Origin of the sequence: Limisalsivibrio acetivorans (genome assembly GCF_000421105.1) — a bacterium.
In the GTDB taxonomy this organism is placed as follows: domain Bacteria; phylum Chrysiogenota; class Deferribacteres; order Deferribacterales; family Geovibrionaceae; genus Limisalsivibrio; species Limisalsivibrio acetivorans.
The window spans coordinates 1,543,832-1,659,174 of sequence record NZ_ATWF01000001.1 but is presented as its reverse complement, the minus strand read 5'-3'; the positions used below and the strand labels follow the sequence as shown (position 1 = coordinate 1,659,174).

The 115,343-nt window shown below is 48.2% G+C and carries 99 protein-coding genes, 1 tRNA gene and 2 riboswitches (2 of these 102 running past the window's edge); of the genes, 55 read left to right on the top strand and 45 right to left on the bottom strand.

The features are described 5' to 3' along the window. From K300_RS0107845 to K300_RS0107815, 7 genes are all read right to left on the bottom strand, one after another. Nucleotides 1-403 carry the 5' portion of an alkaline phosphatase family protein gene (locus K300_RS0107845; protein ID WP_022851117.1) on the bottom strand. It extends 383 nt beyond the left edge of the window, so 403 of the gene's 786 nt are visible here — the first part of the coding sequence; it begins with the start codon at nucleotides 401-403; its stop codon lies beyond the left edge, outside the window. Nucleotides 404-545: 142 nt separating this feature from the next. Continuing rightward, complete coding sequence (locus K300_RS0107840; protein ID WP_081646925.1) at nucleotides 546-1,154, bottom strand: TorD/DmsD family molecular chaperone; 609 nt, start codon at nucleotides 1,152-1,154, stop codon at nucleotides 546-548. Nucleotides 1,155-1,213: 59 nt separating this feature from the next. After that, nucleotides 1,214-1,972: a 4Fe-4S dicluster domain-containing protein gene (locus tag K300_RS0107835; protein ID WP_022851115.1), complete on the bottom strand. Its 759-nt coding sequence runs from the start codon at nucleotides 1,970-1,972 to the stop codon at nucleotides 1,214-1,216. Between the two features lie 11 nt (nucleotides 1,973-1,983). Beyond that, nucleotides 1,984-4,518: a molybdopterin-dependent oxidoreductase gene (locus K300_RS0107830; protein ID WP_022851114.1), complete on the bottom strand. Its 2,535-nt coding sequence runs from the start codon at nucleotides 4,516-4,518 to the stop codon at nucleotides 1,984-1,986. A 145-nt stretch (nucleotides 4,519-4,663) separates the two neighbouring features. Further along, nucleotides 4,664-6,034 (bottom strand): sigma-54-dependent transcriptional regulator, encoded by a 1,371-nt coding sequence (locus tag K300_RS0107825; RefSeq protein ID WP_022851113.1) that lies wholly within the window; start codon nucleotides 6,032-6,034, stop codon nucleotides 4,664-4,666. Next, complete coding sequence (locus tag K300_RS0107820; protein ID WP_022851112.1) at nucleotides 6,027-7,394, bottom strand: sensor histidine kinase; 1,368 nt, start codon at nucleotides 7,392-7,394, stop codon at nucleotides 6,027-6,029. Before K300_RS0107820 ends, K300_RS0107825 begins: the two co-directional genes overlap by 8 nt. Then, complete coding sequence (locus K300_RS0107815) at nucleotides 7,372-8,214, bottom strand: substrate-binding domain-containing protein (RefSeq protein WP_022851111.1); 843 nt, start codon at nucleotides 8,212-8,214, stop codon at nucleotides 7,372-7,374. Before K300_RS0107815 ends, K300_RS0107820 begins: the two co-directional genes overlap by 23 nt. A 657-nt stretch (nucleotides 8,215-8,871) precedes the next feature. On the opposite strand from K300_RS0107815, the gene K300_RS0107810 reads away from it, so the two are divergent. Further along, nucleotides 8,872-11,868, top strand: coding sequence for a PKD domain-containing protein (locus K300_RS0107810; protein WP_022851110.1), 2,997 nt, complete (start codon nucleotides 8,872-8,874; stop codon nucleotides 11,866-11,868). 282 nt (nucleotides 11,869-12,150) lie between these two features. Further along, entirely contained in the window at nucleotides 12,151-12,588 is a 438-nt protein-coding gene (locus K300_RS15030) for an Lcl C-terminal domain-containing protein (protein ID WP_022851109.1), read from the top strand. Nucleotides 12,589-12,732: 144 nt separating this feature from the next. Here the strand turns inward: K300_RS15030 and K300_RS0107790 are convergent, their stop codons facing one another. From K300_RS0107790 to K300_RS0107750, 9 genes are all read right to left on the bottom strand, one after another. Next, a complete protein-coding gene (locus K300_RS0107790) occupies nucleotides 12,733-12,948 on the bottom strand; it encodes a hypothetical protein (RefSeq protein ID WP_155827583.1) in 216 nt (71 codons plus the stop codon). Then, complete coding sequence (locus K300_RS0107785) at nucleotides 12,945-13,367, bottom strand: hypothetical protein (protein WP_022851106.1); 423 nt, start codon at nucleotides 13,365-13,367, stop codon at nucleotides 12,945-12,947. The genes K300_RS0107790 and K300_RS0107785 overlap by 4 nt, the downstream gene beginning before the upstream one ends. A 411-nt stretch (nucleotides 13,368-13,778) precedes the next feature. After that, a complete protein-coding gene (locus K300_RS0107780) occupies nucleotides 13,779-14,195 on the bottom strand; it encodes a hypothetical protein (protein ID WP_022851105.1) in 417 nt (138 codons plus the stop codon). A gap of 711 nt (nucleotides 14,196-14,906) precedes the next feature. Continuing rightward, nucleotides 14,907-15,038, bottom strand: a complete 132-nt coding sequence (locus K300_RS17070) for a hypothetical protein (RefSeq protein ID WP_022851104.1) — start codon at nucleotides 15,036-15,038, stop codon at nucleotides 14,907-14,909. A gap of 66 nt (nucleotides 15,039-15,104) precedes the next feature. Next, the gene (locus K300_RS0107770; protein WP_022851103.1) at nucleotides 15,105-18,227 is read right to left on the bottom strand and encodes a DEAD/DEAH box helicase family protein; all 3,123 of its coding nucleotides are present in this window, start codon (nucleotides 18,225-18,227) and stop codon (nucleotides 15,105-15,107) included. Nucleotides 18,228-18,235: 8 nt separating this feature from the next. Beyond that, on the bottom strand, nucleotides 18,236-21,007 hold the full coding sequence (locus K300_RS0107765; RefSeq protein WP_022851102.1) for a DNA methyltransferase: 2,772 nt from the start codon (nucleotides 21,005-21,007) through the stop codon (nucleotides 18,236-18,238). A gap of 15 nt (nucleotides 21,008-21,022) precedes the next feature. Continuing rightward, nucleotides 21,023-23,878: an SNF2-related protein gene (locus K300_RS0107760; RefSeq protein WP_022851101.1), complete on the bottom strand. Its 2,856-nt coding sequence runs from the start codon at nucleotides 23,876-23,878 to the stop codon at nucleotides 21,023-21,025. 382 nt (nucleotides 23,879-24,260) lie between these two features. Then, nucleotides 24,261-25,007, bottom strand: coding sequence for a hypothetical protein (locus K300_RS0107755; RefSeq protein ID WP_022851100.1), 747 nt, complete (start codon nucleotides 25,005-25,007; stop codon nucleotides 24,261-24,263). A 443-nt stretch (nucleotides 25,008-25,450) separates the two neighbouring features. Then, on the bottom strand, nucleotides 25,451-25,663 hold the full coding sequence (locus tag K300_RS0107750) for a helix-turn-helix transcriptional regulator (RefSeq protein ID WP_022851099.1): 213 nt from the start codon (nucleotides 25,661-25,663) through the stop codon (nucleotides 25,451-25,453). 163 nt (nucleotides 25,664-25,826) lie between these two features. On the opposite strand from K300_RS0107750, the gene K300_RS0107745 reads away from it, so the two are divergent. Further along, nucleotides 25,827-26,360, top strand: a complete 534-nt coding sequence (locus K300_RS0107745) for a recombinase family protein (RefSeq protein WP_155827582.1) — start codon at nucleotides 25,827-25,829, stop codon at nucleotides 26,358-26,360. A 1-nt stretch (nucleotide 26,361) separates the two neighbouring features. On the opposite strand, the gene K300_RS0107740 is transcribed toward K300_RS0107745, so the two are convergent. The 7 genes from K300_RS0107740 to K300_RS0107710 all read right to left on the bottom strand — a co-directional run bounded on the left by K300_RS0107740 (nucleotide 26,362) and on the right by K300_RS0107710 (nucleotide 31,784). Continuing rightward, entirely contained in the window at nucleotides 26,362-27,552 is a 1,191-nt protein-coding gene (locus K300_RS0107740) for a tyrosine-type recombinase/integrase (RefSeq protein ID WP_026836362.1), read from the bottom strand. Between the two features lie 240 nt (nucleotides 27,553-27,792). Then, a tRNA-Met gene (locus tag K300_RS0107735) sits at nucleotides 27,793-27,866 on the bottom strand. Between the two features lie 91 nt (nucleotides 27,867-27,957). Next, nucleotides 27,958-28,425 (bottom strand): Crp/Fnr family transcriptional regulator, encoded by a 468-nt coding sequence (locus K300_RS0107730; RefSeq protein ID WP_040463597.1) that lies wholly within the window; start codon nucleotides 28,423-28,425, stop codon nucleotides 27,958-27,960. A gap of 76 nt (nucleotides 28,426-28,501) precedes the next feature. Next, entirely contained in the window at nucleotides 28,502-29,323 is an 822-nt protein-coding gene (locus K300_RS0107725; RefSeq protein WP_022851096.1) for an SIR2 family NAD-dependent protein deacylase, read from the bottom strand. A gap of 100 nt (nucleotides 29,324-29,423) precedes the next feature. Continuing rightward, on the bottom strand, nucleotides 29,424-29,885 hold the full coding sequence (locus K300_RS15025) for a methylated-DNA--[protein]-cysteine S-methyltransferase (protein ID WP_022851095.1): 462 nt from the start codon (nucleotides 29,883-29,885) through the stop codon (nucleotides 29,424-29,426). 2 nt (nucleotides 29,886-29,887) lie between these two features. Beyond that, nucleotides 29,888-31,003, bottom strand: a complete 1,116-nt coding sequence (gene thiH / locus K300_RS0107715; RefSeq protein ID WP_022851094.1) for a 2-iminoacetate synthase ThiH — start codon at nucleotides 31,001-31,003, stop codon at nucleotides 29,888-29,890. Nucleotides 31,004-31,007: 4 nt separating this feature from the next. Then, nucleotides 31,008-31,784, bottom strand: a complete 777-nt coding sequence (locus tag K300_RS0107710) for a thiazole synthase (protein ID WP_022851093.1) — start codon at nucleotides 31,782-31,784, stop codon at nucleotides 31,008-31,010. A 221-nt stretch (nucleotides 31,785-32,005) separates the two neighbouring features. Here K300_RS0107710 and K300_RS16170 point away from each other — a divergent pair, with 221 nt between their 5' ends. The 26 genes from K300_RS16170 (at nucleotide 32,006) to truA (ending at nucleotide 62,608) form a co-directional block, all read left to right on the top strand. After that, the gene (locus tag K300_RS16170; protein WP_022851092.1) at nucleotides 32,006-35,032 is read left to right on the top strand and encodes an ATP-binding protein; all 3,027 of its coding nucleotides are present in this window, start codon (nucleotides 32,006-32,008) and stop codon (nucleotides 35,030-35,032) included. A 13-nt stretch (nucleotides 35,033-35,045) separates the two neighbouring features. After that, entirely contained in the window at nucleotides 35,046-35,438 is a 393-nt protein-coding gene (locus K300_RS0107700; protein ID WP_022851091.1) for a response regulator, read from the top strand. Nucleotides 35,439-35,516: 78 nt separating this feature from the next. Beyond that, a complete protein-coding gene (locus tag K300_RS0107695; RefSeq protein WP_022851090.1) occupies nucleotides 35,517-36,821 on the top strand; it encodes a nucleotide sugar dehydrogenase in 1,305 nt (434 codons plus the stop codon). A gap of 18 nt (nucleotides 36,822-36,839) precedes the next feature. Then, nucleotides 36,840-37,967 (top strand): DegT/DnrJ/EryC1/StrS family aminotransferase, encoded by a 1,128-nt coding sequence (locus K300_RS0107690; RefSeq protein ID WP_022851089.1) that lies wholly within the window; start codon nucleotides 36,840-36,842, stop codon nucleotides 37,965-37,967. Nucleotides 37,968-37,969: 2 nt separating this feature from the next. Next, nucleotides 37,970-38,581: a hypothetical protein gene (locus K300_RS0107685; RefSeq protein ID WP_022851088.1), complete on the top strand. Its 612-nt coding sequence runs from the start codon at nucleotides 37,970-37,972 to the stop codon at nucleotides 38,579-38,581. Then, nucleotides 38,574-39,896, top strand: coding sequence for an RsmB/NOP family class I SAM-dependent RNA methyltransferase (locus K300_RS0107680; protein ID WP_022851087.1), 1,323 nt, complete (start codon nucleotides 38,574-38,576; stop codon nucleotides 39,894-39,896). Before K300_RS0107685 ends, K300_RS0107680 begins: the two co-directional genes overlap by 8 nt. Further along, on the top strand, nucleotides 39,886-41,157 hold the full coding sequence (locus K300_RS0107675) for a L,D-transpeptidase family protein (protein WP_022851086.1): 1,272 nt from the start codon (nucleotides 39,886-39,888) through the stop codon (nucleotides 41,155-41,157). Before K300_RS0107680 ends, K300_RS0107675 begins: the two co-directional genes overlap by 11 nt. A 35-nt stretch (nucleotides 41,158-41,192) precedes the next feature. Beyond that, nucleotides 41,193-42,587 carry a M14/M99 family metallopeptidase gene (locus K300_RS0107670; RefSeq protein ID WP_238320642.1) on the top strand — a complete coding sequence of 465 codons (1,395 nt, stop codon included), beginning with the start codon at nucleotides 41,193-41,195 and terminating at the stop codon, nucleotides 42,585-42,587. Further along, the gene (locus K300_RS0107665) at nucleotides 42,563-42,859 is read left to right on the top strand and encodes an acylphosphatase (RefSeq protein ID WP_022851084.1); all 297 of its coding nucleotides are present in this window, start codon (nucleotides 42,563-42,565) and stop codon (nucleotides 42,857-42,859) included. Before K300_RS0107670 ends, K300_RS0107665 begins: the two co-directional genes overlap by 25 nt. Continuing rightward, nucleotides 42,859-43,497: an HAD family hydrolase gene (locus K300_RS0107660; RefSeq protein WP_022851083.1), complete on the top strand. Its 639-nt coding sequence runs from the start codon at nucleotides 42,859-42,861 to the stop codon at nucleotides 43,495-43,497. The genes K300_RS0107665 and K300_RS0107660 overlap by 1 nt, the downstream gene beginning before the upstream one ends. A 52-nt stretch (nucleotides 43,498-43,549) precedes the next feature. Next, nucleotides 43,550-44,452 (top strand): DNA adenine methylase, encoded by a 903-nt coding sequence (locus tag K300_RS0107655; protein ID WP_022851082.1) that lies wholly within the window; start codon nucleotides 43,550-43,552, stop codon nucleotides 44,450-44,452. Between the two features lie 71 nt (nucleotides 44,453-44,523). Then, nucleotides 44,524-44,621: riboswitch (TPP riboswitch) on the top strand. Nucleotides 44,622-44,702: 81 nt separating this feature from the next. Further along, nucleotides 44,703-45,980: a phosphomethylpyrimidine synthase ThiC gene (gene thiC / locus K300_RS0107650; RefSeq protein WP_022851081.1), complete on the top strand. Its 1,278-nt coding sequence runs from the start codon at nucleotides 44,703-44,705 to the stop codon at nucleotides 45,978-45,980. Next, a complete protein-coding gene (gene thiE / locus K300_RS0107645) occupies nucleotides 45,941-46,585 on the top strand; it encodes a thiamine phosphate synthase (protein ID WP_022851080.1) in 645 nt (214 codons plus the stop codon). Before thiC ends, thiE begins: the two co-directional genes overlap by 40 nt. Then, entirely contained in the window at nucleotides 46,582-47,448 is an 867-nt protein-coding gene (locus K300_RS0107640; protein WP_022851079.1) for a thiamine-phosphate kinase, read from the top strand. Before thiE ends, K300_RS0107640 begins: the two co-directional genes overlap by 4 nt. A 64-nt stretch (nucleotides 47,449-47,512) precedes the next feature. Beyond that, nucleotides 47,513-49,147 carry a ribonuclease J gene (locus K300_RS0107635; protein WP_022851078.1) on the top strand — a complete coding sequence of 545 codons (1,635 nt, stop codon included), beginning with the start codon at nucleotides 47,513-47,515 and terminating at the stop codon, nucleotides 49,145-49,147. Next, entirely contained in the window at nucleotides 49,148-49,939 is a 792-nt protein-coding gene (locus K300_RS0107630) for an undecaprenyl-diphosphate phosphatase (RefSeq protein ID WP_022851077.1), read from the top strand. It abuts the gene before it with no gap. Next, nucleotides 49,930-52,239 carry a DNA translocase FtsK gene (locus tag K300_RS0107625; RefSeq protein ID WP_022851076.1) on the top strand — a complete coding sequence of 770 codons (2,310 nt, stop codon included), beginning with the start codon at nucleotides 49,930-49,932 and terminating at the stop codon, nucleotides 52,237-52,239. Before K300_RS0107630 ends, K300_RS0107625 begins: the two co-directional genes overlap by 10 nt. Nucleotides 52,240-52,252: 13 nt before the next feature. Continuing rightward, on the top strand, nucleotides 52,253-53,233 hold the full coding sequence (locus K300_RS0107620; protein ID WP_022851075.1) for a dihydroorotate dehydrogenase-like protein: 981 nt from the start codon (nucleotides 52,253-52,255) through the stop codon (nucleotides 53,231-53,233). Continuing rightward, nucleotides 53,234-54,580, top strand: coding sequence for a Trk system potassium transporter TrkA (gene trkA / locus K300_RS0107615; RefSeq protein ID WP_022851074.1), 1,347 nt, complete (start codon nucleotides 53,234-53,236; stop codon nucleotides 54,578-54,580). Nucleotides 54,581-54,583: 3 nt separating this feature from the next. Continuing rightward, entirely contained in the window at nucleotides 54,584-56,035 is a 1,452-nt protein-coding gene (locus tag K300_RS0107610) for a TrkH family potassium uptake protein (RefSeq protein ID WP_022851073.1), read from the top strand. Next, nucleotides 56,032-58,248 carry a carbamoyltransferase HypF gene (hypF, locus tag K300_RS15015; RefSeq protein ID WP_022851072.1) on the top strand — a complete coding sequence of 739 codons (2,217 nt, stop codon included), beginning with the start codon at nucleotides 56,032-56,034 and terminating at the stop codon, nucleotides 58,246-58,248. Before K300_RS0107610 ends, hypF begins: the two co-directional genes overlap by 4 nt. Nucleotides 58,249-58,282: 34 nt before the next feature. Beyond that, a complete protein-coding gene (locus K300_RS0107600; RefSeq protein ID WP_022851071.1) occupies nucleotides 58,283-59,275 on the top strand; it encodes an SDR family NAD(P)-dependent oxidoreductase in 993 nt (330 codons plus the stop codon). Between the two features lie 25 nt (nucleotides 59,276-59,300). Beyond that, complete coding sequence (gene lnt, locus K300_RS0107595; protein WP_022851070.1) at nucleotides 59,301-60,788, top strand: apolipoprotein N-acyltransferase; 1,488 nt, start codon at nucleotides 59,301-59,303, stop codon at nucleotides 60,786-60,788. A 120-nt stretch (nucleotides 60,789-60,908) separates the two neighbouring features. Further along, nucleotides 60,909-61,148: a twin-arginine translocase TatA/TatE family subunit gene (locus tag K300_RS0107590; protein ID WP_022851069.1), complete on the top strand. Its 240-nt coding sequence runs from the start codon at nucleotides 60,909-60,911 to the stop codon at nucleotides 61,146-61,148. Nucleotides 61,149-61,194: 46 nt separating this feature from the next. Next, nucleotides 61,195-61,875, top strand: a complete 681-nt coding sequence (locus tag K300_RS0107585) for an energy-coupling factor transporter transmembrane component T family protein (RefSeq protein ID WP_022851068.1) — start codon at nucleotides 61,195-61,197, stop codon at nucleotides 61,873-61,875. Further along, complete coding sequence (gene truA, locus K300_RS0107580) at nucleotides 61,868-62,608, top strand: tRNA pseudouridine(38-40) synthase TruA (protein WP_022851067.1); 741 nt, start codon at nucleotides 61,868-61,870, stop codon at nucleotides 62,606-62,608. Before K300_RS0107585 ends, truA begins: the two co-directional genes overlap by 8 nt. On the opposite strand, the gene K300_RS16165 is transcribed toward truA, so the two are convergent. Continuing rightward, nucleotides 62,605-63,174, bottom strand: coding sequence for a hypothetical protein (locus tag K300_RS16165; protein WP_022851066.1), 570 nt, complete (start codon nucleotides 63,172-63,174; stop codon nucleotides 62,605-62,607). The genes truA and K300_RS16165 overlap by 4 nt on opposite strands. 72 nt (nucleotides 63,175-63,246) lie before the next feature. Further along, nucleotides 63,247-63,480, bottom strand: a complete 234-nt coding sequence (locus K300_RS0107570) for a hypothetical protein (RefSeq protein WP_022851065.1) — start codon at nucleotides 63,478-63,480, stop codon at nucleotides 63,247-63,249. Between the two features lie 138 nt (nucleotides 63,481-63,618). Between K300_RS0107570 and K300_RS15005 the strand changes: the two genes are divergently transcribed. From K300_RS15005 to K300_RS0107545, 5 genes are read left to right on the top strand one after another with little or no spacing between them, the layout of a single operon-like run. Continuing rightward, nucleotides 63,619-64,461 carry a zinc dependent phospholipase C family protein gene (locus K300_RS15005; protein WP_022851064.1) on the top strand — a complete coding sequence of 281 codons (843 nt, stop codon included), beginning with the start codon at nucleotides 63,619-63,621 and terminating at the stop codon, nucleotides 64,459-64,461. A 31-nt stretch (nucleotides 64,462-64,492) separates the two neighbouring features. After that, nucleotides 64,493-65,308 (top strand): sulfite exporter TauE/SafE family protein, encoded by an 816-nt coding sequence (locus K300_RS0107560; RefSeq protein WP_081646921.1) that lies wholly within the window; start codon nucleotides 64,493-64,495, stop codon nucleotides 65,306-65,308. Continuing rightward, complete coding sequence (locus K300_RS0107555) at nucleotides 65,308-65,631, top strand: DUF1634 domain-containing protein (protein WP_162139869.1); 324 nt, start codon at nucleotides 65,308-65,310, stop codon at nucleotides 65,629-65,631. Before K300_RS0107560 ends, K300_RS0107555 begins: the two co-directional genes overlap by 1 nt. Then, the gene (locus K300_RS0107550; RefSeq protein ID WP_022851061.1) at nucleotides 65,632-66,417 is read left to right on the top strand and encodes an enoyl-CoA hydratase/isomerase family protein; all 786 of its coding nucleotides are present in this window, start codon (nucleotides 65,632-65,634) and stop codon (nucleotides 66,415-66,417) included. It abuts the gene before it with no gap. Continuing rightward, nucleotides 66,414-67,055, top strand: coding sequence for an enoyl-CoA hydratase/isomerase family protein (locus K300_RS0107545; RefSeq protein WP_022851060.1), 642 nt, complete (start codon nucleotides 66,414-66,416; stop codon nucleotides 67,053-67,055). The genes K300_RS0107550 and K300_RS0107545 overlap by 4 nt, the downstream gene beginning before the upstream one ends. Here K300_RS0107545 and K300_RS0107540 read toward each other — a convergent pair. Next, a complete protein-coding gene (locus K300_RS0107540) occupies nucleotides 67,052-68,701 on the bottom strand; it encodes an ArnT family glycosyltransferase (protein ID WP_022851059.1) in 1,650 nt (549 codons plus the stop codon). The genes K300_RS0107545 and K300_RS0107540 overlap by 4 nt on opposite strands. Nucleotides 68,702-68,781: 80 nt before the next feature. Between K300_RS0107540 and sppA the strand changes: the two genes are divergently transcribed. Beyond that, nucleotides 68,782-69,645: a signal peptide peptidase SppA gene (sppA, locus tag K300_RS15000; protein ID WP_022851058.1), complete on the top strand. Its 864-nt coding sequence runs from the start codon at nucleotides 68,782-68,784 to the stop codon at nucleotides 69,643-69,645. Between the two features lie 72 nt (nucleotides 69,646-69,717). Beyond that, a complete protein-coding gene (locus K300_RS0107530; RefSeq protein WP_022851057.1) occupies nucleotides 69,718-71,235 on the top strand; it encodes a YifB family Mg chelatase-like AAA ATPase in 1,518 nt (505 codons plus the stop codon). Here K300_RS0107530 and K300_RS0107525 read toward each other — a convergent pair whose 3' ends face one another. Further along, nucleotides 71,236-72,567, bottom strand: a complete 1,332-nt coding sequence (locus K300_RS0107525) for a dihydrolipoyl dehydrogenase family protein (protein WP_022851056.1) — start codon at nucleotides 72,565-72,567, stop codon at nucleotides 71,236-71,238. A 205-nt stretch (nucleotides 72,568-72,772) separates the two neighbouring features. Between K300_RS0107525 and K300_RS14995 the strand changes: the two genes are divergently transcribed. The 7 genes from K300_RS14995 (at nucleotide 72,773) to K300_RS0107490 (ending at nucleotide 80,023) form a co-directional block, all read left to right on the top strand. After that, nucleotides 72,773-73,207: a 23S rRNA (pseudouridine(1915)-N(3))-methyltransferase RlmH gene (locus tag K300_RS14995; RefSeq protein WP_081646920.1), complete on the top strand. Its 435-nt coding sequence runs from the start codon at nucleotides 72,773-72,775 to the stop codon at nucleotides 73,205-73,207. 11 nt (nucleotides 73,208-73,218) lie between these two features. Then, nucleotides 73,219-73,581, top strand: a complete 363-nt coding sequence (locus K300_RS0107515) for a TraR/DksA family transcriptional regulator (protein WP_022851054.1) — start codon at nucleotides 73,219-73,221, stop codon at nucleotides 73,579-73,581. A 152-nt stretch (nucleotides 73,582-73,733) separates the two neighbouring features. Then, nucleotides 73,734-75,254, top strand: coding sequence for a 2,3-bisphosphoglycerate-independent phosphoglycerate mutase (gene gpmI / locus K300_RS0107510; RefSeq protein WP_022851053.1), 1,521 nt, complete (start codon nucleotides 73,734-73,736; stop codon nucleotides 75,252-75,254). Continuing rightward, nucleotides 75,254-75,937 (top strand): ComF family protein, encoded by a 684-nt coding sequence (locus K300_RS14990; protein WP_022851052.1) that lies wholly within the window; start codon nucleotides 75,254-75,256, stop codon nucleotides 75,935-75,937. The genes gpmI and K300_RS14990 overlap by 1 nt, the downstream gene beginning before the upstream one ends. Beyond that, nucleotides 75,934-77,799, top strand: a complete 1,866-nt coding sequence (locus K300_RS0107500; protein ID WP_022851051.1) for an AAA family ATPase — start codon at nucleotides 75,934-75,936, stop codon at nucleotides 77,797-77,799. Before K300_RS14990 ends, K300_RS0107500 begins: the two co-directional genes overlap by 4 nt. 43 nt (nucleotides 77,800-77,842) lie before the next feature. After that, nucleotides 77,843-78,841: a type I glyceraldehyde-3-phosphate dehydrogenase gene (gene gap, locus K300_RS0107495; RefSeq protein ID WP_022851050.1), complete on the top strand. Its 999-nt coding sequence runs from the start codon at nucleotides 77,843-77,845 to the stop codon at nucleotides 78,839-78,841. 15 nt (nucleotides 78,842-78,856) lie between these two features. Beyond that, complete coding sequence (locus tag K300_RS0107490) at nucleotides 78,857-80,023, top strand: phosphoglycerate kinase (RefSeq protein ID WP_022851049.1); 1,167 nt, start codon at nucleotides 78,857-78,859, stop codon at nucleotides 80,021-80,023. Between the two features lie 981 nt (nucleotides 80,024-81,004). Here the strand turns inward: K300_RS0107490 and K300_RS0107480 are convergent. Continuing rightward, entirely contained in the window at nucleotides 81,005-81,442 is a 438-nt protein-coding gene (locus K300_RS0107480) for a PilZ domain-containing protein (protein WP_022851048.1), read from the bottom strand. 145 nt (nucleotides 81,443-81,587) lie between these two features. Here K300_RS0107480 and K300_RS0107475 point away from each other — a divergent pair, with 145 nt between their 5' ends. Further along, entirely contained in the window at nucleotides 81,588-81,980 is a 393-nt protein-coding gene (locus K300_RS0107475; protein WP_022851047.1) for a (deoxy)nucleoside triphosphate pyrophosphohydrolase, read from the top strand. Here the strand turns inward: K300_RS0107475 and K300_RS0107470 are convergent. The 6 genes from K300_RS0107470 to ccsA are packed head-to-tail and all read right to left on the bottom strand — an operon-like array spanning nucleotide 81,977 to nucleotide 87,209. Next, a complete protein-coding gene (locus K300_RS0107470) occupies nucleotides 81,977-82,726 on the bottom strand; it encodes a DUF815 domain-containing protein (protein ID WP_022851046.1) in 750 nt (249 codons plus the stop codon). The genes K300_RS0107475 and K300_RS0107470 overlap by 4 nt on opposite strands. Then, the gene (hemB, locus tag K300_RS0107465; protein ID WP_022851045.1) at nucleotides 82,723-83,694 is read right to left on the bottom strand and encodes a porphobilinogen synthase; all 972 of its coding nucleotides are present in this window, start codon (nucleotides 83,692-83,694) and stop codon (nucleotides 82,723-82,725) included. Before hemB ends, K300_RS0107470 begins: the two co-directional genes overlap by 4 nt. Nucleotide 83,695: 1 nt before the next feature. Further along, on the bottom strand, nucleotides 83,696-84,394 hold the full coding sequence (locus K300_RS0107460) for a uroporphyrinogen-III synthase (RefSeq protein ID WP_022851044.1): 699 nt from the start codon (nucleotides 84,392-84,394) through the stop codon (nucleotides 83,696-83,698). Then, nucleotides 84,391-85,326 carry a hydroxymethylbilane synthase gene (gene hemC, locus K300_RS0107455; protein ID WP_022851043.1) on the bottom strand — a complete coding sequence of 312 codons (936 nt, stop codon included), beginning with the start codon at nucleotides 85,324-85,326 and terminating at the stop codon, nucleotides 84,391-84,393. The genes K300_RS0107460 and hemC overlap by 4 nt, the downstream gene beginning before the upstream one ends. A 1-nt stretch (nucleotide 85,327) precedes the next feature. Next, the gene (hemA, locus tag K300_RS0107450) at nucleotides 85,328-86,596 is read right to left on the bottom strand and encodes a glutamyl-tRNA reductase (RefSeq protein WP_022851042.1); all 1,269 of its coding nucleotides are present in this window, start codon (nucleotides 86,594-86,596) and stop codon (nucleotides 85,328-85,330) included. A 7-nt stretch (nucleotides 86,597-86,603) separates the two neighbouring features. Next, nucleotides 86,604-87,209, bottom strand: a complete 606-nt coding sequence (gene ccsA, locus K300_RS0107445; RefSeq protein ID WP_162139868.1) for a cytochrome c biogenesis protein CcsA — start codon at nucleotides 87,207-87,209, stop codon at nucleotides 86,604-86,606. Between the two features lie 371 nt (nucleotides 87,210-87,580). On the opposite strand from ccsA, the gene K300_RS0107440 reads away from it, so the two are divergent. From K300_RS0107440 to K300_RS16735, 3 genes are all read left to right on the top strand, one after another. After that, entirely contained in the window at nucleotides 87,581-88,453 is an 873-nt protein-coding gene (locus K300_RS0107440; protein ID WP_022851040.1) for a DUF2156 domain-containing protein, read from the top strand. Nucleotides 88,454-88,546: 93 nt separating this feature from the next. Then, nucleotides 88,547-88,729: a hypothetical protein gene (locus tag K300_RS0107435; protein WP_022851039.1), complete on the top strand. Its 183-nt coding sequence runs from the start codon at nucleotides 88,547-88,549 to the stop codon at nucleotides 88,727-88,729. Nucleotides 88,730-88,732: 3 nt separating this feature from the next. Beyond that, complete coding sequence (locus tag K300_RS16735; RefSeq protein ID WP_155827580.1) at nucleotides 88,733-89,422, top strand: hypothetical protein; 690 nt, start codon at nucleotides 88,733-88,735, stop codon at nucleotides 89,420-89,422. 27 nt (nucleotides 89,423-89,449) lie between these two features. Here the strand turns inward: K300_RS16735 and K300_RS0107425 are convergent, their stop codons facing one another. The 3 genes from K300_RS0107425 to ruvB are packed head-to-tail and all read right to left on the bottom strand — an operon-like array spanning nucleotide 89,450 to nucleotide 92,605. Beyond that, a complete protein-coding gene (locus K300_RS0107425) occupies nucleotides 89,450-90,223 on the bottom strand; it encodes an enoyl-ACP reductase FabI (protein ID WP_022851037.1) in 774 nt (257 codons plus the stop codon). A 12-nt stretch (nucleotides 90,224-90,235) separates the two neighbouring features. Further along, on the bottom strand, nucleotides 90,236-91,570 hold the full coding sequence (gene radA, locus K300_RS0107420) for a DNA repair protein RadA (protein WP_022851036.1): 1,335 nt from the start codon (nucleotides 91,568-91,570) through the stop codon (nucleotides 90,236-90,238). A gap of 3 nt (nucleotides 91,571-91,573) precedes the next feature. Next, nucleotides 91,574-92,605, bottom strand: a complete 1,032-nt coding sequence (gene ruvB, locus K300_RS14985; RefSeq protein WP_022851035.1) for a Holliday junction branch migration DNA helicase RuvB — start codon at nucleotides 92,603-92,605, stop codon at nucleotides 91,574-91,576. Between the two features lie 247 nt (nucleotides 92,606-92,852). Here ruvB and ilvD point away from each other — a divergent pair, with 247 nt between their 5' ends. The 8 genes from ilvD to K300_RS0107375 all read left to right on the top strand — a co-directional run bounded on the left by ilvD (nucleotide 92,853) and on the right by K300_RS0107375 (nucleotide 103,126). Further along, nucleotides 92,853-94,514 carry a dihydroxy-acid dehydratase gene (ilvD, locus tag K300_RS0107410; RefSeq protein WP_022851034.1) on the top strand — a complete coding sequence of 554 codons (1,662 nt, stop codon included), beginning with the start codon at nucleotides 92,853-92,855 and terminating at the stop codon, nucleotides 94,512-94,514. Between the two features lie 30 nt (nucleotides 94,515-94,544). Next, complete coding sequence (gene ilvB / locus K300_RS0107405; RefSeq protein ID WP_022851033.1) at nucleotides 94,545-96,236, top strand: biosynthetic-type acetolactate synthase large subunit; 1,692 nt, start codon at nucleotides 94,545-94,547, stop codon at nucleotides 96,234-96,236. A 12-nt stretch (nucleotides 96,237-96,248) separates the two neighbouring features. Continuing rightward, a complete protein-coding gene (ilvN, locus tag K300_RS0107400; RefSeq protein WP_022851032.1) occupies nucleotides 96,249-96,743 on the top strand; it encodes an acetolactate synthase small subunit in 495 nt (164 codons plus the stop codon). 92 nt (nucleotides 96,744-96,835) lie between these two features. Beyond that, the gene (gene ilvC, locus K300_RS0107395; RefSeq protein ID WP_022851031.1) at nucleotides 96,836-97,852 is read left to right on the top strand and encodes a ketol-acid reductoisomerase; all 1,017 of its coding nucleotides are present in this window, start codon (nucleotides 96,836-96,838) and stop codon (nucleotides 97,850-97,852) included. A gap of 216 nt (nucleotides 97,853-98,068) precedes the next feature. After that, complete coding sequence (locus tag K300_RS0107390; protein WP_022851030.1) at nucleotides 98,069-98,698, top strand: phosphatidylserine decarboxylase; 630 nt, start codon at nucleotides 98,069-98,071, stop codon at nucleotides 98,696-98,698. 22 nt (nucleotides 98,699-98,720) lie between these two features. Further along, the gene (gene pssA / locus K300_RS0107385; protein WP_022851029.1) at nucleotides 98,721-99,452 is read left to right on the top strand and encodes a CDP-diacylglycerol--serine O-phosphatidyltransferase; all 732 of its coding nucleotides are present in this window, start codon (nucleotides 98,721-98,723) and stop codon (nucleotides 99,450-99,452) included. 168 nt (nucleotides 99,453-99,620) lie between these two features. After that, nucleotides 99,621-101,225, top strand: a complete 1,605-nt coding sequence (locus K300_RS0107380) for a 2-isopropylmalate synthase (RefSeq protein WP_283804754.1) — start codon at nucleotides 99,621-99,623, stop codon at nucleotides 101,223-101,225. 188 nt (nucleotides 101,226-101,413) lie between these two features. Further along, the gene (locus tag K300_RS0107375; protein WP_022851027.1) at nucleotides 101,414-103,126 is read left to right on the top strand and encodes a methyl-accepting chemotaxis protein; all 1,713 of its coding nucleotides are present in this window, start codon (nucleotides 101,414-101,416) and stop codon (nucleotides 103,124-103,126) included. A 118-nt stretch (nucleotides 103,127-103,244) separates the two neighbouring features. Here K300_RS0107375 and K300_RS0107365 read toward each other — a convergent pair whose 3' ends face one another. The 8 genes from K300_RS0107365 to K300_RS14960 all read right to left on the bottom strand — a co-directional run. Next, the gene (locus tag K300_RS0107365) at nucleotides 103,245-104,675 is read right to left on the bottom strand and encodes a PAS domain S-box protein (protein WP_022851025.1); all 1,431 of its coding nucleotides are present in this window, start codon (nucleotides 104,673-104,675) and stop codon (nucleotides 103,245-103,247) included. 1 nt (nucleotide 104,676) lies between these two features. Continuing rightward, entirely contained in the window at nucleotides 104,677-105,708 is a 1,032-nt protein-coding gene (locus tag K300_RS0107360) for a sensor histidine kinase (protein ID WP_022851024.1), read from the bottom strand. Between the two features lies 1 nt (nucleotide 105,709). Beyond that, nucleotides 105,710-108,610: a PAS domain S-box protein gene (locus K300_RS0107355; RefSeq protein WP_022851023.1), complete on the bottom strand. Its 2,901-nt coding sequence runs from the start codon at nucleotides 108,608-108,610 to the stop codon at nucleotides 105,710-105,712. After that, entirely contained in the window at nucleotides 108,597-110,147 is a 1,551-nt protein-coding gene (locus K300_RS16825) for a hypothetical protein (protein WP_022851022.1), read from the bottom strand. The genes K300_RS0107355 and K300_RS16825 overlap by 14 nt, the downstream gene beginning before the upstream one ends. Further along, a complete protein-coding gene (locus K300_RS16730) occupies nucleotides 110,147-112,060 on the bottom strand; it encodes a TonB-dependent receptor (protein ID WP_022851021.1) in 1,914 nt (637 codons plus the stop codon). The genes K300_RS16825 and K300_RS16730 overlap by 1 nt, the downstream gene beginning before the upstream one ends. A 32-nt stretch (nucleotides 112,061-112,092) precedes the next feature. Then, entirely contained in the window at nucleotides 112,093-114,027 is a 1,935-nt protein-coding gene (locus K300_RS16155; protein ID WP_022851020.1) for a DUF4465 domain-containing protein, read from the bottom strand. A gap of 114 nt (nucleotides 114,028-114,141) precedes the next feature. Then, nucleotides 114,142-114,304: riboswitch (cobalamin riboswitch) on the bottom strand. Further along, a complete protein-coding gene (locus K300_RS16725; protein WP_051135295.1) occupies nucleotides 114,302-115,054 on the bottom strand; it encodes an ABC transporter ATP-binding protein in 753 nt (250 codons plus the stop codon). (Overlaps the previous riboswitch by 3 nt.) Beyond that, nucleotides 115,051-115,343: the 3' portion of a FecCD family ABC transporter permease gene (locus tag K300_RS14960; RefSeq protein WP_051135294.1), read on the bottom strand. It continues 697 nt past the right edge of the window; 293 of the gene's 990 nt are visible here — the last part of the coding sequence; the start codon falls outside the window, past its right edge; it ends in the stop codon at nucleotides 115,051-115,053. The genes K300_RS16725 and K300_RS14960 overlap by 4 nt, the downstream gene beginning before the upstream one ends.

The following is a 115,343-nucleotide window of genomic DNA, read 5'->3' as shown; positions in this document are numbered from 1 at the left end:
TTTCAGTATCAGTATGTTCGTTGGCTAAATATCCAAGCTTTGGTTTGCTGTAAATTAATGCTGTCTCATAGCCGGCCTGTTTGGCTGTGGAGAGCATTGTGGGCTCTGAGACCCTGTCCTCGCCCTTTTTCCATGTATTATCAGTTTTACCGTTTTCTTCAGGAGACAGGCCGCTCAGCATTGCTGTGTGTGCGATAAGTGTTTTCGGAGGCTGTGTACTGGATGCTTCGCTTGAGTATCTCCCCTCTTTAATAAAGCCATAAATATTGGGGGAATTTTCCTCACTTACTGCAGCAGGGTGGAGTGCATCGATGGATATAACCGCTACGGTATTAACCGGATGGGGTTCTGCAAATAAGAGCTGTGCGATTAAAAATAATAGTAAGTGTATCCCAGTCTTCATATGTTCTCTCCGAGTTCATAATACTATATAGAAATCGAAAAAGTACATAGGATTAGCAGCTCCACCCTGGAGGGCTGTGACATTATACCTCTGGGATAAAAAAACCCGCCAGTTCAGGCGGGAAAAATGGAGGTTTTTTTATTTAGCTGCAGCATAATGTTGTCAGCTCATTTTGGGTAAACATCCCCAGGCTCTCTCCCACGCATTTATAAATATCTGTGGAAGCATTTGAGATGATCAATGGCGATAAACCTTTTACAAAAGGTAGAAAGAAGCTTTCCATGAATCTGTTGAGGATATCCATGGTTTTTTGGGACGGGTTGTTATGGTAATCTGCCAGCAATGTATGGAGAAATTCCAATTCAACAGCAATATGGTCGCTTGTGTCGCTAATATCTTTGGACACTGTAAGGCCATACTCTTTGTATAATTCCTCAACTTCTTTAGTTGAATCGGAATTCAGTTTTCTTTTCTTATCAATGTATACTGAGCCGTAAGGCGGGGCATTCAGCTTATATGGTCCGACAAACAGAGCGGCATAATCAATCATTATCTCTGTTTCTTTATTTTTCTTAAGGGCATTCTTCACTCTTTCCGCATAGGGGCGGTATTCCTCTCCCAGGCTCTCAAGCAGTTCTGCAAAATAGCCGAGTATCTCCGGCTCATTGAGAAAGGTATCCTCAGGGTTGTAAAACATAAGAGCAAAGGCTCTGCACAGTTCTGATTTCAATCCAGAGTTGTCTATAGTCATTTATTCACCGTTAAAAGGATTAAGGAGGGATGCCCAGGCACCCCTCCATTGGATCATAGCTACTTAACTTTGTAGGACCTTATATAGTAAACATTAGGCTCAGTGCCCGCTTCAACCTGCAGTCTTTCGTAGCTGTAGGTGTTCAGCAACCTGGATGCCTTGCTGTTAGGGTCATCAAGGTCCCCTACAACTCTTGCATGTGAAGGGCAGGCATCAACACAGTATGGATCCTCACAGTTCTTGATCCTGTGTTCGCAAAGTATGCACTTTTCAACAATCCCCTTCCTTCTGACATCGTCGTAGTCCGGATGTGCGTATTTTGTCTTGAAAGGGGGTACAGCGCCAGCTCCCTTTGAGACCTCTGCGCCGGAGGATGTCATGCCGTCGAGGAGTACAGAGCTGCTTCTGTATGCCGGATGTGTGGGTTCATCATCGAAATTGAAGCTGATTACGCTGTATTCCGCATCGCTTCCCTCGAGATCTTCCGCACTGTATGGACAGGCCATCTGGCACTGCCGGCACCCGATACATCTCTCATCATTATGCATGGTTATTCCGTCTTTTGTTTTAAACATTGCCTTGGGTGTTACAGGGCATGCATCAACGCATGCAGCATTTGAGCAATGATTGCAAAGGACAGGATAGGCTGTAAAGTTTAAATCGGGGAACTTGCCTTCCATCTTGAAGATAAAGTCCGCCCAGTTATAAGATTGACCGTTTTTTCTGTCCTGTGTATTGTTTTCTGTTTTACATGCGATTCCGCATGCTCCGCATCCTACACATTTATGCAGATCTATTACCATTCCCATTTTGGACATAATTCAACTCCTTATGCTTTTTCAATTTTTACGCCGCAGAAACCGCCGTTTCTTGCTGTACTACCAGAGAGGCGGTCATAGTCTGCAGGCATCAGTTCGTTATTGTTAAAGCCTTTAGGTTTAGCGTTATGGTAATCTTCTGCAGCAATTCTTCCATAAGCCCAGTGACCTTGGCCGTAGCATTTGGTGATTGTGCCGGGGCGTACGCCTTCCCAAAGCTTTGCCTTGATAACAAAGCTTGCGTTGACAGATGTTATTCTAACCATGTCTCCGTTGGATATGCCGTACTTGGACGCATCCTCAGGATTAATCTTCAACACATCGTCCCAGCTTTCGTCACCGAGGTCCACTTTCTTGAATTCCTGATACCATGTACAGTTTGCACTGCGTCCTTCCTTATTCAGGCGTGATCTGTGGTCGATGAAGGTTAGGGGGTACTCCTCTGTTGAGCCGTAACGGAAAGGTTTCTCATAGTGAGGTATGAAAGCATGCTCTCCACGTGCTTCGTAATTGCATTCTTCAAGGACGTTATCTACATCTGTGTGATGCTTCTTTGCATGCTTTGAAAGAGCTTCCTTGAGGGTTTCGCTGTAGAACTCAAACTTCTTTGTCTTTGTCTTAAACTTGCCCCAGCTTTTTTTGAAGGGATAGGGTGCATCATTCCAGACTCCAACAGCTTTAAAGTCCTCCCAACCGTTAATCTTATCTCCGGGGAAGCTCTCTTTGCCGTCCCATGTGGGTGCTGTGTAATACTTTACAACGTATAAAGCAAACTCCTTGGCATTCTGCGGGGTCGCACCGGTTTCGGGATCCTTGAAGCTGTCTTTGAAGTACCTGAGCATATTGTCGAATCCCTTCTCTGCAAGCTTCTCGGCTATAAGGAAAGGTATCTCTGTTTCATCGGTACGAACATCCCACATGGGATCTACAACAGGCTGAAGGAGAGAAACCTGTGAGTGCCTGTTCCCTTTGCTCTTGAGGAATGCCCACTTTTCAAATGTTGTAATCGCTGAAGGGAGAACTATATCTGAAAACTGAGTCATTTCGGAGGCGTGGGTTGTTATGTGCACATAGAAATCGAGCTTGCTGAGGGCCTCTTCCCATCTTTGTGCTCCGGTTCCGGAAAATGTGAAGTTGTTCATGTATCCGATACCCATCTTGATATCGTAAGGGTCCTTTTCAAGCATGGCAGTGGCAACATTGTTGGTTACAACTCCGCCGCCGGATTTTCCTTTTTTAAGAGCAGGGAAGTCAAGGTAACCTCGCTGGTCTATTTTCTGGTATTTCTTTTTGGCGATACTGTCTTTATATGCATCCAGGCTGGGCATCTTGTTGACATGGGTTTTCCCCTTCATAAGGGTTCCCCCCTGATTGTCTATTGAGCCGAGAAGTCCGCAGAGTGCCTCAATCGCCATTGCCGAGTAAGTACCGCGCACGTGCATTGCCGCACCCGGACCCATCCACACACAGACAGAAGGGGCTGCTACTGCCATCTCTCTGGCTGTTTTATAGATCTGCTCTGCCGGGATTTTGGTTTCTTTCTCTGCCCATTCGGGTGTTTTATCCTTAAGCTCCAGATTCCACCATTTAGCAATACCGCTCGTATACTTCTCCTCAAATAATGACTCATCAACAGTTTCGCCAGCTTTGAAATGGTTTACACTGTCTTTGAAATCGCCGACAAAGGGCTTGTACCACAGCTCTTCTGTTAGAAGCACATGGGCTATGGCCACAGCAAGGGCTCCGTCTGTTCCGGGTAGTACGGGGAGCCAGTTGTGGGCCTTTGCAGCGGATGCGTTCAGTTTTGGATCCACAACGGTGATTGTCGCCTTGTCCATAACCTCGCCGAATACTTTTATTGAGTAGGGAACCTGCCTGTTCGAAACAAGCGGATCCAGCCCCCATATCAGCAGATATTTCGTATTATCAAGGTCATAGTCTCGATAGTCCCAGTATCCGTGGGTGAAGAATGCACCGGACTTTTCTGCTTCTGCACAGATGGCGCTGTGAGAAATATTGTTAGGAGAGCCGTAGATCTTTGTCATTGCATCATAGATGATATCTCTAGCGTAGGTGTAGCGTCCCCTGTTGAGCATATATTTATGAGCTTCGCCGTTCTTTCTCAGCTCGATCATTTTATCTGCGATGGTGTCCAGAGCTTCGTCCCAGCTTATGGGCACAAACTTGGGATCCACACCCCTTCCTTTTTCGGGGTTTGTCCTTTTCATGGGCACTTTTACTCTATCGGGGTCATAAAGCTGCTGCAGTCCCATATGCGCTCTGGGGCAGCAAGTGCCTTCGTTTGCTTTGCTGTTGGGGTTTCCTCGAACCTTTACAGCTCTGCCGTCCTGCACAAAAACCTGTATAGGGTCCCAAGTGGTACACCCCTGGCATGTTGTTGATATCCACTCACCTTCGGCTTCGCCCATCTTCTGAGGCATGGCTGAAGCAGGTTCTAAAGCATTATTTTTTGGTACACAGCCAAAAGCGGCTGCAGTACCTATAACTGCTGTCGCTTTAAGAAAATCTCTTCTTTTGATTTTCATTTAAAGACCTCCTGAATTTACTGATAGTTACATATGCAATGGAGGTGCCAATTGTTAGGGAGTGGTAAGTGGCTTATAACGAAGGGTATGTGTTGATGAGAGTATATGTTGCTGTAAAGATGTTTTACGTTTAGGTATAGAATCTTTACATCAGGTCGTATTTCTTAATCTTTGCATTCAGGGTGACCCTTGAGATATTCAACCATTCCGCAGCTTCACTGAGTTTTCCGTTAAACCTGCTCAGAGCGCCTTGCACAAGTACCTTCTCGCATTCTGCGAGTGAGCTATTGTATATATCGTTTTTGTATTTATTTGTGAAATAATCATAAAGGCGGAGTTGTCCATGGGGTTCTGAGCTTATGGCACCGAAACTTATGTTATCCAGGCAGAGCTTCTCACTGTTTGCCAGTGCAACAGCCTCCCTTATCCTGTTCTCCAGCTCACGCACATTGCCGCGCCATTCCTGATTCTTGAGTATCTCAATCAGTTCTTTGCTAATACAGCGTATCTTTCTGCTGTTTTTCTGGTTATATTTCCCTAGCAGGTACAGTACGATCTCTGGTATATCATTTTTCCTAGCCCTTAGAGGGGGTATGTCTATCCCGATAACGCTCAGCCGATAGAAAAGGTCTTCTCTGAAATCGCCTGAGTCCACAAGCTGGGTAAGGTTCCTGTTAGAAGCTGCGATGATCCTTACATCAACGGAGCATGCCATAGATTCGCCAATCTTCTGAATCGAGCCATTCTGTAGAACTCTAAGCAGTTTCGCTTGCAGCTCATAGGGGAGCTCGCTTATCTCGTCCAGAAAGATTGTTCCGCGGTTTGCTGATTCGAAAAGCCCTACTTTATGAGATGATGCACCGCTGAACGCACCCTTGGTGTAGCCGAAGAGCTCACTTTCCAGAAGTTCAGAGGGTATAGCCGCACAGTTTACCGGTATAAAAGGTTCCGGGGCTCTTTTGCTGTGTCTGTGAAGCATTCCGGCTATCAGATCCTTCCCGGTTCCGCTCTCTCCTGTTATCAAAACAGGGGCATCGGACTGAGAGGCCGAGGCGGTAAGCTTCAATACATCCCTCATCGGTTTGGATGTGCCCGCAATCTCGATGCTTCTGTCATACTCAGGAACCCTGATAAAATCATCACCACATGAAGTTCCGTTTTCAAGATAGTAATCGTTAATGCTTTCAATAAAAACTTCAGGCTCAATGGGTTTTACCAGATATTCCACAGCTCCGGTTTTAACGGCCTCAACTACCGTGTTGCTGTTGCCGTATGCAGTCATGAAAATAACCGGTATGGCGGGATAGTCCTTATTCAGTCTCTCCAGGACATCAATACCGTTTTCTTCGCCAAGTTTAAAGTCCAGGAAAATAAGACCTATATGACTGTTATTTCTAAGTATTGTAAATGCTTCTGAGGCGTTATTTGCGATGGAAAGGCTGTAGTCCCTGTTAAATGCCTTTTTCAGGCTGTATGTAAGAGAAGTGTCATCGTCTATTACAAGGATGTTACGCATTATTTGCACCTTTAAGTATTATAGTGAATTTTGCTCCTTCTGTGTAGCTTGTATCTATTGATATAGTACCGTTTAATGCGAAGAGGATTTTTTCACACATACTCATGCCTAAGCCTGTACCGCTTTTTTTAGTTGTGAAGAATGGCAGAAAAACCTTATCGGCAATATTTTTTTGGATGCCGACACCGTTGTCAATGTAAGATATTATTGTGCTGTTAGGTGCTTGCTCAAAATGTATCTTAACAGAAGTTGCATCAGCCTCTTTCGAGTTATATATCAAATTCTCTAATACGCTGAAAAGCTTAAGTTCGTCTGTTTTGAATTCAAAGTCATTGCCATAGTAGAGTATACTAATCTCATTAAGAACCCTGTGGAAGTGCTCGATGAGCATACGTTTAATTCGTTTGGTGTTTGTTTCAGTAATATCCACATCCACAGTCTTTGCTATCCGCAGGAACTCATTCACAGTCATAGATATTCTGTCCACTTCCCTTTCGATGACGACAAGGTCATCATCTGTTATGGACTCTCCCGTTCGAAAGCTGTGGGTCATAATCTTGAGTGACATTGCAGGGTTGCGAAGTTCGTGTGCCAGCCCTGCAGATAGTGAGCCTATGGCAGCCAGTTTTTCGTCCTGAGCGATTTTTTTCTCCGACTCAATGTTCTGCTTCATTTTTTTATCAAGCTCCACAGAAAGGGCCGTAATGATGTTGGCGAGGGTTTTAATCTCCGATGAGGTGTGCTCTGGGATATTGAAGTAAATCGGGACACTGCTGCTTTCGGATTCGATTAGTGAGGCAGATATTATATTTATAGGTTTGGTGAAAAAGAAAATAAGGACAATTGCCGCCACAAGAAATACGACAATAATCAGCATTATTACACCTGTAGTTACAATATTATGGCTCAGGATCTGGTGTTGAATATAATCAAGATCAACATGATAAACTGCATAGCCGATGGTCTTTCCGTTATCCAGCGTTATGTCCATTGTTTTATAGCTACTACTGTCGTTCTGGATTGCTGGAATATCCTTTGTGACCATTGCATCAGTAATATAACGCTTCTTACTGTTTAGTATGAATACATTTTGGACCAGAGATACGTTATGTGCGATACTTTCAGTTATCGTAAACAATGTGTATATGTCGTCGTATAGGATGGAGTCTCGCAAACTGTTCATTGAGCTGAAGTGAATATTCCGTATTGTCTCGTTTGAGAGCTTGCTGTATTCAAACTTATCAAAGAGATATTGAGCTGAGATATTGCTAAGGCCTGCAACGATAACAAAGGCGGTAAAGAGAAGCAAAAACCTGTTTTTAAAAGAATCAGGTATGCTATTTCTTATGATTTTCAACATACTTTTTTATCTCATGGACAATATCGTAATCACTCTCTTCTGCGGGTACAAACCTGTCTATCATGAGCTCGGATAAGATACTGCTCCCTTCCGGGTCTTTGTGCATATTGAGCAAAACCGCTTTAAGCTGTTCGGTTTTTATATTGTCCATCTTGTTGGATGCGACTATAGGTGGCATTCCAAAGTCCGGCGAGCGGTGGATCACCTCCAGATTCGAGACATTCTCAGGGTTATTGGCTTTAATACTTTCAAACACCAGCTCGTCCACTGCCCCTGCATCAACGACTCCTTTATTCACAAGGTATACCGATTTATCGTGGGTGCCTGTGAAGTATACCTTTTTGAAAAATGAGTTAATATCTCCGAACTTTCTGTTGAACAGATAAGAGGGGTACAGGTACCCCGTGTTGGAAAGTCTGTCCGTCATGACAAAAACCTTCTCCTGCATATCACTAAGAGAATCGATACCCGATTCACTGTTTGCTATAACGACAGAGTTATAGGTTTTTACACCGTTGATAACCGGCACAGCAACAAGCCTATATTCCGATTCATCGAGATAAAGCATCGCCCCTGTACAGATACTTGCAAAATCCACCTGGCTGTTTTTAATCAGCTGGTTCATTTCGCTGTAGTTTTCCTTATGGATAATATGTGATTCAGTATCCATTTTTTGTGCAATATAATTGTTCAGCTCTTCATAGTGGATGAAGGTGCTGGAGGCGGAGAGCATAGAGGAGATGCCGTATTTTAGAGTTGTTTCTGCGTTAACTCCGAATGTGCTGAGTATGAGCAGGAAAAGCACTGCTATATTTTTCATAGTTGCCTCTTGATACTGCAAGTAGTTTATTAACTTATTAAATGTCAAGTGTAGCTGGTTCTCTATTTTGTTAAATGTAAAATTAAAGATACTTATATCACATATATACTCTCTGGATGTGCTTTTTCAAGAGAATCATGCGGCCTTTCAGTGAACAACCATCTGGCGAAGAGCCAGTTTTGAGTATTAGATCCAGGGCTGATGTCGGTGCAATGCATTACCTGATAGGCGTTTCAGAAAACTATTCTGCCATAAATCTTGTGAATCCCTCCCAAGCAGGCTAGGCTCAGCCTGTATAATATGTGGAACCCGCTTAAGCTTATCAGCTGTGTTAATACTCCTGTATTATGAGTTGTCTATTATCAAGCCAGACTTTTTACAAACTGCAGGGGCCCCTATTTTAATATGCATGCTCTTCGGTTGCCGTGCATCTATAAGGAATTTCATTATGAAGGAAAAACATATATAAATGCTGAAAAGGCATCTCATTAACAATAAAAATTTCCACCAGTCTTAGTGTTTTCGAAGTACATATCTGCCTGTGGTATCTTTTGAAACTCAAATGTACATATGAATGACTAATACAATATCAGTATTCAGAAATGTTGCTTGTTGTTGTATAAATAAAAGTAATAGAAGATTAAAGGAGATACCGGTATGAAGAAGTCGGCTATTTTTCGATCCTTAATTCTTATTATTTTTACAGCATTAGCGCTTTCTATCACAGCTTGCGGTGGGGGCAGTGGTTCGGATCATAGTGAACCTGTTAACCCGGATCCTGAGCCGGTGACCTATTACAGTATTTACGCCGACGTTAACGGCCTGTTGGGCGAAATCGAGATCTCCAACGGTAAATCCTCCAGAGTTGTTTCAGGGGCAGGTGAAAAGCTTCTCGGTGATACATTTCAGGACAAGGATGTTTACGGCATAACCGTAACCTCCCAGCCAGAGGGCGGTTTCTGCTCTGTGGAAAACGGGGCAGGCACTATTGAAGGGGCAGATGTTAGGGATGTTGTAATCAACTGCTTCTATACCGCAGAGGATGTTGAGGATATTGAACTGGACTCCAACGACAGCATCATTTCAGTCTCCGATAACTCCATTGTAATAAAGGGTGATTCTGAACTCGCTGCTAATATCACAGAGGGTACAATCCTATGCTCTCAGGCCTCTGAAGCTAAGCCCTTTGGCTCTCTACTCAGTATAACAGGCAAGGAGTATCAAGAAGGAAACTATGTTCTTTCAACGGAGCCTGCCGAACTAACAGATATGTATAATAACGCCGGCATGATGACCACTCAATCGATGAGCAATGCCGAAGTTGTAGATACTCAGTCATTCCAAGGCGGAAGTATCAGTGTACATAGGGTAAGAAGTGCTGGCGACTACTGCTCCGGTGTGCCGACTGATTTCTATGCCGCAATAAATGATGTTCAGCTGAGTGACGGTATAACTATAAACGGCTGTTACGGTTTCAGCTATGACCTTGAACTTGACTTCGATATTGAGGACTCAAGGATAACAAGCTTCGACTACTCCCAGACAGGGAAGGCTATAAGCGCTGTAGACATTCATGTAGACGGGGCATATTCCAATATAAACGAGGCCTATGATATTGGAGAGGTTAAGTTTAAGGGTGTACTTAAAACAGATATAAACATCCCGTACTCTTTCATAGTCGGCTTCACAGCCTCTGTTAAAGGAACCGCATCCGGAGAGGTATATGCCGGTGTCGGTTCATCTGTGGAAGGAGCAGCCAGTGTCCAAGCTGATCAGTCCGGTATAGAACACTCCAGGGACTTCAGCCACAGCTTTGAGCGTATGGGTCCTGAGCTGACGGGGGATACCGCCATCGATATCGGTGTTATGGGAAATACCTCCCTGAAGCTTTTTGACGTAAACGGTATATCTTTAAATACTTCTATGGATTCTTCCATAGTAGCTGATACAGCAGAAACGCCGTGGTGGAGTATGTACGGAAGTATAGATTCCACAACCCTTCTCGGCGACACTTCTGGAGTTATAAGCGGGTTTGGTCTATTCATTAATGAAGGGGCAGAGTTGAACTCTGAGAATTTTCAGATTGCGGATGAGCTCCTTGCCCAGTCGGATGGAGGAATCGATACAAACGACACCCCCGAGGCTCGTTTCAGCTATTCACCGTTATCCCCCCAGACAGATACTTCGATTGTCTTTACAAATGAATCTAGCGATCCTGATGGTGATTCTCTGATGTATCTATGGGATTTTGGTGACAACTACACATCAACGGAAGCGAACCCTGTTCATTCATTCTCTGATTCCGGAACATATACTGTAACGCTTACAGCTGAGGACCCAGACGGGCTTTCAGACACAGAGAGCGCAGTAATAACCGTTACAGCTCCTGTCTATAATACGCCTCCAGAGGCATCGTTCAGCTACTCCCCCGAGGAACCGGAGACCGGAGAGGAGGTGTCCTTTACAAACACCTCCACCGATACCGACAATGATACGCTGACATATCTATGGGACTTAGGCGACGGCACCACGGAAACGGCAGAATCACCTTCGCATACATACATTGAGGCCGGAACATACACCGTTGTCCTTGAGGTATCCGATGGTGAAGAGACGGATACCGAGGTTGCTCAGATAACGGTTACATCTCCTGAACCTGTGATTACTGTCATATCTCCCAACGGCGGGGAAAGTATTGAGGCAGGGGAAGCACTTACCATTGAGTGGATAAGTACAGACTATGACGGACTGTTGGATATCAGCCTTGTCGGCGATAATATCACCGAAGAAATAGCCTACAGCCAGCCTTCATCGGGGAGCTATGAATGGGTAGTGCCTGAATCTATTGAGGGGGGTGATTCCTATAAGGTGAAGGTGATGACCGTTACCAGTCCAGACACATTATACGACTACAGCGATGGGTCATTCTCTATCACTGAGCCCGCTGTGAAGTATTCCGTTGAAGCAAGGTTTAACAATAGCGGTAGCGTAACTCCAGAGACAGCAGTTGTTGTCGAAGGGGAAAGGGTTGAGTTTGTTCTTGTTCCAAACGATGGTTGCTATTTTGTTCCCACTGCATCGGGAACATGCGGTGCAGGTACTTTTAGCGGAAATACCTATACTACAGATGTGATCATGCAAGACTGCTGGGTAGCCTTCAGTTTTGTGGAGGAAGAGGAAGAGCCTGTGATACCGGAGTCTGCTCCGAAACTGAAGAAAACCGGACAGACAACTTCCTACGCAGATTACGATGATGGCTGGTATCAGGCTGGTGTTGAGCCGAGCTACAGCAGAGCGAATGATATCGTTACAGACGAAGTGACCGGGCTTATGTGGCAGGATGATGCGGATGCAAGTTCAATCAACAAAGACTGGCAGGGTGCTATCGATTATTGCGATGCACTTAGCCTTGGGGGATATTCTGACTGGAGACTCCCGTCGATTGAAGAACTGGAAACTATAGTGGATTTGGGTAGAGTTTTACCTTCAGCTGATCTTGTTTTCCAAAACGTGGGCAATTCGAACTATTGGTCGTCAACTACCTATGCTTATGATGGTATTAATGCATGGATAGTGAACTTCGTCGAGGGCAAAAGTAGCTACAGCAATAAGTCGGTTACGTACCGCTTACGTTGTGTTCGTTCTGGAGAGTGAGTAGTTCAGCCCAAATTAAATAGCATTCATACTTAAAAAAAGAGGAATCGAATGTACTGCTTTGAAGAAATATACAGTGCATACATAAATTGCAGAAAGAAGAAAAGAAACAGTGTAAATGCCCTCAAATGTGAATAACTTTAAACAGAAAAAAGCACAGTTTCTGTATTCTTGCGATAAATCTGAAGGGAAAATTAGCAGAGAGGATGTTATCGCTTCATTCAGAGGACACTGCAAACAATGCAGACAGCTACAGACTAATAAATAAAATCGGAGGAATATATGAAAAAGATCCAGTTGGTTATGATCGTGATGCTTTTAATGACATCTCAAGTGATTGCTGAGCTGACAAGGAACGGTTCGAATGGAACAGTAACTGACAGCAGAAACGATCTAATGTGGCAGGATGATTCTGATGCTGCTTCATTCACAAAACAATGGCAGGAAGCTATAGACTACTGCGAAGCTTTAACTCTCGGCGGGTACAACGACTGGCGGCTGCCTAATATGAGAGAGCTTCTTTCAATTGCAGACAGGTCAACATATGACCCTGCAATTGATAATACATTTCAGAATGTTCGTTCTTTGCTCTATTGGTCGTCCACTACGGATGCCGGTAATAGTTATCTTGCATGGTCAGTGGACTTCAACCACGGCAAAAGTTACGACTACTTAAAGTTGGGTCATATCGATGTGCGTTGTGTTCGTTCCGTAGAGTGATTCGATGCGGGGCTTTATGCCTCGCGCCTTTGAATTCTTTCAATATTCTGTAAAGATGCTCCCTAGTTTAAGTTTGTTCATTTTTGAAACATTTACGCCGAAACCGAAGCTTGTTGTTAGAGCGACTGAGTCTATCCCAGCACTTTAATCCCATACGCTGTCACGTAAGAAAAGAGTCTGAGCCGCTTTTACTGAATGTTCTGCTCCACCGGAGAAGTCAGGCATTATAACTCCTTCAAGGCATGTTGTATCGGGTCTTTTTGTATTGTTAAGGAAACTGAACATAAACCTGGCACCGCAGGTGTCAAACTCTCCATCTGAATCCTCTATGAGGTTGTTCCTGTGAATCGATAAAGTCACCAAGCTCGTCCTTCGCCTCCAATCAGTTCATTAGTTATTATGTTGGTATCGAGTCCTCTGGAGTAGTATGCATAGCCTTTGCTTCTTTGGGGTCTTACTTCGAAAAGCTGGGGCAGTGCGCTGATATCTGCCTCAGAGCACCTGTTTATCCGGTAGAATACTGCGGGGTAGAGTGTTCTCAAATACCAGTCGCCGATAATTAGACCTGCATTTCTTAGAGTATCCTGTGTTATGTAAGGGACAAGCTCTTTACATATGCCACCAGTTTCTGCAGCTTCAAAGGTGTTTATAATGAGGCTCAGGGTGTCGGGAGCAAATTCCTGTACTTTTGACAGACAAATACTGTCTTCATCGCACATCTCGGCAATCATGCGGGCCAGCTTGTCGAAGTTGCCGTCGTACTCGTCGATGGGGAGCATGCCCTTATCATTTTAGATAATAGATCTGGAGAAAACCGGAGCAATGATTTAGGTTGAAGGTCACTACCAAAATGGGAACGTCCTTGTCCGTGTCTAAAGCCAACAGACTCAATTTGCGAAAATTATACTACCTTATCAGTAGCAGCCATAGTCACTGATATTCCTTTTCAGAATGTATATCGTTACGTTGCTAACGACACCGCCGGCACACATCATTAAAACCATTCCGTCCATGAAGACAATGGTGTATATATAGTATTGTAGTTTAGCATACACGACGTTTACACACTTTTATTCCAGACTCGGTAAGGAAAGGCATAAAAAATATGCTTATATTGAGTATATCTCTATACTGAATGAAGATACTGAATAGTACGATAATTCATTAAAATTGGTAAAATGACTGTGCTCTTAAAATGCATCAAAGCTGGCATCCTCAACTCCCCGGCTCCAGAGACGTTCGTATAAGCCTGAAAGTGTTTCGTATATTTCCTTGTAGTGCTCATTATCCTCAACGCCGGTTACTTTTATATTATTTTTCTGGACTTCTTCATAACTCGCTGTGATACACCAGTTCTTGAACACACCGAGGTCCTGTACATGAGTATCTTCATCATCCACATTACAGTTTTCGATAAATACGTTACGTTCGTATTCAAACGCCTCTTTTTCGATGGTTTCAGGTTTTTCTTCTAATACCAGCTTTGCAAACTGCTCTTTTCTCGTAAGGTTTCTATGGCTTTTACGCCGGTATTTCTTTCTTTTGATTTCAGTGTCGGGGTTTACAAGCTCAGGGTAAAAAGTTCTTACGATCTCTGCTAATGTCATATATGCCTCCATATTTTTTATATTATCATGTTTCTGCGACAGGTGTTGTCGCAGCGGCAATATTGTTATAATTATGTATGCAGGGTTTGGTTTATTGTAAGTTGATCGGGATTGTTTACGGTTCTTTAAAAAAACTATTTGCGGGTTGATGATTGTATCTGTTAAAGACATTCGGTTGCCAGATGTGAAGTTTTTTTTATACCGTCAAGGGAGCGTGGATTTGAGTGGATCGTGGTGGATGTCTTCGGACAGCTCATCTTCTGGAACGTGCAATTAAAAAGGGCTTCGCAGATTTCTCTGGAAGCCCCTGGCCTGTTATTGTATGGCGGTGCAGACAATAAAACCTGGCGTGTAAGTATTTGTTATTTATGATGTTGGTTTTGATATAAGAACAGATATACCGTAAAATATACCGTCAAAAGGCTTCCGCTAGGGTAACCTATATCTAATTAATAATATCATATTACATAATAAAAACAAAGTGTTAGGGTGGTCAGCGCAAGAATTGATCGGTATGGTCGTTATCGTGAATGATCAGGGCGGTACAACTGCCCATGGACACCTATCTCAAAGCTAGTTTGTAAAGAGGCGTCAATGCGTTATAGATAATAGATCTGGAGAAAACCGGGGCAGTTATTTAGGATAAAGGTTACTACCAAAATGGTACTGGCCTTGTAAGTGTCTAAAGCAGACAGACTCAATTTGCGAAATTTATACTACCTTATCTAAAGCTCCGACTCCAAGTTCATCCAAAACATTTTTTTCATAAACATTGTCAAGTACCTTATCAACATTTGCTCTATCTTTGCTAGTAAAATCAATCCAGCCAATTTTAAGTGACATCAAATTACTTCTTAATAATTTATTCCTATACTGTGAAGTTAGGTAATATGTCATTTTGACTTATACCTATATTTTCGATAATATCTTCTCAACATACCCGGTTGTATTTTGTTTAAGTATATTATTTTCCTCTAGTTCTTTTTCGTTCTGCGCCCATTCAGGTAAATCATATTCTTTTGTTGGAACGACTATATAAGAATCTAATGTTGTTGATTTATCTCCCAGTTTGTTCTCCAGAAGCTTAATATCTTTGCAAAACCTTATTTTAGGGTCATTAATCCCCGACAAGTTTCTTAATCCTTTAGGATCAATGAATTTTATATGCTGGGTTTCTCCATCGACAATCCATAAAATAAAATCAGGAAAAAAAGTGCCGGTATCAATATTGAATCCAATTCCTTTGCTCTTAGTCAGGTTTCTGAGAAGATATATCTCTCTTTTATCTTCAGCGTTTTCACAATATTCTTTTAAGTCGCTTACAAAAGTTTTCTCACTTTCAACAAGGCTTTGAGGAACTATTTTTACATTATTATCTTTTAAATACATAAGCGGCTGGTATAGATGCCAGTCAAACATAAATGCATGTATTTTATCGCTGAATACGATATCATCAAACTTATTATTATCTATAGAGCTGACAATATCATCCAGCTTTGCTTTCAACGAAGTCATGCTTGAATCCATAAGAACTGAATATTCAACAATAAAGTTGCTATCATTCCCATCAAGAACTTCTATTCTTCTATGCTCGTTTTCCCATCCTGACTTATAGCGATTATAGAACCTTTCAATATATTTTTTCAAAAGTTTAACAGCAATTTCTTCCCAAAGCTTAACTTGTTCAAAGCTGGAAAACTTCATCTGATCCTTTGGTATCTTTATAATGTACCATTTGTCTAAGTTTAATATCTCTCTGACAGCTTCTCGGGGCATATTAAGGTTGAACCAAGCTCTTTCATTTTTAAACATCTGCAGTTCATTATATATTTGCTCAAAGTCCATAAAAGCGAGGTGCATTTCTTTAAAACTTTCTTCATTATGCCTTATTCCGTCTCCGATATATGCTGCACCTTTTGAGTGAATGGACTGAAGCTGGGCATACATGTTCACCTCTACAGGTCTTCCATAAAACAATGTTGGATCGAGCCTTAATGTAGGTTTTGGTGCATTGGTTTTGAAATGTAAGCCGCTTGGTATTTTTGGTATTCTGAGCTTTTTATCTCCGAGTGTATTTCTGACAGGTATATCTATCTCAAAAACATTATCTTTTACAGGAAGACCTTCTTCTTCTAGATACTTTTTGAATGTTTCCATATAATCTGCTTTTACACCGAAAATATTTAATGTTTCGGCAATATTTATGAAATCAGGTCTATCGATGCCAACAAGCTCTTTTGAGCGTTTTAGGCTCATCTCATGCCCCTTAAGCCTTACTCCACGACCAAATAGCTGTATTATCTCGCTGCCTTCGCTTTTGCCGACATTTAGCAGCCCCATAGTTGATACTCGCCAACTGTTCCACCCTTCGCTGAATTTTTTAGAACCGATCAGCAGATTTATTGTTGAGCCTCTATCATTTATCCCTTCAAACAGCGAGTCTGAAAAATCCTTCTCAAAAACATCAACATTTTTACTTAAAAGGTCAGCAAGCTTTTTTGATTCGCCAACGTTAATAACTCCAAAAGGTTCATTGTCTCCCACTCGCAAAGCAAGCTCACCTTCGCTCCCTTTCAGGTAATCAACATGCAATTGAGCACCGGAGCTTGAATTAAACAAAACCTTATTAAGATCATTAAAAATATCATCTGCAGACATTTTCAGATTCATTAGGTATGTAAACTTATTAGAAAAAATATCTCTACCCAATTTATCCAGCAAGCCGAGTTTGCCATCAAGAATGAGTGATATATACTCCTTTGTCTTTTTGGCATCTTTAATAAATTCATCAATAAACAGTACAATTTTTTCAACGTCAGAGCTCAAGTCTTTAGTCAGCGACTTAACAGTTCTTCCGATAAAAACCCAAAGAGGTTTTTCAATATTAAAAACTGCAAGCTTATCTTTATTATCCTCATAATATTTAAGCTGCTGATAGAAAGAAATCAGCCCTGCAGTCATATATTTATGGTAGTTCTCATTGTTTTCTGTTTCAGGGAGATTGAGTATTGAATAATCTTTTCCGAAGCCGTCGTTATAAAAATATTTATAAGAGTAGTCGAAAAGAATATTCTTTGCATACTCTTTTGAAAGCTTAGCATTGCTGCCTACTGCTTGTCCGAAAGTTGCAGAATATTCAAACGCAAAACCTTCTTCGCTCAGTTGATCTCTCATATCTTTCCAAACTGTTCCGGATGCTCCTCTGTGGCCTTCATCAACAAAAACAATGTTGTTACTGTTGAATGCACTCACTGCAACTGTATTTTTACCTGAACTATCTTTTAATTTATAAATATCGATAATCTCTACATTATCTGTATTGTATTGAGCTGTTCCATCAATATTGAAGAAATCACCATCAATGCCGGATATTTCCAGCTCCTCAAGGTGCTGTTTAGATAGTCCCGGATTAGGTGTAAGAAGTATGGTTTTGTTATACTGTTTACTTATACCGCTTTTCTCTATGTAATGTTTAAGCTGAAAGATATTCAGATGCATCAAAAGTGTTTTGCCAGACCCTGTGGCATTCCATACAGAAAGCACATGCAGATCATCTTCAGTGTATAGTGGTAAAGGTTGAGATAACAAACCTTTGGAAGTGAATTCTATATTAAAATCATAAAGGAAGTCATTAAGGTCTTTAAGCAGACTTTCTCTATCAGAAAAATACCTATCCAGATATATTTCTACGAAGAGAAGTGTAAAATATTGAAAATATTTCCATTTAACCTGCTCTCCTCTGGCATCGCTTAGCTTTTTAGTATGTCTGAATATATTGTTATCATACTCTTTAAGCTTGTCATCAGGCAATTTGTCTCTTTCGTTGGTTCTGGATGTAAGGTTGTGATAAAAATATGAAATACCGTCATTGTCCCATCCTTCCATACCTTCATCTTTAAAATCTTTACCTAATATTTTAAAAGAATAAATACCATCATCGTTCTTTTCTGTCTCAAACAGAGAACAAATATATTGGTTAAGAACAAGCTTGTGATAAAATTTCAGTTCTTCTTTCTTTTTTCTTTTAGCCATAACAGAACCTACATCACATCTTTTACATCAAACATAAGCTTAGGAAATTCATGATCAATCAGACGTACTTTCCATGTCTCATTGTCTTTGCGCCAATTCTCAATATTGTTGTCGCCGTTTACATAGAAATAATCATATTCCTGTTCTTTTGCTGAAAACTGCTGTTTTTTAAACCACTCATCAAGCTTGTTATTATCAATAAGTTCAATGTCACGCCAGATAATAATTATCTTTTCATCCTTAAGGTTTCTACCTTCAACAGTCTTTAGACCTTCATACCCACTGTAATTACTTCTGAAGTTTTCAACCTTGAGGCCTATCAGATAATTAAACGTTTCAACCAGATTAACTTTAGTAGGCACAAGTTCATCATCAACTCTGATATTTATTTTATAATCAAAAGGTTTTGTGAATGTTTTAACGTTAAGCATCGATTCGTTATCTTTTGTCTCAACATCAAGCATATATTTCAGTATATATTCTTCTTTTGCAGTGTCACTCATCTGCTCGAAAGCATTGTTTTGTTCTTCAGTTCTCACTGGCGTAAGGTTATCTAAAGCATCTTCATATGATTCCAAACGTATGTATTTGAAGATCCCGCCACCTTTATAGTTATATACTTTCGAAGAAGAAGTAGTGAAGCCATTTAATGTCTTTTTCATCCTTGGTAGCATGAAGCTGTAAAAGTAACTACCAACTTCAATATTTATAAAATATCTACTAAGCTTACAAGCGGTCACTGAAGTTGTTCCACTCCCAGCAAAAAAGTCGATAACAATCTCACCTTTTTTAGTAGATGATAAAATTATTCTTTCAAGAAGCTTTTCTGGTTTTTGAGTTGAAAATCCGATTCTTTCGGAAGCTGTTGGCTGCTGTTGAAAAGACATTATGTCATTCCATACATCACCGAACGGTTTCCCTCTATCTTTAACTTCGTCCCAATATCTCTTTAATCCGTGGGCTATCATGAATTTTCTACCATCTGTATCAAGCTTGTTAAACATTGCTTCATATTCTTTTGTGTGAGGTTGTTTAAGCTTTTTGAAAAAATAATCTTCAGTTTTAGTATGAAAATAAATTGTTTCATGCCCTCGAACCCAGTTTGGCGCAATTGTTTTAAAACCTGAAAGAACCTGAATATCCCAAATTATTTCCCTTTGGAAAAAAAATAGAGTGTCTAGAATTTCTCTAAGCCTGTGTGTTTCATAGTAATCTATTTGTGTATATATTGAGGCAGTATTTGACATCAGGTGTCCTGATATTTTTAAGCGATCTTTTATCATGGAATACCAGCTGGAGTGTTTATAGCTATCCTTATATAAAAAACCATCTCCACCGGTATTATACGGTGGGTCAATATATATACATTTTACTTGCTCTTTGTATCTTTCCTGCAAAAGCTGCAGTGCCTGAAAATTCTCTGAATGTATCAGTAATCCGTCTGTCTGCTCATCTATATCATCAAAAGTTTCGAGTAGCCTGTTTTTGAAATCTTCGCTGAAAAACTTTGTGTCCAGAACAAGGAACTCGTTCGCTTTTAAAAATTCAACAGGCAATGGTTTTTCAAAAGCGGGTGACTCTGTGCTTAATTCAATTTTATCTATTGAAAAAAGGTCAACCCATTCTTCAATTTGTTTATCATTCTCGGCAATCTCCTCGTAAAAACTTTCCGGAATCCTGTCCAGTGTGATGCACCAGTTTGTTTCGACAACAAACTTCTTTTTCAACCAGATTTTTTTCTGAAAATTTTCAAGCTGCTCAAGAAAGTCGATTATTTTTCCTGCTATCTTTCTTATCACTTTTATCTTATCAAGATATTCCTCGACCTTAGCAGCAGATTCGTTTTCGATATCATCCAGATGCATTATTTCGTTTTTGATATAAAAATCCAGCTCTCGACGCAGAAAACCGCCTAGGTCTTTGTGTATAAAGTAGTCAAACTTATGTTTGGCAGTGTAGTCATTAAGATGTTTCTCGAGAAGTGTTCTTTCTTTGTTTTTGTCAGTTGGTCTTGGTTCAGATAAGATGTTTCGCCATTCACCCAAATCTGCTGAATTTAATAAAACAGAAACAGCATCCTTATTTAGGTTTTCCTGTTTTTTTTCGGATTCCGGTGCTTTGTATTCAAATCTTATAAAAAGTTCATCATTTTCAAATATAAAAGGCTCATCCTCGCAAAGAACAAACATTCTCTTTTTATCGGAAGCTTCTTTTACATTATCTTTTTCTGTAGATGCGTTTATCAGCTTGAAATGAACTCTCTTGCCGCTTGCAATAAACGTATAGTCTTTTAAATCCTCGGATGACTTAATATAGTACTGATCACTGTTTGCCCAATGAAGCTTTACCTCTTCGCCTTCGTATGGGATGGCGTATTTTCCCGGCTTGTAACGGCGGTGTGACATAAAATCGCCTTCTGAGTAATAACAGGCAAAGAAGTTATTAAGATGACTAAAAATTTCGCTTTGAACCTTATTTATGTCTGCTAAAGAGTCATACTTTTCTTTCAAAGCGATAATTTTTTCGTTAGTGTTAGGGTCTATCCCTAAGCTCTCGGCGTCTTTTATCGCTTTTTCAAGCTCTTCTTTACCTGTTTTAGATTTTGTTTTCTCCAGATCTTCTTTAACCTGTGTTAAAAGTTTGTTCTCCAGAAAGTCTTCTATCTCTGCAGACTTCTGGTTCATTATTCTGTATATGCCGAAGTCCAGATCGTTTCTGTCCATCTGGAACATCTCTTTTAGATTCTTTTTAAGCTTTTCGTAATATTTGTTTTCTGACATTTTTAACCCTCGAAATTAGACAACGCTCCATCGTATAATAAACAGCGTCTCCTGTGTAGTCTTTTGTGAAAGCTTCTTCTTTAAGGCTTCTATAAGTATGTCTCTTTTGTTTTCTATCTCGTCTTCTCTGTCAAATATCTCCTGACGAAGTCTTTTCTTTTCTCTTTCTTTCGCTTTAAGCTTTTTTTGCAGTTCAACCTGCTCTTCCACTGTTGTTGCAAGGTCCAATTCTCTTCGTATCGCTTTTTCCTGAGATTTTGCTGCGGCAAGCTCACTCTCAAGAGATGTGATCATATCTTCTGCCCATTTTGTCAGTTTTTCCTGTTCGTGTTTAAAAAACTCATTATCTCTCTCTGCAGATGCATAAATAGTCGCTTTTGAATGAACATCCGACTCTTTTTTAAGTCTTTCTGCCTGCTCAGTATCAATGTTTTGTGTGCTTGCCACTTTGCCACTGCAGTAAAAAAGTTTTTCACAAACTTCCTGATCTATGCTTTTGCCGCTGTCATCAATGGCAGAGAACAAAAGATATTCTTCTGACGAAAGTCCAGAGATTACGAGCTTTTCCAGCATCATACAGCCGCTTTTTCCTTTTAAGCCTTCCACAATACTTATTTTGTTCGGATGATTAGATATGTCAAACTCAACGGAAGCTGTTTCCACAGGATACTGCTTTCCGCAATCCAGAACGTATTCTCCCAACGGGTGTGATAGACGATAGAGATAGTCTCCATGAATATTTACATGGTCTTTTGATACCATATGGTAGTTTCCGGTTTTAATATGAGGGGCGGGTGAATCTTTAAGGCTGAAGCTGCACTCAGTATCATTGAACTTGGCCTTATCTGATAGAATAAATCTTGTTAAAGTCCAGAAATCTTTCTCAAACCTTCTCAGCTGTCTTTTTGTGTCTTCCAGTCTGAATTTGAGACGTGAATGAACATCTTCGTCAAAATGTTCGAACAGCTGTTCTTTCACATCAGTCATACGGGACTTTATCTGCTCATCCATTTCCTGCTGCAGCTGATTGAAAGCTTTTTCAATTTCTTTTTCTGTGCGGCATTCCTGATATATTTTTAAAACCCGTTTTTCAAAATCGACTCCTGATTCTATAGAGCCGAGCACTTCATCAGAAGCTCCGAAAACTCCGTTAAAAAGATTAAACTTTTGCTCCAGAAGTTCATATATCCTCATATCAGCGGCATTTCTTTTGTTAATAAAATTGATAACAACAACATCATGCTTTTGGCCGTAACGGTGACATCTTCCGATTCTTTGCTCTACTCTCTGGGGGTTCCATGGTAAGTCATAGTTGATAACCAGCGAGCAAAACTGCAGGTTTACGCCTTCTGCCGCTGCTTCTGTTGCTATAAAAATTTCACCTTCGTCTTCGAAATAATCAATTAAAGCTGCTCGAATGTCTATAGCTTTCGAACTTGTTGATTTCCCGCTATCTAAATTTTTTGTCAGCCAGTCATTGTAAATCTGTTTTGTATTTTCAGAGTTATTACTGCCGTTAAATAAGACAACTTTGCCGTAATATCCATTGCTTTCGAGGAAATTAGCCAGATAGTCCTGAGTTTTTCGGGACTCGGTAAAAATGACTGCCTTTTTTGCTGCCCCCATTTTTTGCATCTCTGCAAAACCAACCTTTAAGGCACTCATCAAAGCCCTGGTTTTTGAATCTATACCTATGCTCTTTGCCCATCTTATATATTGGTCGAGCTCAAGTATTTCTGCTTCTAGCTTTTTTAAATCAATTTTGTTCTCATTGTCAGAGGTTTCTGTAACCTCTATGTCTTCTTCCAGAAAATCATCTTCAATCTCCTCTTCATCAATTATCCTGTCCACCAGATCCCGGTTATCCTTCACACCTTCTTTTATGCTGATAAGCCTGTTTTTTATGGTTTCCAGAGTTGATGCTATTGCTGCAGATGATGAGGCCAGCAATTTTCTAAGTATAAGGACAACCAGGTGTCGCTGGTTTGTAGGTATTGCGTATGTATCTTCACGTAATAGAAATTCAGATATTGCGTCATATAATTTATGCTCTTCGGTTGTGGGGTTGAAAGGTTGGGTAAGTGCTCTTCTTTCTGTATATTTTATATATTCTAAAACCTGACGCCTCAATGTTCTTTTGCAAAATTGGCTTAGCCTGTTCCTCAGATCTTCAATATCAGCCCCATAGTTCATGTACATAGAACGGAACGATGCAGGTTCTCCAAAAAGGTTGTCATCTATTAGAGTGGAAAGGCCGTATAGTTCCATGAGTGAGTTTTGCAGCGGGGTGGCTGTCAAAAGAATCTTATAAACATCTTCAAGTGCCCATCTTAATGATTGTCCCATAAAATTGCTTTGCTGGTGTGCATTTCTTAGCTTGTGTGCTTCATCTATTACTGCCAGGTCCCATGATACAAGTTTTAGCTCATCTCTCAATCTAGCTGCAAAATGAAAAGAAGTGATTATGACATGTTTTTGTTTAAATGGGTTTTCTGAACCCTCTTTTTTTAACTCTTTATATTTCTTAGAGTCGATAATTATGCTTGGTATACTGAATTTCTCATATAACTCGTTTGCCCACTGTTTTCTTAATGAGGCTGGGCAGATTACAATAATATCTCGCTTTCTTTCGCTCCAGAACTGACATAAAACAAGTCCTGCCTCAATAGTTTTACCTAAGCCAACCTCATCAGCTAAGATTACTCCCTTTGACAAAGGATTATTAAGAGCAAAGAGCGAAGCTTCTATCTGGTGTGGGTTAAGGTCAACAGTGGCATCAAAAAGTGACATTGAAAGCTTTGAAAAATCATCACTTGAGTTTTGTGAAGTTAGCTTGTGAGCAATATATTTTGCATGATAGCCTGTTGACACCTGATCCTCCCAGAAAAGATAATCTATGTTTTCATAGTAAGCTTTCCTTTAACGATTACTCTAACACATTGTTAATTATATCTGATATCTTGTTATTTGTAAATGACATCAGTTATGTATAAGTTGCGTTTAAGATATTTTATTATGTCATACTTGTTTTATATAAATGAAAAGTATCGTTGTTTATAAGCAGATCATAAAACTTGATTCTTTTTGTATAGTGGACCGACGAATTGAGACAGCCCCTAGGTGAGAGATGAGTAAACTATACATAGCCCTTGTAAGAGTCCTCTTTTCTTACAGCATATATTTTGAGTTTTCCACTCTTTCAGCATACTCCTCAGGAGTTATTGTAACTGCCCCTTAGTCTAGTCCAGTTCACTCAAGCAACTCTTATTATCCCGTCATAAGCTGATATGTCGGATATCCCGTATTTATTGAGAAAGGTTATGTTTTGACCTTGTATGTCTTGTTTTGTTAGGTAGTCATAGAGCCTTTCATCTCCGTCAACTCTTTGTATATCAATCCCTTTTTCATAGTTGAACAATATCTGGTTTTTATATGCATTGTACTCCCTGCAAGCTTCTTCAAAGTTTTTCTTTAAGTCCGGCAAATTCAGTTTCGGATCATCGTTTATTAGCAAGTGGTAATGAGGTTGTGTCTTTGCTGAATTATTTTCATATATAGCAAAGCCCTTTAGGTGACTATCAGGTTTCTTTCTGAATCTATTGCAGTAAAATCGTTGATTCACCTTCTTCAGCAATAGGTTTATGTTTTTAATGAACATCGCAACACTTCTGTTTGAATGGCAATCATTGTTTTTGCTTTGAGTGATAGTTATAAAGTAAGCAATATTCGAATTGCGCAGTAGCTCATTTAGTCCTTTACTATTTTTATATCTCTCCATTAATATGTTGTAATTATATATGAAGTTATCTGCTTTTGTTTTGGTTTCATCGTTCATCTCTATATCTGGGTTATTCTGAATGTGAGTTCTTATTATTGCCAGCTCTTGTGTGATTGCCTGAAGTTCACTTTTGTGTTTATAGCCTAAGCAACTGTCTTTCTTCATCAACTCAATGTTTCTTTCATAATAATCAACATTTCTGATATCAAATATGTCTTTCATAATAGCTCCTTATAAATATTTTGATTAGATGGCACATGTGCTTAAACTTCACCTATTAACAATTTTTAGTATTTAAAAATTGCCTGGTAATGTGTCAAATTGTTATTTAGTAAGTACCATCACGTGCATCAACTCACGTAGCAATACTCACCAAACAGCAGAGATAAAATCTCTACTACTATTTACTCAGAAAAAATTCTGTTTTTGACAAACAGGTATTTTCTGCAATTTTTTTCATCATGACCTGATGGGCGGTTTGCCCGGAAATGTTAGAACAAGTATTTGGGTTATATACATCCTAGAGCTTATTTAGCCCTGTTAAATAAACACTTATTGAGAGCTTCCTTTACCTAACCCACTAAGTAAAGAGCTCATAATCACCTGACAGTAGGTTTCGCATATATGCTTATACGATATCTGAAACCAGCTGCTTATTAAGTTGTTTAAGCTGAACGTTTGTTGCGTTCCTCTACTTTTTCCATTAACCAAGACTCAATTTCATGCTTTAGCCAACCTGTGGTTCTCTCGGTAAGTTTGATTGATTGGGGGAAATTCCCTGTTTTCATCAAAGCGTAAATCGAAGACCTGGAAAGGCCGGTCATGTTTTCAACCTCCTTCCTGCGAATAATTTGTAGTTCAGTAACTTCTGTTTTCATATACTCTCCTTTAGTATTATTAAATGATAGCAAAGAGTTTTATCTCTTCTGGACATCTCATATTTACTTCCACCGAAAGTTATCCTTATTAGCTATCATATGTTGTATATATTTACTTTTATGATATTTTGGCATTTCGATAGTAAGTGTAATATAATTGATTATGTCGAAAACAATCTATGTGTGTATTGAAAGAAGATATTTGATAAGGCTGAACGACCAGAGAGAAAATGCTGAAAGTGTATTAGAAGATGAACTTGGTTATGGCATCATGAAGTATTTCAATTATTATAAGGGCTTTGCGAAATGTCAGAACAAGTCAGCAAAGGGTAAGATGAGCTGTAAGCTTGGTGAACTGGTGTGCCTTTGTATAGGATATTTTGAGAATGTTGAGGTGGGTAAACTTCGAGTTATAAGCGAGTTCGCCTCTTACTGTGTAAAGGAACAACTTTATCTGCCTAGAGATGACTATTCTACAAATACTACTGTAAAGGCCAATACTCAGAGAAAGACCAAAGCTGATGAATTTGCAATATCTATCAAACCTTATATATATGAGCTTATGAGTTCTGGCTGTACAACAAAATACAAGATTGCTGAGGAGCTCAACAAAATGGGCATTCTTACTCGGCGTAATATGCTGTGGAATGCGAAAACTGTTTCACGAATTTTAAAGCGCTTGAATGAAATAAATTGAATCAGACTCCTTTCAGTTTATCCAGATAATCCGCCCACCATTGCATCATTCGGGCCCTTTCATCGAGGTGTTGGGCGTAATTATATGCAGCTTTAACCTTATTCCTTTCTGCGTGAGCAAGCTGCATCTCAATAATATCTGACCGCCATCCGTTTTCATGAAGTAGGGTAGAAGCCATAGCTCGAAAACCATGTGCGGACATTTCTTCTTTACTGTAGTCCAATCGCCTTAATGCAGCAGTGATAGTGGCATTACTCATTGGCCTCTCTTTGCTTCTTTGGGATGGAAATATGTATCTCCATTGAGAAGTGACAGGATACAGGCCTTTTAGTATTTCTATTGCTTGGCGTGAGAGCGGTATTATATGAGGCCTGTTCATCTTCATTTTTTCTGCGGGGATTTTCCATACTGCATTCTCAAGGTCAATTTCAGACCACTCCCCTTGCCTTAGCTCACCAGGCCTGAGAAATACATAGGGAGTAAGTTTTAAGGCACAATGTACAGTATAGCTTCCCTGGTATCCACTGATTGCTCTTAATAGCTCTCCTACATCTGTGGGCCTAGTGATTGTTGCCATGTTTTTAGGACTCTTTGGAGATAAAGCCCCTTTTAAGGCTACACTTGGATCATTCTCTGTGCGGTCAGTTGCGATTGCGTATCTAAAAACTTCGCTGCACACACTCTTTGTTCTATGTGCTGTTTCTGTAATTCCTCTCTTTTCAATATTTCTGAGAACCTCCAGCAGGTCTTTGGATGTGATTTGCTTAATTGGCATTTTCCCAATATAAGGCAATACATAAAGTTCGAGCCTACGCCACTTTTTCGAGGCATGGTCTGTACTCCATTTCGGTTTGTACTTTGAGTACCATTCGGCAGCAACAGCTTCAAAGCTGTTCTCTGTTTCTTCCAGGGACGTTTTTTTAAGAAACTTTTTGTATTGTACTGGGTCGATGCCTTCACTTATCTGCTTCTTAGCTTGATCTCGCTTTTCTCTGGCTTCCTTGAGTGTGGTCTGGGGATATACTCCTAAAGCTAAGGTTTTTCGTTTACCTGCGAATCGATAATCCAGCCTGAAATACTTTGATCCGTTCTCCATTACCTGAAGGTACATACCCTTTTCATCTGAGATTGTGGTTTTTTTCTTTGCTGGATCAAACTTTGCTTTCTTGATGGCGGTATCAGTTAAGGGCATGACGGTATCACCTCAATGGGTTTTTCTTGTACCGTCATAATTAAGTTACTATAGGTTCTAAGTTTAATAATTATGACGGTATCAAATTATAAGTAATTATATTATACCGTCAGTTATACCGTCAAGGGAGTGTGGATTTGAGTGAATCGTGGTGGATGTCTTCGGACAGCTCATCTTCTGGAACGTCCAATTAAAAAGGGCTTCGCAGATTTCTCTGGAAGCCCCTGGCCTGTTATTATATGGCGGTGCAGGGACTTGAACCCCGGACACTACGGATATGAGCCGTATGCTCTAACCACCTGAGCTACACCGCCGTTATAAACTTCTGCCATTAGACAGCGGACAGAATTATTAAACTATTTTTATTGTTCAGTCAACGCCTAAATCGTCTTATGTCAAAAAAAGTTAAAGAATGTTTTCCGAAAGGGAGGCATCAAGGATCTTCGAGATGCGCTCCTCAAGACGGAACAACCGTTCAGAGAGTGTTTTAGCAATGTGCCAGCTGAATTTTCCGAAAAGGATGGGGTGCTCGCTTTTCAGCTTCTCCATACTGAACCTGTCCAGCACTATGAGCTTAACATCACCGTTTGCCACAGCGTTTGCCGAGCGCGGGTAGCTGGAAACGAGGGACATCTCGCCGAAGAATTCCCCCTTGTGAAGGGTTGTTATAAAGAAGGCCACCTGCTGGTTGACCTCTTTGGAGATTCCAACCTCCCCATCTGCGATTATGCAGAAAATATCGCCCACAGAGCCCTCCTGAAGGATAACATCACCCTGGGAGTAGTTCTCGATACGTGTGAACGAAAGAAAATCTTCGGCATCCTTTCGGGAGAAGTCGTTAAGCCGACTCTCCTTGAGGATTATGTCTACCATCTTTTCCACGCAACTACCCTGCCTTTGGTTTATTAAGTATCTGAGACTTTTATAATATGTAAAAACATGGTTTTAGTCAACTGCCGAAGACTGCATCCTCAACCATTTGAAGGGCCTCTGAGGCTCCTCTCTGGAGATACAGCTCCGGTGTACACACACGCACAGATGTGGGGTCCGGATTAATTGTTATAACCTTAGTACCCGAGTTCTGGAGCCTGCAGGCCACATGGTCGTTTGTGGGTATGCTGCCGCTGGAGCCTATGAGGAATGCTACATCCGGCACCCCTGCATGGTTGATGAAATCTCTGAAATTTCCGTACTGATAGGCATGTTCCACATACTCAAAATCGCCGAACATCAGCACATTAGGACGCAGAAGGCCGCCGCACTCGGGGCACATGGGCAGGTCAGAGGCGCTCATCCTTTCGTAGTCCAGCTCGCAGAGTGGCACATCCTGGTTATCCCTGTAGGCGTATGAACATCCGATTCCCTTCATGCACTGCAGGCGGAAGATGTTGCCGTGGACCTCGTATATCATATCCTCGCTGAGGCCGGAGAAGAGGTGGTAGTTGTCTGTATTTGTAGTGTGGACGAAGGAGTGTTCGAAGAACTCATTGATGAGCCGGTTTATTATGCGATAGCCGTCGTGGGGGGTATTCTCTGTGGCGTTTCTTCGCCGCCACTCATAGAACGCCCAAGCGTGGTGGGGGACGCTTCTGAAGGCACTGGGGGAGGCGAGATCGATGGCATCCAGCCCCTTCTCCTTGAATACGGGGAAGTTGCGCCAGTAACCCTCTTTGTCACGGAAGGTGGGTATCCCCGATTCTGCGCTCATCCCTGCGCTTGTGAGGAATATACAGCTTCTTGTACCTTTTAGAATATTTTCAATATCTTTCATGGCTTTCCCCTTTTTGGGTTTATGATACCATGAAATACACGCTGATTTAAAAGGAGAGTTGTCTGGATAGTGTTGGATATGTTGAAAAGTATTCTAAACGTTATACCTTCTTTTCAGCCCTCAGCATACGCTTCTTAAGATCGGTTCCTCCGCCGAAGCCTCCTATTTTGCCACCGGAGGCGAGCACTCTATGACATGGAATGAGAACAGGGCACGGGTTGTTTGCCATGGCGCTCCCCACAGCTCTGGCCGCCTTTGGGCTTCCGGCCTTCTCGGCCAGCTCCGCATAGCTGACAGTTGCACCTGCCGGAACCTCGTATAGAGCTTTGTAGACCCGTTTCCTGAAATCCGTTACACCGCTGAGGGGGATCTCCTCGAAACTGTATGGCGGCTGAGAATCTGGATAGATGCCGAGCCATTCCTCGAGGCTTTCCCATTTGGCTGGAACGTCCCCTTCGGGGATTCCCTCCGGCTCGAAGAATCTTATCTCAAAGAGTTCGCCATCTTTGAATACGGGGTATATGAAGCCCAGAACCTTATTCGATATCTTTGCGTATTCCATACTTAGACCTCGGTGAGAAAGCTTCTGTCCCAGTCCTTGAGAACAGGATCGTAGCCCTTGGAGCGTAGCATATCGCAGAACTCTGCCACTGTGCGGGAGTCCTCAACCTCAAACTGCTTACCGTCGTTCTCCTCGGAATAGCCGCCGGGCTCCGTCTTTGAGCCTGCGCTCATCTGAGTGACGCCGAGAGGAAGAAGGTTGTCTCTCATATCAGCGGGCTCTCTGGTGGATATAACAAGCCCCACATCATTGAGAAACAGCCTGAGGGCAAGCATGGACTGCACAAGGTTTATGTCGCTTACTATCTGATAGGGAACGAAATTACCCGCTGCCTTGCGTATGCGGGGGAAGGATACGGTTACATGGGTTTTCCAGTATTTTCTCATGAGGTAGCGTGCATGGAGTCCCACAAAGAACTCCTCCGTACGGAAGTCATCAAGCCCCATGAGTGCGCCGATACCAACGGTTCTCAGGCCTGCCTCTGCCCCCCTCTCAGGGGTTTCAAGGCGCCAGTCGTAATCACGCTTTCTGCCTGCGGGGTGAACCTCGGCATAGCGCTCCCTGCTGTATGTCTCCTGATATATGGTGAGGCCGTCAACGCCGTTCTTATACAGCTCAGCGTATTCAGCAGTGCTCATGGGAAATACCTCCACAGAGACTGAGCTGAAATAATTGCGGGCTATCTTCACAGCATTTATGAGATAGTCCACACCGATCTGAGCTGGTGATTCCCCTGTGACCAGAAGCATATGCTGTATTCCGGCATCGGAGATTATCTTTGCTTCCCTGTGTATCTCCTCATCGGTGAGGGTTATGCGGGGAATCTCGTTATGCCTGTTGAAACCGCAGTAGGTGCATGAGTTTGTGCATATGTTGGAGAGATATATCGGTGCGTACAGCTTAATTGTCTTGCCGAATCGCTGGAGTGTTATCCTGCTTGCCTCGCCTGCGGCCTGTTCGATGTATTTCTCAGCCGCCGGTGAGAGGAGGGCGGCAAAATCCCCTTCTGTGGGGTGCTGGGCGGAGAGAGCCCTTTTAACGTCCTCTTCTGTTCTGGAATGGATAAAATCCTTTGTTTCCTGAAAATCGTATGATTTGAGTATCTCTTTGAAGCTCATCTTATTAATCCCTCAGGAATCCTGTAAGGGGGCTTGAGGCCTCCGCGCGTTCCTTAGTTCCGGGGAGTCCGGCATCTCTGGCCTCCACAGCGGCATCTACGGCAAGGCGGAATGCCTTCGCCATCTTTGCGGGATCTCCGGCGGTTGCTATGGCGGTGTTCACAAGAACAGAATCCGCACCCATCTCTATGGCGAGGGCGGCGTGGCTTGGTGCACCGATGCCCGCATCGACCACAACAGGCACGTTCGCCTGCTCTATGATAATCCTCAGGTTGTCTACGGTCTTTATCCCCTTGTTGCTGCCTATGGGTGCGCCGAGGGGCATAACGGTTACGGTACCTATCTCCTCGAGCCTTTTGCAGAGCACGGGATCGGCGTTGATATAGGGAAGTACCTTAAAGCCCTCTTTGACGAGTATCTCCGCCGCCTTGAATGTCTCTATGGGATCGGGGAGGAGGTAGTAGGGGTCCGGTGTCACCTCAAGCTTGACCCATGGCTCACACCCTGCTGCACGAGCGAGCCTGGCAAGGCGTACGGCCTCTTCGGCATCCCTTGCTCCGGAGGTGTTTGGGAGCAGAAGGTACTTTTCAGGGTCTATGTGGTTGAGAATGTCATCCTGAGGGTTGTTGACATCAACCCTACGCAGGGCAACGGTAACAATCTCCGAACCGCTGGCCTCCATAGCCTCAGCCATAACCTCACTGCTCTGAAACTTTCCTGTGCCTACCATGAGGCGGCTTCGAAAGGTTCTTCCGTCTATAACAAGTTCTTTTCCAAACATTCTTTTCTCCGTAATGAGCTGTCCAATATATTATGATGATCGTTAATTTAATAACATTCGTTTAACAATACTAGTTACGTCCTGATAAAAGTCAATAACATCTTAAATGGGTACATACAGCTTGCCCGAAGGGTTATAGATGTTTATAATTAACTGTATGTTCAGCCTCCATAGTGTTTTTTTATTGGAGGACTCTGCTGTATATTCCGAGGTATCTGATTATGTCGCTGCGAACAAAAACCATTCTGATTTTTTTTCTCACAACCCTGTCACTCCTTGCAATACTTTCGCTCTATACGAGAAATGTGCTCCTTGAGAGCTACAGGGTCAATGAAAAAAAGAGCCTCGAACAGACCGCATGGAGGATCCTTGACGGTATAGAACATAGAGAAAGCAGGCTTCTGGAGACGGCACACAACATAGCCCTCTTCACAGAGCTTGGCGTTGCTGAGGATTTTTTCAAATCTGATAAGGCCTCTGATACGGCTGCGGATATACTCGGAACGGGCTCGGTGATATTTTTGAGCGGTGACGGCACAGTGAATATGGTGAGGGAATCGGGCAGGTGCGGAGATGAGTGCTGGAAGGCCGCAGCTATGTATCTTTCCCTCGATACTCTTCCCGTGGGGGGCCTGGTGCGCATTGGTGACAGTATTTATATAACCGCCGGATCCCCTGTATCCTCCGGTGGAAATATTGTCGTTGTTTCACGGTTGGGCAGATCCCTTGTTAAGCGCTCCGCCGGCTCCTATGCCGAAAGAACCGAAGGGCCCGTTGTTGAGAAAATGGAGTCCTTTGAGGTAAGCAGTGCCTATAATAGGCTGCGTATAAATACGATCCCCGCCGCCATAGGCTACTTTGGTGAGGACGGCTACAGGGGTGTGCGCATTGTCCTTTTCGATATATTTAATAAGCCCGTTGCGAGAATCGTATACGAGGGTGAGAACATGGGGTTCCTCGGCAAGAAGAGCGTTTACGACCGCTTTCTGCTCGTCTACGTCCTCATAAGCCTCGGCGTGCTCACTGTTTTCGCTTTTATTTTCAACAGATATGTCTTCTTCCGTATACATCAGCACATAAATATACTGCAAGATATAGGAACGAGCAGGGACAATACGCGCAGGCTCCCCGAAAGGGGTGAGAAGGAGATCCTGGATCTCTCAAAGAGCATAAACGCCATGCTCGACAACCTGCAGAACGCCCACCACCGGATCATCAGCCAGAAGGAGAAGATGGTGGCGGCGGAGATGTCCAGCAAATATAAATCCGAGTTTCTGGCTAATATGAGCCATGAGATAAGAACCCCCATAAACGGAATTCTCGGTGTCCACGAGCTCCTTTCAGAGACAGAGCTCAATGAGACTCAGACCGAGCTGACCAACATCCTCGATTCTGAGACGAGGGGGCTTCTTAATCTGGTTAACGATATCCTTGATTTCTCCAAGATCGAGGCGGGCAAGCTTGAGGTGGAGGAAACCTCCTTTGGACTCAGAAACCTTATAGAATCACTGGTTCAAAGCCATGTCCGAAGGGCGATGAGCAAGGGTATCGATTTCTATCTTTATATTGAACCGGAGATCCCCTTCTACCTGTTTGGGGATGCGGGGAAGATTCGTCAGGCACTCAATAATCTTATCAGCAACGCTATCAAGTTCACCAGCAAGGGGAGTGTAACCGTAACAGCAACCCTCGCAGGAAGCAATGACGACTTCTTCTCCATACGCTTCGAGGTAAAGGACACCGGCGTTGGTATACGTGAGGAGGCGAAGCAGTCTATCTTTGAGAGCTTCTCCCAGGCGGATACTTCAGTAACCAGAAAATACGGCGGAACCGGGTTAGGTCTTGCCATATACAGCGGCCTTGTGGATCTCATGGGTGGTGAGAAATTCATCGAAAGCGAGTATGGAAAAGGGAGTACCTTCGGCTTTGAGCTGAGGCTTAAAGAGAACAAAAAGGCCCCCTTCGAGCTTGATTACGGCACTTTCAAGGACCTGAATGTGGTTTGCGTCACCTACGATCCGATGATCCATATGATTATGAACCGCTACCTGAAAACCTTGGGTGCGTCATACTACGAGGCCTTCCCAGAGGGTGACTTTTTCAGGTTTGATGGCGAAAAGCCGGAGAGTATCGATCTCCTCATCATCGAGACAGACAATACAAAGAAGGATTCCAGCGATTATACTGAGAGGCTTGTTCAGGACAAGAGGCTCGGCGACATATCGAAGGTTGTTGTATGCTACCCCGGCAGGGGATTCACCGAGGAGGAGATGGAGGCGCTTGATATCAGGGGAACATTGGTTAAGCCTGTTAACATGCTAAAGCTTCTGTCACTCCTTTTTTCCTGCGTTGGCGAGGGTACGGAGGGTCTCCCCTTTATTGATGAGGACAGGAAGGACGAAGAGAGCACCGTTCCCCAGTCCGGAGGTCTGCATATACTTCTTGTGGAGGATTATCCCACAAATCAGGCTGTGGCACTGCGTCATCTCGTCAGGGCGGGACACAAGGTGGACCTGGCGGAGAACGGCCAGGAGGCTGTGGAGCTTTATAAACAGAACAGCTATGATATAATCCTTATGGATGTGCAGATGCCCATTATGGACGGCTTTACAGCAACCAGAAAGATAAGGCATATCGAAGAGAAGGAGGGGGAGGAGAGCGGCGAAGAGATCCGTGTTCCCATCGTCGCGATGACTGCCCACGCCCTTGAAGGCTACCGTGAAAAATGCATTGAAAACGGTATGGATGATTACATAACAAAGCCTCTCAGGAAACTTTCCCTCTTGTCTATGCTTGAAAGATGGGTTAATAGAAGCGGTGAAGAGGAGCACAAGGTGGCTGAACAGCCTCAGAGCAATCTTGCTAAGGAGCTTGAGGCGGAGCTTGACGAGGTTCAGGAAGAGCCGGAAAGCGATGAGGTAATAGACTATCAGCTTGCCCTTGAGGAGTTTGAGAACGATTCGGAGTTTCTCAACGAGGTACTGACCGACTTCTTCCACGCATGCACCGAACAGATTGAGGATATGAAACTTTCCCTTCATAAGGGTGAATATACAGATATAGGCAAAGAGGCCCATTCCATAAAGGGTGGAGCTGCGAACCTTCATGCAGGAAGGCTCAAATCTGTGGCTTATAAGCTTGAGATGGCGGGCAAAGAGGGGGATAAGGCGGAGTGCGCAAGGCTTATACCTCTGATTGAAGAAGAGCTTACCGAGCTGAAGTCCGCAGTTGCCGGAATGCAGTCCTGAGACGGAGTTTTGAATGAGAATAATGATTGTCGATGACGAACGTGTCAGCAGAGTTAAAATGAATATGATTATGAAGCACTTCGGTGCTTGTGATCTCGTTGAAAACGGGGAGCAGGCTGTGGCTGCTTTCATAAAGGCATGGGAGGGTTGGAATCCCTACAGGGTTATAACACTGGATATATCCCTTCCCGACATAACCGGCCTTGATGTTCTCCTGCAGATCCGTGGTATGGAGGATGAGAAGGGAGTGCCCGATGAATTCAAATCTAAGATAATAATGGTAACCTCCCATAAGGATAAGGACAGCATCTCCGACAGCATCACAGCGGGATGCAACAACTACGTGATTAAGCCCTTCAATCACGAAGTAATGAAGGATAAACTCCACAAGCTAGGCCTTGTATAGCCCATTCTTGACAACCCCGATAAAACGGACGTAAGATGCTTTGCTCTTATCGGGGCAAACCCATTTCAAAGAGGTAGTATGCTTTCATTGGATGATTTCAGGAGCGGCGTTAACGGGATCTGTGTCGTAGGTCTCGGTTATGTCGGCCTCCCCCTCGCTGTTGCTCTTTCCAAGAGCTTCAGCGTTACCGGATTCGATATCAACGAGAAGAGGATCGAGGAGCTGAAGGCGGGTTATGACCGCACCAGAGAAGTGTCTGGTGATATTCTGAAAGCTGCCGCTATCAAATATTCATCGAACCCCGGCTGTATTGCGGACTGCTCCGTGGTTATTGTAACGGTTCCCACTCCGATAGACAGCCATAACCTTCCGGATCTCGGTCCTGTACGCTCCGCCTCGGAGCTTGTAGGGCGAAATCTCAGTAAGGGAGCCGTTGTTGTGTACGAGTCAACGGTTTATCCCGGGCTTACCGAAGAGTTCTGCGTTCCCGTTCTGGAGATGATGTCCGGCGGTAAATGGAAGGAGGATTTCTTCATAGGCTATTCGCCGGAGAGGGTTAATCCGGGTGATAAGGAGCGCAGCATCGAGAAGATAACGAAGATAGTTGCCGGAGATACGGAGGAAACAGCGGATCTCCTCTGCGGGCTGTACGGCGAGGTAATCGAGGCGGGCATCCACAGGGCGGCGGATATAAAGACCGCCGAAGCGGCCAAGGTTATCGAGAATACCCAGCGGGATATAAACATAGCCCTGATGAATGAACTCTCCCAGCTCTTCGATGTTCTGAACATCGATACCACGAGTGTTCTGGAAGCGGCGGGAACCAAATGGAACTTCCTCCCTTTCAGACCCGGTCTTGTGGGTGGGCACTGCATCGGTGTGGATCCGTACTATCTCACATGGAAGGCGGAGGAGGCTGGTTTCAGCCCCAGGATAATCCTTTCCGGGCGTAAGATGAACGACAGCATGGGCAAGTTCATCGCAGAGAAGGCCGTTAAACTGCAGATAAGCCTCGCCAAGCAGATCCATGGCTCAAGGACGCTCATCTGCGGTATAACCTTCAAGGAGAACTGCCCGGATATCCGCAACACAAGGGTTGTGGACATAAGGAAAGAGCTCTTCGAGTACGGCGTTAATGTTGATGTATACGATCCCGTGGCGGATGCCGATGAGGTGAAGGGTGAGTACGGCTTTGCCCTTGTTAACGGGATAGATAGAAAGTACGACAGTGTGATAATCGCTGTTAAGCACGATGTTTTCAAGGATGAGCTCACCCCCGAAAGGATAGGTGAGGTTCTTGATCATGACGGAGTGCTCATAGATGTAAAAAGTATGTTCAATAAGGATATGATGCCCGAAGGGGTAAAGTTCTGGAGACTTTAATTTTAAGGAGTTTTTATTATGGAATTCTGCGACCTGAAAAGCCAGTACGCACTGCTTAAGGATGATATAGACAAGAGGATAATGGATGTCCTCGCCCATGGACGCTACATCTTCGGACCCGAGATAACCGAGCTCGAGGAGAGATGCGCCGGATACGCCGGAGTAAAGAAGGCGATAGCCGTTGCCTCCGGAACCGATGCACTCCTTGCGGGGCTCATGGCCTATGATGTAAAACCGGGTGATTACGTTATCACCACCCCCTTCACCTTCATCGCCACAGCGGAGATGATAGCCCTCCTCGGCGCAAAGCCCCTCTTTGTGGACATTGAAGACAGGACATGCAACATCGATCCCGAAGCCCTCAAGGCACTTCTCGCCAACCTTCCGGCGGAGAAGGAGCGTGTTAAGGGCGTTATCGCCGTAGACCTTTACGGCCAGCTCCCCGATTACGAGAAGCTCCAGCAGGTCATTGATGATAGCGGACTGGATCTGTTCCTCATGGAGGACGCCGCACAGAGCTTCGGTGCAACCCAGCGTGGTAACAGAGCCGGATCCTTCGGCGATGTTGCCGCAACATCCTTCTTCCCCGCAAAGCCCCTCGGCTGTTACGGCGACGGTGGAATGATCTTCACCGACAACGAGGAGCTGGCGGAAAAGATAATATGGATAAGGAATCACGGTCAGAATGAGCGATACAGGCATAAGCTTGTGGGTATAAACGGCAGGCTCGATTCCATTCAGGCCGCTGTACTCCTCGGCAAGTTCGATACCTTCGTTAATGAAGAGGTGCGCAAAAGGGATGAGGTGGCAGAGATATACACCACTATGCTTAAGAGCGTTAAGCAGGTTAAAACCCCCGTTGTGGAGGAGATAAACACCTCCGTCTGGGCCCAGTATTCCCTCATGGCAGAAAGGCGTGACGAGCTCCAGAAGTTTCTGGGGGATAAGGGAATCCCTTCTGCAATACACTATCCCGTTCCCCTTCACAGGCAGGAGGTGTTCATCGACCTCGGATGCGGCGAGGGAACCTTCCCCGTTGCGGAAAAGGTTTCCGAGAGCATCATAAGCCTTCCGATGTGCGCCTATAAAAAGAATGAGGACATAGAGGCTGTTGTTACAGCAGTACGTGAGTTTTACGGAGCCTGAGCTTGAGGCTCGCAACCATTCTTCTGCTACTCATGACCGTGTCATGGGGATGCTCCACTAAAAAACAAAATATTGCGGAGCCGGAGAAGCATCCGGCTCCCCCCGAATACATAGCCAATACAGATTTCGGCGGTCATACCCTCGCAGTATCCCTACCCGAAGGGGGTATTTATTCCAATGCGTTCATCCACGAACTCTTTCGGCAGGGTGCCCGCCCGCACATCATAGACAAAGATGCCCTCCCCGTTCCCTCGGATATCGTTGTTTATATATCGGATATCTCCCCCGCAGATTGTGACGGCGGGGCAGGCGTTCTTATCAGCGGTGTTGAGTTCTATCTCGCCGCAGAGGATCGTATCCTTTGGGACGGTGCGCTCAGGAGATGCGCTGAAACCTTTCCGGCAGACAGCAGCAGGTCGGAAGCCTCCCTCGCTTTAAGTGTTGAGTTTGCCAAAACGAGGAGCGGAGAAAGGAATGGGAAGATAGCGGCCTACCGTAACGAGTTCAGCTTCGATCCTGAAACTGCCACACCCGAAGGGCTTGCCGCCAGAGGCGTTGCGGCGGATGTTCTGGAGCTTGCATCGAAGTTTGGTTCGGAGAATCCGGATGAATAAAGAGTTTGAATCGAAATACAGGGAGCTCCTTGGTGCCGGGGCGGACGCATTCTTCGATGCGATGCAGGAAAAGCCGGGACGCTTCATCCGTAAACTGAACAAGAGAAATACGGACTATATAGATGAGCTCAAGCAGGAGGGCTTCAACCCTTTGCAGGACAGCATGTTTGAGGAGGTATTCTCCGTAACTGAAACCGATCAACGCCTCACCGATACCGTGGGTTTTATCACTGGCGGTTTCTACATAATGAACCCCTCCTCCGTGTTCCCCGCAGAGTCTCTCACACAGCTGATGCCGGAGAATCCGCTTCTTCTGGACGTCTCCGCCGCACCTGGAGGGAAGACAGTGGCCATGGCGGACATGCTCCTCGGGGGCGGACTGGTCATAGCGAATGAACCCTCAAAAAAACGTCTGCGTTCGCTGGAGTTCAACCTTGAGAAGCACGGTTGCCACAATGTGCGCACATCGAGCATGGACGGCCGAGTCCTGCACAAGGCCTACGAGGGGGTATTTGACGGTATACTCCTCGATGCACCTTGCAGTAACGAGAACAAGATCGCCCGCAACGATACAGTGAACCGTGAGTGGTGCACTGATCTTGTTGAGCGGATGGCAAAACTGCAGGCAGAGATAGCGCTCTCCGCATGGGAATGCCTGAAGCCTGGGGGTGTACTTGTCTATTCAACATGCACATTCTCCCCCGAGGAGAACGAGGATATCGTTGCTATGCTTATGGAGGAGAGGGGCGCTGAGCTCGTTGATATAAGCGAAGAGGGTGCCGAAGGTCTCAGCGGGAATGACAGGATAGACAGCCGTGTTCTGCGTGTTATGCCCCACAGGATGCCCTATGACGGCTTTTTCGTATCAGCACTGCGCAAGCCGGGTGGTGAGCTCAAGCCCACACCCGCACCCAACAGGCTTAACGGAAGATACAGGGATTACTTCAAAAAGGAACTGGATAACCTTTTTACGGTTAAGGCGGGGGACAGGATCCTCCTGCAGTCCTCCTGCCACAACGATATACGGGGGCGTTTCTCCCGTTCGGGACTTACGTTTATGAAAAGGGAGGGGGAGCTTTCATCCCAGACAGCATGGGAATTCGGGGCCTTTCTCAAGGATGATGCCTCTGTGAATATCCAGAGGGATGAGGCTTTGCAGTATCTAAAAGGGTTTGACATCCCAAAAAGCACCGATTATCATAATCCGATACTTTATTGGGGTAGTATGCCCGTGGGCGTAGCCAAGGCCGTGGAAGGCCGCCTCAAAAACAAACTCGACAGATATTTTCTATATGGAAGAAACATTGAATTTTAATAAGATATTAATCACCCTGAGCATACTGTTCTGTATTACCTCTGTAACCTTCGCACAGGAAGGTCTTGTTCTGGGCAACGTTTTCTCCCAGGATGCGGCAGATTTCCATGCAGTTGTTGTGGAAAAGAGCACGAATACCCTTTTTCTGGTTGATATGAAGGGTGACAGACCCTCCGTTCTTCGCAAGCTTGAGGTTATCACAGGTAAAAACGACAGCGACAAGATTAAGCAGGGTGATCTCGCAACCCCTGAAGGTGTGTACTTCATCCGCCGCTATATCTCCCCCGATGAGCTGGATGATGCCTACGGTGTTCTGGCGGAGGATTACGGTACGGGAGCATTCCCGCTGAACTATCCTAACATAGTGGACAGGATAAACTCCAAAACCGGCGGGGGGATATGGCTCCACGGAATGAAGGAGGGGCGTGAGGACAATGCCACCAAGGGATGCGTTGCCATGGAGAACGGCAAGCTCGATTCCCTGAAAGGTTTCCTCGATAAAAAGACCCCTGTTATCATAACCGAAAAGCTCAACATGATGGACGAACAGGCGTACAACGTTGAGCGTGGGATGCTCATAGGCAACCTTAAGGAGCATATGCAGGCTTGGGAGGATTCGGATTTCGAAACCTACCGCAAGTTCTTCCACATTCACTTCAAAAGCACCTCCGGACAGAGCTATGCCCCCTATCTGCACCAGAAGAAAAAGCTTATGGAGATATACCCCGACAGAAAGGTGGATATATCAGACATAAGGGTTTTTAAGGAGAACGACACGGAGTACGTCTACGATTTCAATCAGATGTACTGCGCTCCGAATATAATCGCCTACGGCCGCAAACGGCTGTATCTCAACCGTGAGGTGGACGAGTTCAGGATTATCGCCGAGGAGTACAGGCCCGGCAGCAGTGATGATGTGGTGAAGGAATCCGCTGGTAACTTTTTGGTGGATTGGAAGAAGAGCTGGGAGGGCATGGATACTGAAAGGTATATCGCTCACTACAGCGATTCATTCTCCTCCGATGGTATGAACAGGGACTCATGGCGTGATGACAAGGCAGAAAAGTTTATCAAATACAATGATATAAATGTTGGAATAGAGAATATCAGGGTACATCCGCTTGCCCCTATGAAGGTGAGGGTTACCTTCCTGCAGCGTTTCAGGGGTGACTCATACAGCGATGTGGGGATAAAAACCCTTGTGCTTGAGGGATGCCCCGGAGAATACAGGATCCTATCCGAACAATGGAGACCGCTTTGAGGCTCAGCCTTTCCGTTTTAATACTTTCTTTTTTAATGACCATCTCAGCCCTTGCCGTTGAGCGTCCGTCCAAGGAACATGATGTTTACTTTAAGGGTACGGACTATGAGCTGAACGTATACCGCATATACGGTCGTCAGGACGGCAAGACCATGCTCATCGTCGGCGGTATACAGGGGGACGAGCCGGGGGGATTCCTCTCTGCGGATCTTTATTCCGGACTCCGCCTTGAGAAGGGTAACCTTATAGTAATCCCGAGGGCGAACTTTAAGTCTATCATACTTTACGACAGAGGCCCCGACGGCGATATGAACCGCCGCTTCAAGGGGGAGCATCCCAAGGATGATATGGACAAGGTCGTCGGGATTATAATGGAGTTAATGAAGGAATCGGATGTATTCCTGAACCTCCACGACGGCTGGGGTTATCATTACCCCACATATGTTGATAAATGGAGAAACCCGTTCCGCTTCGGCCAGTCGATTATTACCGATGCAAATATCTTCAAATGCAGCGATGGCACCGAGTTGGATCTCAGAGGTATTGCAAATACCGTACTTGATAAGGTGAACAACCGGATCGAGGATAAGAAGTACCACCTCCACTATTTCAATACGAACACCGAGGACCCCAACACACGCTTCGGTGATATGCGCAAAACCGCCACATACTACGCCCTGCAGACATATTGCCTCCCCTCCTTCGGGGTGGAGAGTTCAAAGAACCTCCCCACTCTGGAGATGAAGGTTCTCCATCACAACTACGCTGTGAACGAATTTATGCACTACTACGGCATAGTTCCTGAGCATCCGAGCATCTTCCTGCTTAAGCCCCAGCTCTATTACACCGTTGTGAATGTGAACGGTGTGCCTAAGATTATCGATGAGGGTGAGACCCTCATTATCGAGAAGGGGGATTTGGTTGAGGTTACCCACATCGAGGCGAACTACCAGCGGGGGGTTTCCTGCGATGTTCTGGGAACGGGGGAGCTTAATGATTACAGAAAGAAAATACAGGTTAATGACGATACGAAGATAGTTTTCCGCAAGGATAACGACAAGATGGGGCTCATCGACCTTAAGCTTAAAAGAACAAAAAACGGCAAGTACCTTGTTTTCATAGTTAAGGTGAACGGTGAGAAGCGTTCCTTCCTCGCCGATGAAACCATAGATGTAAGCAAGCGTGACCGCCTGGAATTCGTTGCTGCAGTTTCGGACAGTTCCTGCGGCCATGACTATCCGGTAAACTTCAAAGGTTACGTACCACCCGTGAGCACAAACACAGGTGACGATCGTGGGTATGAGATACCTATGAACAGTAATTTTATGGATAAATACTCCCGTGACGGGGATGGCAAAACCTTTCCGGTTATTGTGAAATCGGGGGGTGTGGAGCTTGGAACCGTATGGGTAAGGATAAAGGACAGGTGATGAAGAGGATCAAGGCGATTGCGAAGGGGCGTGTTCAGGGTGTTGGCTACAGAGCCGCCGTTCAGTCCCGGCTCGAAGCTCTGGGTGTTACCGGATACGTTAAGAATCTTCCCGATGGAACGGTTGAGATCGTTGTTGAGGGTGAGCAGGGTGATGTTGAAAGGGCGATGGATGAATCGAGGAAAGGCTCGGCGATGTCCAGCGTAACCTCCATGGAGATGGAGGAGCAGAACCCTTCCGGCGAGTTCGCCGCATTCGAGATAAGCCGTTAATGCATAAGCTTATAATCTTCGATTTCGATGGAACCCTTGCGGACACATGGAACTCCATAAATAAATGCATGCAGTGGACCTTCCGTGATCACGAGCTTGAATGCTATGAAGAGATGCTGCTGTATGACCTTATCGGAACACCCCTCGTGGAGATGATAGAGATACTCTCCAAAGGGAAGGGGGATGCGGAGCAGATCACCGAAACCTACCGTAAATACTACACCAAAGAGGGCCACGAGCTCACCCGTCTTTTCAAGGGGTCTATAGAGGCTGTTCAGGGTCTGCATGAAAAGGGCTACAAGCTTGCCGTTCTCAGCAACAAGAGCGAGCCCGGTGTGCAGAGAGCAGTTAAAAGAACAGGGCTGTCACCCTATATTCAGGATGTTTTTGGCGAGCGTGAAGGGCGCCTCGGCAAGCCTTCCCCCGATTCCTTTCTTATGGACATATACCCCCGTTTCGGCATCGAGCCGGCGGACTGCCTCATGGTGGGAGATGCTATTCCGGACCTGGCATATGCACAGGCTTGCGGCATGCCCTCCTGCTGGGCGAGCTTCGGTTTCGGGCCCGAAAAAGAGTGCCTTTCATACAAACCTTCATATATCATTAATGATATCAGCGAACTGACCGATATTCTCTGACAGATAAGGGGATTACACCCAATTCAATCTGTTTGCCACACTGGAGAGAATATTGCAGGCGAGAACTGCTCTTGAAAGGAGCGAGAACCCCGTTAGACCTCTGCTCAAATGGGCAGGGGGTAAAACAAGGCTTATCCCCCAGTATAAACCGTATTTTCCGAACAGAGGGGTCGTTTATTACGAACCATTTGCCGGTGGTGGAGCGGTATTTTTGTACCTTGCCTCAAGGGGGCTCGTGAAGAAGGCCTTCCTGAACGATCTTAATACCGAACTTGTTAATCTATATACCGTTGTTCGAGATGAACCGGAGGAGCTCATAGAGCGAGCTTGCGCTATGCGGGACTATTACCTTGGACTGGATGGTGCAGGCAGGGCGGAGTTCTACTACGACACAAGGCAGGCCTACAACCGTGAATGCCCCGCGAGTCCCGCAGCAAGGGCGGCGATGACCGTTTTTCTCAACAAAACCTGCTACAACGGCCTTTACAGGGTGAACAGCAAGGGTGAGTTCAACGTCCCCGCCGGCAGATACAAAAGCCCCAGTATAGTCGAGCCGGAGAATGTGCGTCTTTTCAGCGCCCTGTTGCGTGAGACAGAGGCGGAGATCGGCAACGATGATTTCGACGACTCCGTTGCAAACGCCGCAAGGGGTGATTTCGTCTATTATGATCCCCCCTACCGCCCCATAAGCAGGACATCCCATTTCACATCATACAGTGCAAACAGTTTTGACGATGCAGAGCAGGAACGCCTTGCCGCAACCTTCCGTAAGCTTGCGGGAAGGGGTGTGCGTCAGATGCTCAGTAATTCCGATCCGAAAAACAATGATCCCGATGACAACTTCTTCGATGACCTCTACGAAGGGTTCACCATAAAAAGGGTTAAAGCGAGTAGGATGATAAACAGCCGTGCGGACAAGCGCGGCAGTGTCTCCGAGCTTCTCATAACTGTCTGAATCTCAACCTGAGCCTGTATTTTGTCAGGAAACTGTTGCAATCAGGACATTACAGGTGTAAATTAACAAAAGTTCAACCGTGGGGGTGCTCGCAAGTGTGCGGGCTGAGATATACCCTATGAACCTGATCCGGGTAATGCCGGCGTAGGTAGACGGTGGTTTACATCGCATCCCGCCGAATCAGGACGGGATTTTTTTATGCAAGTCACCGCCGTTCCCCCAGAAAAAAATGTATTAACAGAGGTGAAGTATGACCCAGCTTCAATCAGCTCTCAACGGTGTTATAACCGATGAGATGAAGAAGATAGCGGCTGATGAGCAGATGGATGCTGAAAAGCTCCGTGATCTTGTTGCCGATGGAAAGGTTGTTATCCCGAAAAACGTTAACAGGAACTTCAAGGATGTGAGAGGTATAGGCAGAGGCCTGCGCACAAAGGTGAACGCCAATATAGGAACCTCCGGCGACAGACCCCATATTGAATGCGAGCTGGATAAGCTCGAGGCCGCCATAGAGGCGGGAACGGACAGCGTCATGGACCTTTCCACAGGGGGAGACCTTGACGAGATACGCAGGGTTATCCTGGAGAAATCACCTGTAATGGTCGGGGCTGTTCCCATATACGCCGTAGCGGCCAGGCTTGCGGCAGAGGATAAATCCACCAGCGAGATGGACCCCGATGTTCTTCTTAAGAGTATTGAGAAGCAGTGCGAATCTGGTGTGGACTATATAACGGTACACTGCGGTGTTACCAAGGAATCCGTTGCCAGAATGGACAGATCAGACAGGGTCTGCGGCATTGTAAGCCGTGGGGGCTCCATCACGGCGGACTGGATACGCAGAAACGGAAAGGACAACCCCCTTTACGAATACTATGATGATCTCCTTAAAATATGCGCCAAGCATGATGTGACACTCAGCCTCGGCGACGGCTTCCGCCCCGGTGCCATTGCGGATGCAACGGACAGGGCGCAGATAGATGAACTCATAATCCTCGGCGAGCTGGCAAAACGCGCCAAAGAGGCGGGTGTTCAGGCGATGATAGAGGGCCCCGGCCATGTTCCGCTCAAGCAGATCGAGGCGAACATGACGATCCAGAAGAGCCTGTGCGATGATGCACCCTTCTACATCCTCGGCCCCCTCCCCACCGATATCGCACCAGGATACGACCACATAACAGCGGCCATCGGCGGAGCCATAGCGGCATCTGCCGGTGCGGATTTTCTCTGCTATGTAACCCCCGCCGAGCACCTCGCACTCCCCGATGAGAAGGACGTTTACGAAGGCGTTATCGCATCCCGTATCGCAGGGCACATCGCAGATATCGCAAAAGGTGTACCCGGTGCTGCGGAGCGTGACATACGCATGAGCCAGTACCGTAAGAAGCTTGACTGGGAGGGGATGTTCGAAGAGTGTATCGATCCCGTTAAAGCAAGAGAGAAGTTCGAGAAGAACAGGGATGTTGACTCCTGCTCAATGTGCGGAAAGCTATGCGCAGTGAAGATAGACAAAAAATCACCGACATACTGAAGCTCTACCTCGTCTACGAGGAGCCGATGCTGAAGATCCCGCCGGAGGAGTTCATTCCGGCGGTTATCCGTGGCGGTGTAACCTGTATCCAGCTCAGGAGCAAGGAACTGAACGGGGCGCAGAACTACCGCTCCGCCCTCAGCCTCAGATCGATGCTTGAGGGAACAGGCGTTCCGCTTATTATAAATGACAGGGCGGATATAGCCCTCTGCTCTGGTGCGGATGGTGTCCACGTGGGCGCAAAGGATATACCCCCTTCGGCAGTGAGAGGTCTTAACAGCGATTATATCATCGGCTATTCCTGCAATACGCCGGAGGACGTCCAGACGGCTCTTAGTGCGGGTGTTGACTACATAGGCACAGGGCCGGCCTTCCCCACTGATACGAAGAAGGATTTACGTGAGCTGAGGGGTCCATCCGGCATAGGTGAGCTTATCGCCTCATGCCCGGTCCCCGCCATTGCCATAGGCGGAATAACCGCCGCAAACTGCGGTGAGCTCTGCGGGCTGAATCTGAAAGGTGTGGCGGTGTCCTCAAGCATCTGCGCATCGGAGGATCCTGAGCGTGCGGCAGCGGAACTGAGAGAGATGGTGGAGAAGCTTTGAAGGAATTTGAGTTCATAAAAAGGCTCGCTTCAGGCCTTGATAAACCGCTTTCCGAGATTGGTATCGGCGATGATGCAGCCCTCTCCGGCGGTGTCCTTATGGCTAAGGATATCATGGCAGAGGGTGTACATTTCTCCTCCGATGCCCCCCTCCGGAATATAATATTCCGTCTTTTCACAGCAAACGTAAGCGACATAGCCGCCATGGGCGGAAGGGCAAAGAGGGTTCTTCTCGGTTTTGCAAAGCCCTCTGGCCTTAACTCCGAGGAGCTCATCCAGGCTGTGGGGCGTGCTGCTGTTTTCTACGGTGTTGAGATAGTCGGTGGTGACACAACATCATCTAAGAACGGTTTCTTTGCCTCGCTCACCGTTTTAGGGGAACCCGGCGGTCATGTACTCCGCAGAAGCGGAGCAAAGGCGGGGGATGTGCTCTACTTATCCCGCCCCGTGGGTGGAGCTCTCGAACTGCTGGAGAAGGAGCTTAGGGGGGGTAAGGATTTCTCCCACTATCTTTTCGAGGCGGAGACGAAGCTTGGAAGCTTTCTCGGCGAGTTCGGCGTATCATCATGTATAGATATAAGCGACGGTCTTGGCAGGGATGCGGGGCACATTGCGGAGTCGAGCAACGTACGAATAATGATCGATCACGAGCTCATCCCGATGTATCCGCCTGAAAGAGCTGTACAGTCCGGTGAGGAGTTTGCCCTCCTTTTTACAGTACCCCCCGGCAAAGCGGAAGAGCTTGAAAGGGGAATTCATAGGAGTCTCGGCAGGCCGGTTCACCGTATCGGCAAGGTTCTCTCCGGTGAGGGCGTTTATATGGGGGATAAAAACGTTTCACTCATCGGCTGGGAGCATTCCTGAGAAAGAAACACAGCTTGCCATTTCTTTTTTTCTTCCTTAAACTTCTGCCTAGAGGAAGGTTTTAATGTCATCTTATTTAACGGTTCTCGGCGGCGTGGGCGAGATCGGCATGAACATGTACGTTTACGAATCTATGGACACTGCGGTCATAGTTGACTGCGGCGTTATGTTCGCCGACTATTCCACACCGGGTGTTGATTACATAATCCCCGATTTTTCCTATCTGGAAAGGATAAAGGACAAGCTTAAGGGGATCTTTATATCCCACGGACATGAGGATCATATAGGCGGAATATCCTTCCTCCTTGCTGAGTACAACCTCCCCGTTTACGGCGGGGCTCTTTCCCTCGGAATTCTTGAGGCGAAGCTCTCCCGCAGGAAGCTGGGCTATGAGCTGAGGCGTGTTGAGAAGCGGGAGACTGTGGAGATAGGCGATATATCGGTGACATTCCTCCCCGTAACCCACTCCATAGGGGATACCTACGCCCTGGCAGTGCAGACACCCGATTTTAGTGCACTCCACGTTTCCGACTTTAAGATAGACTATACTCCCGCCTACGGCGAGCCCTTCCGTAATGAGGATTTTGCACCCCTGGCGGGTCTTGATCTTCTGCTCATGGATGCCACAAACGCCCATGTGCCGGGGAGTACCGATTCCGAATCATCACTCCGCTCGGAGCTTAGCGATATAATGCAGAATGCCGAGGGGCGGGTCTTCTTCACCACCTTTTCATCGAACCTCGATAGAATCCGCCAGATTATGGAGATCGCAAAGGAGACCGGCCGTAAGGTTGTTGTGGAGGGGGCATCCCTCGAAAGGAACGTTAATATAGCCACAAAGCTCGGCTATATGGAGATCCCCTCGGACACCATTATTCCCCTCTCCCATGCAAGGAAGATGAAGGATTCCAAGGTCTGTTTTATAATAACCGGAAGTCAAGGGGAGATGAACAGCACCCTTTACCGTGTGGCCTCACGTGAGAGGAAGGACCTGCACGTTAAAGAAGGGGACCTGTTCATAATATCCGCCAGGGTTATTCCCGGAAATGAGAAGAGCCTGAACAGGCTTATCAACAATATATATGAGAACGGAGGCGAGGTTGTGGATATCGGCAGCAGGCATATCCATGTTTCCGGCCATGCCGCACAGGATGAGCTTAAAACCATGCTCAAGCTCACAAAGCCCCGCTACCTGCTCCCCGTCCACGGCGAAGAGATGCACCTCGCCAGCCAGAGGAAGCTTGCCAGAGAATCCGTAGATATGAAAAACCGGGGGATCATAAGGGGCAAGAACGGCTCCAGGATAGGATTTGATCGAAGGGGCTTCGCCGGCGTTGACGAAGTGGAGCACGGTACTGTATATATAGACCTCCGTGGACGGATGGTTATTGACGATGAAACCCTGAAGGATAGAAAAAGCCTCTGCCGTGACGGGGCTGTTTCCGTTTCCGTTATTTACAACAGGGCTAAGGGAGGGATGGAGATGCCTCCCGTGGTGCGGGTCACCGGGTTCGCCATGCCGGATCACCGGATGTTTGAGCTCCGCAAGTTTCTCAATCACAATATTCAGAGCCTCCTTGAGGAAACGGGTGATGACTTCCCACTCCTTGAGGAGTACATCAAAAAACTAGTCCGCAGACATTTCAGAAAAACCATGGACAGGAGGCCTGCGGTGGCCGCCGCTGTCATGGAGGTTTAGATGGGGGTTTTAACCGCAGCACTGCTCGGCCTTTTACAGGGGCTTACGGAGTTCCTTCCTGTGAGCAGTTCGGGGCATCTTGTTCTTGCCCAGTCCTTAATGAGAGATTTTGAGCAGCCCGGTCTGCTTTTCGATACGATGCTCCACCTTGCCACACTATTTGCAGTGCTCCTCTATTTCAGGGAGAAGGTGCGTGTGCTTGTGCTTTCGCTTCTGGGGATATTTTCCCAGGAGTATAAGGTTATGTATTTCGAGAATAAGCGTTTTCTATGGGGTATTATTATTGCCTCCATACCCACAGCCGTTGTGGGGCTCGGGCTTGAGTCCACAGTGGAGGGGATGTTTGCAACGCCTTCTTATGTGGGTTATTTCCTGATCCTTACCTCAGTGCTTCTGGTTCTTTCGGACAAGGTTCGTACAGTGGGAGAGATAGACGGGCCCAGATCGTTCCTTATCGGAATTGTGCAGGGGTTTGCTGTTATACCGGGTATATCCCGTTCGGGCTCCACCGTTGCGGCGGGTCTTTTCCTCGGGATAAAGCGTGAGGAGATGGCGGAGTTCTCCTTTTTGATGAGCGTTCCCGCAATCTTCGGTGCGGCAATCCTGCAGATCCGGCACCTGAAGGATGTTCCCTTCGAGCACCTTCCGGCTTACGGCGTTGGTATGCTGGCGGCTTTCATTAGCGGCTTCATTGCTATAGGGTTTATGGTATTCTTTATAAAGCGTGCAAGCCTTACAATATTCGCAATCTACTGTCTCGTAGTGGGGATAACTGCCATAGTATGGATGTAGAAAGAAAGAGTCTCACCCTCGACATAATTTTTCTCCTGAGCGTTCTTCTGGTAATCTTTCTCGGCATGTCGATCTATTCGCATTCGCCGGAGGATCCCTCGTACTCACATATAATCTTCTCCGATTATCAGCAGGAGGTGCGCAACCTCTTCGGTAAAACGGGGGCATACACTGGGGACCTCGCCGGAACCATCTTCGGCTGGACAGCTCTTCTGCTCCCGCTTCTCCTCGTCTCGGTTCCCGTGAAGCTCTATCAGATCAAGAAGGGTATTATCGAGCGCAGGCTTACCCCCTTAGCAGTGCTTGTCGCCGCCTTCGTGCTCCCCGCTTTGTTATCGGTTACCACAGGTTTCATAGGCGGTAGTGATGTTTTCTTCACCGACAAGCCCACAGGGGGACTTATCGGACTGGTTTCGGCGGATTTCTTATCCTCACTGCTGGGAACGGCAGGGGGCGTTCTTATCTCCATGTTCCTCCTTGTTATCAGTATCATGCTGTATTTCTCATTATCCCTCAGCCAGCTCTTCGGCGCTGTTAAGAGGGGTGTTCCCTCATCGATACCTAAGATGCCCGAGCTGCCCAAGATCCCCGAGCTTAAGAGGGGGGGAAGAAAGGATAACGGCAAAGAGATGGACGGCATAGCCTCCGACGACGGCGAAAGACCCGCCTACGAGAGGATGGGTATAAACCCCGAAACGGGGATCCATGAAGCTCTCGAGGAGAAGATGATGGAGGAGGCTGTTCTGGATGAGGCTGAGCAGAATAATAATGAAGAGTCTGAACCAGAGAAGGGCGAAGACCATGAAGACAGGTCCGCTTCAGCTACAAGCGGAGCGGGTACAGCCCAGAATGGTATAGATATAAAGCCCCTCGAAAGCTTTGAAAAGGCGGAAACGGATTACAGCATACCCCTTGATCTGCTGGATAAGCCCTCGGTCTCCGTGCAGGGGGAAAGTGACGAACAGCTGAAGGAGAAGGCGAGACAGCTTGAGGCGAAGCTTGCCGATTTCGGCGTGGACGGTAAGGTTCGTGAGATACGTCCCGGCCCGGTGGTAACCCTTTTCGAGTATGAGCCGGCTCCCGGCGTAAAGATAAACAAGATAGCAGGCCTTTCCGATGACCTCGCCCTCGCCATGAGCGCATTGAGCGTCAGGATCATAGCACCCATTCCGGGCAAATCTGTGGTTGGTATAGAGCTTCCCAACCGTAACAGGGGAGCTGTTAGCCTCAGTGAGCTTCTGACATCTGCGAAATTTGCCGAAAGTCCATCCCTTCTAACCTTCGCCATGGGCAAGGATGCTTCGGGTAAACCATATATAAGCGATCTCGCCAAGATGCCCCATCTGCTCATCGCAGGAACCACGGGTAGCGGTAAGTCTGTATCGGTGAATACGATGCTCTGCTCGGTGCTGTATAAGGCATCCCCCGATCTTGTTAAGTTTGTTATGATCGATCCGAAGATGGTGGAGCTCAGTGTATACGAAGGTATACCCCATCTTGCCGCACCCGTTGTTGTGGATGTCCGCAAAGCGGCAAACGTTCTTAAGAATGTTGTGGAGGAGATGGAAGGGCGCTATGCCAGCCTTGCGCAGATGAAGGTGAGGAATATCGATTCCTACAACCAGAAGGCGGACCGTGACCCCGAGCTTGAGAGGATGCCATACCTTGTGGTTGTTGTGGATGAGTTTGCCGATCTTATGATGGTTGCGGGCAAAGAGGTTGAGCAGTCGATCATACGCATAGCCCAGATGGCCAGAGCGGTGGGTATCCATCTTATACTTGCAACACAGCGTCCTTCGGTTAATGTAATAACAGGCATCATCAAGGCGAATATGCCCGCAAGGCTATCCTTCAAGGTTTCCTCGAAGATAGACAGCCGTACGGTGATAGACCAGAATGGTGCGGAGCTTCTCCTCGGCAAGGGTGACAGCCTCTTTGTGCCTCCCGGGACGAGTGAGACTGTGCGTGTGCACGGCTGTTTTGTTTCAGATGATGAGGTAGGCCGGATAGTAGAGCATCTTAAGACACTTGGCGAGCCGGAATACAATATGGATCTTGTGCGTGAGGAGACCTCGGATCCCGGAGAGATTGACGAATCCGAGATAGATGATAAATACTATGAGGCGCTGGAGCTTGTTCAGCAGAAGGGCTTCGCCTCCATAAGCATGATACAGCGGTACCTGCGCATTGGATACAACAGGGCGGCAAGGATCGTTGAGATCATGGAGCAGAAGGGGGTAGTCGCCCCCAGTGATGGAACATCCAAGCCAAGGGAAGTTATAAAGAAAAACAACGATTAAGGAGTTTATAGAAATGGCAGATCTCAAAGTTAATTATATGGGCCTCGAGCTTGAGAGCCCCCTAATACTCGGAAGCTCTACCATGCCCAAAACCATGGACAACGTTAAAGCAGCAGCCGATGCCGGAGCGGGAGCAGTGGTTCTAAAATCCCTCTTCGAGGAGGAGCTTCGCAAGCAGGACGGCGGATACGGGGATGATTTCCACCCCGAGGCGTATGAGTATATGCAGAGCGAGGCGGCTGTGGTTTACGGAGCCAAGGAGTATCTGGACAACATTAAGGATGCTAAAAAGGCTTCAAGCATGCCCGTTATTGCCAGCGTAAACTGCCTCGGCGGGAAATGGTGGTCCGATTTCGCCTCAAACATAGAGGGAGCGGGTGCGGATGCCCTTGAGCTGAACATATCCTTCGTCCCCTTTGATGTGAACGAGAACCCCAGAGACGTTGAGCAGAGATACGTTGATGTTATAAAAGAGGTTAAGAGCAGGATCAAGATCCCCGTTGCCGTAAAGATAGGCCAGAATTTCAGCTCTATCCCTTGGACAGCTAAGCAGATAGAGAACGCCGGAGCGGACGCTCTTGTTATGTTCAACCGCTACTACCAGATGGGTATCGACACCCGCACGCTTGATCTCAGGCCTATGCATTTCTACAGCAGTGAGGAGGAGACCTTCAAGGTACTCCGCTGGGTGGCGGCTCTTTCACCCCAGCTCGACATCGATATAAGCGCCAGCACGGGTGTCCACACCTCCGATGCGTTCATACAGCAGATAATTGCAGGAGCAAAGACCGTTCAGGTTGTCAGCGCTGTTTATCAGAAAGGGTTCAAAACCATTAGCGATATCCTTGAGGGTGTTTCCGGCTGGCTCGCCACAAGGCAGAAGACCCTTGATGAGGTTCGCGGAACCGCAGGGAAGAAGAACTCCCGTGAGCATATGACCTTCGAACGTATACAGTACATGAAGGTGGCGGACGCCAGATACATCGGAGAGTAGATGAAGATAGTTATAGCGGGGGCCGGCGAGGTCGGCTTCCACATCGCTCAGCAGCTTGTTCAGGAGAATCGTGACGTTGTTATCATAGAGAAGGATCAGGAGCGTGCCAAGCATGCGGGAAACCATCTTGACTGTATGGTGATAAACGATGACGCCACGAATGTTGAAACCCTGAAAAAAGCCGGCGTGGGTAAGGCTGCGGCGTTTATCTCCGCCACGGACTACGATGAGGTGAACATGATCTCATGCTTCATCGTGGCGAGCGAGTTCAACGTTCCCATCAAGATAGCCAGGGTGCGCAGTCTTAAATACTCCAAAACGAGGCTCTTCAACGGCAACGTGCACAGCGGTATAGATTTCGTGGTGAACCCCGAGATCGAGGCGGCGAAGTCCATCGTCAGCAATGTCCAGCACGGCGCCATGAGCGATATATTCCATTTCAACGATTCAGAGATTCAGCTGAGGGACATCTATATCGATGATGAGCACCCCTTCTTAGAGCGTGCCCTTAAGGATGTTAAAGGTAGGCTCAGGGAGGACTTCATCGTTGCGGGGATACTCAGAAACGACCAGATAACTATCCCCGATGGCGATACAGTGATTAAAGAGGGGGACCACGTATTCGTTGTGGCCACCTCCCAGACCTTTGAAAAGGTCTTTGCCAAAATAGGCAACCCAAAACGCCGGATCAGGAGCGTTATCATAGCAGGGGGCGGCAGAACAGGGCGCTACGTTGCTGAAAAACTCCTCAGGCTGGGGAGAAGTGTCAGTATCGTGGATAAGGACTATGAGAAGTGTAAGGAGATCGCCGCAGACTTCCCCAAAGCTCTTGTGATAAACGGGGATATCAGCGATCAATCCGTCTTTGAGGATGAGAGCCTTGCAGGAAGCGATCTTATCATAACCACAACGAGCAACGAGGAGCTTAATATCCTCACAGCTATCTACGGCAAAACCCTCGGCATCAAGAAGGCGATAGCCCTTGTGAACAAGTCGAACTATATGCACATCTCCGCCCAGCTGGGGCTGAACTCCACTGTAAGCCCGAAATCCAGTTCGGTAAACGCCATCATGAAGTATATGCGAAGGGGTAACATACTGAACGTATACAAGATATTCGAGGGGCAGGCGGAGGTTACCGAGCTCAGCCTCCCCCAGGGCGCAGGGCTTACCGGCAAGGCGCTCAAGGATGTTAAGCTCCCCTCCGGTGCGCTAATTGTGGCGGTGACGAGGGGTGATCAGAACTATATCCCCGATGGGAGCTTTGTGCTGGAGGACGGGGACAGGATCATAACATTCTCCGGTAAAGAGGCATCCCAGGAGCTTTCGGAGATGTTTTCCGGTTAAGCCATGCATATACGAACCGTATTAAATATAATCGCCATCCTTCTTCTTATACTGGACGGCTTCCTCCTTGCGTGTGGAGCCCTTGCCTATTATTACGGTGAGTATCTATCCATGAGAGGTTTTCTCTTTGCCGCCATCGGTTCCGGCGGTGCGGCTGGAATAATACTCGCCCTTACGAGAAAAAAGGTTAAACAGACCCTCTCTCCGAGGGACGGCTTCATGTTTGTAACCCTCAGCTGGATAACAGCCTCCGCTGTGGGTGCGCTTCCATTCTGGATCTCAGGGGCGATCCCCGGTTATGCGGATGCCTTCTTTGAGACTATGTCCGGCTTCTCCACAACGGGGGCATCGATCCTCACGAACATAGAGGCTATGCCCAAGTCACTTCTTTTCTGGCGTTCCCTAACCCACTGGCTGGGGGGTATGGGTATCGTTGTTCTCGCTGTTGCAATCCTTCCCCTGCTCGGTATCGGAGGGATGCAGCTCATGCGGGCGGAGGCACCCGGTCCTTCCGTTGACAAGATAACACCGAGGATCGCCGTTACTGCGAAGTACCTCTGGCTCATATATATCGGGTTCACTGTTATAGAGACCGTTCTGCTTATGTTCGGCGGCATGGATCTTTACGAGAGCCTCACCCATGCCTTCGGAACTGTGGCAACTGGTGGATTCTCCACCAAAAACCTGAGCATCAAGCACTTCGATTCCGCCTACATCGACTGGGTGGTAACCCTCTTCATGGTGCTTGCGGGGATTAACTTCACCCTACATTTCAGGCTTCTGATGGGTAATCTAGGCGAACTGAGGAAGAATACGGAGCTTAAGGCGTATCTGGCGATATTCATCGCCGCAAGTATAGCCATATCCATAGGCCTTTACGGCAAAGTATACGAAGACTACAGCGAATCCCTCCGCTACGCCGCATTTCAGGCGGCCTCCTTCGTTACTACAACGGGTTATGCCACGGACAACTACGAGAACTGGCCTATCTTCGCGCAGATGATCCTCTTCATGCTGATGTTTGTGGGTGGATGCGCCGGCTCCACGGGTGGCGGAATTAAGGTTATCCGTATAGTGACGCTCCTTAAGCAGGGGCTTAACGAGATGAAGTTCCTTATCCATCCGAGGGGTGTTTTCATCCTCCGGCTCAGCGGATACCCAGTTCGCAAGAATATTGTCTACGCCATATCCGGCTTCTTCTACCTGTATATATTCCTGCTCCTCGTGGTTATGCTCATCGTATCCACATCGGGGGCGGATTTGACAACCTCCATTACCACAGCCCTTGCCACGGTGGGCAATATCGGTCCCGGTTTCGGTCTTGTGGGGCCTGTGGACAATTACGCCTTCTATCCCGACTATGTTAAATGGGTGCTCAGCTTCGCCATGCTTGTGGGGAGGCTTGAGCTTTATACGGTACTTGTGCTTTTTACACCCATGTTCTGGAGAAAATGATCAGCTGGCGAATACGCATAAAAGGCATTGTGCAGGGGGTGGGTTTCCGCCCGTTCATATACCGCCTCGCCCATGAGAGGGGTATCAGCGGAAGTGTGCACAACCACAGCGGCGGTGTTGAGATCTTATGCGACTGCTCCAGCCCCGAAGGATTCATTAACGATATAAAACGCTTCGCCCCGCCTTTGGCGCACATCTCCTTTGTGGAATATGATAGAACCGATGCGGATACGGGCGAGGGTTTCAGAATAATAGAATCGAAACAGGGGGGAGGGTTTACCCTGATCCCGCCGGACAGTGCCCTCTGCCCCGACTGCCGAAGGGAGCTATTCGATTCAAATGACAGACGCCACCGCTATCCCTTCATAAACTGCACCAATTGCGGCCCCAGATATTCCATAATGAAGTCCCTCCCCTACGACAGGCCTAATACTGTGATGGATGAATTCACCATGTGCCCCGACTGCGCCTCGGAATATGCTGATCCGGCCGACAGACGTTTCCATGCCCAGCCCGATTGCTGTTCCCTTTGCGGCCCGGAGATAAGTATGGGAGAGCTGAAAGGTGAGGATGCCCTTAAGTGTACCGTGGAGCTTATAAACAGCGGCGGGATAGTTTCCGTTAAGGGGCTTGGCGGGTATCATCTTGTTTGTGATGCATGCAATGACAGTGCAGTTCTTAGGCTCCGTGAGCTGAAAAGACGTGGGGATAAGCCCTTCGCCGTAATGTGCCGTGAGCCCGGCGTGGTGATGGGGGAGGGTGAGCGGAGTCTCTTCGAATCCCCCCAGGCGCCTGTGGTTCTTCTCAAGGCGGAGGGAGCATCCGTCTCAGAGTATATCAACCCCATGGGTGATGACATCGGGTTTATGATGCCCTATACACCGTTGCACGAGCTGATACTGGACGGGGTTTCAAGCGGATATATAGTAGCCACCAGCGGAAACCTGCGGGATGAACCCATAGCCGCATCGGAGGATGAGGCGGAAGAGAATCTCGGTCACTATACGAGCCATTTCCTTCATCATAACAGGGAAATACATAACCGTCTCGACGATTCTGTAACCGCATGTGTGGATGGTGTGCCCTATGTAATCCGCCGTGCCAGAGGCTTTGCACCGTGGCCTGTCATGCTTCCTGAGAAGACGGAAAGGGGCATAGCCGGAATGGGGGCGCATCTGAAAAGCACCGTGTGCCTCGCTTCGGATGAATACGCCTTTGTGAGTCAGTACATAGGGGATCTGGACAATCCGGGAACACGTGATTTCTTCGATGAAACCTTTATAAAGCTAAAAAGACTTCTCGGGATGGAGCCCGATATCCTCGTTACCGATCTTCATCCCGACTATCACAGCACACGCTTTGCGCATGACGAAGGGGCTGAGGTTGTACAGGTACAGCACCATCTGGCGCATATGTACTCCTGCTGTGCGGAAAACGGCATATCCGGCGACTGTATAGGGGTTATTCTGGATGGAACAGGGCTCGGCAGCGATGGAAATATATGGGGCGGCGAAGTTTTTCTGCGCAGGGGCGGTGTAATAAGCCGTGAGGCGCATCTCCCCTACACACCCCAGCCCGGGATGGATGCAGCAGCCAAAAAGCCATGGATGATGGCGGTGTCGTATATCCGGAGCTTCAGCGAGCACAAAGCGGAGGAATACATTGATAACAACATGCTCCCCCTTGTGCAGGGTATGTTGAAGAGCGGTACGAACTGTATCGATACCTCCAGTGCGGGAAGGCTCTTCGAGGGGGCTGGTTCACTCCTGCTGGGGATAGATGAAAACGATTTTGAAGGGCATGCTGCAATGGCTCTGGAGCGTGCGGCGGATACTTCGGTTACAGAACTCTACGAAACAAACGGATTCTCCCACGGAGGCCTCATATCGGGGCTTCTCGATGATATAAAGGCGAAAACACCGATAGGTACGGTCTCGGCGAGGTTCCATAACGGCTTTGCCCGTATGATACTCGATCTCTGCATAGAGATACGCTCCCGAACGGGTATCTGCGATGCGGTACTCTCCGGCGGTGTGTTCCAGAATCTGCTTCTGTTGAGAAGGAGTGTGGAGTTTCTGAGGGGTGCGGGCTTTAATGTGCATATCCACAGCCGTGTACCCGCCAACGACGGCGGAATATCCCTCGGGCAGGTCTACGCCTATACAGCGGGGGAGAAATTCCTTGACAAACCGGACGTACTGAAAAAGACTTGAACCCTGAGCGGTTAAATAATCGGGTGAAGGATAGATGAAAAAGATACTTGTTACCGGAGCGGCGGGCTTCATAGGTTGGTACACGGCAAAACTACTGCTGGAGCAGGGTATTAGCGTTGTGGGGATCGATGATCTGAACAGCTACTACGATGTGAGACTCAAGAGCTACCGCCTGAACAACCTTGAAGAGAGGGAGAACTTTACCTTCATCAAGGGTGATATCGCTGACATGGAGGCGATGGAGGGTGTTTTTGCCGAGCATTCCTTCGATGCGGTTATTAATCTCGCCGCCAGAGCGGGTGTGCGCTACAGCCTGGAGAATCCCCACATATACCTGCGAACAAACACACAGGGAACCCTTGTTCTGCTGGAGCTTATGCGCAAACACGGGATAAGGAAGTTCGTACTCGCCTCGACCTCCTCCCTCTACGCAGGGCAGAAGATGCCCTTTAGCGAGAATCTTCCCGTAAATACCCCCATATCACCCTATGCGGCGAGCAAGAAGGGTGCGGAGGTGATGGCTTATACCTACCACTTCCACTACGGCATCGATGTCTCTGTGGTACGCTACTTCACCGTATACGGGCCGGCCGGAAGGCCGGATATGAGTATCTTCCGGTTCATAAAATGGATAGACGAGGGGACACCCCTCACCCTCTACGGGGATGGAACACAGAGCAGGGATTTCACCTACGTCGAGGATATCGCCCGGGGAACCGTTGCGGCATTGAAGGATGTGGGCTATGAGATAATAAATCTCGGCGGCGGCAAGCGGCCTGTTCAGCTGAATGAGGTGATCTCAACCATAGAGAAAAGCCTCGGCAAGCAGGCTGTTATAGACAGGAAGGAGTTTCACTCCGCCGATATGACAGAAACCAGAGCGGATATAAACAAGGCTCGTGAGCTTCTCGGTTGGGAGCCGGAGATAGATCTGGATGAGGGGCTTGAGAGGAGTATCCGCTGGTACAGGGAGAATATAGACTGGCTCAGGGATGTTTCCGTACAGGAGCAGACGGGGCTTTCCTGATAATGAATATAAAAGGAATGCTTTTATGCGCAAACTGATAGTAGCCCTCGCCCTTGCGGCTGTTTCCGCCGCTATGCTCACTCTGGCGGTTCCCGGCCACGGCAGGGGCTTTTTGGCCTTTTTCGCCTTCATACCCCTTTTCCACATACTCGACCATGGATATGCAGGCCCTCTGAAAACCGCTGTGATGTTCGGCACAATATTCTACGCCACAAACCTCAGCTGGATGACCATACCCCTCAGCCGGTTCGGGCATGCGCCCTGGGTTCTCTCCGGTTTGGCAGTTTTTCTTTTTGCGCTTGTTTTATCACTTTTCTATTATTTCTTTACCTTGGCTTACTCAAAGATGGGGCATAATGCTCTCATTCCACCGCTGGCTCTTGCGTTATCGGAGCTGATAAGGGGTTGGGCGTTTACCGGTTTCCCATGGCTTACCCTTGCCCAGACCCAGTACAGCTCATATAACATGCTCTCCTTTGCGGGGCTTGCGGGTGAATACGGACTGAGTTTCATAATCGCTCTGGTGAATCTGCTGGTATACAGATTCATCGACGGCAGAAGATATCAGTACCTCTTCTACGCCGTCCTCACCGCCGGACTGGTCTATGGCTACGGCTATTACATGAACCAGCAGACGGCGGAGACGAAAAAGGCGGATGTGAGGATAGTACAGCCCGGCTACTCCCAGGATATTAAATGGGAGCGGAGTGAGAAGTACAACATATACTCGCTGGTAAGCGGAATGCTCAGGGAGAGTGCGGACGGTGATTTCGATATGATAATCCTGCCGGAAACCGCATATCCCGGTTTTATTCAGAACGATCCGGAGGTCGACATACTCCTAAAGACCGTGGGGCATGATGTTCCTGTTATAACAGGGGCGATGCGCTACGAGGTTGTCGACGGAAAGAGGAGATACTACAACAGCGCACTCCTATTCAATGAGGGTAAAGGGGATGTTTACAACAAGGTGCATCTTGTCCCCTTTGGCGAATACTTCCCCCTCGGCGATATGTTTAAGCCCATTGAGCATTATTTCTTTCAGGGGGGTGAAGACTTTACCCCCGGCAGTGAGGTTCAGGTCTTTGATGTGAACGGGATAAAGGTTGCACCGATGATCTGCTACGAGGGTGCGTACAGCTTCCAGCTGAGGCGGCAGCTTAAGCTCGGTGCTGAGATGGTTGTTATCCTCAGTAACGACAGCTGGTTCGGCGGCTCAGCAGGCAGGATACAGCATCTGGCTGTGGATGTTATGCGAGCGGCGGAGTACAACCGAAGCGTTGTGCGGGCCACGCAGTCAGGCATATCCGCTGTGATCCTCTCCGATGGAAGATTAGCGGATATTATGGGCATAGGGAAAAAGGGCTTCATAGATGCTCAGGTTCCCGTTGTTCAGGCGGATACCCCCTTCAGGACCCTTGGCTATCTCTGGATGCCGCTTCTAGCTCTGCTTGCGGTTATCCTGGAGATAAGAAAAAGGGTGGAGAAGAGGCGAAGACGCTTTAAAAACTAAGGAGCTTAATCCGGCGGATTCTGCCCTTTATAAGAGGAGCGAAAGCCCCTCGAAGCAATGTTTTGTATTGAATTTAACTACAATGTATATTAATGTTTTCTACATTCTCAGGAGGCAGCTATGTTTGGATTAGGTTCTCAGGAACTTCTCATCGTTTTGATCATCGCTATGGTTATCTTCGGTGCGGGCAAACTCCCGCAGATCGGCGAAGGAATGGGTAAAGCTATCCGCAACTTCAAGAAATCCGCCAAGGAAGCCGAAGACGCCATCGATATAACACCCGATGAAGAGGACGATAAGAAAAAGATCTCCGGTTCCGAAAATAAAGACGAAGAAAAAGACGAAAAGAAGGACGCATAGTTTCAGGCGTTTTTCTTTAATCATCTAGATTTATGGAGAATCCCCTTTGACCGGCGTAAGTTATGAAAACACCGGCGTGAGCTTCGGAAGCTATCATGGAGGGGATTCTCTGCTTCACAGGACACACCCCGGCGTTAAGTTCTTCTCCCTCGTTACTGTTATGCTCTTTGCAGGTGGGGCTGAGACTAAGGCTTCACTCATTATTTCCCTTCTGTTTCTTTTGCTCACCTTTGGTATATCAAAAATACCCGCCTATTCCTATTATAGAGCACTCCGTCCTTTTATCCCGATCCTCGGCGTTTCGTTCATAAGCCATTACTTCTTCGGTGAGAGGAGTATAGCAGATGCAGCTGTGGTTGCTCTCAGGATAGGGATACTGATTGGATTCTCTTCGGTGCTCACATTCACAACCCCCACAGGCGAGCTTGTGGGGGTCTTCTATCATATACTCCGCCGTATCCCCTTTGTTGATGCAAAGGGTATAAGTACATCGATGCTAGTGGCCGTGCGCTTCCTCCCAAGATTCCTCAGCGAGGCGAAGGGGGAGGGGGGGATCATGGAAAGGATTCGCAGGCTTTACAACGGTGCGTTGAACTATTCCTCCGAATCCGTGCAGGAGATACTCGATAATTTTGACGAGGTTGTCCGTATGCCGGGTATGGGCCCGAGTGATGCCTATACAGCTGGACTTGCCCTCATTTTCTGTGCGGGGGTGATCCTTGTATAACAAGCGTTGCGTTGTGGAGTATGACGGAACGGGCTTTGCGGGCTGGCAGGTGCAGAGTACGGGGCGGACGGTTCAGCAGGTTATAGAGGAGAAGCTCACCGAGATGTACAAGGCACCTGTGAAGATCATCGGTTCGGGCAGAACAGACTCAGGTGTCCATGCCGAAGGGCAGGTTTTCAGCTTCATTACCGATAAGTATCTGGATAGAAAGGCCCTTGTGTACGGGCTTAACAGCCTCCTACCCGATGATGTCGTTATCAAGGATGCCGAAGATGCCCCTCTGGAGTTCCACGCCCAGCAGAGTGCCCTCAGCAAAACCTACCGATACCGCATCCTTTCCCGTGAGTACGGCTCAGCATTGGAGCGGAACAGGCTCTGGTGGATAAAGAAGCCGCTGGATCATGTACTGTTCGGCGAGCTTTTGTCCGTATTTGAGGGTGAGCACGATTTCGCCGCATTCTGTGTCCGTCAGAGCTTGAAGGAGAATACGGTAAGGCGGATAAACAGTTTACAGATGGAACATTCAGACGGGTTCTTCAGTCTTGAGATAAACGGAAGCGGGTTCCTCCATATGATGGTTCGCAACATTGTGGGAACCTGCGTGGATTTCACCCTTTGGGGGTGTACCCCCGGGGATATACGGGATGTTTTTGCATCAAGGAACAGAGACAGGGCGGGCATAACAGCACCCGCCCATGGATTAACATTAGTAAAGGTCTTCTATGGGGATTAGTGGACTATGTCCGTAACCTTCCCCTCATCGTTGAAATAGATCCTTGTCTTCTGGAGCCTGTCACGATAGTAGATCCAGGCATCCTTATCAAGAGTCGCCGTCATGCTCTCCGGAGGGTAGCCCATGGCGGTGAGAACCATCTCCTTGTCCATATTTATAGCGGGTTTACCCTGCTTTATCAGTGCCGCCGCCTGCTCGCTCCATTGACCGAGGTTTACACTCTTCTCACCAAGCATAAGCTCACGAACCTGATTGAGGGTCTTACCCGTCTCGGACTTGAAGTTTACAACTGTAATCTTCCTGTTACCCTCAACGGTCTGGATAACATAGGTTCCATGCCCCAGAATATCTTTGCCGCCGAAGGATACAACCCTCACAGGAGTGTTTACGGGCAGAAGCTTCCCACCACGGTAGTTGGTGGTCTTGTGGCTTGAGTTAACGTAATAGAAGCTGTACTGGGTAAAGTACACTTTGCTCGCATCATCAATGGTTCTCCCCTGCTTAACAGGAGCACAGGCCAAGCCGCCAATGATAAGGGCGATCGATATTATCTTTATAAAACGCATACACTATGCCTCCCCTTTATTATGTAGTGCATCTATATAATACGCACCAAAAGGGGGATTTGGCAAACCGCATTAACCTTCATGGGGCTTAATGAACACCTTGGTTTCAACCTCAAGATATTTCTCGTACCACTTGCCGAACTCATTCTCGACCCACTGGCGGTCGATATCGTTCATATCACTGGTGAGTTTATCAAGTTCCTTTTCCATGTCTTCTACAACGTTTCTTTCTCCGATGGTGAGCTCCTCCCACGCATCCTTCATGTGAACGATCTCTTTCCTTAACTCAAGTGCTCTCTCTTTCATGATTCCACCTCCAATAAAGGTCTTAAACCCCTCTCTCTTGGGGCTACAATCGATTAATTATAATAACACCATAATTATCCTAATTGATTTTGTCAACGGGGATTGACCAATTCAGTATTAGGACTATTATCTATAATTATGATAATACGTGCAGCAGCGGTTTTCACCGCTTTTTTGATATTCCTTCCTGAAAACGCCCTTGCGTGGGGCTTTCAGACACATATAGCCATGGGAACGAAGATACTGGCAGATACGGATATGCTTGTACTCAGAAGCTATCCCGTACACTTTCTGCTCGGGAATATATTCCCCGATTTCTTCAACTTCCTGAAGGACTTTTCATCGGTTAAAAGGTCGATGGAGACCCATTCATGGCGCACTGTAAGCCGTTTGTTTAAGGGTGCGGAAACCGATGCGGAGAAGGCTTTTGCCCACGGCTACGCCGCCCATCTCTCTGCGGATATCATCGCCCACAACAGCTTTGTACCCCAGCACATGCTCTATATGGGCAAGGGTAGGATGAGTTCTCACCTTCTCCTTGAGTATGCGGAGGAGGCGCTCCATAACAACAAGTATCGTGGGCGTTTGCTGAGCCTCATTGATGATGCGCATATAAACGGCGAGCTCTTCCTGCGTGTAATGGGTGTGGACAGGGATTACTTTTACCGTGAGGCTATGTCGATCCGTCGTGCGGTATACTATCAGAAGATGTTCCGTCTTCAGGATATGGTTAAGGCTTATAAGATGATGAGCATGCCGAGTTTTAAAGAACACTGCACCATCTTCCGCAGGGAGGCGGAGAGATTCGTTAAGGCCTCTGTGGAGAACGGCTACCATGAGCTCAAGGAGCACGACCCTACGGGGAAGGGCGCCATGGACGAGGCTAGGAAGAAGCGTGACGATCTGCTTAGAACCACGACACCCTCCCAGCTTAAGGACACCCTGAGAAGAGGAAACGCCAGCGAGTATAACCCCGCTTGACTTTAGCACCCCCCTGTCTTATATCTTGGTAATGATTGAGATATTGCTTCTCCTTATTATGGGTTTCGCAGTGGGGGTTATCGGATACCTGTTGGGGCTTGGCGGCGGTGCATTGATTGTACCTGTTCTGGTCCTTGTCTTCGGCTATCCAATCCATGAGGCTATAGCCTCATCCCTTGTGGCTATCATAGCGGGGAGCATCATGGTTGCCTCGGTGAACCTGCGCAAGGAGATCATCAATATACGATACGCCGTTACCCTCGAGCTGGTTACGGTCTTCGGCGCAATCATCGGCAGTTTCATAAGCGTCTCCATACCCGAGAAACCCCTCTCTCTTGTTTTTGCCTTTGTTATGGTTGTTACAGCAGTTTTCATGTGGAAGAAATCCCAGCCCTCCGAAGCACTTGAACAGGAAGAGGGGAGCGGAGCTCTCGATTCTTTTTATTATGATGAGTCGAGGGGAGTGCATGTGAACTACTGCGTGAAAAGGATCGCACCCACCCTCGGCGTTTCTGGAGCGGCGGGGCTTATTTCCGGCATGCTAGGCGTTGGTGGCGGGATATTCAAGGTGCCAGCCATGAATATAGTCAGCTGTATCCCCATACGTGTGGCAACGGCTACCAGCAATTTTATGATAGGTTTCACCGCCGCCGCAGGGTGCATCGCCTATTTCAGGGCAGGGTATGTTAATCCGCTTGTGGCCGGTTCTATGGTTGTGGGGGTTCTCTTCGGTTCAAGATATGCCACAAGAAAGCTCACTAAGGTTACCGATAAGAAGGTAAAGCTGATATTTATCCTGTTCCTGCTTTTTGTTGCACTGCAGATGTTTATAAAGGGGCTGCAATGATGGAAAGGAACCTGTCTGTTGTCCTTAAGTCCGGCGGGCTTCTGAGTGTGGCTCTCATGATAATCGGCATCGGGGAGGGGCTCTTCCTCCATGCGGATATGGAGCATACGCCGTATACAGATCTTGGGGAGATGTTCTCAGGGCTTGTCTCCTTCGATCCCGTGCAGACCCTTTACGCAGGCGTACTCGTTCTTATAATCACGCCCCTCTGCGGGCTTTTCTATATGATGGTGCATTTTCTCATGAAGGGCTCATTCAGGTATTCGCTGATGTGCCTTATTATCTTTCTGATGCTCGCAATAGTTATTGTACAAGGGGGCTAGATGAACTGTTTTGAAACCGAAACCGGAAACGGAATCGCCGTTATAACGTTGGGCGGAACTTGCGGCGATCCCTCTTTACTGGCCGAGGAACTCCTTCGCCTTGAGGGGGATAGGGCTGTTGACGTTATTGTCCTTAAGGGGCGTGAGGGTCGTTTCTGCATAGGCAGGCCTGTGGAGGATCTTAACGATTTCGGCCTTAAGGAGGCCAGAGCCTATGCTGTGCGTGGGCAGAGGCTTATAAAGGGGATGCGTGAATTGAAGAAGCCCCTTATATCCTCCATAGACGGCGAGGCATTCGGGCCTGGATTTGAGATAGCCCTTGCCTCGGATATCATACTCACCACCAAAGGCTCATCCTTCGCCTTTCCCGAGGTAAAGCTGGGGATAGTGCCAGGTTTCGGCGGAACACAGCTTTTCACACGAAAGATCTATGAAACCTTCGTCAAATACCTTGTTTTCACCGGTGATGCTGTGAGTGCGGCGGAGATGCGTGAACGGGGGATAGTGAACAGGGTTTTCGATACATCTGAAGAGCTTAGGGCGTATACCGATGAACTCGCTGAACGTATGTCAAAACGAAGCTCCTTCGCCCTCGGTCTGGCTAAGGAAACCATAAACGCAGGGATCGGCATGGATCTGGACAAGGCACTCCTCCTTGAGCAGAACGCCTTCACCTTCTCCTTTTCCTCACCCGACAAAAAGGAGGGTATGGGAGCCTTCATAGAGAAACGTCGGCCGGACTTCAAGGTGCGCTGGGAGGACATATCCTTCGAGGATAAGGAATGATCGAGCTCAAGCTTGAGCATGAGACGGCGTATATAAGGCTTATTCCCCACGAAGGACGCTTTACCCTGCTCGATGTGCCCACCCTCAAGGAGATTCGTTCCGTCCTGCGCCGGCTTGAGTTCAGCCCCGCAAAGGTTATCCGCATACTCGGCGAGGGTGGATGTTTCGCCGTGGGGGCTGACCTGAAAACAATGTATTCCTACGACGGCATGGATGCCAAGGGCTTCTCCGTTCTGGGAAACTCCCTCTTCGGGCTCATGCGCCGCATGCCGCAGATTATTATTGCCGAGATCGACGGCTTCTGCATGGGCGGGGGTATGGATTTTGCCGCTGCTTGTGATTTCCGTCTGGCTGTGAGGCATTCAAAGTTTGCTCATCCGGGGCCTAAGCTCGGCATAATAACAGGGTTCGGCGGAACTCAGGCTATACCGAGGTTAATGCGTCCGGCGCATCTGCAGGAGCTCTTCAATACAGGCGACATCTTCGAGGCGGACTTTATGCGGGAATCGGGCTATCTCTGGCAGACCTTCCCGGACAGGGCTACGATGCTGGATTACAGTTCAGGCCTTGCCGAAAAGCTCACCCGCACGGACAGAGAGCTTCTGGCGATGATGAAGCGGGAGATAATGCAGGGCTAGATAGAGGTTGCGTTGTCCTTCGTGCTATGAAGTCCCGGTTTTTCTATCTCCCTTTCCAGATCACGCTTAAGCTCGTCTATGGTCAGGTTGTCCGTCAGGTTATCCGCTTCTGTTCCGTTATCCGATGTTGTTTCGTTAACTGGTGCTGTTCCATTGTCCGCTGTTATGCCCTTTGCAGTTCCGTTGTCCCCTTGGGGGCACTCTATGGGTTCGCATTCCTTCTCTATAACCCTTTCATGTATCTCCACAGGGCGCACGAGCACCGTTCGCACACGCCTTGAGCGTCCGATAACTCGTTCGCTATCCTTCGGTTCGTAGCCTCTTCCTGCAATGAACAGATAGGGCCTGTCCTCCGGTGCTTTGTAGCTGTATCTGTCTAGGAAGAATGTCATCGCTGCATTGTAGCCTATGTCCTCCCGCCAGCGTTCCTGACCAACTATCGGCATTCCGCTCAGTTTAGAGATCCTGTTTGCCTCTATAAGACACTTATAGGAATCCCAGTTCAGCGGATAGGGGTAAACGAGGAGGAGGGAGGCGTATATGGCGGCAAAGCCGATAACCACCTTTTCGTAATCGAAGTGTTTGATGGAGTAGATGCCGTATGCGGTGAAGATCGAGGCGAAGACGTAGAACTGATAGAGGTATCGGTCATCCCGAGTGGATACAAGGTGGATAAGGGCGAAGTGTATCACCATGGTGACGGCCCAGAGTCTCAGCTCCGGCTTGCCCCTATGGTTTCTGAAAGCCTTGTAGAAACCGAAGAGCAGGAAGGGGATGTAGATGAAGTACCTCTGGGCGATGAATCGGAAGTATTCGTATAAGGGGGTATTCTGCCCTCCGTTGAATTCCCCCTCACCCTGAACCCGTTCCATAACCTGTTCATTGAAGAATACATTGAGGAAATCGGAGTTGAGAATGGCATAGGCGTACCACCATGCGAAGGTCAGGGCGAATATCACAAGGGAGCTGGTAAGCCCTTTGAAATTCTCCTTGAAGATGGCACGATCGAAGAGGATGAAGTAAGCCAGTCCTGTAATTATAGTCAGAAACCCCAGCGGCCCCTTCACGAGTACGGCTAGCCCAGCTGTGAATCCCCATAGATACAGCCACTTGTTCTTCCTGTCCTCCATGAACTTCATCAGCATAAGAAGTGAGAGAACGATGAACATGCTCACCATCCCCTCCATCCGGTTGGTGAATGTGTTCTGGTATACGGTGTAGCTGGTGCAGACCGCAAAGACGCTAACGATGCCTGTGTGGCGTGATATGAATATCTTTCTTGCGATGTAGAAGAGGAGCCATGAGAGTATCAGGAATGAAAGGAATCCCCCCATCTTTGCCGCAAAGGGGATACTGCCGAAGATTTTTATGAATACTGCGTTTATCCAGAAGAATAGAGGGGGCTTGTTGAGGTATACGAGATCCCCCGAGTGCATTATGAGAGGATCCGGCGAATGCAGGACACTCTTGGATACGGCGGCGTAGAGTAGGCCGTCCTGTCTGAGGTCGTGTCTTATCATCCCGTGGCCGAAAACGGCGAATACGAGGAATGTAACCCATCTTGATTCATAGAAGAAGCGCATTAAACGAAGCATTCTAACCTCCGGCGGTATATAGATATCACCAGCGGTGATGATATTCAACATTATTTGCGCTCCCTCCTTTGTCTTGTCTGTCCGCCGGGGTTCTGTTATTGTTTTTCTGTAACATTGAGGGAGGAAACCGCATGAGACGAAGCTGGGGACGATTTGTTCTTAAGTTTATAATAATTATACTTATTTTAGGTATCTTCGGCCGTATGGCCTATGTTCTCACAGGGCAGGATAAAAGGCACTATCCCGAGAACACCGTAGTTGCCCTTGATATGGAGGGGCTCATCTCCGATGCTGATACATATATAAACATCCTCAAGCGTTTCAGCGAGGATGAGCGCATTAAGGGGATAATCCTCAAGGTTAATTCACCGGGTGGAGTTATAACACCTACCAAAGAGATATATGACTACATAGCAACCATAAACAAGCCCGTCTATTCCGCCATGGACACAATGGCAGCCTCGGGCGGATACTATATATCAATCGCAGCGGATAAGGTATTTGCCATGCCCTCAACCATAACGGGGAGCATCGGCGTTATCATGCATCTCAGCAACACACAGGAGCTGATGGACAAGATCGGCATCAAGAACGTTATCATCAAAAGTGGTGAGTTCAAGGATATCGCCTCACCCACACGTGAAATGACAAGGGAGGAGCGTGAGATCCTCCAGCAGACGGTTATGGATATGTACGAGCTCTTCATTGCGGATATCCTCAAGCGGCGGAATATGGAGGAGGATCATCTCCGGAAGTATGCGGACGGAAGGATTTTCACCGGAAAGCGTGCCAAGGATCTCGGCTTTGTGGACAACCTCGGAAGCTGGCGTGATGCCTTTGAGGAGATGAAGAAGGAGATCGGCATAGACACCCTTGAGCTTCGCAGATACACGCCTAAAGAGGATGTCTGGGAGCGTATGATGGGCGTCTATAAAGGCTTTTTCAGCCGGAGCGATGTTCCTGATTTTTACTACCTCTACGATCCGGGGATGTAGAAGCGAAATAAATATTTTACATTCCGCAAAGTCTTTTCTATACTCAGCGTGGAATAACTTGCGGAGAATGAATTGTTTTCAAAGATATACAGCGCCCATCTTTCAGGTATAGAGGGGGTATTGATCGATGTTGAGGTGGATATGTCCTCAAACGGTCTGCCCGCCTTTGGTATAGTCGGTCTGGCCGAGGCCTCTGTTCGTGAGAGCAAGGACAGGGTGCGTTCCGCCCTGAAGAATATCGGCTTCAATATCTTTACCCGCCCCATAACGGTGAACCTCGCCCCTGCGGATTTCAAGAAGGAGGGGACAAGGCTCGATCTCCCCATGGCGGTGGGTCTGCTAAAATCTGCCAAGGCCTTTGAGGGGGACACGGATGAGACCATCTTCATCGGCGAACTCTCCCTCGACGGCCGTATCCGCCCCGTTAGCGGTATACTCCCCATTGCCTCCTCCATACAGAAGAAAGGGTTCAGACGCATCGTACTCCCCGAGGGGAATGTCACAGAGGCATCCCTGGTGGATGGTCTTGAGATTGTCGGTGTGGAGAACCTTTCCCAGGTTCTCGCATGGCTTATGGGCAGGGAGGAGATAAAGCCCGTTTACGGCGATGCCTCCCGCCTTGAGGCGAAACGGGGGTCGGCCCATGACTTCCGTGACGTTAAGGGGCAGTATACGGCCAGACGTGCCAGCCTAATCGCCGCCGCAGGGATGCACAACATCCTCATGATAGGCCCTCCGGGAAGCGGAAAGACTATGATTGCAAGACGACTCCCCGGCATACTCCCCCCTATGGCAACGGAGGATGCGCTGGAGACCCTAAAGATACACTCCGTGGCAGGAACGGCAGGGGAGATAGAGCGTCCGGTACTTGAGAGGCCGTTCATCGCACCCCATCATACCAGCAGTAACGCCGCCATCATAGGTGGAACAGGTAAAGCCCTCCCCGGGCATGTAAGCCTCGCCCACAACGGTATTCTCTTCCTTGATGAGATGCTGGAATTCAACCGCTCCCTTCTGGAAACCCTCCGTCAGCCCCTTGAAGACAGAATAGTGACCGTGGCAAGGGCGGGGAAGACGGTAACCTATCCCTCATCGTTTATGCTTGTGGGGGCGTGCAACCCATGCCCGTGCGGTTATTTCGGCGACAAGAAACGGGAATGCACCTGCTCCCAGAGTACCATCAACAAATACCGTATGCGCCTTTCCGGTCCGTTGCTGGACAGGATAGATATCCATATGGAGATGCAGGCTGTGGAGCTTAAGGAGCTTGCGGAACTGGAGGACGGTGAGCCATCGGAGAGCATGGCGGATAAGGTGCTGGCCGCCAGAGAGGCTCAGAACAGGCGTTTCGGCGGAAACGGCTTCAACGCCGGAATGAGCGAGCAGGATATCAAAAAACACTGCCGGCTGGACGATAAGTCGATGAAGATGCTGGAGAACGCCTGCGATAAATACGGCTATTCCGCAAGAGCGTACGCAAAAATCCTTAAGGTTGCCAGATCCATAGCGGATCTGGAATCATCCTCTGACATACAGAGCAGGCATATCCTTGAAGCATTGCATTACCGTGTGCTGGACAGGCAGGCGTAGCTACCTCGCCGCCCCGTTCACCGCCTCGGAGAATGTGGGGTGCACATGTATTGTGAGTGCCACATCCTTAACATGGAGCCCCTTGTCTATGGCGAGGGTTATCTCGTGGATCATCTCTGCGGCGTAGCGCCCTATGATCACCCCGCTCTTTACGATCCCATCCCCGTCAATGCCTATCTTGACGAAGCCTTCCCTTGCATGGGTGACGATTGCCTTGCCGTTGTGGGCGAAGCGGAACTCCTTAACCTCGGAAGCCTTTGACAGATCTCCAACGGAAGCCACCTGCGGCGTTGTGAAAACAGCTCTCGGCACGGGCTTGTCCCAGTCCATCTCGATATCCTTGCCGAGGATCCCCTTGGCTAGAACCATGGCCTCATACTCGGCGGCGTGGGCGAGCATGTTGCGCCCTATGACATCCCCGGCGGCATAGATATGCGGCTTTGAGGTCTGGAACTTCTCGTTTACGCTTATGAAGCCCTTCTCCGAATCAATGCCTGCGGCCTCCAGATTCAGTGCATCCAGATCCGGCCTTCTGCCGGCGGCTACCAGAACCTTGTCCGCTGAGTAATGGGTACCCCTGTCCGTCTCGAGGGTAACCCTCCCATCGTTTATGCGTGAGGATGTTATCTTGGTCTCGGTGTGTATCCGCACACGTCTGCCTTTGAATACGTCGGCGAGGATATCCGCCGCCTCTTTGTCTTCGCCGGGGAGGAGCTGATCCGCCATTTCGACGATGCGGACATTGCTCCCGAAGGCGCAGTACATGTTTGCAAACTCACACCCGATCGCTCCGCCGCCTACTATGACAAGTTCCTCCGGGAGGCTGTCGTTATAGAGCATATCGGTGGAGTTCACCACCTCTTTGCCGTTGAAAGGGATACTCGGAAGCTCTACGGCTCTTGCTCCTGTGCATATAACTATGCGGTCTGCTGTAAACTCGGTATCCTCGTGACCCTTTACGGTGATGGTTCTTTCATCCTTGAAGCTTGCCAACCCCTGGATGAATTCAGCATCGGACTTTTCTATCTGCCTTGTAGAGCCGGCACTCAAAAGATCTATGTTCGCCTTCACGACCCTGTTCATCTCGGGGAAGTCCACCCTGAGACCGCCGGAATAAACACCGAATTCACCACAGCTCCGTATCTGCTCGCAAGCCTCCGCCGCCCGTATGAAGGACTTCGTAGGCATGCAGCCCTCGTTTACGCAGGTTCCTCCGATACGCTCCAGGCTCGTTTCAACGATACATGTTTTCAGCCCTCCACGGCTCAAGAGAACCGCCGCCGTTATCCCCGCAGGGCCTCCGCCCAGAACAGCCGCATCAAAGTGCTTCATGGTAAACCCTCCAGATAATAAATATCTCCAAGCCTAACAGTAAAACTCCTCCTTCTGAACAGAAAATCAACCCTGCTCCAAAAGAATGGAGCGGGGAATTTACCAAAACGGCTGATTGAGCCTTCTGTAGTAGTTTTGCAAAGTGCTAAAAAAAAGGCGATAATCGTTGACATACCCGCCCCGTTCTGATATTTCCGGTTAATTTATGAAACTCAGGATAATAATGTCCTCAAGGGTGAAGGACAGGCAGGTGGAAGAACTTGCCTCGGAATACATTAAGAGGACGAATGCCTGGGCCGAATGCTCCATGCAGGAGATTGCTAACTCCAATCCGGAGAAGCAGGCACAGGCTCTTTTGAAAGCCGGTAGCGGCTGGCTGGTCGGGATGGACCCGGCAGGGAAACAGCATAAATCCAGCGAGGCCTTTGCGGAATGGCTGAACGGAAAGCTGGAGACTCACGGCGGTGTAACCTTTTACATCGGCGAGGCGGATGGGCTTAATAAAACCTTGAAAAAAAACGCCGATGAGTTAATTTCCCTGACAGGCTTGACAATGGGTCACAGGATATGTCTGGTGATGCTGGCGGAACAGCTTTACCGGTCGATGACCATAATCAAGGGGCATCCCTACCATAAATAGGAGGGTTTGTTATGGATGTAGAAAGGAAGGAGCGCTACAGAAAAAGACTCGTTGATATGCGCACCGATCTTGTAAGAAAGCTCAACGAGAAATACAACGAAGCCATCGATCTCGGCGGTGATGGAATCCAGGATTCCGCCGATGAAGCATACAATATCTATAATAAAAACCTTATGCTCGGCAAGGTTGAAACCGATGCCCTTAAGCTTCGCCTTGTGGAACAAGCTCTGCAGAGGCTTGAAGCCGGAACCTACGGCGTTTGCATGGAGTGTGAAGAGGATATTGAGGAGAAGCGGCTCGAGTACGTTCCCTTTGCCCGCTACTGCACAGAGTGTAAAACCGAGCTTGAGAAGAAGGGTCTTGTTAAGATGTAATTACAAGGGGGCTTAAAAAGCCCCTTTTTTTATGCCTAACCCCCCGTCACACCTTTTTTTCGTTGATGAAAACCAATTACGATATTATCTTGAATTGGGCTGTGTGGTAGTTCACCCAGCGGAGATATCGATATTTTTGGAGATGATTGTTTATGAAGAGACTTATTCTGCTCATTCTGGATGGCTGGGGATACCGTGAGGACAGCCGCCATAATGCCGTTCATATATCAAACCCCGTGAACTTCAACCGCCTTTGGGCGAACTCACCCAAAACCCTGCTCAATGCCAGTGAAGAATCTGTCGGGCTACCTCCTGGGCAGATGGGGAACTCCGAGGTGGGGCACACCAATATCGGTGCAGGTCGCATCGTTTATCAGGACTTTCTCAAGATTAATATGGATGTGGAATCGGGGGAGATACGCAATAATGCGAACATAAAATCATTCTTTGAGGAAACCGCCTCCTCCGGCGGAAGGCTCCATTTCTTCGGCCTTCTGTCCGATGGCGGAGTCCACAGTCATATAAAGCACCTCAAGGGGCTCATAAGCTTTGCCAAGGATATCGGAGTTGAGGATATCTTTGTCCATGCCTTTATGGATGGTCGCGACACACCCCCTAAGAGCGGTATCGAATACATGAAGGAGCTGGAGGCTTTCCTTGCGGAGCAGGGTGTCGGCAGGGTCGCAACAGTATCAGGGCGCTACTACGCCATGGACAGGGATAAGCGCTGGGACAGGATAGAGCAGGCATACCGTGCCGTTCGCCGAGGTGAAGGGCTTAAGGCTGATACCGGAGCCCAGGCTGTCAGCGATGCCTATGCCAGAGGAGAAACCGATGAGTTCATCCGCCCCACCATCATAGACGATGCAGAGGGTGATGTACGTGATGGAGATTCAGGATTCTTCTTCAACTTCCGTGCGGACAGGGCAAGGGAGCTCACCGAAGCTCTCAACGAGAAAGACTTCGACGGATTCGAGAGGGTAGAGGCCCCCCAGATAAAATACATGACCATGACACGCTACGAGAAGGACTACCCCTATCCTGTGGCGTACCCTCCAGCTGAGCTTAACGAGATCTTTGGTGAGGTAGTATCCGCAAAAGGGCTTAAGCAGCTCCGTATTGCGGAAACGGAGAAGTATGCCCATGTCACCTACTTCTTTAACGGCGGGCGTGAGCTTGTCTTTGACGGAGAGCTCAGGGAGCTGATCCCGTCGCCCAAGGATGTGCCTACATACGACAAAAAACCCGAGATGAGCGTTGAAACCGTTGCAGACACATTCGAGGATGTTTTCATAAATAAGGGTATCGATGTTGCTGTTATGAACTTTGCAAACCCCGATATGGTGGGGCACTCCGGTGTTGAAGAGGCCGCCGTTGCAGCCTGCGCCGCTGTGGATAAAAACCTCGGCAGGGTTATGGAGATAGCAGAGAGGACGGGTTCTATCCTTGTGGTAACTGCGGATCATGGAAACTGCGAACAGATGTGGGATTTTGAGAACGATCAGCCACATACCGCCCATACGCTGAATCCCGTTCCCTTTGCTGTGTACAACCACGAATGCCGTATTAAGGATAAGCGTGGGAAGCTGGCGGATATAGCACCCACGCTCCTCGACATGCTTGGCATTGAAAAACCTGAAGCTATGACAGGCGAAAGCTTGCTGGAAAAGTAATGCTTTCCGAGGTCTTTACCCCATTCTGCACAGGCTGCGGGAGGCTTGTTTCCGGTGAGGTACTGTTCTGCAGTGAATGCGTTGAAAGGTGCGAAGGTTTCGAGAACTTCTGCTCAGGATGCGGAACCCCTTCAAGGGTGAAGAACGTTGTTGCCTGTGCCGTATGCGCAGGTGGGAAGAAGTGGGACAGGCTCCATGTGGACTACGCCTACCACACCCCGGTGCGCAGGCTTCTGAAAGAGATAAAGTTCGGCTACCGCATACGGGGTGCTTACTCCCTTGGCGGGCTTATCGGCAATATGGAAAGATTTGAGCACTATGATAGAGTAATACCCGTCCCCTCCCATTACACAAGGAGGCTGAGGCGGTTTGTACACCCCGCAACATCGGCTGCAAAGCTCATCGCCGAAGGGGCAGGGGTGCAGTATTCAGATGCTCTGTACAGGAAGAGAAGAACGCTTTATCAGTGGAGCATCGGAAAGGATGTCCGCAGACACAACGTAAAGGGTGCCTTCGGCATTGATGAGAACTGCAACCAATTGAAAATTCTGCTGGTGGATGATATAATCACTACAGGCTCAACCGTTGATGAATGCTCTGCTGTATTGAAACGGAAAGGTGCTGATACGGTTGATGTATATGCGTTCACCGGCGCATTCCGTTTATTAGGGGGTTCCCTTTGAAGGATCTCGTTCTGAAGCTCGCTGAATACACAGGCGGGCTGGGTTTTCCGGTTTTTGTATATTTCCCGGGTGATTCATCCATGTTTCACCTAGAGAATGGGGAAGCACGTGCAATGAAAGTGCCCGCACCCATTAAGCGTCCTCTTACCGATTCCGGCAGGTATATCAGTTATTTCAAGAAAGGGAACAACTACGTTGTCTTCTATTTTATCCGCATGAAAATGGATAACGAAGACATTGTTCTTGTTATTCAGGACACGAGGGGGGGCGGAAGAGCCGGCATATTCATGGCCACCGTTACCTCCATGATGAACAACTTTGAGAAGAAAGCCGTTCAGCTTGATTCTGAGGCGAGGAAATACAGAGCAGAAGCGGAGGAGCACTCGTCCCAGTTGGGTGAGGCCAAGTCGAGACTTGAGCGAACCAAACAGGAGCTAGAGGAACGCAATATCTCCGACTTCGACCATCTCAACGCCGATGAGGATATCAAGGCGGAGCTCCGTAAGATGGTTGATAAACTCACCGATGCAGAGATTGAGCTCGCCAGTAGTCAGGGAAAGGTTAAGAACCTTGAACGCACCATCATGGAGCAGAAGGAGACCATTGAAGAGCTTGAGAAGGGTGGGGACGATGCCGATGAGATGAAGAATCTCAAAAGTGCCCTACGCAGGATGGAGCTTGAGATGGGCGACCTCAGAGAGCTCCTTGATGAGAAAAACGAAGATATCAAGGCCCTGCAGAAAGAGGTTGCCGGTGATTCCGAAGGATGTAAGATCCTCGAGAAAAAGATAGACGAATACGAAACCAACCTTGCCGAATCCGATGATAAGGTTCGGGAGCTTGAGCTTGAGCTGGAGGAGAAAACCCAGGCACTGGTAGAGAATGAGGAATCCGTTGATATCCTTAGAAACAGCCGCTCAAAGATGCTTAAACTGCTTGATGGAATGCCCATGCCGCTATTTTCCATCGGGCTCGATTATAAGGTGCGCAACGTAAACAAGGCCTCCGGTGATTTCGCCGAGGTTGATAAGCTGAACGAGATGGTCGGCGGGATATGCTACAAGGTGATCTTCGGCTATGATGAGCCCTGCCCGTGGTGTAAGATGAATTCCATTGTAGAGGAAGGTCTGGATAGTACCAATGAACATATAGAAGTAACCAAAGACGGTAAGAGACTACGGCTTGAACAGAATATGTACCCTATCCATGATCGTGAAGGGAACATAGACGAGATTGGCGAGCATCTTGTCGACATGACCGAGCAGTATGAGATCATCAACAACCTCGAAAGCGCAAGGGATCAGGTTCGTAAGTTCAAGAAGGCAAAACTCGGTGACCTCAACGAAAAGGAGGAGCTGAAAAAGGCCTATGGCGAGCTTAGTGAAAACTATGACTCGCTCATGGAAAAGTATCAGAAGATGAGTAAGGCGATGGAGAAGCTGCTGTCCGAGGATAAGATGAACGAGCTCCTCAGAACCAGAGCCGAGAACGCCGAGCTTAGAAATAAACTCTCCCGTGCAGCCAGCGCTCTGCGTAATTACCAGACAAATCTGGAACAAAGCACAAACCGCTTTAGCGAGCTGAATAAGAAGACCACATACCAGCTTGAAAGACTGATCAATATCATTAATAATAAGAATGTGCTCAAGCAGGAGGATATCCAGCGGAGCCTCGCCTTTGCAAACAGCGAGATAGAGCGCATTAAGATGGAGTTTGAGAAGCAGGAGAAGAGGCGCAGAGAGAAAGAGGCGGGAAAGAACGCGCCGAAGGCGCTAGAAAAGAAAGATGATGAGGAAAATTCCGAAGAAGAGGAAAAGAATGGTTCCGATTCTGAGGAAAAAACTGTAAAAGATAGTAGTTAAATTATTATAAAATTTTCTGCAACATATTAAGGAGGAATTTCACATGGCAGTAAAAATCGGAATTAACGGGTTTGGAAGAATTGGCCGCTGTGCATTCAGGGCTATCTTCGAGAGAGGTCTTGACGTTGAGGTTGTAGGAATTAACGATCTCACTGACCCCGCTACACTTGCTCATCTTCTTAAGTACGACTCCGTTCACGGTATCTTCGACTTCGATGTTGAAGCGGACGGGAGTGCGCTTATCGTTGATGGTAAGAAGATAAATATTACTTCTGAGAGAGACCCCGCAAAACTCCCATGGGGAGACCTTGGTGCGGATGTTGTTATAGAATCAACAGGTATCTTCAGAAAGCACGAGCAGGCCTCCAAGCATATTCAGGCCGGTGCTAAGAAGGTTATCATCTCTGCACCCTCCGGTGATCCTGATATTACAGTTGTTATCGGCGTTAACGACGGCGATTATGATAAGGCAAAGCACAACATTATCTCGAATGCTTCCTGTACAACAAACTGCCTCGCACCCGTTGCTAAGGTGCTTAATGACTCCTTCGGAATCGAATCCGGTATTATGACAACTATCCACTCATATACCAACGACCAGAGCATCCTCGACCTCCCCCACAGCGACCTCAGAAGGGCAAGGGCTTGTGCTGTAAGCATGATCCCCACCTCTACAGGTGCTGCTCAGGCCGTTTCCCTCGTTCTCCCCGAGCTTCAGGGCAAGCTTACAGGTCTTGCTGTTCGTGTACCCACACCTAACGTTTCCGTTGTGGACCTTACTGTAAATCTTAATAAAGATGTTACGGCAGAAGAGGTTAATGAGGCTATTAAAGCAGCGGCTGACTCCAAGCTTAAGGGCATCCTTGAGTATGTGGACAAGCCCCTTGTTTCCGCAGATTTCAACGGAAACCCCGCTTCATCCCTCTATGATGCTGAGCTTACAAAGGTTATCGGCAAGAGAATGGTTAAGGTATTCAGCTGGTACGACAATGAGTGGGGCTACTCAAACAGAATCGCAGAACTCGCTTCCAAGGTAATGTAAGGGGGCTTTGCAGATATGGCTAAGAGCATAACCGACCTTCAGCTCGAAGGTAAGAAAGTTTTTATGAGGGTGGACTTCAATGTCCCCCTCAAAGACGGCAAGGTACAGGATGATACCCGCATTGCGGAGGCGATGAAGTCCATCGAATATGCCCGCAGTCAGGGTGCAAAGCTTATCCTAGCCTCCCACCTCGGCAGGCCGAAGGGGGAGCGTGTACCGGAGATGTCGCTCAAGCCTGTTGCAGACTATATATCAGAAAAATATTTCCCCGTGACCTTCGCCGCAGACTGTATCGGTCCCGAGGCGCAAGCGGCCGGAAAGCTCAATAACGGCGAGGTTGCCCTCCTCGAAAACCTTCGCTTCCACAAAGGGGAAGAGAAGAACTATCCCGAATTCGTTGATGAACTGGCGCAGCTTGCAGAAGTTTATGTCAATGATGCTTTCGGTACATGCCATCGTGAGCACGCCTCCGTTTACGGCCTTGCGGCCAAAATGGAAGAAAAGGGTGCGGGTTTCCTTGTTGCTAAGGAGATCAGCTATTTCGAAAAGCTTCTTAAAAGTGCGGACAAACCCTTTGCGGCTATCCTAGGCGGAGCCAAGGTTTCTGACAAGATAGGTGTTATCGAATCCCTTATGGAAAGAGCGGACAGGATCCTTATCGGCGGTGCGATGGCCTATACATTCCTCAAGTTTATGGGTAGAAATGTGGGCAAATCGCTAGTGGAAGAGGACCAGAAGGATACTGTGGATAGAATCCTTGCCAAGGCGAAGGAGAAGAACGTTGAGCTTCTTCTCCCCGTGGACCACGTTGCTGCAAAGGAGTTTAACTCTCCTGAAGGTATCGATGTGGGGGATCCGGATATCCCCGATGATATGATGGGGCTCGATATCGGGCATGAGACCGTCGAGCTTTACACTAAGACCCTTGGGGAGTGCAAAACTGTTCTCTGGAACGGCCCCATGGGTGTGTTCGAGAAGGAACAGTTCGCCGCAGGAACCTTTGCCATCGCAAACTTTCTGGGTGATAGTGATGCCACAGTCGTTGTTGGCGGCGGTGATTCCGTCTCCGCAGTGAAAATGGCAGGCATCGCAGACAAAATCGACCATATATCCACAGGTGGCGGAGCATCTCTTGAGTATCTTGAATTCGGGAAGCTCCCCGGTGTGGAGATACTGGGCTAAATAATCAATTCAAACTATATATAAGCGGCCTTTAGGGGCCGCTTTTATTTTGCATACTTTTCTAAAAGGTATGTGGCGCATAAGCGCAAGACTAATACATTAGTGACTAATTTCGAGTATAAGTTTGTAAAAAATAAGACTAAGGGGAAATTTTTAGGGAAAACTTTCCCCTTAGAATCCCCTTAAAAACCCATTTTTGGGATTTATAAAGGTTGAAGCGAATAAAGCCAACACGGATGTTGGCTCTGAAGGCGTAGCTGAATTGGGCTTTGCTCAATTCACTTAGCCGGAAGTACGAGAGGGCAGGGTTTCCCTGCCCGAACAGCAATGGAATTTCCATGGATGGTAAATTCCATAGATAAAATTTCCATAGATTATATATAGATTATATTAGGGAACAAACCACCCCTTAACAGCCCCTCAAAAACTCACGTTGAAGATAATTATAATGATTGATGTGTAGTGCGCCTTAACCCATGAAAGCTTATGCTAATCATGCAAATAAAGTTGATACGCAACAGGCTTCCAAGGATGGAAGCCCTGAAGGCGAAAGGAAGAACAGCTTTGCTGGTCTGACGAAGCCGGAAGCACGAGAGGGCAAGGTCTCCTTGCCCGAACAGCAATGGAATTTCCATGGATGGTAAATTCCATAGATAAAATAAAGACTAAAGGGAAATTTTTAGGGAAAACTTTCCCCTTAGAATCCCCTTAAAAACCCATTTTTGGGATTTATAAAGGTTGAAGCGAATAAAGCCAACACGGATGTTGGCTCTGAAGGCGTAGCTGAATTGGGCTTTGCTCAATTCACGTAGCCGGAAGTACGAGAGGGCAGGGTTTCCCTGCCCGAACAGCAATGGAATTTCCATGGATGGTAAATTCCATAGATTATATTAGGGAACAAACCACCCCTTAACAGCCCCTCAAAAACCCATTTTTATCTATCTGAATAATTTTCCATCCATGGAAATTATTCTCCCTTTCTCACCCCTTACTGTCGCCGGTGAGGATCTTCATTACCATGTCCTCAATACGTTCCTGATCCTTCTTCCTTATATCTGTAAACTTTATTCCGCAGAGTTTATGCGTACGCCACACAACCCTACCAGTAATCACCTCGCTGGCAAAGTTATCAGCAGTTAATGCCATATTAGGGCAGTTAACGCATTCCATACGCTTAAGAGAATGCTTGTTTCCAATCTCTATAGTTTCATCGATGAGCAGGTTGTTGCCATGTACTATACAAAGTCCACCTGCACTGAAGTTTTTAACCATAGCCATAAAACATTTGCCGGACTTTTTAACACCGGAATTTTTGTCCATCTCAAATACTGAGACGCACAACCGAAAATTGCTGTCCGCCCTGGGATGTTTTCTTTTTATCTGGCCTTTGCCAACCATATTTTTGAATTTATTGAGCATTTGGACTCCGACGCATTGAGTATTTTATATTACTTATTTTATTGAAGAGTCGGGTTTTCTTCAAGCTATCATTTATGAAAATAGTAATAACTGTCTAGAAATGAGGGATGACTTATAGTAATATTGTCTGAAGAAGGAGTTCTTTATGTCTGTGGATGTTTCGGCTGCGGTTATTTTGCGTGATGGAAAGATCTTTCTTGCCAGAAGGGGGCCGACCCAGCGTCTTGCTGGTTTCTGGGAGTTTCCCGGCGGTAAGGTTGAGCAGGGGGAAACCTCCGAGTCCGCCCTTAAGCGTGAGATACGTGAGGAGTTCGGAATTAACATTGAAGTAAAGGACTACGTCGGCGAGAATATCCACGATTACGACGGCTGGACAGTGAACCTCAGGGCCTACATCTGCAGATGGGTAGACGGCTGGCTTGTGCCCAAAGAACATGACGAAACAGCATGGGTTTCACTTAATGAACTGCATGAGTACAGGCTAGCACCAGCCGACATATATTTTATCGAACAACTCGGCAGGTTTCTAGAACCCTAACCATCTTTCGATGCACGAGACTCGATCAGCTTCCAGACGGCAAACTGCTTCGCTATCCTTCCACTTCTTCCTCCCCTGTTTATGGCAAAGTTTTCTGCTTCACGCTCCCAGTCGATTCTGTCCCTGACATCCAGCTTGTTGAGGTAATGCTCTGCTATGGCGAGGTAATCCTTTTTGGGAACAGGGTAGAATCCCACGGATAAGCCGAAACGTGCGAAGAGGGATGTGCGCTCGTTTGCGGCATCTCTGTCGTATATATCTTCTGTATCTGCAGCGGATTCACGAACCATATGGCGCATGTTTGATGTTGCGGTGAAGATACAGTTGGCGGGCTTTGTCTCAAGCCCCCCTTCTATGGTCGACTTGAAGCGTCTGAATAGGATATCGTCACTGTCGAATGAAATATCATCGAAGTAGATGAGAAATCGGAGCTCGGGATCCTTTCGTATCACAGCGTATAAGTCGTGGATATCCGCAATATCTTCCTGCCGGAATTCCACAGCCCGAAGGCCTTTCTCTGCATACTCTGTGAGAACCATCTTTATTATGGACGATTTCCCAGCGCCCCGCTCACCCCAGAGTAGAATGTCCAGTGCGAAGCCTGTTTCTATAAACGACTCAATGTTGGCTGTTATAAGATCTATCTGACGCTCAAGGGCAACCAGATCAGTTCTGTACACATCCTCCAGCGCCCCTATGGGCTCAAGACCTCCGTTTTTCCAGCGGTATGCGGCCGGTCTGTTCATCCCAGTAGCCTTGCCGCATCCTTTGCATAGTATGTGAGTATAAGATCCGCTCCGGCACGCTTCATGGAGAGGAGGGATTCCATAACCACCTTGTCATGGTCGAGCCAGCCTTTCTCCGCCGCTGCCTTGAGCATGGAGTATTCACCGCTTACGTTATAAGCGGCAATCGGCTTATCGAAGTTATCCTTGAGCTCTCTGATAATATCTAGATAGGGAAGCGCAGGTTTAACCATAAGCAGGTCCGCACCCTCTTCAACATCCGTTGCGGCCTCTCTTATCGCTTCCTGACGGTTTGCCGGATCCATCTGGTATGTCCTTCTGTCGCCGAAGGAGGGGGCACTGTCTGCGGCGTCCCTGAAGGGTCCATAGAATGCAGAGCAGTATTTAACTGCGTAGCTCATTACGGGTATATCTGTGTAGCCCTCAACATCGAGAGTATCCCGGATAACGGCCACACGGCCGTCCATCATATCGCTTGGTGCAACCATATCCGCACCCGCCTTGGCGTGGGATAGCGCTTCGAGCCCCAGGTACTTCAGCGTTTCATCGTTATTAACATCGTTGTCGTGTATTATCCCGCAGTGGCCGTGGTCCGTATACTCGCACATGCAGACATCGGTGACCACATACATCTGCGGAACCTCTTTCTTGATCGCTCTGATCGCTCTTTGTATGATTCCGTTGTCGTTGTATGCCTCACTCCCCTGGGGGTCCTTATGATCCGGTATGCCGAAGAGAATAACTGCGGGAACGCCCAGACCCGTTAGCACAAGGCATTCATGTACTATATTATCGATGCTCATCTGGTACACGCCGGGCATGGAGGGGACTTCGTTCTTAACGCCTTCACCTTCACAGACGAAGAGAGGGTAGATGAAATCATCGATGGAAAGTTTTGTCTCTCGGACCATGCGGCGTATTGTATCATTTCTTCTAAGTCTTCTGCCTCTGTCTATGGGGAATGGCATATCAGTCTCCTTTATTCATTTCAGCGATAAGCTCAACCATATCCCGGACGGTGTATCTGTCCGGCCAATATGCCTTAACGCCTCTATTCTCCAGGTATTCTCCTGTGGTTTTACCAACGCATACTACCCTGTACCCGCCAAGATCCTCTGTCTGCTTGAGCAGACTCTGGGCGCAGGAGGGGGATGTGAGTGTGATAATATCTATATCATTATCTTTAAGACAGTTATCAACGAAGCCGTCGGGGTATATCTTGTGGAGTGTTTCATAGGTGACCACATTATGCACCTCTGCCCCTCTCTCCTCGAGATACTCTATGAAGTTGCCCATACGTTTACGGGGCCCGGGAAGGAGAAAACGCTTACCCTTCACATCTATTTCATCAAAGTAGCGCTTAAGACCTTCGGATGAGAACTCAGAGGGCATGCCGTCGCATGGAATATCGAGGTTTTCCAAAACCTCTTTGGTCTTTATCCCCACAGCAACTACCCACTTGTATTTTGTGGAGCGGAAGTAGGGTACGAAGCTGTCCACTGCATTTGTGCTGGTGAACACGACTACGTCAAACTCCAGATCAGGTATATCAGCCTTTACGGACACAGTTTCGATCAGGGGGAGGAGGAACGGCTCACATCCTATGCCTTTGAGCATCTCCATCATTTCGCCGGACTGTTTCTCCTGCCTGGTGACGAGAACATTCATCGGTTTGATTCTTCCTCTCCGTATATCTCATCGAGTATGGATTTTCCGCCTGCAGCGAGTATTGTATCTGCAAGGGCCTTGCCTATGCTCTCTGCGTCATCCACACTTCCGCTGTTTTCAGCCTCAACGAACATCTCACCCTTAAGATCAGCGACGATCCCCTTCATGGATATCTGTCCGTTTTCTATGATGGAATGACCAGCAATGGGCGCCTGACATCCCCCCTCAAGGGTTCGGAGGTAGGACCTTTCGCATGCAACACGGTACATGGTTTCCTCATGGCGCAGGAAGTTGAGATACCCCTTCATCCGCTCATCATCCTCACGTATCTCTATACCGAGGATACCCTGACACACAGCGGGTAGCATCTGCTCCGGCTGGATAACAGAGGCGATCCTGTCGTCCATCTCAAGGCGGACAAGGCCAGCCCTTGCGAGGATTATAGCATCGTACTGCCCTTCGTCCAGCTTACGCAGGCGTGTGTTAACGTTTCCTCTGAGATCATTAATCTCCAGATCGGGACGCACCTTCATTAGCTGGACCTTGCGGCGCAGGCTGCTGGTGCCCACAACGGAGCCCTCGGGGAGATCGTCCAGTGTCTTGAATTTATTGGAAACGAAGGCGTCTTCGGGGCATTCACCCTTGGGGCTTGCGTAGAGTGTAAGCCCTTCGGGGAGCTCCATGGGTACATCCTTCATGCTGTGCACAGCCAAGTCCGCCTCATCTTCTATGAGTGCGTTCTCTATCTCTTTGACAAAAAGACCCTTTCCGCCGATTTTGGCGAGGGGGACATCAAGAATCTTATCCCCCATGGTCTTGATTACCTTAAGTTCGCATTCAACGTTATGCTCCTTCTCCAGAAGCGCCTTAATGTGTTCCGCCTGCCAAAGGGCGAGCATGCTCCCCCTTGTGGCGATTCTAACCTTATCCATTTCAACTATCCTTTAGATCGAATATTATTTCCAGAGCCTCATCCAGGGTGTATTTCCCCTTATTGGGTCCCTTGTCTTTCAGATTGTTCAAAGGCGTGTGCAGCGCCTTGTTCATGTATGCCGAGAGAAGATACTCAAGCCTACGCCTCTCCTCTTTGTCCGTCACCTTGAATTTATCACAGAACCTGTTCAGCTCAAGGTACTTTTTGTCATCAAAATACTCACGAAGGGATTTTATCACAGGCACGATCTTCATAGATTCAACCCAGTGATAGAAGCTCTCCAAACCGGACTCAACGTATTCCATCGCCTTCTGCGCCTCTTTCTGCCGCAGTTTCTTGTTAGATTCCACAACAGCCTTGAGGTCGTCTATATCATATACATATGCGTTTTCGATATCTGTTATGGCGGGGTCAATATCCCTGGGTACGGCAATGTCGATCAGAAACATCGGCTTATACTTACGCTTAGCCATTACCTTCTTTATATCAGTGCTTTCAACCATATAGCACGGAGCACCCGTGGAGCTGAGTACGATATCCACATTGGCAAGCTCATCCTTATAATGCTCCATGGGAACAGCCTTTCCGCCTGTACTTTCTGCCAGCGCCTGAGCCTTTGCGAAGGTTCGGTTTGTAACTTTTAACTCGCCGATACCGGAGGATATTAGGTGCTTACACGCTATCTCGCACATCTCACCTGCGCCGATGATAAGGGCGGCCTTTTTCTCCAGCTTGCCGAAGATCTTTTCTGCAAGTTCAACGGCGGCGGAGCTTACTGAGACGGGATTGTCGCCTATGCCCGTATGGGTTCGGATGCGCTTGGTGGTTTTTATGACGTATTCCTCAAGCTTCCGCAGAAAGGTCTTGGATGCATTGAGTTTGCGGGCGTTCTCAAAGGCGTCCTTCACCTGACCGAAAATCTGGGGTTCGCCCAGCACGAGGGAATCGAGACCGGAAGCCACACGGAATATATGCTTAACAGAATCGGAGCCGCAATGGATATACGTATATTTCTGGAGCTCTTCCCTGGAGATTCCACAGACTTCGGAAACGATCCTGAGTACACTCTCTACGTTGCAGAGGAAGTCATCGGTGACGATGTAGTATTCCACACGGTTGCACGTAGAGATAACCATCGCTTCGTATATGCGGTCGTTTGTCAGGATGCCCTTATAGAGCTCTGCAAGCATCTCGTCCGCAACGGCGAGTGTCTCCCGCACCTCAACAGGTGCCGTATTGTGGTTTAATCCAACTACTGCTAACTGCATATATTTGTCAGCCCATCAGAAAGATAGCAACACCGATGTAGGTGACCACAACGGATACAAAGCCAGCCACAGTGGAATATGCGGTGCTTCTCGGTGTCATGCCTCTAAATTGTTTGAAGTATGTTATAGTTCCAAAAATAAACCATGTAACTATTGCAAATATCATCTTCGGGCTGAATATTCCCATCCGCCCATGCTCGTATCCCATCCATATAATTCCTGAGAACACTCCAATACTGAAGAAGTAAAAACCGGTCATCAGCGTGGATGTTGTGAGACTGTTTATAACATCCAAGGGTGGAAAACGCCTGAATATAAACCCGAAGTTTTTCTTTTTAAGCTGTTTTTCCTGTACGAAGTACATGATGCTTGAGATCGTTGCGAAAAGAAAAAGCGCTGTGCCCAGTATTGTGAAGGGTAGGTGTATATACAGCCAAACGCTCTCGATTATCACATCGCTCGGGCCTGTGGTGGGCATCATCTTTGCGAAAAGACCAAGGGCCATAATCACCGGGAAGATGAAAAGGGCGAGGAGCGGTCTTTTGAATATCATGTAAAGTATTATGTATGTGAGGGAAAGAGACAGGCACAGGAGCATAAACAGATCGGACATATAGCTTGATGGAAAATGCCCTATATCATGCCAGCGGTATATGAGCGAAGCGGTATTGAACAGAAAAGCAAGCACGGCAAAGAGGTTCGTTATATGCTTAAGGTTCTCATAACCAAGATAAAAGTATAGCGTAATGTGCAAAAAAGCGAGTATTGAGGCTGCGAGCGCTAAATCAAAGAGCATCGTATCTCCTTAGCTTATTGACATTAATAAGATACTAAAACTGCCCCGTTTTGAAAAGGCAAATTTTGTAAATCACACCAGATTACAGGGAATTTAATACTGGAACTTATCTTTACTTACATTTAAGCTTCTTTCGGTTATGATTAAATAAGAGGAAAAATGTTTTGATTGAATAAATAGGAGCATTGATGTATTTTTCACGTGCTATGGATTGGGAAAAGATTGATTTAAAGCATAAACAACTTCTCTACGATAAACTTAAAGCGATAACTGTCCCACTTTCGGAGTTCAGTTTTGCAAACCTGTATCTTTTCCGCCACATACATAAGTATGAGGTGGCAGAAAACGAGGGAGACGTCTTTGTTCGAGGAGCGACCTATGATGGAAGCACCTTCTACCTACCCACGAAGGATATAAGGGAATACGATCGTGAGACCCTCCTTGAGATGCAGAAGGACGTTGACTTCTTCTTCCCAATACCGCAGGAATGGTCAGTATCATTTGATATGGACGAGGCGGAGCAGACCAACGATGAGGGTGATTCCGACTACATATACACCGTGGAGAAGATGTGCACTTACAAAGGTCGCAAGCTCCACAAGAAGCGCAACCTTCTGAAGCAGTTCAGGCAGAACTATGAGCACATGGCCTTTCCCATGGTGGGGGATCATGTGCAAACCGCCAAGCAGATCCTTGAGGATTGGCAGGAGGGGAGCGGTCAGGCAAAGGAAGATACGGACTATCACGCCTGCTGCGAAGCGCTCAAGCTTAATAAGGAACTGAACTTGTGCGGTCTCGTTTATTATGCAGATGAGGAGCCGGCCGGCTTTGTTCTAGGCGAGGAGCTGAACCGGCACACTTTTGTTATCCATTTCGCCAAGGGTCTTGTGGACTTCAAGGGTGTTTATCAGTTCCTGTTTAACAACTTTGCAAAGATACTCCCCGAGCGATACACCTACCTCAACTTCGAGCAGGATCTGGGCAAAACCGCCCTTCGCATGGCAAAGAGCAGCTATATCCCCGATCAGATGCTCAAGAAGTACCGCCTGAGACTGAAATAAACGCCAGTGAATATTCAGTTGCGTTGCATACTGTCGATAATTATTATATAAAACATACATCACTATGCTATTTATAGCTGGAGGTGAATTGATATGCCAATTGCTAAAAAGAAGATTGATATAAATGAGTCTGCTGTTATGCGTAAGAGGGAGCCCAAGGGCAAGGTAGTGTTTAAAGGAAGCGGATATGGCTCAAGGGATACAGAAGAGGATAAATTGAGAAGAGATGAAGTTAGAGAAAGAATCCTCGGCAAGCTAAAGCTTTCTAAGGGTTGACCTGTGGCGTCCATTATCTTCCTCTGCATTTCAGGGTATCTGACATTCTGGCTGTACTATTCGAAAAAGACTGAAACCTATTTCTTTAAGCCTCAAGGGTGGGAGCTTGTGTTTAGGACAGCTCTTTTTGGAGGCATTAATTTCCTCTCAATTTTTATTTTAGCTAAACTGGTTGAATTTTTTTTGCCTGCAGTATACACGCAATGCAATTCATTGTTTCCTTCTGAAACAGAGATGTATGATAAGTTATTTATTGCATCAGTTCTGCCTGCTATAGCTAACCCTTTGTTGTACCTGTTTTATCAAAAAAATTTTGGAGAATTGCGTGTGCCGGAGGTGAGGCTTTATGAAAGAATCAACGACATGATTTTATATGCTGAACCTGCAATGGTTACACTGTCAAACGACAAGGTTTATATTGGCTTTATCAGGTATTACGATGTTACAAACTGGATAGACTACAATGAAAAGATTGTCGTTATAACTCCAATACTAAGCGGCTATAGAAAGGCTGACACTAAAGAGCTTGTTCTAACAACTGAATATCCAGGAAAAGAGACAAGCACAGCATCACCCACAGAGGATGTTATTATCTTCCTTCGTGATATTATTACAGTTACTACATACAATGAGGATTTAGCAAATCATTTTGAGATAATAGAAAAAAAGGAGCCTTGCGGCTCCTCTGTATAATTCCTGAAAGTATATCCTTAGTTTTTCCTAGAGACCGATTCCCATAACATTGTATCCGCCGTCCACGTATATGATCTCGCCGGTGGTTTTGTTGGAGAGCTCGCTTCCCAGATAAACGGCTGTGCCGGCAACATCATCAATGGTCACATTGCTTCTGAGGGGGGAGTTCCTTTCGATAAAGTCGAGTATATTCTTGAATCCGCCGATACCGGATGCCGCAAGAGTCTTTATGGGACCAGCGGATATTGAGTTCACCCTGATTCCGTTCTCTCCCATATCGTAGGCGAGGTAGCGTGTGGAACACTCGAGTGCTGATTTCGCAACGCCCATTACGTTGTAGTTGGGTATAACCTTCTCGCTCCCGTAATAGGTGAGGTTAATGACGCTTCCACCCTTGTTCATAAGGGGCTCCGCCGCACGACATAGTGCCACGAGGGAATATGCGCTGGTCTCAAGGGCGGTGTTGTAGGCGTCTCTGGTGGTTTCGATATAGCGGCCCTTGAGTGCATCTGCGGGTGCGAAGGCGATGGAGTGCAGGAGGATGTCAAATGTTCCGAATTCCTCCTTTACGGTTTTGAATGTGCTCTCTATTTCCTCGTCCTTGTTTACGTCGCAGGATACACAGAACTTCCCGCCAAGTTCTTCGGAGATGGGTGTAACCCGCTTTTCCATCTTCTCACCTGCATAGGAGAAACCGAGCTCGGCCCCTTCCTCTTTGAACCGCTTGGCGATTCCGTATGCTATGCTCTTATTGTTGGCGATGCCGAATATAAGAGCCTTTTTTCCTTCGAGTATACCCATTTATATTTCCTCCTAGAACTTATCTATAAATTCAGTGACATTTTTAACAGGAATTATATCAATTTTTCCGTCAAAATCCACCTTTTCAGGTAGGAATGCCCTTTTGATGCCGAACTTGGAAGCCTCCGCAAGTCTGCTTTTCATATTGGAAACGTTGCGTATCTCCCCTGTGAGCCCCACTTCACCGATGAATACTGTGTCGGTGGAGACGGCGTTATCACGGAATGATGACACAACAGCAGCACATATGGCAAGATCCGCCGCCGTTTCGCTTATCTTCATACCGCCGGCGACGTTCATATAAACATCCGAGGCTCCAAGGTTCAGCCCCGCTTTTTTATCGAGAACGGCTAATAGCATATTAAGCCTGTTTGCGTCAAACCCCATGGCGTTTCGACGGGAAAACTGGAAAAACGTGGGGGTTACCAGCGCCTGCAGCTCCACGAGAAACGCTCTGGTTCCTTCCATTAGTGTTACAAAGACCTTTCCGGCGGCGGCGTTTTCCGCACCGGCAAGAAGACCGCTTTCGTTAAGCTCCATTAGCCCCTTGTCGCTCATCTCAAAAAGCCCCACTTCGTTGGTGGGTCCGAACCGGTTTTTCACCGACCGGAGGATCCTGATCCCTCTGGAGTAATCCCCTTCGAAATAAAGCACCGTGTCCACAAGATGCTCAAGAACCTTCGGCCCTGCGATGTAACCCTCTTTGGTTACCTGCCCTACGATAAAGGTTGTGATCCCCTTCTGTTTGGCTATCTCCACCATTCTATATGTGACATGCTTGACCTGCCCCACAGTACCAGGCGCAGAGGTGAGCTCCTCCGACGCCACGGTCTGGATCGAATCGGTCACGAGGTAATCATACCTCTGTTTTGTGAGGGCGGCGATTATATCCTCAAGGGAGTTTGTGGAGAGTATGGAGACGTTCTCGGTATGAACACCCAGCCTGTCCGCCCTGAGTTTTATCTGGGAAGGGGATTCCTCGCCGGAGACGTAAAGGGTGTTTTTACCGGTGTTGCCGAGGATGCCAGCCACCTGTAACATGATGGTGGACTTGCCAATTCCCGGCTCTCCTCCTACGAGAACCACAGAGCCGAGCACAAGACCTCCGCCAAGAACCTGATCCAGCTCGCCGATCCCTGTGGGTGTGCGGTCTACCTCTACACCCTTGATGGAGCCGAGTATCTGGGGCTCAACATCGCGCCCTGCGATGGAGCCCTTCTTTGCCTCGGGTTCGGGTGCTTCCTCCACCATACTGCTCCACGTTTCGCACTCGGGGCATTTCCCCACCCATTTAGGGGAAACGGCTCCGCAGCTTTGGCAGACGTATGTACTTCTCTTCTTAGCCACGCCCTAGTCCTCCAGAAAGTCGTCAACGGTGAGGCTGTTCTGTCTGGGATCCAGCTTAAGATGCTCATATGCCAGCCTTGTCACAACTCGTCCTCGGGGTGTCTTCTTTATGAAGCCCTTATATATAAGGTAGGGCTCGATAACGTCTTCGATGGTATCCCGCTCTTCGGAGAGGGTTGCGGCCAATGTTTCCACCCCGACAGGTCCCCCGTCGTACTTATTTACAACCGCCAGAAGGAGGTTTCTGTCCGATGCGTCCAGCCCCTCTTCGTCTATCTCCAACCTGCTAAGCCCCTGCTTGGCGATCTCGAGATCCACAAGGCCGTTGTTAAGCACATCTGCGAAATCACGTACACGGCGCAGGATCCTGTGGGCGATCCTCGGTGTACCCCGGCTCCTCCTTGCTATCTCAAGGGATGCCTTCGGCTCAATATTAAGATCAAGTATATCTGCTGCGTTGGTGATGATCTGTGCAAGGTTTTCGGGGGTATAGAACTCCAGGCGCATGATTACACCGAAACGGTCGCGCAAGGGGGAGGTGAGCAGTCCTGCACGTGTGGTTGCGCCAACCAGGGTGAATCGCTGGAGATCCACCTTAATGGTTCTTGCCGCAGGACCCTGTCCAATGATTATGTCGAGCTTGAAGTCCTCCATGGCGGGATAGAGAATCTCCTCCACATTAGAATGAAGGCGGTGTATCTCATCTATGAAGAGCACATCCCCCTCCTGCATGTTTGTGAGGATGGCGGCTAGATCCCCCTGCTTCTCTATAACGGGGCCGCTGGTGGAGTTTATATTAACCCCCATCTCGTTTGCGATGATGTTTGCAAGGGTTGTTTTACCAAGCCCGGGCGGGCCGTAAAAGAGGCAGTGGTCGAGACTCTCCTCCCTCTTCCTTGCCGCCTGAACGAATATCTTGAGGTTTTCCTTAACCTTCTCCTGCCCAATATAGCTGTTGAAATCGTCGGGGCGGATGCTTGAGGTCAGGTTATCTTCTTCAAATTTTTCCTGTGAGAAAATATCGTCATGTTCCATCCGGCAAGTATACTTTTTAGGAGGTTAAAAAGCAATATTCCCTTTGACAGGGTGATGGTAAAAACGTACCATTGCAGTCAACTTTAATCAGATAACGCCGTTTTAGTGTTGATCCCTTGACACCATCTGTGTTATCATCTAAACTTAACAAAGTTTAGTCAGGCTTAAGTGTCTGGTGTTCTTATAACCGCAGTGAAAGGCCTCCCCATAAAGGGTTTCAGGGCCTTTTTTTAAAAAGGAGTGCGTAATGCGAAGCGACAGGGTGAAGAAGGGACTGGACAGAGCTCCAGCAAGATCGCTCATGTACGGAACCGGCGTTCCAAAATCCAGCATGGAGAGGCCCCACATAGGTATCTGCTCCAGCTTTACGGATCTTATCCCCGGGCACACCGGCATGAGGGAGCTTGAAAGGTTCATCGACAAAGGAATCCACACCGGCGGCGGACACGGTTTTATCTTCTCCGTTCCCGGCATATGCGACGGCATCGCCATGGGGCATGTCGGCATGCATTACAGCCTCCCCAGCAGGGATGCCATTGCGGATATGGTTGAATGCGTTGTTGAGGCCCATGCCCTTGACGGCGTTGTGTTCCTTAGCAACTGCGACAAGATCACCCCTGGAATGCTCATGGCGGCGGCACGTCTTGACGTGCCAGCAATCATTGTTACGGCGGGGCCCATGGCTAGCGGGAACTGGCGGATGCAGAGACGCTCCTTCGTTAGGGACACCTTCGAGGCTATGGAGCAGTGCCGCTCCGGCAAGATAGATGATGAGGAGATGGGGCATCTTGAGATGAACGCCTGCCCCGGTCAGGGCTCCTGTCAGGGACTTTATACGGCAAACACCATGGCATGCCTCACCGAGGCTATGGGGATGAGCCTCCCCGGATGCGGAACGGGCCTTGCCGGCTCTGCGAAGAAGAAGCGCATAGCCTTTGAATCGGGCGTTCAGGTATGCGAGCTTGTGCGTCAGGGTGTATCCACCCGTGACATCTTAAATGAAAAGGCCTTCCGCAACGCTGTTATGATGGACCTCGCTCTCGGCGGTTCCACCAATACAACACTGCACCTCCCCGCCATCGCCTACGAGGCGGAGGTTCCCTTCGGCCTTGAGCTCTTTGATGAACTAAGCAAAACAACACCCCATATCACAAATATCCGCCCCGGCGGTGATTACTTTATGGAAGATATAGATTATGCAGGGGGTATCCCCGCATTCCAGAAACGCCTTATTAACAAGCTGGAAGACAATATCACCGTCTCCGGCTTCAACGTAAAACAGATTGCGGATAAGGCAATGATCATGGATGAAGACATCGTGAGACCCCTTGATAAACCCTTCCATCAGGAGGGGGGGATCGCCGTACTCAGAGGAAACATCGCACCCGACGGCTGCGTTATCAAGCAGTCCGCTGTAAATGACGATATGCTTGTTTTCACAGGGAAGGCAAAGGTTTTCAATACCGAAGAGGACTCGATGGAAGCCATCCGTGCGGATAAGATTGCAAACGGCGACGTTGTCGTTATCAGATACGAAGGTCCCAAAGGGGGGCCTGGTATGAGAGAGATGCTTGCACCCACAGCCGCCATCATGGGCAAGGGGCTCGACAAGGTTGCTCTCATCACCGATGGACGCTTCTCTGGCGGAACGAGAGGACCCTGCGTGGGCCACATCTCCCCCGAAGCGGCCGAAGGGGGGCTTATCGCCCTCGTGGAGGACGGGGACTCCATATCAATAGACATCCCCGGCAGGAGAATCGGCCTAGATGTTCCAGAAGAAGTTATCGCGGAACGTCGGGCCCGCTATGTGAAACCTGAACCTAAGATCAAAAAGGGCTACCTGCTCAAGTACTACCGAGGCGTCTCCAGCGCAGCGGAGGGAGCAGTGTTTAAACGTGACGAAGATTAATCATTTTTGTAAGGTTCAAGGAGTAATGATATGCCGATAACCGGTGCTGAAATATTAGTAAAATCCCTTCAGAGGGAAGGAGTCGATCTTCTGTTCGGGTATCCGGGCGGAGTGCTTCTCGGTATCTACGATACACTTTTCGATGCCGATCTCCTGCACATACTGCCCAGACACGAACAGGGAGGAATACACGCTGCAGACGGATACGCAAGAGCCACCGGCAAGGTGGGTGTATGCTTTGGAACATCCGGTCCCGGAGCTACGAACCTCGTAACAGGTATCGCAAATGCGCATATGGATTCCGTACCACTCGTTGTTTTCACAGGCCAGGTCCCCACAAACCTCATAGGAGGAGATGCCTTTCAGGAGGCGGACATAGTGGGCATTACAGGCCCTATTGTTAAGCACAGTTACCTCGTTAAGGATGTTCGTGAGCTTGCGGACACCATTAAAGAGGCGTTTTATATAGCAAGAACAGGCCGTCCCGGTCCCGTTGTCATCGACCTTCCCAAGGATGTGGCCACAGACAAGACCAAGTTCGTATGGAAGGACACCGTTAACCTCCCCGGCTACAACCCCAACATAAAAGGGCATCCGGGGCAGATTAAGAAGATGCTCCGTCTGCTGGAGGGGGCTAAAAAGCCCGTTATCCTCACAGGTGGCGGTGTTACCATAAGCGAGGCGAACAAGGAGCTTCTGCGTTTATCCGAACGGGTGGAGATACCTGTTGTATCCTCCTTCCTCGGCCTTGGAAGCTTCCCCGGCGATCACCCGAACTTCACCGGATGGTACGGAATGCACGGAAACTACGCCTCCAACATGGCGATGAGCGATGCGGACTTCATCATAGCCATCGGAACACGCTTCTCCGACCGTTCCACAGGCAGGCTCTCCGGCTTTGCCCAGAATGCGAAGATAGCGCACATCGACGTAGATCCTGCATCGATCAGTAAGAACGTTCCCATTGAGATACCTATAGTTGGCGACTGCAAGGTTGTTCTCAAGCAGGTTCTCGACGATATAGAGAACTACGACTGGAGAAAGAACGAAGGTCCGAGAAAAGAATGGGTAGAACAGACGAGGAAGTGGAACAGCGAAAAGCCCTTCAGCTACGACTATTCCGACAAGGTGATCAAGCCCCAGTTTGTTGTTGAGAAGATAAGCGAGTTGACAGGCGGCAACGCCATCATATGTACAGAGGTCGGCCAAAACCAGATGTGGGCAGGGCAGTTCTACAACTTTAAACAGCCCCGCCAGTTCATCTCCTCCGGCGGTCTCGGTACTATGGGATACGGCTTCCCTGCTGCTATCGGAGCCAAGCTCGGCTGCCCCGATAAGCATGTCTTTGACATTGCAGGTGATGGCAGCTTCATGATGAACATCCAGGAGATTTGTACTGCGGTTCAGTACAGGGTCGGTGTAAAGGTCGCCATCCTTAATAACCGCTTCCTCGGCATGATACGCCAGTGGCAGGATCTCTTCTTCAATAAGAGATACTCAAACAGCTGTCTCGACTGCCAGCCCGATTTCATTAAACTGGCCGATTCCTTCGGATGCCCCGGTCTCAGAGCGGAGAGCCCTGCGGATGTTGAGGGTGTCATCAAGGAATCACTCAAGATAGAGAACAAGCCCGTGCTGCTTGACTTCCGTGTGGACAGGGAAGAGAACGTTTTCCCCATGGTTCCCGCCGGTGCAGCCATAAACGAAATGGTCTTCAAGTAGGGGGTTGAGCAGATGAGACATATCATATCCATACTTGTGGAAAATAAGTTCGGCGTTCTCTCAAGGATTTCAGGACTCTTCAGCGGAAGGGGATACAATATCGAGAGCCTCTCGGTGGGGGAGACAATGGAGAGCGGACTCTCCGTTATGACCATCGTAACAAGGGGTGACGATAGGGTTGTGGAGCAGATTATCAAACAGCTTCGCAAGCTTGTAAACGTGCTCAAGGTTCGTGATGTTGTAACGATGGACCACATCGAGCGGGAGATGCTCCTCGTTAAGATCCATGCCAACGGAAGAACAAGGCCTGAGATATTCAACATTGTAAACACCTTCAGGGGTAAGATCATCGATCTCAACGGCGATTCCCTTGTGGTGGAGATAACAGGAAGCAAGGACAAGAATATGGCTTTTCTGAATGTCCTTGAACCGTATGGAGTTATCGAGGTGGTTCGCACCGGAAGTGTAGCAATAGCCCGGGGCAGCAAGGCCACCAGCGACAGATAAAAATGCAGGGGGGGTAAAGCCCCCCTTTTTTAAGCTTTGAATTTAGTTTATAGATGATATAAAAATCTTTAATATTTTGTCGGAGGAACATAATGAAAGCATACTACGAGAAGGATGCAAACCTTGAACTCATAAAGGGGAAAAAGGTTGCAGTTATAGGTTACGGAAGCCAGGGATACGGACACAGCAACAACCTCAAGGAGAGCGGTGTTGATGTGGCTGTCGGTCTTAGAAAGGGTAGCTCCAGCTGGAAGAAGGTTGAAGCCGCCGGTATCAAGCCCATGGAGATTGCAGAGGCGGCTAAGTGGGCGGATGTAATAATGATTCTCGCACCCGATGAGATCCAGGGTGACCTCTACAGAGAGGAGATCGCTCCCAACATCAAGCCCGATACATACCTCGCCTTCGCCCATGGTTTCAACATACACTTCAACCAGATCGTACCCCCCGCAGATGTGAACGTTATCATGATCGCCCCCAAGGGCCCCGGTCACCTCGTTCGTGCGGAATACGAGAAGGGTGGCGGCGTTCCCTGCCTTATCGCTATCCATCAGGATGCCACAGGCGATTCCCGTGAGGTTGCCCTCAGCTATGCCGCAGCAATCGGCGGTGCGAGAGCAGGCGTTCTTGAGACATCTTTCCAGGAAGAGACCGAAACGGATCTCTTCGGCGAGCAGGTTGTTCTCTGCGGAGGTCTTACCCAGCTTATCAAGTACGGTTACGAAACACTCGTTGAGGACGGATACTCACCCGAGATGGCATACTTCGAGTGCCTCCATGAGGTTAAGCTCATCGTAGACCTTCTCTATGAAGGGGGCATCTCCAACATGCGCTACTCCATCAGCAACACCGCCCAGTACGGCGATATGACTAGGGGGCCCAGAGTTATCACTCCCGAAGTCAAGGAGACTATGAAGCAGATCCTTTACGAGATAAAGTCAGGCGAATTCGCCAGAGACTGGATGCTTGAGAACAAGGCAAACCGCCCCAACTTCAACGCACTCACAAGGCTCGGCGAGGAGCATCCCATCGAAGAGGTTGGCTCCAAGCTTAGAGGGATGATGAGCTGGCTCGGAAAGAACAAGATAGTTGACAAAGACAAAAATTAATCTAATTTAAGGTTAGTTACAGATATCAACGGGCGGCTTTCTTGGCCGCCCGTTTTGTAAGCAGTCCGGGCAGTTTTTGTTTACAGTACTAGCACCGGGTATTAACAGGAACCGGTAGTTTTTACTTAGAAACAGCACCGGGTATTGAATAAGCGCTTCGGCGGTTTCATATCTGCATAGATTGTGCTCGGTATTAAATAAGAGGTGTATAGAGTCTTGATAGCTAAAGAGGGTTTTCCTTTCATAATCGGCGCTTTGGTTGCATTCTTTGTCCTTTGGCTTATCCCCAAAGGTCTCCTTATGGCTGTTGCTTTTTTTCTTTTTGCCATGTTTCTTTGGTTCTTCCGTGATCCGGAGAGGGACATCCCACCCTATGACGATATTGCAGTCTCGGGTGCAGACGGCAAGGTTATCGACATTGAGGAGACCGAGGTGGACGGAATCGCCTATAGAAAGGTGAGCGTCTTCATGAATCTGTTCAATGTGCATGTGAACCGTATGCCCATTGCCGGCGATATTACGAAGATAGTCCACAAGCCGGGCGAGTACGTTCCTGCAGATAGACCCGATGCACCCCTGCGCAACGAACAAAACATAATCCATGTTGATACTAAGTACGGCAAGATGATCGTCAAGCAGATCGCAGGCCTCGTTGCCCGCAGAACCGTCTGCTACTGGAATGTGGGCGATCATGTTCATTACGGCGACAGGCTTGGGATAATCAAGTTCAGCTCCCGTGTGGACCATTTCCTCCCCGTTTCTTTTGACATACTCGTTAAAAAGGGTGATACTGTAAAAGCGGGTGAGAGTGTACTTGCTAAATATACAGGCACCGGCGGCGAATAAATAAGGAGGGCAGGCTCAGGTTATGATGAAAAAGACGTTGGTTTTCCCCAACATTATTACTCTTCTCGGTCTTTTCAGCGGTTTCTACAGTATTGTTGCGACCCTGAACGGAGAGTATGTCATAGCCGCCTATGCAACCCTGCTCGCCTTCCTCTTCGACGGAATGGACGGTAAGGTAGCCCGAATATTGAACGCCTCCAGCGACTTCGGCATTCAGCTCGATTCTCTGGCGGATCTCGTTTCCTTCGGCGTTGCTCCGGCACTCCTCGTTTATCAATGGGCACTCAAGCCCTACGGAAGACTCGGCTGGATGGCCGCCTTCCTCTTCATAGCGTGCGCCGCACTCCGGCTTGCCCGCTTCAATGTGCAGACCAAAAGGCTCAGCAGCAAGTTCTTTATCGGTCTCCCCAGCCCTGCGGCTGCGGGTGTTATCGTTACAAGCGTGCTCTTTGCCAATCATATATTCGGGGATCCTTCAAGCATCGAAGTACCCCTCTGGTTCACGTTCATGATCTATATCGTGGGCTTTCTCATGGTGAGCAATATCCCATACTACAGCTTTAAAAACATTGAAGGCATAAGCTCAAAGCCTTTTAATACCCTTGTGGGCGTTGTTCTCATCATATTCGTACTAGGCCTGTACCCCGAGGTTTTCCTATTCCTACTATCCCTAGGTTATGCCCTAAGCGGCCTAATCTATGTTCTATTCAGGAAGAATCGACTACACCTTGAGGAAGAGGCGCAGAATATATAGAAAAGAGTCTATATAGTCTAAACAGGTTTCAAGAGCCCCTTTCCTTAAGGAAAGGGGCTTTTTTTATGGATAAATGCAGAAAATTTCCCTTAGAAAGGGACAGAGATGATAGAAATAGGGGGTAGATAGGCTATGAAGCCGTTTATACTTTGACGATTACAGAACAAATTGGCAGAATGTTTTAAATATAAAGATAAAAATAATCGGAGGAATACAATGAGCAGAAAGATAATGGTTTTTGACACAACTTTGAGAGACGGCGAACAGGCACCCGGATTCAGCATGAACGTGGATGAGAAGCTCCGTATGGCAATCCAGCTTGAGAAACTTGGCGTGGACGTTATGGAGGCGGGCTTTCCCATATCATCCCCCGGCGATTTTGAGGCTGTATCAAAGGTTGCCCAGACAGTGAAAAACTCTGCTGTGGCAGGGCTCTGCCGTGCAAACAAAAAGGATATCGAGGTGGGCTGGGATGCTCTTAAGCATGCCGTTCGCCCTCGCATCCACACCTTCATCGCCACCAGCAACATCCACATGGAACACAAGCTCAAGAAATCACCCGAAGAGGTTCTGCAGATAGCCGAAGATTCTGTAAAGTTCGCCAGAAACCTCTGTGAGGATGTGGAGTTCAGCGCAGAGGACGCCATCCGCAGTGACCTCGATTTCCTCTGCAAGGTTGTGGAGACGGTTATCAATGCCGGCGCAAGCACAGTAAACATACCTGACACAGTGGGCTATACGGTTCCCATGGAGTTCGAGAAGGTTATCTCCACGATCATGAACAAGGTTCCCAACGTTGATAAGGCAAGGATAAGCGTCCACTGCCACAACGACCTCGGGCTGGCGGTTGCAAACTCCATCGCTGCCGTTAAGGCGGGAGCGACCCAGATCGAATGTACTGTGAACGGTATCGGTGAGCGTGCCGGAAACGCCTCCCTCGAAGAGGTTGTTATGGCCATAAACACCCGTAAGGACCTTTTCGATGACATCGAGCTCGGTGTGAACACTAAAGAGATTTACAGAACCAGCCGCCTGCTCACATCCATCACAGGAGTCGGAGTTCAGCCGAACAAGGCGATTGTGGGTAAGAACGCATTTGCCCATGAAGCGGGGATCCATCAGGACGGCGTTCTCAAGAACAGAACCACCTATGAGATCATGACCCCCGAAAGTGTGGGCTATCCCTCAAACGCCCTTGTTCTCGGCAAGCACTCTGGCAGACACGCCCTTGTTAAGCGTATCGAGGACCTCGGTTTCACCCTTGAAAAGGATCAGATCGAGAAGGCTTACAACAAGTTCAAGGAGCTTGCGGACAAGAAGAAAGAGGTTTATGACGAAGATCTTGAAACCCTCATCGAACAGCAGTTCAAGGGTGGCAAGGAGTTCTACACCCTCGGCAGCGTAAGCTTCTCCAGCGGTAACTCCGCCATTCCCACCGCCACCGTACAGCTCTCCAACGGCGACGGCGTAACTGTTACCGATGCCTCCATCGGTGACGGGCCTGTGGATGCATGCTTCAAGGCGATCGAGCGTATCGCAGATATAGCCGGCAGGCTTAAGAGCTACCGTATAAACGCCGTAACCGAGGGTAAGGATGCCCAGGGTGAGGTCGTGGTATCAGCCGAGTTCGAAGAGTGCGGATACGATGTTACAGGCAGAGGTTCCTCAACGGACGTTGTCGTTGCCAGTGCAGAAGCTTATCTCAATGCCATGAACCGCTATCTCTCCAGAAAGGACCAGAAGGCGGAAAAGGTGGCCGATAAGGGAGTTTAGTAATTGAACTATGAATAAATAATTCCCCGGGTTTCCTTCCGGATTTCCCGGGGATTTCATTTTATGGTATGGAATATCAATATAATGTTTGAGTAACTGAAAGTTAGGCAGTTTCAGCAGATTGATTTCTTTTGCTTTCCTGCACCATGTGGTGTAGATTTAATTAAGACAACCTTAGGGGGTTATTGATGAAGCTTAATGCAAAGATAGCTATTCTCGTGGCTTTGATTGTGAGTTTAGGTGTTGGTGCAATCCTTGTATTCAACTACTTTCTGACAAAAGAGCATATGTTTGAAGCTGAATTTGAGAGGGCGAGAAGCTTTGTGCTTGCCTCCGAAGGTGTCAGACAATGGGGAGCAAAACAGCTTAACGAAGGTGTTTTTGATATGGAAGAGGCGAGGGAGGACGTGGATAAGTTCCTTCTCACCGTTCCTATTATTGCTTCCATAACAGTTATGGAGCTTAAGTCCGAAGAGGCTGGCCTTAAGTTCAAAGTTCCCAAAGTATCTCCAAGGAATCCGAAAAACGAACCAGATGCCATTGAATCCGAAGTACTTAATAAACTCAAGGAGCTCGATACCGGCTCAGGGACCACTCCCGAATATACTGTGCACGATAAGAAATCAGGCATGCTTCGGTACTTCAAGGCTATCAGGCTGACGACCGAGTGCGAGACATGCCACGGTGACCCCGCCAGATCCTCCGAGTACTGGGGGCGTGATGATGGACGAGACCCCACAGGGACAAAGATGGAAAACTGGAGAGCTGGTGAGATACATGGAGCCTTCGAGGTCTTTCTCCCCACAGCACCCGTCTTTGCGGCCATCCATAAGGGACTTATACAGCAGCTTATGATAATGCTCCCCGCAACCATCGCAATTATTATAATACTTTACCTTATAAACAGCCGCTTCATCTTCCGCAGGCTGGAGGCTATGGGCAAGGTCTTCGAAAAGATAGCCGAGGGTGACTACACCGTCAGCGTTGAAGCCGGTTCCAGTGATGAGGTTGGTGAGCTTGGAAGGGCCGTTAACCGTATGGTGGATGCCAGCAGTAACGCCCTTCGTACCGTAGTGGACAGTATAGACAGCCTCGCCTCCACCTCCGCAGAGCTCTCGAGCAATGCGGAAACCATCGCCAAAGGTGCAACGGATCAGGCTGAGCAGGTTGCAAGTACCGCATCGGCAGTGGAGGAGGTTAACGCTACGGTGGCCGAGGTTGCCGATAATGCCGGAAGCGTTTCCCGCAGTGCCAACGAGGCGAGGGAATCCGTTGTGCAGGGGCACGCCCTTGTGGATGAAACCAGAGATATGATGGAGGAGATTGCAAGAACCGTTGAGGATGCTTCCGAAACCGTACGCAAGCTTGGCGAGTCGAGCGAACAGATAGGCCAGATCATTCAGGTAATCGATGATATAGCCGACCAGACAAACCTTCTTGCGCTTAACGCCGCCATTGAAGCGGCCAGAGCTGGTGAGCACGGAAGGGGATTTGCAGTCGTGGCCGATGAAGTTCGCAAGCTGGCTGAGAAAACCGTTAAGGCCACCCAGGAGATCGCTGATATGATCCAGGGCATCCAGGCTGATACAGGCGGAGCTGTTGCGGGCATGCATGAAGGTGTCGAGCAGGTGGAACAGGGTAAGGTCAAAGCTGGAGAGGCGAGACAGGCCCTTGATGTGATTAAGGAAAATGTGGAGTCTGTGTCCTCTGAGGTCGAGCAGATCGCAAAGGCCACCGATGAGCAGGCGAGCGCCATGGGCATGATGGCGGAGAGTATCGAGAATATCTCCAATATTGCTGGCGAGAATTCCCTCGCATCACAGGAGACAGCAGCCGCAGTGGAACAGCTAAGCAAGCTTGCCTCTGACCTGCAGTCCACGGTGAGCAAGTTCAATATATAACAGGTAGATATGCTGGAAAGGTTTAAGAAATTTATAAAGAAGGATAACATGAATCTACTGGGCGTAATTATTTACGCCCAGTTTCTTCTCATTATCCTGTACATGATTCTGAAAAGGGTTATCTAGCCCTCTCCTCCTCGGAGAAGGACACGATAAAGCCTTCGAATACGTTGTCCTTATCGCTTATGAAGGTGAAGTGCGCACTCCTGCGTGAGCCCGAGCTTATGGAGGTCATCGCATAGCCCGTCTTCTCCAAGTCAAGGATCTGCTGAACCTTCTTCTTTTCGTTCCCATCGAACAGATTTGCAATCTCAGAACCCCTAATAACGCTTCCTTTGCGGAAAGCCGCCTCCATGAGCATGTTAGAATGGAGTATATGACCCTGGCTGGATATGAAAGCAGCGGGGAGTATTATGGAATCAAGCGTTTTGCTTATCCCTCTGGAGGAGGCGGCCATCGCCTTGATGTCCGTGTTCAGCTTTTCAGCAGTGCGGAAGTTTGTAAGATCAAAAACAGAGTTTATCATTGCACTTCTGCCTTTGTTGTATGGCACCAGGGCTTTATGACAAAAAACAGTCCTTGAGGAGCCATCTTTGTAAGGGTATCCCGCTTCGTACTCGAGAGGCTCCTTCTTCTCCAGCAGCTCCCTGTCCGCACGCATATGGATAAGCGAGATCTCTCTGCTCCATGCCTCTTCGGGGTATCTTCCGTAGAGCTCCTCGGTTTTTTTACCGGTGAACTCCATGAAGGCTTTGTTAACGTATCTGTACCTCCCCGTTTCATCCCTTGCAGAGACAAGCATAGGGAGCTCTTCCAGTATCCCTTCGTAGAAAGAGTTCTCCCCTTTAAGCCCCTCAATCCTCCTGCATAGATGAGTTATATCCCCCATTGAGCAGTAAAGAACCCCATCATCGGAAAAGCTCCTGGCAGATTCAAAAACATTGATAAACTCTCCTGATACTTCGAGGGTATACTCCATGGAGGAAAACCTGTCTCTGAGAGCCTTTTCGTGATGTTTAAGGTGAAAGTCCCTCTCTTTTTCATCCATCATCATCCGCAATGTTTCAACATCCGCAGATTTTCTTGATGGTGATATACCGAGCAAACTCTTCCACGGAGAGGAGAGATTCATTATTCCTTCCTTAGTATCAAGGGTATATCCGTTCATACATTGGGGAGTCCTTGTATTGAAAAGGGATAGCTTTATCCGTATCTCTTCGGATGTATAGGGCTTGATAATGCAGTCATCAGCACCAGAGCGGTATATCAACAGCTTATCATCGGGCATTGAGGATGCAGTGAGCGCAATAAGCGGGGTATCCGCTGTAACCCGGTTCTTTTTCAGACGGCTGAAAAGCTCCGCACTCTGCTCTATTCCCCGATCGATATCCGCCAGTATCAGGAGCGGATTCTCACGGGAGCACAGCTCTACCGCTTCAGAGTAACCACTGCTTTGAAGAACGTGAAACTCTTCCCCAAGTGTTTCCTCAAGTATCTCCCTTTCCACCATGCTGCCGCCGGCGATCAGTATCGTTTCTTTTCTGCTCATCCTATAACACTCTGTTCAGTATAATCCTTTGGATATATTCCCCGCCGGATGTTTCCGTTTCAAGCCACCCCCCCATCCTTTCGACGGTATCGCGGGCTATCATCTCTGTGAGTTCTACATATGACATGGATTCCAGACATTTAGGTGATCGAAAGCTTAAAATGATGCGTGTATCGTTCTCCGGGTCTTTTTCTATTTCAGCCCTGCACCTCTTCTTCTCGCCACTTAAGGAGGCGGCGTTATCGAGCAGTATGGTAACGATCCTCTCAAGCTTTGCAGAATCACACACCACACCGGTTACCTCGCCTGGAGGGCGCTCTATGTCCAGCACAAACCCGGGATAGTTATCGGTTGTTTCATCGACCGACTTCATAACTGCGCCATATATATCCGCAGTTCCAGTCTCCAGCTTTTCGAAAAGGCTTAGTGTACCCAGATCAAAGAGCTCGTTGGAGAACCTGAGAATATCCTTTGCCGCGGAATCGATGTTTTTGAAGTACCTTCTTATTTTTTCGGACGAAACCTTGTCCAGACGTTCTATACCAAAGGCTGAGTAGCTCAGTATCATATGCAGAGGCTCCCTCAACTCCTTCGCTATTCCGGAGATGAGGGAGGATTTTACGCTGTCTGAGCGTTTGAGTTTATCCATCTCTGAATTAGAGCTTCGGTATTCGTCAATGATTCCTGAGTAATCCTCTATTAGGCCGGCAACATGCCCTTCGCTGCCGAAGGGGAAAAAAACACAGCGGCAGTGTATAATATCCCCTCTGCGATGGATGTATCTCTTGTCCAAGCGCAGGCTCTCTTCTTCGTTCTGTTTCATGTTGATAATCCGTTCAACTTCCCTTTTATAATCCCCCGGGTGAGAGATATCCGAAGGCCTGAGGGCTGTAAGTTCATCCTCTTTGTAGCCCAGAAGTGAGCAAAAGGCGGCGTTGACCGCTTCGAAACAACTACCCCTCCTACTGAGTGCGGCGGCCAACGGGATATCCTTAAATCTGAGGTTGAATTCATCTATAATATTTTTATCCATGTCAGCTCCGAAGGACTATGGTAAAAACAGCTCCCCTGCTGTCATTTCTAACATGGAGGAGGCCGTCCATATCCTTTTCAATGATCCTTTTGGCTATATAAAGACCGAGCCCGTGGGAGTCTCCGCTGCCGGAGTAGTAAGGTTCGAATATCTTGTTAAAGTCTTTCTCGTGCACACCGCCGCCGTTATCGGATATCCTTACGGCGATGCTGCCATCCAGCGAAAAGGTTTCTATTTGAACCCTTGGTTCGGTAATTTTCCTTTCGGTAAGGGTGTTTACAGCGTTGGTCAATATATTCATAAGAACCTGGGAGAAGCGGGAAGGATTCCCCTTTACCCTCTTGTCAAAGCTGAAATCCTGAACAAAGCTGATCCCTCTGCTGTTCATAATACTCTCGGCAACTGCGGCTGTTTTTGCGGAAACCTCTGCGGCGTTGAAATGCCCTGTACCTGAGTCGGGTGCGGTTACCGTATCAAGATCCTCAAGCCTTTCATCCATAAAAACAAGTATCCGGTTCATCTCCTCCAGCGTTTCGGAGAGGGACTTGATATCCGGCGGCTCCTTGCAGATATGGGTGCGCATATCCTCCGTCCCTTTGATAACCTTATTGAGTGAGGGTTTCCATTGTCCGGAGATGTTAACCAGCATCTCACCCATAGCAGCAAGTTTCGCCTTGTGCATAACCATGCTCTCTTGTATAGACTGCTCGGTTATGTCAACGGCAAGACCGATGAAGCATGGTCTGGAGCTTAGGAATCCGGCAGAGCCGAATATGCGAAGATTTTTAAAGGAACCCTCCCTGTGCAGAGCTTCCAAAGATGAAGCACTGTACCTCATCCGGCCGGTTAAAACACTTTCCATTGAGGATAGCAGAGTACCGATGTCCTTCTCGGCGATTATCCCCTCCGGGAAGGTCTCCCCTTTAAGCTCCCCCTGAACATAGCCCAGCATCGCCTCAAAGGCCGGGTTGCTGTATTCCAGCTCACCATCCTGGGCGATAAAAAGCCCTGCGGGGGAGTTCTCTGATAGTAGCCTGAAAAGCCTTTCACGTTCCCTCAGAAGTGTCTCGCTCCTTCTTTTCTCCGTTATATCCCTGCCCATGAGTAGAAAGGCGGGGGCATCGTCGTAATCCACCAGACCTATACTGAATTCCAGCAACCGCTCATCCTCCCCGCTTCCCGAAGAGCACTCCAGCGTTGTACGCTGGCCGGGCTGGAGACGGAGGAATGTCTTTTGCAGGTCGTTTCTATCGGCATTCCAGTTAAGATCGTATATGCTCCATCCCTCAACTGAGCCAGGATTGATGGACAAAGCCAGCGATGCGGCATCATTAATCATTATAATCCCGCCGCTAAAGCTGTGGAGGATAACAGGCTCGGGAGTCTGTTCCACCATCTGCCGGAAGGTGTTTTCGCTTCGCTCAAGGCTTTCACTCACCTTCTTCAGTTCACGTGTTTCCCTTATGAGCTGTTCCTTAAGTGCGGAGATGTCGCTTCCGAACTCACCTTTGTCCGTTTTTATCCGTTTAAGGGCGCAGCCGGCTCCGTATGATATGGTTTTGAGAAGGTAGAATATCTCCTCGGGGATGTCGAACAATTCATCCGATGCGAGATTGATAGATATCTCGGTCTTCCCGTCAAGGTGAACGGGGATTGAGATCAACGTCTCCATCGATTCGGCTTCCACAAGGCTTCGTACCCTGGGATCGATGTGTGTGAAGTTTATCATAGGGTCTTTGAAGGATAGGAACCTGTGAGCCGGATGCTCCTGGGTTACTGTTTCTGTTAATACCGCAAAATTCTCTGATATACCGAAGTGGTGACCCAGCCTGTAGGATCCGTCCTCCTCTCTCAGGTATGTTCCGGCATACTTAACAAAGGGAATCTCCTTTACAATGCTAATTATATTAAGGCTTACCTCACCCACCCCCGAAGCGGATTTGATGCTCCTGGCAAACCTTTCCATCATTGAGGCGGCCGCCTTTGAATACTTACTGTCTGATATATTCCTGATAAGAAAGGTGAGTTCACCACCCGAGCTTGAGGACAGAGAAAGGTGAACCCGCAGGATTCTTTCGGCTGTTTTAAGAGATAATGAAACCTCACCTGCCCTCTCAAAGAGGCTGGTACTGAACCCTGGAAAGATCTCTGCCGCACTTTCTCCTGCTCTGATACTGAATTGATGAGCCGCCGCCTGGCTTACTCTGGTTATGAGACCGGTGTTTTTATTGATGCTTATAAGCGGAAGACGCTCATTCTCCTCCATCTTCTCCTGTTGAGCTTCTTCAAAGGGCTTAACGGTTATAACAGCGGCCACACGGCCATTAACTTCGCCGTAGCTGGCATTCAGCGCCGCCTCAACGGTGCCACTCTCTGTAGTTATGCTAACGGTGGGTGCAGGCATCTTTGTGCCCATTGCAAATAGAGAAATGCGGGGCCTGCTCTCTTCCGTCACGAAATCGCTGAAGCTTGTCCCCCGCACCTCCGCCTTCGAATAGCCCAGAAGCTTAGAGAGTCCGGAGGAGGTATACTCGATAATACCGTTAACAGTTACGGCGAACAGGAGCGAATCATGCTGGGTGAGCAGTGTCAGATAGGATACTTCCGGAGGGAGAGGCTTGACCTCTGACTTCTCAAGGGTCAGGATAATATCCTCCCTCTTCTCCATATGAACAGAGACAATGAGAACACTTCCAGATGAATTAATTATTACCGAGCTGTAGTCCCTTAAGGTATCAGCTTCACCAGCCTCATTAAGGAAGTCATCCGCAAAGGTTTCCCCAAGTTCCTTGGTGGACTCAAGCTTATCGCTGAATCCCGTTAATGAATAGAGGCTCCTGTTTGCAAAAAGAATATCTCCGCAGGGTGAGCAAATGATAACAGGCTCATCAACCAGCTCCAAAGCCTTGAGGGCTGTTCTTGTGTCTATGTCTTTTTCCCCTCTTGTCTCTATTGTATGATAATATATTAAGCTTTTGGAGCATTCTTTGCAATACAACAGCGAGAAGAAGTAATGGAACACTGAAAAATGATGAGCCGGCAGAGCACCCCCCGCCTCCGACACCTGCGTTTCCGTTTTCGGGTATCTCTATACTTTCGGCCTCTGCAATCACGATAACACGTCCGTTTATAACGCCGTCCGCATCCAGACTGGAGCCGTCTGAAATAAATAATTCTGCACATCCGTCCGTAAGGTTATGCTCTTTTACACCACCGGAACTACTCTGTGTCCTGATACTTCCGACGGTTATACTGGAGCATGCCTCAGCGCTCAGCTCAGGTGTTTCATAGTTGAGTATGAAGCTCCCCTGTTCGAAACCTGCTGCGTTCAGATGATCGGACGATGTGATGGTCAGGGATATTTCACCGTTTGTCAGCGGAACCACTCCGCTAGCCATTTCATCAGCGTCCGCCATGCCGTTTCCGTTGAGGTCCGAACCATCGGTGATTAGTGATGCGGTCTCTATGCCGTATCCATTCCGCTCTGTCAGTTCGGGGGTGAAGCATACCTCCTCCCCGATTACGGAGGATAAGCCCGATGCATCCACAAAGATGGCCTGAACACATGCCTCATCGCCGTTGATGAAAAGGGAGCGGGGGAGGGGAAGAACAGGATTCTCCGTTTCGGTATGGATTATGGGGGTATCGTTATAAACCGTGAACTTTGCCCCGGCCATGGGCTCATTATCCGGATCGCTGTAGTTCGAAAGGGATACGAGGGCGGCATAACCCTCCGGATAAGAGATACTGGTCTCGGGGGGTGACGGTGGTGAACCCTCGGATTCCGCGAAGTATCGAACGGATACTCCGTCCAGATCAAAACCTGCGGAGGATACCGTTGGATAGGGGTCGAAAATAATGTTCCCTTCGGAATCTGTGGAGGAGCCGTCACCTATTATATCAACTATGCGCAGGCAGTTTATCTCCTCAGGCGCTTCTTCGATGCCGGATATATCAAAGGGTGTTCCGAGACCGGCCTTGTACTTCCCTGCGAGGTTGTATATATCCGTGGGGTCGCTTTTGCCGTAGGCGGAGACGGGGCCGGGTGTTAGCGATACAGCTGGGAACCGCAGGAAGCTTTCGCAGTCTTCGCTTATCTCCACAAAAGCAAGCTCCAGAAAATCGGGTGCGAAGGAGTTCTCGTATACCGCTATATCCCAGCCGGGGCCGTCTATGAATGGTCTTTCAAAGCTCAGGGTAATGCTCCCCCCTCTGCCGAGGGATACAACGGTGTCCGCTTTCCCTTCGGCACGACCGAGGGCGTTTGCGGTGTTCATCCATGTGGAATCCACCTCCGAGCCGGGTGAGTAGTCTATGACCGTTTGCGCCCAGCCTGCTATATCCTCAGAGTCTAAGGGTATTCCCCCTTCATCGGTGTAGGGGCCGGCGAAGGCGAGGGATGATACTATGAGAAGGATTGCCGTATATAGAACTTTCATCAGAATTCAACCTCCGCTCCGGCACGGAACGTCCTGCCGGGCATGGGATAGTATGTTTCGCTGTAGGCGGCGGATTCGTATCCCTCATCGAATATGTTGTCCGCCGAGGCTGTGAGGCGTATGTTCTTGTACTTGTAAGATATATTAAGTCCAAACACTCCGTAGGCATCGAGACCGGCGTAATCCCGGGAGCCGGTATCGTTTCCATCCAGCCTAGAGGAAACGTATACGGCATCGGCCCCTAAGAGAAGACCCTCGCCAAGAGAATACTTTAAAACCGCCGTTGCTTTATGTTCAGGTACCAGAGGTATCTGTCTGCCGGAGTTTTTAAACTTTGCATCGGTATATGTGTAGGTTCCCTTAAGCCTCAGCTGTGCGAATGATTTCGATGCTGAAATCTCCGCTCCCTTCCGCATTGTTTTGTCGCCGTAGTTTCTGTTCAGCGGTTCACCCGATTCATCCTCGCCGTAGTACAGTTCATCATCGATAACTATGGCGAAGAGGGATGCTGAGAGATTTGTGTCATTGGCCGAGTAGCGGATTCCTGCATCTGCATGGAGTCCGGTCTGGGGCTTAAGCTCCTCCGCCGCCTTGGCGTATTCATCGGTGTTAGGCATGCGGAAGGAGCGGGCGAAGGATGCAAAAAGGTTATAATCCCCCATATCGTGCACTGCTCCGAGCTCCCAGGAGTACTCGGAGTTTTCCCTGCGGTGCTCCTCACCGTTTATCCAGATCTTCTCGCCGGAGAAGCTTTTATGTGAGTCTTCACGGTAAATGCCGGAATGGATGGAGTATCTTATCCCTGCAGTCAGAAGTGTTCCGGGGGCTATTTCCGATTCTGCGCTTATAAATACACCGCCGCTTCTGGTATTGGAGTTATGTCTGGAGCCGGAGGAGGGGTCGGACCTTACGTAATCCGACATGAATATATCTCCACCTGCACTTATCTCAGTAGTTCTGCCGAAAACTTCCCTTTCCGTTGTGAGAACAAGGCTCAGATCCGCCGTATCCTCCTCAGTAAGCCCCCTCTGTTCGTCTATGGGGAGCAGGGGGGAATAGCCCATTACGAATGGGGAATGACGCTTGGCGAAGCCCGCTTTTGCGTTAATCTGGTATTCTCCGATAAATTTTTCCACATGGAACAGGGCACGTTCATTCGATGTATCGCCGTAATCATCGGGGCGGCCGGCTGAATCTCTGTCACCATCAAGGTCATCGATGGAAACACCGCCCGGGAGCCCGTAGGAGCTGTCTGTGAAGCTTAGTCTGGCGCCGTAGGTGAGGGTGTAGTCCGGTTCGAAGGTGAAGGAGGCGGAGCCTGTCTTGTGCTTCTCCCATCCATTATCCCTGAAACCCCCGGTTTGATAGCTCTTTGCGAGGAATTTAAAAATAAAGCCATCACTCTCTCCACCTGTAATGAATGCAGCGGACTTCTCATCATAGCTTCCGTATTCACCACTGAGGGAGGATTTAGATGATTCTTTGGTGATAATATTAACAACACCGCCGACAGCTCCGTTCCCGTAGGATGTCTGCCCGCTGCTTTTGAGGATCTCTACCCTTTCGATATCCTCAACAGGGATCGATTTAAGGTCTGCACCGCTCATGTCAGCATGGTTGATACGTACACCATCCACGAGGATAACCACCGATGAGGCGGCTGTGTCCCCCATTCCTCTGAGATCGATTACCGTTCCACTCCCCAGACTGCGAACCGTTGCGCCGGTGTACATGGCGATAAGCTCCCCTGCACTCACTGCGCCCGATTCGGCAATATTATCTGGTGTGATGACGCTCGCCGCCGAAGGGATATTCTCCGCATAGGAACCTGTTCTTCCCGCGGTTACAACGTATTCCTCAAGGGTGTAGGAACGATCCCGGCCGGTTGCGGTTCCGACCGGGATCACAAGCATTGTGAGTGCTATACAGAGCGAATATATGGCTTTTATTGCTCTTTCCTTCTTATTGTTATTACTCCGAGGGAGAGTGCGAGCAGGAGCCAGCCGAGGGAGTCGCCTCCACCCGCTGAACATCCACCCCCGCCACCGCCGGAGCTGGTGTCATCATCTGTGCCGGTATCTTCGTCAACGGTTCCGGCGGCAAGGATAAGGTTGATCTCGCCGTTTTCAAGACCGTCGGTATCGTATACCCCGCCGTCATAGGCTGTTATGCCGAAATAGTTTGAGGCGGTTATGCCGTCCTCAGCTTCCTGCCATCCTGTTGCTTTTCGGATGAAGACCGTATCGGCGCCGTTAAGCCCGTTTTCGGGATATATATTTATATCCGCCTGCTGACCTTCGGCTGTTATGCTCACCGAAGGGGTAGCGAATGTATAGGCGGCTCTCTCTGTAACTGCCTCGGCACTCAGGGATTTAAGCGTTCCTGAAAGTGCTGTAGCTGTAATGGTCTCACCGTTGTTAGTTATGGTTGAGAGTGCATTATCCTGGAAGGCATCGGGGGTTCCGTCATCATCGAGATCCGCCGTTGCGGGAGCTTCATGGTCATCGGAAACTCCGTTGCCGTTGAGGTCGCTGTTTGAAAGCTCTGCGGAGTTGATATAGTCTAGGGCGGCGTAGGCGGGTGTATTCAGCCCGAAATCGCCCATATCCGAGCCGGAAAAGCTCACCGTGACATCCTTCACATCGCCGAGGGGGCTTAAGTCAACCCACTTCCAGCTTCTGAGGATATAGTCATCACCACTCTCTTCGAAGCGGTAATCGGCGAGATAAACATCAACACTCCCCGTGGCGTTACCCTCTGCATCCCTGCCTGTGAAGGTTGCCTTGAACCAGTCGGGGTCGTCCTCCGTTTCACCGCCGAACTTCTTGGCAAAATCATCACCCTCAAGCATGCTCCAGAAAGCGTAGGCGGTGTTTGTTATATAGAGACCGGATACGCTCCCCTCTGCAGGGAGGGTTATTACGGGCTCGGCGGTGTATCCGCTGTAGGCCACTGCGTAGGTGTCGGATAGTACGCCTCCCCCTGTTACGGCGGCATACTGGTTCATGTAGCCCTTCGTTGCGGGTGCATCCACCGATGAAAGGGCGAAGCCCTCCCAGCTCATCCAGTCTGCGTTGTAGTTGTTTGCAAAGCGGAGGTTACCCGATATGTATTCGCCGGAAACATCCGAGCCGTTTTTGTAGGAACCCGCAGTTGTGGAAGTATCCTCGAAGCTGATCTGTTCCGTTTTTGCGTTGAAGTTATCCAGAACAAAATAGGCGGGGGTGTTCATACCGAAGTCACCCATGTCGGAAGAGGCGAATTCAAATTCAACGGTTTTCACATCGCTGCCCAGCTCTGAGAGATCGAACCACCGCCAGTTGTTGACGATATAGTCATCCTCCCCGCGGTAATCTGCGAGGTAAAAGTCTGTTCTCCCCGTTTCGGTTCCAGTTTCGTCATATCCCACTGCGGTTACGGCGTACCAGTCGGGATCCTCCCCTATTTCACCGCCAAACTTCTTGGCGAAGTCGTCTCCGTGCTTCATGGAGTTGTAGGCATAGGTGGAGTTGCTTATGAAGAAGCCTGTGACCCTGCCGCTCTCGGGCATGGTTATCTCAGGGGCTTCGGTGTAGCCGTTGTAGGCAACGCCGTAGTTGTCTGAGGCGTTAATTCCGCTCCCTGTGATTGCAGAATACTGGTTTGACCAGTCCGCAGTTTGGTTGTCGGTTACGTTGGAACAGGCGAAGCCGTCCCAGCTCATCCAGTCTGCGTTGTAGTTGTTGCCGAAGATGATTCCGTTGCTTATGAGATCACCGGAACCGTCGGAGCCGTTCCAGTATGATTCGTTGTCCAGGCTTATATCCTCAAATCCTGTGAAAGATGCAAAGGCACTGACAGCACACAGGATAATGAGGAGTGTAGAGGCTATTACTCTCAATGTAGAACTCCTTTGTAAGATTATAGGTATACGGGTGCTTGATTGAACGGGTTTAATTGAAGATTAATATCGGAATGACAGCATGGGTACCTCCTTATCCGCGTAAGGTTTTAGTACTTTGAGATCCCCCGTCCGGGTATCCTGACTCGCCATCCTCCTAGTCGCCCCCCTTCCCGCCATAAGGCAGTGGGTTCCAACGGGCTTTCGTCCGGCTTACAGTTGCGGGACAGTGCCGGATTTTCACCGGACTTCCCCGAAACGGAAAATGTTTGGCTCAAAAGTCTATGAAGAATCTACCATCAACGTAGAATATATTCAAGTCTGTATCGTAGAGCTCGCTCAATCTCTCTTTGAGACCGCTGTAAGGCTCTTTCATTTCAAGAAGTTTTTTACCATCAACGAAGCCTGTCAGGGTGTTGCCCATCCGGACTGCCATGTTAAGGTCGTGTTCAACTATAACCACGGTACGTCTCACTTTGAGCTCAAGCAGTATCTCCATGATACGTTTGCGGTAACGTGGGTCAAGGTTTGCTGTGGGCTCATCGAGGGCAATAACAGGGGTATCCTGCGCCACAGCCCTTGCTATGAAAGCTCTCTGCTGCTGACCGGAGGAGAGGCTTGTTATACAGTCTCCACGGCGTTTTAGCAGACCCACAACATCGAGGGCGTGCTCCACCATCCGATTGTCCTCTTCGGTGAGTATGCCGAATCCACCCGTATACGGGTAGCGACCGGTGGCCACGATGTCCTGTACTGTATGCCCCGCCACGCCCCTATTTGCCGGACCCACATAGGAGATGAGCTTGGCAGTCTCCCGCTCGTCAAGCTCACTTATATTGTGCCCGTTGATGTGTATCTTTCCTTCGAAATCTTTGATTATTCCGCATATAAGCCTCAACAGGGTGGACTTTCCGCTTCCATTTGGACCAATTATCATGCCGATCTCACCCGTCGGAAGGCTGAGGCTCTCCACATCGAGGGTGAAGGAATCCCCGTAGCTGAAGTTGAGGCCGTTTATCTCTATCACAGAACCTCCCTCCTGAGCACACGGATAAACACAGGCGCACCGATGAGAGCAGTAACAGCACCCACGGGAACCTCAACGGGGAAGAAAACCGTTTTGAAGAAGGTATCTGTCACAGCCACAAAGAGACCACCCATAAAGAAGGCGAAGGGCATGGATATGCGGTGGTCCCCCCCTGTGAAGCGTTTGATAATATGCGGAACCACGATCCCCACAAAGCCGATGGAGCCGCATAGGCTGACGCTTATGGCTGTTATAGCCGAGCCGGTGAGAAATATGCGCTTACCCAGAC

What these genes read in the sequence shown, in the direction of transcription:
- K300_RS0107840 (WP_081646925.1), bottom strand. Translation starts at nt 1,154, where the DNA reads ATGACTATAGACAACTCTGGATTGAAATCAGAACTGTGCAGAGCCTTT.
- K300_RS0107835 (WP_022851115.1), bottom strand. Translation starts at nt 1,972, where the DNA reads ATGTCCAAAATGGGAATGGTAATAGATCTGCATAAATGTGTAGGATGC.
- K300_RS0107830 (WP_022851114.1), bottom strand. Translation starts at nt 4,518, where the DNA reads ATGAAAATCAAAAGAAGAGATTTTCTTAAAGCGACAGCAGTTATAGGT.
- K300_RS0107825 (WP_022851113.1), bottom strand. Translation starts at nt 6,034, where the DNA reads ATGCGTAACATCCTTGTAATAGACGATGACACTTCTCTTACATACAGC.
- K300_RS0107820 (WP_022851112.1), bottom strand. Translation starts at nt 7,394, where the DNA reads ATGTTGAAAATCATAAGAAATAGCATACCTGATTCTTTTAAAAACAGG.
- K300_RS0107815 (WP_022851111.1), bottom strand. Translation starts at nt 8,214, where the DNA reads ATGAAAAATATAGCAGTGCTTTTCCTGCTCATACTCAGCACATTCGGA.
- K300_RS0107810 (WP_022851110.1), top strand. Translation starts at nt 8,872, where the DNA reads ATGAAGAAGTCGGCTATTTTTCGATCCTTAATTCTTATTATTTTTACA.
- K300_RS15030 (WP_022851109.1), top strand. Translation starts at nt 12,151, where the DNA reads ATGAAAAAGATCCAGTTGGTTATGATCGTGATGCTTTTAATGACATCT.
- K300_RS0107785 (WP_022851106.1), bottom strand. Translation starts at nt 13,367, where the DNA reads ATGCTCCCCATCGACGAGTACGACGGCAACTTCGACAAGCTGGCCCGC.
- K300_RS0107780 (WP_022851105.1), bottom strand. Translation starts at nt 14,195, where the DNA reads ATGACATTAGCAGAGATCGTAAGAACTTTTTACCCTGAGCTTGTAAAC.
- K300_RS17070 (WP_022851104.1), bottom strand. Translation starts at nt 15,038, where the DNA reads ATGTCACTTAAAATTGGCTGGATTGATTTTACTAGCAAAGATAGAGCA.
- K300_RS0107770 (WP_022851103.1), bottom strand. Translation starts at nt 18,227, where the DNA reads ATGGCTAAAAGAAAAAAGAAAGAAGAACTGAAATTTTATCACAAGCTT.
- K300_RS0107765 (WP_022851102.1), bottom strand. Translation starts at nt 21,007, where the DNA reads ATGTCAGAAAACAAATATTACGAAAAGCTTAAAAAGAATCTAAAAGAG.
- K300_RS0107755 (WP_022851100.1), bottom strand. Translation starts at nt 25,007, where the DNA reads ATGAAAGACATATTTGATATCAGAAATGTTGATTATTATGAAAGAAAC.
- K300_RS0107750 (WP_022851099.1), bottom strand. Translation starts at nt 25,663, where the DNA reads ATGAAAACAGAAGTTACTGAACTACAAATTATTCGCAGGAAGGAGGTT.
- K300_RS0107745 (WP_155827582.1), top strand. Translation starts at nt 25,827, where the DNA reads ATGTCGAAAACAATCTATGTGTGTATTGAAAGAAGATATTTGATAAGG.
- K300_RS0107740 (WP_026836362.1), bottom strand. Translation starts at nt 27,552, where the DNA reads ATGCCCTTAACTGATACCGCCATCAAGAAAGCAAAGTTTGATCCAGCA.
- K300_RS0107730 (WP_040463597.1), bottom strand. Translation starts at nt 28,425, where the DNA reads ATGGTAGACATAATCCTCAAGGAGAGTCGGCTTAACGACTTCTCCCGA.
- K300_RS0107725 (WP_022851096.1), bottom strand. Translation starts at nt 29,323, where the DNA reads ATGAAAGATATTGAAAATATTCTAAAAGGTACAAGAAGCTGTATATTC.
- K300_RS15025 (WP_022851095.1), bottom strand. Translation starts at nt 29,885, where the DNA reads ATGGAATACGCAAAGATATCGAATAAGGTTCTGGGCTTCATATACCCC.
- thiH (WP_022851094.1), bottom strand. Translation starts at nt 31,003, where the DNA reads ATGAGCTTCAAAGAGATACTCAAATCATACGATTTTCAGGAAACAAAG.
- K300_RS0107710 (WP_022851093.1), bottom strand. Translation starts at nt 31,784, where the DNA reads ATGTTTGGAAAAGAACTTGTTATAGACGGAAGAACCTTTCGAAGCCGC.
- K300_RS16170 (WP_022851092.1), top strand. Translation starts at nt 32,006, where the DNA reads ATGTCGCTGCGAACAAAAACCATTCTGATTTTTTTTCTCACAACCCTG.
- K300_RS0107700 (WP_022851091.1), top strand. Translation starts at nt 35,046, where the DNA reads ATGAGAATAATGATTGTCGATGACGAACGTGTCAGCAGAGTTAAAATG.
- K300_RS0107695 (WP_022851090.1), top strand. Translation starts at nt 35,517, where the DNA reads ATGCTTTCATTGGATGATTTCAGGAGCGGCGTTAACGGGATCTGTGTC.
- K300_RS0107690 (WP_022851089.1), top strand. Translation starts at nt 36,840, where the DNA reads ATGGAATTCTGCGACCTGAAAAGCCAGTACGCACTGCTTAAGGATGAT.
- K300_RS0107680 (WP_022851087.1), top strand. Translation starts at nt 38,574, where the DNA reads ATGAATAAAGAGTTTGAATCGAAATACAGGGAGCTCCTTGGTGCCGGG.
- K300_RS0107670 (WP_238320642.1), top strand. Translation starts at nt 41,193, where the DNA reads ATGACCATCTCAGCCCTTGCCGTTGAGCGTCCGTCCAAGGAACATGAT.
- K300_RS0107665 (WP_022851084.1), top strand. Translation starts at nt 42,563, where the DNA reads ATGGGTAAGGATAAAGGACAGGTGATGAAGAGGATCAAGGCGATTGCG.
- K300_RS0107660 (WP_022851083.1), top strand. Translation starts at nt 42,859, where the DNA reads ATGCATAAGCTTATAATCTTCGATTTCGATGGAACCCTTGCGGACACA.
- thiC (WP_022851081.1), top strand. Translation starts at nt 44,703, where the DNA reads ATGACCCAGCTTCAATCAGCTCTCAACGGTGTTATAACCGATGAGATG.
- thiE (WP_022851080.1), top strand. Translation starts at nt 45,941, where the DNA reads ATGCGCAGTGAAGATAGACAAAAAATCACCGACATACTGAAGCTCTAC.
- K300_RS0107635 (WP_022851078.1), top strand. Translation starts at nt 47,513, where the DNA reads ATGTCATCTTATTTAACGGTTCTCGGCGGCGTGGGCGAGATCGGCATG.
- K300_RS0107630 (WP_022851077.1), top strand. Translation starts at nt 49,148, where the DNA reads ATGGGGGTTTTAACCGCAGCACTGCTCGGCCTTTTACAGGGGCTTACG.
- K300_RS0107625 (WP_022851076.1), top strand. Translation starts at nt 49,930, where the DNA reads ATGGATGTAGAAAGAAAGAGTCTCACCCTCGACATAATTTTTCTCCTG.
- K300_RS0107620 (WP_022851075.1), top strand. Translation starts at nt 52,253, where the DNA reads ATGGCAGATCTCAAAGTTAATTATATGGGCCTCGAGCTTGAGAGCCCC.
- trkA (WP_022851074.1), top strand. Translation starts at nt 53,234, where the DNA reads ATGAAGATAGTTATAGCGGGGGCCGGCGAGGTCGGCTTCCACATCGCT.
- K300_RS0107610 (WP_022851073.1), top strand. Translation starts at nt 54,584, where the DNA reads ATGCATATACGAACCGTATTAAATATAATCGCCATCCTTCTTCTTATA.
- hypF (WP_022851072.1), top strand. Translation starts at nt 56,032, where the DNA reads ATGATCAGCTGGCGAATACGCATAAAAGGCATTGTGCAGGGGGTGGGT.
- K300_RS0107600 (WP_022851071.1), top strand. Translation starts at nt 58,283, where the DNA reads ATGAAAAAGATACTTGTTACCGGAGCGGCGGGCTTCATAGGTTGGTAC.
- lnt (WP_022851070.1), top strand. Translation starts at nt 59,301, where the DNA reads ATGCGCAAACTGATAGTAGCCCTCGCCCTTGCGGCTGTTTCCGCCGCT.
- K300_RS0107590 (WP_022851069.1), top strand. Translation starts at nt 60,909, where the DNA reads ATGTTTGGATTAGGTTCTCAGGAACTTCTCATCGTTTTGATCATCGCT.
- K300_RS16165 (WP_022851066.1), bottom strand. Translation starts at nt 63,174, where the DNA reads ATGCGTTTTATAAAGATAATATCGATCGCCCTTATCATTGGCGGCTTG.
- K300_RS0107570 (WP_022851065.1), bottom strand. Translation starts at nt 63,480, where the DNA reads ATGAAAGAGAGAGCACTTGAGTTAAGGAAAGAGATCGTTCACATGAAG.
- K300_RS15005 (WP_022851064.1), top strand. Translation starts at nt 63,619, where the DNA reads ATGATAATACGTGCAGCAGCGGTTTTCACCGCTTTTTTGATATTCCTT.
- K300_RS0107560 (WP_081646921.1), top strand. Translation starts at nt 64,493, where the DNA reads ATGATTGAGATATTGCTTCTCCTTATTATGGGTTTCGCAGTGGGGGTT.
- K300_RS0107555 (WP_162139869.1), top strand. Translation starts at nt 65,308, where the DNA reads ATGGAAAGGAACCTGTCTGTTGTCCTTAAGTCCGGCGGGCTTCTGAGT.
- K300_RS0107550 (WP_022851061.1), top strand. Translation starts at nt 65,632, where the DNA reads ATGAACTGTTTTGAAACCGAAACCGGAAACGGAATCGCCGTTATAACG.
- K300_RS0107545 (WP_022851060.1), top strand. Translation starts at nt 66,414, where the DNA reads ATGATCGAGCTCAAGCTTGAGCATGAGACGGCGTATATAAGGCTTATT.
- K300_RS0107540 (WP_022851059.1), bottom strand. Translation starts at nt 68,701, where the DNA reads ATGTTGAATATCATCACCGCTGGTGATATCTATATACCGCCGGAGGTT.
- sppA (WP_022851058.1), top strand. Translation starts at nt 68,782, where the DNA reads ATGAGACGAAGCTGGGGACGATTTGTTCTTAAGTTTATAATAATTATA.
- K300_RS0107525 (WP_022851056.1), bottom strand. Translation starts at nt 72,567, where the DNA reads ATGAAGCACTTTGATGCGGCTGTTCTGGGCGGAGGCCCTGCGGGGATA.
- K300_RS14995 (WP_081646920.1), top strand. Translation starts at nt 72,773, where the DNA reads ATGAAACTCAGGATAATAATGTCCTCAAGGGTGAAGGACAGGCAGGTG.
- K300_RS0107515 (WP_022851054.1), top strand. Translation starts at nt 73,219, where the DNA reads ATGGATGTAGAAAGGAAGGAGCGCTACAGAAAAAGACTCGTTGATATG.
- gpmI (WP_022851053.1), top strand. Translation starts at nt 73,734, where the DNA reads ATGAAGAGACTTATTCTGCTCATTCTGGATGGCTGGGGATACCGTGAG.
- K300_RS14990 (WP_022851052.1), top strand. Translation starts at nt 75,254, where the DNA reads ATGCTTTCCGAGGTCTTTACCCCATTCTGCACAGGCTGCGGGAGGCTT.
- gap (WP_022851050.1), top strand. Translation starts at nt 77,843, where the DNA reads ATGGCAGTAAAAATCGGAATTAACGGGTTTGGAAGAATTGGCCGCTGT.
- K300_RS0107490 (WP_022851049.1), top strand. Translation starts at nt 78,857, where the DNA reads ATGGCTAAGAGCATAACCGACCTTCAGCTCGAAGGTAAGAAAGTTTTT.
- K300_RS0107480 (WP_022851048.1), bottom strand. Translation starts at nt 81,442, where the DNA reads ATGCTCAATAAATTCAAAAATATGGTTGGCAAAGGCCAGATAAAAAGA.
- K300_RS0107475 (WP_022851047.1), top strand. Translation starts at nt 81,588, where the DNA reads ATGTCTGTGGATGTTTCGGCTGCGGTTATTTTGCGTGATGGAAAGATC.
- K300_RS0107470 (WP_022851046.1), bottom strand. Translation starts at nt 82,726, where the DNA reads ATGAACAGACCGGCCGCATACCGCTGGAAAAACGGAGGTCTTGAGCCC.
- hemB (WP_022851045.1), bottom strand. Translation starts at nt 83,694, where the DNA reads ATGCCATTCCCCATAGACAGAGGCAGAAGACTTAGAAGAAATGATACA.
- K300_RS0107460 (WP_022851044.1), bottom strand. Translation starts at nt 84,394, where the DNA reads ATGAATGTTCTCGTCACCAGGCAGGAGAAACAGTCCGGCGAAATGATG.
- hemC (WP_022851043.1), bottom strand. Translation starts at nt 85,326, where the DNA reads ATGGATAAGGTTAGAATCGCCACAAGGGGGAGCATGCTCGCCCTTTGG.
- hemA (WP_022851042.1), bottom strand. Translation starts at nt 86,596, where the DNA reads ATGCAGTTAGCAGTAGTTGGATTAAACCACAATACGGCACCTGTTGAG.
- ccsA (WP_162139868.1), bottom strand. Translation starts at nt 87,209, where the DNA reads ATGTCCGATCTGTTTATGCTCCTGTGCCTGTCTCTTTCCCTCACATAC.
- K300_RS0107440 (WP_022851040.1), top strand. Translation starts at nt 87,581, where the DNA reads ATGTATTTTTCACGTGCTATGGATTGGGAAAAGATTGATTTAAAGCAT.
- K300_RS0107435 (WP_022851039.1), top strand. Translation starts at nt 88,547, where the DNA reads ATGCCAATTGCTAAAAAGAAGATTGATATAAATGAGTCTGCTGTTATG.
- K300_RS0107425 (WP_022851037.1), bottom strand. Translation starts at nt 90,223, where the DNA reads ATGGGTATACTCGAAGGAAAAAAGGCTCTTATATTCGGCATCGCCAAC.
- ruvB (WP_022851035.1), bottom strand. Translation starts at nt 92,605, where the DNA reads ATGGAACATGACGATATTTTCTCACAGGAAAAATTTGAAGAAGATAAC.
- ilvD (WP_022851034.1), top strand. Translation starts at nt 92,853, where the DNA reads ATGCGAAGCGACAGGGTGAAGAAGGGACTGGACAGAGCTCCAGCAAGA.
- ilvB (WP_022851033.1), top strand. Translation starts at nt 94,545, where the DNA reads ATGCCGATAACCGGTGCTGAAATATTAGTAAAATCCCTTCAGAGGGAA.
- ilvN (WP_022851032.1), top strand. Translation starts at nt 96,249, where the DNA reads ATGAGACATATCATATCCATACTTGTGGAAAATAAGTTCGGCGTTCTC.
- ilvC (WP_022851031.1), top strand. Translation starts at nt 96,836, where the DNA reads ATGAAAGCATACTACGAGAAGGATGCAAACCTTGAACTCATAAAGGGG.
- pssA (WP_022851029.1), top strand. Translation starts at nt 98,721, where the DNA reads ATGATGAAAAAGACGTTGGTTTTCCCCAACATTATTACTCTTCTCGGT.
- K300_RS0107375 (WP_022851027.1), top strand. Translation starts at nt 101,414, where the DNA reads ATGAAGCTTAATGCAAAGATAGCTATTCTCGTGGCTTTGATTGTGAGT.
- K300_RS0107365 (WP_022851025.1), bottom strand. Translation starts at nt 104,675, where the DNA reads ATGAGCAGAAAAGAAACGATACTGATCGCCGGCGGCAGCATGGTGGAA.
- K300_RS0107360 (WP_022851024.1), bottom strand. Translation starts at nt 105,708, where the DNA reads ATGGATAAAAATATTATAGATGAATTCAACCTCAGATTTAAGGATATC.
- K300_RS16825 (WP_022851022.1), bottom strand. Translation starts at nt 110,147, where the DNA reads ATGAAAGTTCTATATACGGCAATCCTTCTCATAGTATCATCCCTCGCC.
- K300_RS16730 (WP_022851021.1), bottom strand. Translation starts at nt 112,060, where the DNA reads ATGCTTGTGATCCCGGTCGGAACCGCAACCGGCCGGGATCGTTCCTAC.